This window comes from Ignavibacteriota bacterium (genome assembly GCA_019637995.1).
In the GTDB taxonomy this organism is placed as follows: Bacteria; Bacteroidota; Ignavibacteria; order Kapaibacteriales; family UBA2268; genus JANJTB01.
This window is the reverse complement of record JAHBUQ010000004.1, coordinates 115344-230686: the sequence shown is the minus strand read 5'-3', so window position 1 is coordinate 230686 and position 115343 is coordinate 115344. Positions and strand designations below refer to the sequence as shown.

The following is a 115343-nucleotide window of genomic DNA, read 5'->3' as shown; positions in this document are numbered from 1 at the left end:
GTAATTTATTGATTAATAACAACATACTGCATATTATAAATGTTATTCGATTATGTGGCACTTTAGTTGTAATAGTATAATTGAATTTTAAATTAACATTTATAATGTATGAATTTGAGCAAAATTAACATAGAGTCAGGAAGATGGGGTTTAATAGCTTCAGGAATACAAAACTTGAATCTGAGAGCCGGTAATGTAAATCGTTTCATATTTATAGCTATTATTTTATTTATTTCAGTAGGAAGTTTTGAAACATTTTCCCAACAAGTTCAGGTTCCGGGAATTTCTGTAAATGTAGCTTCTGATGGTGGAGACACAGACCTGGTCTTAAGTTTGCAAATTCTTGCTGTAATGACCGTTCTGACATTAGCTCCCTCAATTCTTATTATGATGACATGTTTTACACGTATTGTCATAGTCCTTCATTTTTTAAAACAAGCAATGGGAACAACAAATCAGCCGCCAAATCAGCTGGTAACAGGACTGGCTTTGTTTCTTACATTTTTCATAATGCAGCCTGTTTTTAATGAAGCAAATGACAAAGGCATCCAACCATACATGAAAGATGAGATTACGCAGGAGCAGGCTGTGGATAATATTGTGCAGCCATTTAAGCAATTTATGCTAAAGCAGGTGCGGGATGAAGATTTGGGACTATTTGTTAAATTAAGTGGTGGCGGAAAACCTGCAAGTTCGCAGGATGTTTCTATTTGGGCACTGATTCCGGCGTATTCAATAAGTGAAATCAGAGTTGCATTCCAAATTGGATTTATGCTGTTCATACCGTTTTTGGTTTTGGATATGGTTATTGCAAGTACACTAATGTCGCTTGGTATGTTTCTATTGCCTCCCCAGCTTATATCATTACCAATAAAAATACTTCTTTTTATTTTGGTAGATGGTTGGTATCTTATAATTGATTCATTAGTCAAGAGTATAACAAATTAGGGTTTAATAAAAAATGTTAACAGATCAATTCGTAATTCAAATAATCAGAGACGCTTTCTATCATGTAATTTTGTTGGTAGGACCACTTTTGATGGTATCATTGATAATTGGACTTTCAATATCAATATTTCAGGCTGCTACATCTATTTCGGAGCAGACACTGACTTTTGTACCAAAGTTATTAAGTGTTTTTATTGTTATGATTTTAATTCTGCCTTTTATGATGAGCATGATGAAATCATTCACTATAAATATAATGAACTATATCGCAGGAATGTAGCACAAAAATATGGACAGTGCTACTCTGGAAATATTAACATCAAAATTTTTGACCGGTGGATTCATCTTCATCAGAATTCTTGGTATGTTTGCATCTGCTCCGGTATTCAGAAGTACTGCTATAAAAACCAAAGTGAAGATAATGCTTGCGGCGATTTTGGCTATGATTATGACAAATGTATTTGCAGAGAATCAGCCTGCAATCGAATTTGAATTATTCAATGTTACTGTTATAGCATTAAAAGAGTTCTTTTTTGGTGTACTTATAGGATATACTGCCAATTTAGTATTTTTCGCTGCGAGGTTTGCTGGAGGTATAATTGATATGGAGATGGGCTATAATACTTCAACACTTTTTGACATATCGAATGTAAGTCCTACTCTTGTAGGTGAATTTAAAGATTTGATTGCACTTATGTTGTTTTTCCTTATAAATGGACATCATCAATTGATTGAATCTCTATATTTAAGTTTTCAGATTGTGCCGATATCTAAATTCAGCATTAGCGCTGTTACGATTCAATTACTTGTCAAGATGGTAGTAACAGTTTTTATACTGGCTATTAAATTTGCTTCACCTGTTCTGGTAGCTCTTTTCTGCTCAAATTTATCGCTTGCATTATTGGCTCGTGTTGCACCACAGACAAATATATTTATGCTTTCATTTCAGGTGAAAATTGCAGTTGGTCTAACTATGCTTTTCACAATGGTGCCATTGCTTGTATATATTATCAAATGGGCATTACAGAATTTCCAGTCTCAAACTATGGATATAATCTTAACTCTAAACCAATCAGGAGCTGTGTAGATGGCTGAGAATCAAGATGGACAGGAGAAGACGGAGAAAGCCACCACCAAGCGGCTAACAGAAGGTAAAGATAAGGGACAGGTATCCAAAAGTATGGATATTACAACAGCAACAATTTTGCTTATAGGAGGTACGGGAGTCTTTCTTAGTGTAGGTCCATTTGTATCAAGTTATCAGGCATTTTCAAGAGAGATTTTTGGAAATTTAGCTAATGTCAATCTTAATATCAATACAATTCCGAGTGTATTTAATAATGTCATGTTTTTTATGGCAAGTGTAATGATTCCAATAATGGGTTTGGTTGTATTCTTAGCATTATCAGCTGAAATATCTCAGGTAGGGTTTCATGTTGCTAAAAAGAAATTTACCGAAGGGTTGAATTTCAAGAAAATATTTAACCCTTTTCCGGGATTAAAAAGAATTTTCTTTTCAAAACACACAATGGTAGAGTTAGTCAAAAACTTTGCCAAAGTCATTGTTCTTGGGCTTGTTGTTTGGTCTTCCCTTGCAAGTAAAGGACCTCTTTTAGTCGGACTTTTAGAACGACCCTTTTCAGATGTAGGCACTTCAATGGGAGCCTTAGCACTCGAAGTTCTGCTTAAAATGGGAGCTGTTTATATTTTCATTGCCGCTGCAGACTTCTTTTATCAAAAATGGAAGTTTGCAGAAGACATGAAAATGACTAAAACCGAAGTTAAAGAAGAAGGTAAGCAATCTGAAGGTGACCCTAAGGTAAAAGCAAAAATTCGAGGATTGATGCTTTCCCGAATTAGAAAAATCATGTTAAGTAACGTCAAAACCGCTGATGTTGTAATAACCAATCCGACACATTACGCCGTTGCTTTGGCTTATAAGCAGGGACAAATGAATGCCCCTGTTGTTGTAGCCAAAGGTGTTGACTTCCTTGCATTGAAAATCAGAGAAATTGCTCAGCTGAATAATGTTCCGATAGTCGAAGAACCGCCACTTGCCCGAGCACTATACAGCAGTGTGAAAATTGACCAGGAAATACCGGAAAATCTTTTTAAGTCTGTAGCTCAGGTATTGGCTTATATCTATGCACTTCAAAAGAAAATCTATCCATATCACAAAAGAGCTTAGGTATTAAGCGGATTTTCTTAGAATCTCCCATAATGAATTTAAAGAAAAAGTGTAGTAATCCATAATCTGCTCATTTTTATTTTTCAAAATTATGGGCACTCCGTAAAAAAGAGAGCCCAAGAAAATTAAAACTCTCATAAAATCAATATTAGGAGGCAATTCGCCTAATTCTACCGCCAGCTTAATATTATCAATGAAAATATCATTGAAACTTTCAATATTAACATCTTCAATGCCTTCACTATCGGGAAAAGCGAGTACTTTCTCAACTGTAGAAATTGTAGAAAAATCTAATTCATATTCAGACTCTTCCAATGCTGTAAATGCAATGATTTCATACATAATTCTGTTGTTTCCGATTGTCTGATTATCGGCAGTAGAGAGGAATATTGATTCAATTCGTTTCAGACCGCTTGATTTACCATATTTTTTATCAGCCAGGTAAACTGCCTGAATTGTCCATAATTTTATGAAATATATTAGTAAATCAGATTTTTTCTTGAAATAATTGAAAAATGTGCCTTCAGAAATTAGGATATCATCGCATAATTCTTTTACTGAAATTTCATCCAGTTTTTTCACATCAGTTTTTCTTAACATACTTTTCAGCACATCAATTTTTGTTTGCGCTGCTTTTCTTTCACGAAGCGGTGTATTTTCTAATATTTTACTCATTAATTAATTCCTTTAAAATTCAATTCTTACTCCGCCAATTGGAAAGAAACCTAACTGATAAACTTGTTTAACTTCCTGATTGCTGCCGTCCCAGACGCTCATTAGAACGTTTTGCTTTACAAATAAGTTTTCAACTGAAAAATAACTGATAATTGACATATTGTTTAAATTGTGACGAAAATCAATTCTAAGGTCGAAGCGTGAATAATCAGGATTTCGGAGTGAAAATGCCTCACTGTCAATATATCTGGTAGTATTATCCCGCAAAGACCTCTCAACATCTATCGGAGTATATGGCGCCCCACCCGCATGAGTATATCTAACTGCAAATTCAAGAGTGAAAGTCGGAGAAATAACCCATTCGTAACCACCAAGAATATTGAAAATATACTGATTGTCAAAGGCGCCCGACCTCCAGACTCTGTCTGAACCACGATATTCCTGCCTTACATAAGATGCAGTTGCAGTAATGTAATAACCATCAGTGAAATTTTTGATTAATGAAAGCTCAGCACCATAAGTTTTTCCAAGTCCCGCACTTTCAAGAGCATTGCTTGTAAAGACACTGCCGAAATTTGCTCCCGCATTTAAAAATGAGAATGATGTAGCTTCATTGGCATTTACAGGTGCATTGGAAATATCTTTAAAATATCCTTCCACTTTGATAAAGGCATCATCAGCAAGGAGAACTGAATATCCGGCTATATAATGTAGCGACTGCATAAAGTTAAGATTATCACCACTTTCTGTACTCATTGCTGTAATGAGTGGAAGTGACTGGCGATGAACTCCAAAACCCGCATTGAGAGTGCTTATTTCTGATATTTTATAAGCGGCTGATAATCTCGGTTCGAAAGTAGTTTTGCCACTTAGTGATAAATATTGTGTAAGTATGCCGGCATTAATCTGAAACTCTGATGTAAATCTGTGGTTCCAGTTAGCAAACATCATGTATTGAGTTGTATTTCCATCTGATAAAAGATTATAAAAACTACCGTCTGAGCTTGGTGTCAGTCTTTCCTCTGAAAAATCGTAAAATCTGAACCTGCCCTCCAAACCAAATTTGAAAATATTTCTTTTATCAGGCGAATAATTTAATGTGGACTTCAAATTGTAAAATCCTTCAGAATTTCGGGATGTAAACCATGGGTCAAGAGATGATACTACCCCCTCCTGTGAAACTGTTATTGAATCCAGTGCCGTACGGTAATTTGCATAATTAAATCCCAAGAGGGTATTTATATATACTTTTTCAGAAATCAGGTAATTCCAGTTTAAAGCCAGAGCAAGGAAGTCAGTGCCATTTTTAATGTCATTCTCACCTGTTGCGGGGTCATCAGTTTCGGACTCTTTAATATTTATATCGCTTGTTCCCCATAATCCGGTTAGGGAAATCTTATGATTTTGAGACGCAGATAAGTCTGTTTTAAAACTTGCATCCTGATATTTTGGAATTCCGGCGAAACCAAAATCAACACCCATCACTTCAAGAAGCCCAAGAAATGAATATCTGTAACTTGCCAAAAATGAACCTTTCCTGCCCGGCAGAGGACCTTCAGCGCCCAATTCAATACCATTGAATCCGAACTGACCATAGTATTCGTAATTATCACGATTTCCGCTTCTGGTTCTCAAATCAAATACTCCTGACATTCTGTCCTGATACTCAACCGGAAAAGCTCCGGTTAAAAAATCACTATTGTCGAGTATCATTGTATTAATTGCACTTACGGGACCACCTGTTGCACCCTGTGTGGCAAAGTGATTGGGATTTGGTATGTCGAGACCGTCCACCCGCCAAAGCAACTCAGTGGGGGCGCCACCACGAATTATAATGTCATTGCGGCTATCGTTTGCACCAAGCACACCTGCATAGTTTTGTGCCATACGTGCGGGGTCCATCCTGCTTCCCGCAAATCTTTGAGCGTCATCTACTGTGAATTCGGTTGCCGAAATCATTACAGATTCATTAATTGGAACAAAGCTGCTCTTATTTGCTGTTACGATGATTTCTTCCATAAGAACAAATGATTCAATAATATTTGCATTTATTACTGTTTCACGTCCGCTTGTTACAACGATATTCATGATTCTCGGCTCAAATCCCACAGCGCTGATTCTTAAAGTATGCCTGCCAACAGGAACATCTTTAATTAAAAAAGCACCATCTTTTTTAGAGTAAGTGCCTAGTTTAGTATCAAGTATTGCAATAGTAGCACCGGTTACCGGCTGAAGATTTTTTTGATTGAGTACATTTCCTTTAACATTTTGCGAAGGAATTGTTTCTGTTTCAGATTTTGCCGTAAAAAATTGTAAAAGCAAAATCATAATTAGCATTAAAATCAGCAGGAACAAACGCATAAATTAAATCCTTTTTTATATTTTAATAAGGTTTACATTACAAAAGTAGTATAATATAATATTATATACAAATATAATTTTATAGTATACCATAATTTTATTTAAATTTTTAATTATTTTCAAATATTTTCAAATAAATATGAATAAGTTAATTGTTTTTTACTATTTTAGAATTTTATAAATGTCATAATTGAAATATTTGAAACGCAAAGATAAAAAATCACAGGGCGAGAAGATAAAGGCAGATGATTTTTGCTTTTATTATGGAGATACTCAGGCGCTAAAAAATGTAAATATAGTTATTACCGAGAATTCTGTTACAGCACTTATCGGTCCTTCCGGTTGCGGAAAGACTACTTTTTTGCGTGCCATTAACCGTTTGAATGACCATCTTTCAAATATAAAGATTGAGGGTGGGCTTTATCTTGATGGAGTTTCAATATATGATAAATATATAGACCCCGTAATTCTCAGAAAAAAAGTCGGGATGATTTTCCAGAAATCAAATCCATTTCCAAAAACAGTTTATGATAATGTTGCTTTTGGACTGATTATCAATAATCTTGTAAATGACAAAGGCAGACTTGAATTTGAGGTAGAGAAAGCTCTGAAGATGGCTTCATTATGGGATGAAGTAAAAGATAAACTCAAAAGTCCGGCGCTAAGTTTATCCGGTGGCCAGCAACAAAGGCTTTGTATTGCAAGAGCCCTCGCTGTCAAACCTGAAGTGTTACTCCTTGATGAGCCTGCAAGTGCATTAGACCCGGTCTCTACAGCAAAAATCGAAGAATTAATTCATAGTTTAAAAAAAGATTACACAATTATTATAGTAACTCATAATCTTCAGCAAGCTGCAAGAGTAAGCGATTTTACTGCTTTTTTCTATGAAGGTGAACTTATTGAATATGATAGAACCACCAAAATGTTCACAAACCCAACAAACAAACAAACTGAAGATTATGTTACCGGAAGATTTGGTTAAATAACATTTATTTTTTGGAGCAAATACCTATGCTTGATAAAAATTACGAAAAAAGAATTAACAAACTTAGAAAAAGAATTCTGGAAATGGCTAAACTTGCTGAAGAGCAGGTTAAATCAATATTTTTCGCTATTGAAAATAATAATAAGGAAATATCTGATAAAGTAATACTAAATGATGAAATAATTAATGATTACGATATCAAAATTGATAAAACCTGTCAGAAAATATTTGCATTAAATCAGCCTGTGGCAAGTGACCTGAGATTCATTTTATCAACATTTCTGATTAATAATCGCGTCGAATTTATTGGTGATTTGGTTGTAGATATTGCTAAAACATTTCGAAATATTCATTACACAAAGCCAATATTCTTTAGTAAACTTGCATTTAACGACATATTCCGACTTACTTTAAAAATGACTGAAGATGCTTTTAAATCTATATCGGATAATAACTCAAGCCTTGCACAGATAGTTTTAAAGGATGAACTATTACTTAACGAGCTTAATATGAAAAATATTGAACTCATAAAATCAATTCTTAAAGATAATCCTGAGTTTGTTGATGAAGCTTTCGCAATGTTCCAAATTTCAAACTTCTGCGAGCAAATAGGTGATTATGCCGCTTCGATAGCTGAAGATGTTTTCTTTATGGTTGAATCCCAGATGATTCGCCATAATTATGAAAAAATTATTTTCGGAGAAAATTCAGATGATGACGATTGACATATCATCTTTACCGGAATATTTACTAAGCTGAAACCTCATTTTTAGAGACTCTTTGGACAATCATCTCTGATATAGCAGCAATAAGTGCAAGTAGAATAAAAATCTGCCAAAGTTCAGTTCCGGTTCTAATTCTTGAAATTCCGGCAGCAAGCTGCTGAATATTATCTTCTATCTCAATATTTGTTTCTGGTAGTCTTTCTGATAATTCTGATTTGATATTTTCCTTGTTTAATGGTAGCAGAAGCGATTCAGTTTCGTCAATATTTACAGCAATTTGAGCTACATATTTATCGCTTTCGTCCAAAACAAAATAAACTCCGGGAATTATCAAATTCTCAAAAGAAATAACTTTTCCTTGTGGCAGACTTACAGCACTATGGAAAAACTCATTTCCATTCGGGTCAACAATTTTGAAATCTGATGAATTTTGGAATCTGTTAGGAATCCTGAATATTAGTGACTCGCCTGATTTTATATCAACACTTTTATCTTCAGAGGATGTCAGATACAAAACTGAACGATAAATGAGAGTCGGATATATGCCAGTAAGGGGCAGTGTGCTCCAGTCATTTTCCTGTGATACTGCAATATATAAAATTTTGCCATCATTTTTACGGGCTTCACTGAGGAAAGCACCACCGGGCATACTGATTAATGCCAAACCTGATTCAGCAGGCATTGATTTATAAATACGAGGTGATTCGATTTGACTTATACCCGGTTTATCATCAAAAACACCGTCAAAAACCGGATGTGATTTGTCAACGTTCTGAAACTCTGCAGGTTCATTAGCAGAAAAGTTTCGTTTTTTGATTGCACCAATACCAACTTCTTTCAGGAAATAAGATAAATCTTTGAAATCTGTATCTTCATTGGCAAACATCAGTACCGAGCCACCTGCAAAAATATATTGTTTTATTCGGGATAAATTTGCTTTTGAAATATTCCCGTCAGCAATTATTATTGCGTCATAATTTATGAAATCTTCAGATGACAGCTGATTTGAATTCGTAAAGATGAGATTATTAATATTCTCATCTTTATAAAATGTTGACAGTGCAATTCCTAAAAAAGAACCAAAGGTATTATTTCCGCAAATCAAAAGTCTGGGTTTAGGGGGTATATTAAATCCGAAATATCGGTAGTTATCCAGATTCTGAATATCATTTTCGAGTCTGGCAGTTGCTTTTATTGGTCCGCTTTTAGATGGAGCTGCTGCAATCAAAAATGATATAGTTTCACCAGAAGCTATATCTGCACTTCTCTGAGCTACGGGTTTGTTGTCAAATTCCAAACTTACAACAACATCTTTAATCGTATTCTTCGAACCATTTCGAATAAATACTTCAGTTTCTACCTGCTTATCCTGCTCAAATATTGAAGAAATCAGACTGACCGAATCAATTGACAAATTTTGCAAATCAGCTTTGGAATTGAGTCCCACAGGTACAATGACTGCAGATGTAAACACTGATTGGAGTCTTACAGTATCATTATTGATTATATCAAAAATATTACTCTGCGCATCCGAAATAATATATATTTCTTTGTTTAAATTAGAAGCATCTGAAGCAAGAGCGGATGCAAATCGCAGAGATTGATTCAGATTCGCCGGTATATTGGATATTTTAATTGAATTAATCTGCTGTAAAATATAGTCGAAATTACGTGAATAACTTGGAGCAGCATATTTTTCTCCGCTCATTGACAGAACTGCAACTTCATCACCGTCGCTAAAATTCTTAATAATATTTGCGGCAGCTGTTTTAGCTTGATTGAATCTGCTACCGAATTCATCGGAAATATCCATACTGAATGAATTGTCAATAATTATAACTGCAGAAGTTTTGGCGTAGGACTCAAAATAAGGAATCGAACCGGGGATAGTAGGACGTGCAAATGCCAAAACGGCGAAAATTATCAGTAAGGTTCTGAGTATCAAAAGCAAAATTTGTTTAAGTTTCAGCTTTCTGATTTGTGTTTTTTGCAACTCTTTTAAAAATTTTAGCGATGAAAATTCTACAGTTTTTAATTTGCGTAAATTTAATAAATGCAACAATACAGGTATTGCTGCTGCAAATAGGCCAATTAATACTAATGGATTTAAAAAATTCATTATTGAAAATATTTCCGAATTTAAAAATAATTATGACGGATAAACCGTTTATTAATGATAAATATATTTGTAAATCATTAATTGATGAATTATGAAAAAAATAATTATCCTGATAATATCAGCTTTCTTATTACAAACTGTATCATTATTATCACAAAGAGGCGCACCGAGAAGCGGTGTAATGCCCAAAAAAGCTGTTCTCATAGAAGATTTTCTACGTGAACATTTCAGCGTACTACCCGGTGACCAGCTTTACCGTGCTGAAGACTTGTGGACCTCTCTTGGTTCCAAAAAAATGAAATTCAATAACCCTTCTAATTCAAGAGGAAAAGACCTTATTAAATCAATTGTGGTGGAAGATGTTGAAGATTTGGTTGATGGTTACTACAAATTTTCTTACAACAGTAAAAATGAAACAATTAATTCCATGACAATAAGTGCCTCGCTCGAAAAGGGTGATTTTTTTCTTGATAAATTTATTGAGATGCAAGGCAAATATGAGCCTGCAAGGAACACAGGCAAAAATGTTGAATTCTCCGGTTCATACTTTTTTGATGATTTTACAATCAAAGTAACAGAATACAGTAACCCGCAAAAACTGGACATCGTTATTTCCGACAACCCTAATTATAATCGTTTAAGACGCTGAAAAAAAATATGAATGAATCTGAACCCTACGTAAATATAGGAATACAATATTATTTTATTATACTTGATGTGGCTCCATAATGGAAATGCTGTTTTTTTATCTGTTTATGGCACTTATTGTTTCGTTTCTTTGCTCATTATTCGAAGCAATACTTCTAACCGTACCTCCGACTTTTCTCGAATCGGTAAACAGAAAAAGCGGCTACGGAAAAATCATCAGAGAGCTTAAGCTAAATATAGAGAAACCCCTTGCAGCTATACTCACGCTCAATACAATTGCTCATACTGTTGGTGCTGCCGGAGTCGGTGCTGAAGCAGTAAAGATATGGGGTGATCCTGCACTTGCAATTGTTTCTGCAATTATGACTATACTGATTTTAATTGTTACAGAAATTATCCCCAAATCATTGGGTGCTTATTATTGGAAAAATTTACTTCCGTTTGCGACATATATGATTCAGGGTTTTATCTATATTGCATATCCGTTTGTATATTTATCTAAATTATTAACCTCTCTTTTTGTAAAAGATAAAAAAGTTGAACTGATTACACGTGATGAAATTTCTGCAATGACAAGCCTTGCATCTACTTCAAATGTCATTACTGAACGTGAGAAAAATACTATTCATAATATTCTCAACCTTCATTATATTACAGCTGAAGCAGTTATGACACCAAGAAGTGTTATTTTTGCCGCTCCTGAAAATATAAGTATAGATGAGTTTCTAAGCTATAATAATGTCAACTCCTTTACAAGAATTCCGGTATTTGACAAGTCAATTGATATAATAACAGGGTATGTGCATAAAAATGATATTTTGAGTAATCTGAAAGATAACAACAGATTGGAACTACTTTCAAATTTAAAGCGAAAAATGATTACAATATCTGAAGACATGAATATATCTGTTCTATTTGAGAAACTGCTCGACAACAAGGAGCAGATATCACTGGTTGTTGATGAATTTGGTGGAACAGCAGGATTAGTTACTATGGAAGACATAATCGAAACTTTGCTTGGAATCGAAATACTTGATGAGCACGATGTTGATTCAGATATGCAATTACTAGCCCGTAACCGTTATTTGCGAATTAAAAAGCAATAGTATGCTTAATCATTCTCTGTATCGTTTTCCGGTCCGATTAATTCATCGTTTTCGTTAAATCGCCTTACTTTTCGCTTATGATTTGATGAAAAATATTTATTTTCCATTTCATTGACAATTGTCTTTTGCCAAATATACACTCCATCGAAATAAGCTGCCCTGCCAATCATGTGGGCAGCAACCGGCGCAGTGAGAAATAAAAATAAAATTATAACTACCGAACGGGTTATTGTACCGATGTCGCCAAAGAAAATTGATGCTCCAATCAATACAAAACTTACTCCAAAAGTTACTGCTTTTGTTGTTGCAGACATTCTTAAAAAAATATCAGGCATTTTTATTAATCCGATAGCTGATATTAAAATAAAAAGTGAACCAATTAAAAGTGCTATTCCGGCAAATAATTCAACGAAATTAACCATCGCTTGTTCTCCTTTCGAGGTAATAGGCAAAACCAATAGTTGCGATAAAAGATATCAATCCTATAATAATACCGACATCAAGAACAATTTTTGTATTTGTCAAAATTGCATAAGCCGCTATGAATGCTATGGTACTTGTTGAAATTAAGTCAAGAGCTACAACTCTGTCTTCAAATGCAGGACCGTAGATAATTCTGTAGAGTACAATCAGCATAGAAAGACCAATTAAGCCAAGCGAAATATAAACTACAATTTCAAAATAACTCATCTCATAACCTCCAGTAATGGTCTCTCGAAATTTTCCTTCAGGTCTTTTTTTGTAAGTTCAATATCCTCAATATACATTGCATGTATATATAATTTTGTCTTGTCCTCAGATAAATCTATTGATAAAGTGCCGGGTGTCATTGTAATCATATTTGCTAAAATTGTGATTTCAGCATCAGTTTCAGCATCAAGCTCAAGCTCAATAATACCGGGTCTCATGTGGTCTTTTGGAGTCAGAATATCAAAAGCTACAATGAGATTCGCTTTTATGAGCTCTTTTAGAAAAAATAGCACAAAACTTATAATTTTAGGGATTCTTCTAAAATATTTATTTGCTCCAATTGCACTTCTTAAAACATATAAAATTATATATCCGATTACAAATCCCTGCACAAAGTTAATGAAGTCCAAATTACCAGTGAGCAATGCCCATGATAATGCAAGTATCATATTTAAAAGGAAAATATTCATCTGATATCTCCTAATACTGCACGGATATAACTCTCTCTGTCCATTAAAGAATTTGCAGCGTTTTTAGCAATTTCGAATATTGATTCAACGGAAAATCCGATGTACAAAGTAATTGCAGCAAGCATAATTACAGGTATAAACAAAGCTGCTTTTTTCTTAAAAGTCAATTTATGAGAATAATCGCTTTCATCCGGGTTTGGTTTCCAGAATACTTCATTCCAAATCTTTATCATTGAGTATAAAGTCAGAAGTCCCACAAAAAGAGCGACGCCTGCCGTCAAGTAGTCTGATGCATCAAAACTTGCCTTTACTACCATAAACTTAGCCCAGAAGCCCGATAGTGGAGGTATTCCTGCAAGCGACATTGCCGGAATTAAAAACAGTAATGCTATAAATGGATATTTGCTGAAATTCCCGCCTAATTTTTTGAGCTGATATGAGCCACGATATTCATTAATAACTCCGCTTACTAAAAATAGATTGGTTTTTACTATAATATGATGCATAATATAGAAGATTCCGCCTGTGAGGGCAAGAGCTGAATTTAAGCCCAAACCAACAATCATATAGCCAATCTGGCTGATTATATGGAATGACAATATTCTGCGGAAATCATATTGTGCTGCAGCACCAAGCACACCTGTAAGCATTGTCAAGCCACCGATACTAAGTATTATAAATTGTGTAAATTCAGTATTGGTAATAAAAATTAATGTAAAGACGCGATATAGTGAATAGACCCCAACCTTTGTCAAAAGACCTGCAAAGATTGCAGATATGGCAACAGGTGGTGTATGATATGAAGCCGGAAGCCAAAAGAAAAGTGGAAAAATTGCTGATTTAATTCCGAATGCAACAAAGAACAGCATCGAAATAAGTTGAACTAAGTCCTGATTAGCAAGCATCGGAACCTTGATTGCAAGATGCGCCATATTAAGAGTACCGGCAAGTCCATAAAGTACACCTACAGCTGCAAGAAAAAATGAGGACGCTATGAGATTGAGAGTAACATACTTGATTGCTCCTTCCAATTGCTCCTGCTTGCCACCCATGGCAAGAAGAACGAAAGAAGATATTAGCATAACCTCATACCAGACATACAAATTGAACATATCACCTGTAAGGAAAGCGCCATTTACACCCATCAGAAGAAATTGCAGAAGCGGATAATAAAAGTGCTTTTCGTGTTTTTTATCAATTGTTGCAGTTGAATACACAGCAGTTGTAAGTCCAATTATCGCAGTAATTACAACCATTATGCTGCTGAATAAATCAGCTACAACAGTAATGCCAAAAGGTGCTGACCACGAGCCTGAATTCAGTGAAGTAGTGCCGTGCTCATTAATTGAAATGATAATAATTATTGAAACTACCAATGATATAATGCTTCCGATTATATTAATTGTCCTCTGTGCCTGAATTTTATTTCTGAAAGCAAGCATTACCAGTGCAAAAAACAATGGCATTATAATTGGTAAAATCAATATGTTATTTAGTGTCATCATATATTTAGTAATCCAGCCTGTCGGTTGACCTTAGTTTGTTTATATCGTCATCACCTACTTCGATATATGCTTTCTTGAGAAGAACTATAGCAAAAGCCTGCACACCGAAACCAATTACTATTGCAGTCAGTATAAGTGCCTGTGAAACAGGTTCGGCAATTGTAATGGGAGCAATTTCAGCACCCTCCTGAATAAATGCCGCTGAAGCGCGGGTTAATCTTCCGACTGTAAAAATTAATAAATTGGCGGCATGACCAAGAAATATCAAGCCAAAGATTATTTTAACTATACTGCGCCTGAGAATCATATAAAATCCCGCAGTGTAAAGCATTCCGGTAGCAAGTGCAAGTAACAGTATCATCCTTCAACCTCTTCGGAAATTGTAAAAATGATTTTAAGTGATATTCCAAGCACAACAAAATAAACGCCAATATCAAATAAGAATGGAGTACCTAATTTTCCTAAAATCGGAAATTTGTATTCGCCCCATATTCCTGTCATAAAATCATAGCCTAAAACTATTGGAATTATTGATGATAATAAAGCTATTGATAAGCCTAAGATGATAACATTAATCGGCTCATACTTGAATATTCTTTTAGCCAGTCGTATGCCGAATGCAAGTACATAAAGTGAATATGCTATTGCAGCGACCAAACCTCCTACAAATCCGCCACCCGGTTCATTATGACCTCTCAGCAAAACAAAAAACGAGAATAACAGCATTAGTGGAACTATATATCTTACTGCGGTCTGAAGAATTATGGATTTCATTTATTTTTCCTCCTTATTTAATCTAAGAAGGGCATATACACCCAATGCAGCTATTGACAAAACCGTGATTTCACCTAATGTATCTAAAGCACGAAAATCAACCAGAATTACATTTACTATATTTCTGCCTTTAGCTAAAATATAACTGGAATTGGCATAATATGACTTCAGTTCGCTCGGTACCTCTTCATTTAAAACGAGCAATATTACAAGTGTAACCATCACACCCATTGTAATAGAAAGTATAAGGTCTCGTGCCCGCTCGCTTTTCGAAGAGTAGTCAACGAATTTTGGTAGTTTGTACAACACAAGTACAAAAAGTATAACAGTCAGGGTTTCGACTGCGAATTGAGTCATTGCTAAATCCGGGGCACTGAAGATTATAAAGGTAAGCGATACTGCGAACCCAAGCACACCTATTGAAGCGACAGCCGTTAGTCTTCCTTTTGATTTGATAGTTGCTATTGTGGAAATTACCATCAACGCTAAGACTATTAATTCATGCAAGTAATAATCATGCTCAAATTGAATATTGGATAATACTCCTGAATCAATAATTGAAATTCCTGTTAGGGAAATAACCGTAAGCATTATTATAGAAATATAATTACGCTGGTTTCCATTTTGTAGCAATACAGTTGATAATCTTGCAGAATTTTGAAGTAAACTTACTAAATAATCATACCAGACAGATGGCTTTGACGCACTTGGAGTTTTAATAGAAAGTGCGAATTTAATCCATTTCGAACGAGTTAAATATACGGTTGTTCCCAGTACAATTGTCAATAAACTCAGAATCAGTACTGTGTTGAATCCATGCCACAAGGAAAGATGTAAATTAACTGGCAATCCTAGAGCAGAACCGGCTGAACTATTGATTAGTCCTTCGACTGTGAATCCAGGAAGAAGACCGATAATCAAGCCCAATGCAGCAGGAATCATTGCACTTAGCCACATTTCAACAGGCGCTTCGTGTGGTTTACTTCCTTCAGGATGATGAAATTTTCCAATAAAGGGCTTTAATCCGGCAAAACCGGCAGCTGCAAAGTTAAGAATACCAGCAAGAACAGCAAAATAAATCAAATAGGTGCCATATTCCGAATATAAAACACTGTCGTACATTGCTTCCTTGGCAATAAACCCAAATAAAGGCAATATTCCCATCATTGATATTGAAGCCAGAATGCCAATCGAAAATGAAATTTTCATTTTACTGCGCATACCACCTACTTCATCAATATTTCGTGTTCCGGTCTCATGGTCAATAATTCCGGCAAGAAGGAATAGAGCTGCTTTATACAAGCTGTGTGCAAGAAGATACATAGCCATTGCTGCAAGCGCTTTCTCGCCTCCAATACCTATCAGCATTGTCAGAGTACCAAGAACACTCAGAGTTGTATATGCTAAAATTTTCTTTAAATCACTTTGTTTGATAGAGAGTATTATCGCCATTATCATAGTCAGAGCTCCTGCATTCAATAGAGCCGAAGACCATAATTCGCTGCCACTAAGAGAAGGATTCAATCGTGCAAGAAGAAAAATACCGGCTTTTACCATAGTGGCTGAGTGAAGATAAGCACTCACAGGAGTTGGCGCTTCCATTGCATTTGGTAGCCAAAAATGAAACGGAAACTGTGCTGATTTTGTAAATGCACCGGCAAGAATTAATATTACTGATAATTCGTATAAGTCGTGATTTAAAATTATATCTTTATTTTCAACTAATTGACTGATTTGGTAAGTACCTGCGATATTTGCAAGCACGATGAATCCTCCGAGCATTGCCAAACCGCCAAGTGCTGTTACAAGCAATGCCTGAAGTGCGGCATAGCGGGATTTTTCTTTATCATGATTAAATCCAATAAGCAAGAATGAGCTTATTGAGGTTAGTTCCCAAAATACAAAAAGAGCCATGAAATTATCAGATGTAACAACCCCAAGCATCGCCGACATAAAGATTAAAATATAAATATAGAATTTATCTATTTCTTTATAATCAGACATATATTTAGCTGCATAGAAAAATACCGATATACCTATCCCACTTATAATTAATGCAAATAGAAGGGCTAAGCCATCTATACGGAATAATAAATTAATATCCATGGAAGGGAACCAACTGTGGCTTTCGGAGAAAACTTCGCCGGAGCTGACAGCAGGATAGAAATTCATGTAAAAAAGAAATATTCCGAGAGGCACAAGTGAAATCAGATACGGTGCAGTACGCCTCGAAACCTTAAAAAGGAAAGGCACAATTACTGAAACTAAAATTCCTACCGTAACCGCGAAAAACATTTTATATATGATTTTATGAAACTATATGAATTTGTTTAGACGGAAACTGAAGTTATTTATGATAATCGTTAGGTGCGATTTCAATTCTGCTTTCTATAACTTTCAATTATATTAAGCAAATACTCAAAATCTTCAGGAAGCAATTCTTCCGGTCTTCTTGTTAAATATTGACTATACTTTTCAAATTCCGGTGAACTTGCATCAATTTGGATATTATTCAAATAGTCTTTTATAGAATTTGATAGCATTTTTCGCCTTTGACTAAATGCCAGCCTGATGATTTTCATAATCTTTTTATAATCATTTACAGGATTTGGAATATTCTTAAAATCCATTTTTATTACAGATGACATCACATTTGGTGCAGGATAGAAGCAGGCAGGCGGTACATCAAATTCAATTTTGCACGTACCGCTCATCATCATCGCAAGAGTAAGTATTCCGAAATCTTTTGAGCCGCGTTTTGAGGTCAAACGCTTGGCGACTTCCTTTTGAATTGTCATTACAGCAAGTTCAATATTTGGAGTAGCTTCAAATAATTTAAAAAATATTTCAGAAGATAAGTAATATGGAATGTTGCCAATTACTTTAAGATTATTGCCAATACCATAGAAATCGAAATCCCTGAAATCCATTTTCATCAAATTAAACTTTGGATACTTTTCTTTTGGATACTTTTCTGAAAGCTCTAAAAATGCTCTTTCGTCAATTTCAATTGCAGTTAAATTGCAATTGGTTTCCAAAAGTAGTGATGTCAGGGCTCCGGTTCCAGGCCCAATTTCAATTACATACGAATTTTCGTCAGCATTTATAATTTTCACTGTTTTTGCCGCAATATTCCTGTCAATCAGGAAGTTCTGGCCAAGTGATTTATTGGGTTTTATAGATTTCAAATTCATAATCTTAGAGCTTTAAAACCGGCGGCAATTTGATTAAATGAATCCTCAAGTGACTGAGAAAGCACTTTTGTCTCAGCAAGAATAGGCATAAAGTTAGTATCACCATTCCATCTTGGTAAAACATGATAGTGAAGATGACCCGGAACACCTGCTCCTGCTGCTCGTCCAAGATTTGCACCAATATTGAAACCATGCGGTTTATATATATTTTCAAGCACTTTTACAGCTGATGATTGAAGCTGCATAATTTCATTCATTTCATTAGTAGTCAAATCATCAAGATTTCCTGTATGCTTTTTGGGAGAAATCAGCAAATGCCCGTTATTATAAGGATATTTATTCATTATTACAAATGAAGTATTACCAATATGAACGATTAGTGTATCCATACTGACTTCATTAAGCTTAATTGCATTGCAAAAAAAACACACCTCAGAATCTTTTTTTTCGTTTTCCTTGAAAGTTCCAATATACTGAGATCGCCATGGTGACCAAAGTCTTTCCATAAAAAGTCTATATTTAAATTATTAAAAACAATCTTACAAAAGTAATTAAATTTTGATTTAAAATAAAGGGAATTATTTATTTCTTAATCTGACTGACTCTTTTCCTGAATTCTGCAACATATCGCTGATGTTCGGTATATGTCTTGCTGAAATTATGTCTGCGAGTACCATCGCCGACTGTAACCATATAATAATAATCGTGATTCTCGTGATTAAGTGCTGCACGAATTGATTTACTTCCCGGATTATTTATCGGACCCGGAGGCAAACCGGCATTGATGTATGTATTGTAAGGATTATTTATTTTTAAATCGCTATATAAAATTCTTTTCTTTCCATTAAGAAAATATGCTACAGTTGGGTCTGCCTGTAGTAACATTCCTTTGTCGAGACGATTAATGTATAAACCTGCAACTCTAACCCTTTCATCATCTTCGGGAGTTTCAGCTTCCACAATTGATGCGAGGGTAAGTACTTCGTGCTTAGTGAAATTTTTTGAATTAGATGATTGCGACAATATTCTGTCATACATTTTCTTATGATGGTTAAGGAGTTTGTCAATTATTTCTGAGGCGCTACTTTCCATATAAAATTCATAAGTATCAGGAAGAAGATAACCGTCAACATTTTTCGTCGGGATACTGTGCGATTTAAGCAAAGAATCTGACTGAGCAAGTCTTACAAATTCTACTGAATCAACCAAAATCTTATGTTTTAATAGTGAGGCAAAATGCTGATAGCCGATTCCTTCCGGAAATGTAACCTTAGCCACATAAAGATATTCGCCTTTGAACATTGCATCAAGCAATTCCTGTGTTGTCAAATTTTCAGGAAAAAGATATACGCCTGCCTGAATATACTGCTTTTTTATATAAGTCAGATATTTTAGATACAATACATAATATTTTGCCGGCTCTGCAATTCCTTCCTTATTGAGAATTTCGACTACTTTAGCTATACCCGAACCCTTTGGAATATTAATCTTTAAAGGCTGAGTTTTATCAATTTTCTGATTAATAATAAAATTGCCATATAAAGCTGCCGATATGACAGCCAATATGAAAATCAAAGTAAAATATATTAAAAATTTTTTCATATCAATTAATTTGCTTATTTTTGTATATTGCTAATTAGCAATATTGTAAAATTAGTTATTAAAAATAATACAAGTATAAACAATAGGAGACGAAAAATGGCAATTAGAGTGTTTTTTCCGGGCAATAAAAAAGTATATGCAGAACAAAACGGATTTATAATTCAGACAGACCAACCTGTTGGAGGTGGTGGAGATGGCTCTGCACCAGCTCCTTTCGAGCTTTTCTTAGCATCAATAGCTACCTGTGGCGGCATTTATGTCAAAGGGTTCTGTGACAGTCGCGGAATTCCGGCTGATAATATCGAGTTAATTCAAAATCTAAAATACGACCCGATTCAGCAAAAAGTTTCTGAAATAAATATCAAGATTTCAGTACCAAAAGATTTTCCCGAAAAATATTATGATGCTTTGGTTAAATCAGTCAATCAATGTGCTGTCAAAAAGGCAATCTTCGACCCCCCTTCATTTAATGTATATACTGAAGCAAGGGCTGATTGATTTAGTTGTTTTGAATATATCAGGGGCTGTCTTGTAAAAAGAAAGCCCCTTCTATTTGGTTTTAACTGAAATGTACTACTTAATTAAATTTTTTTAAATAATTTTGTATTATAAGAAAAAACTTGATCAATTATAAGTGAAATACTTCGCGAATGCTTCTGTTTGACTTCAAAATCACATAAATGATACTACTTCTCATTTCAATTAATGACTATTTCAATTGTATACAAAATTATTTTATATACACGCCATTAAATGCAAAGCTGAGCATAAGTATTGCTAATGTCATAAATCCGATTATCATTCTTCCGGCTCCTAATGGTGCATTGTCTTCCACCGGAGGATGATGCAATTTGAGAGCGAATTTTGATATTACTGCCCAGAAAAGCCAGCCGGACCAAAATTGAAAAAGAAACGGAACCTTTTCTTTAATAAAATCAAGAGCAGGGAAAATAATTGATTTGAAAGTCAAAAAAATGGTGTTGTCAATATCTTCTAAGAAGAATTCGTGAAGCAATCCCAATACAGACAAAATTCCCATTGTCAGCAACATTCTGAAAATTGTTTTGGATATTATCCTGTGAGCTTTTTCTCCAAACATAGAATATGTAGTATGCCCACCATCGAGCTGCCCCATTGGAAGCATATTCAGCGAAGTTACAAACAGACCAAACCACCCTACATTCAGAAAAGGATAATGATAAATTTCATTCATCGGGGGCAAAAATCCACTTGGGTTTGCAAAGAGTTTTGACAAAATGTAGTAATACAAAGTGTCTCCAAAGTGAAGACCTGTTTCAGGAATTTTTCCTCCTAAATGCCCAACATAGTCAGGATGAATATTGTAAATAAATTCAATTCCCGGAAGTGTCTGAAGTCCGTAAATCAAAAATCCGGTTGCTACAATAAAACCTGCTATTGGACCTGAAACACCTATATCAAATAATGCTCTGCGGCTTGGAATAGGGCTTCGAGTCTTAATCACTGCACCAAGAGTACCGAAATTCAGTGCAATTGTAAACGGAAACGGGATATAGTAGGGGAGAGTAGCATCTACTTTGTGAAATCGTGCTGCAAAATAGTGACCAAATTCATGGGCGCTAAGAAATGTAAGTATTAGTATCGCATAAGTAGTTCCATAATGCCAGTTCGTAATTTCGTAAAAATTTTTATAAGCCCATTGGGTACCTGAAATCATACAAGTAACAAATGTTATGCTAAGAAGTGTAAAAAATATTAGCAGCTGCTTATTCTTTCTGAAAAATCCCGTCTTTGGCTCTGTATATGAGAACTGCATTTAAATTTTCTTTGTTTCAATTATTTCTGAAATTGTATTTTTTCCAACAACTAAAGTTCTGATTGGGAATGGTATTGTTATACCGTTTTCATCAAAAGCAGATTTTATATTCATTATTGAATTGCTGACTGCCTCAAGATATGTCGGTTGATTTATGGATTCTATCCAAAATCGCGTCTTGAAATTTATCGAACTGTCATCAAATTTGGTATAATAAAATTCAACCGGTTCATCTTGAAGTAAACCCGGGACTTTTCTAATTGCATTTAAAGTTATATCTTTTACAAATTGTAAATTTTCTGAATAAGAAATGCCAACTTCAATTACCACCCGTCGTTTTCCGTTTGCTGTAAAGTGCTTAATAATATTCTGAAGTACGAGCCGGCTTGGAATAACAACAAGCTGACCATCGAGATTATTCATCTCTACGGTTCTCATTCCAATTTTTTCTACCCTTCCAAAAACGCCGTTAGTTTCAATCAAGTCGCCAATTTTCACAAGATTTTTCACGGCAATTATTGCACCCGAGAAGATATTTGCAATAATATCCTGAAATGCAAAAGATATACCCAATCCAATAATACCCGCACCGGCTAAAATCTTATTTACAGTACCATCAAGATTAAGGAAACTTAGTGCAACCATCAGCCCAATAATTATTACTACAATGTAAATTACATTTGACATTAAACTATTGGCTGATTTAGCCGTTGAAACCTTATCTAAAATTTTGTTTGACAATTTCCTTGAATATTTTGCTATAAATGTAAAAATAATTAGCGTAATAATAGCAACAACCAGACTTGGCAAAGTCGCAATTATTCCAACATACCATTCATTTAATACATTTAAAATTATATCAATCGGTTTATCAAACAAAACTTACTCTTCAGATTTTTTTATAATTTCCGGTTTCATTTGAGGGAAGAATAACACATCACGAATTGAGGTTTCTCCGGTCATCAGCATCACAAGGCGGTCAATACCGATACCAAGCCCTGCTGTGGGAGGCATACCTATTTCGAGTGCATTCAGAAAATCTTCATCAAGAACCATTGCCTCATCATCACCTGCGGCACGGATTCGTGACTGCTCTTCCAATCTTGCTCTCTGGTCGCGTGCATCATTAAGCTCTGAAAATGAATTTGCAATTTCTCCACCATTTATGAAAAGTTCAAATCTCTCGACTAAGCCCTCTTCAGTGCGGTGTTTTTTAGCAAGTGGCGACATTTCAACCGGATAATCAATCACAAAAGTTGGCTGAATCAGGTGATGCTCAACTTTTTCGGAGAAAATTTCATCAAGAAGTTTCATACTGCTGAATGAATCATCAACATCAATACCCATTGATTTAGCAACTTCTGCAAGCTGGTCGCGGCTCATTCCACGTAAGTTTTTGCCTGTATATTCCTGAAATAAATCGAACATCGAGGCACGTCTGAATGGAGCAGCAAGTGAAATATTTTTTCCTGAGAACTCAATTTCAGTCGTGCCGTTAACTTCCATACATATTGAACTTATGAGATTTTCAGTCATTTCCATCATCCAGTTGTAGTCTTTGTATGCAACATAAATTTCCATTGAAGTAAATTCCGGATTGTGCATCTTGTCCATACCTTCATTACGGAAATTCTTGGAAATTTCATAGACGCCTTCAAAGCCACCGACAATTAGTCTTTTGAGATAAAGTTCATCGGCAATTCTCAAATACAATGGAATATCAAGAGCATTATGATGAGTTACAAATGGTCTTGCAGTTGCACCACCGTAAATCGGCTGCAATACGGGAGTTTCAACTTCAAGCCAGCCGCGTGAATCAAAATAGCGACGCATAGCAGTAATAATTTTTGAACGCTTGATAAAAGTAGTGCGAATCTGCGGGTTAACTATCAAATCTATATAGCGTTTGCGGTATCGTGCTTCTTTGTCGGTGAAAGCATCATGAACAATTTTATTGCCGGCTTCATCAATTTCTTCTTTAGCGACTGGAAGCGGAGTTAATGATTTGCAAAGTAATTCGGCAGATTTTGCATGGACAGAAACTTCACCAGTCTTTGTGCGGAATACAAAGCCCTTCACGCCGATAATATCACCAATATCAAGCAATTTCAGATGTTCGTAAAATTCAGGTAATTCATCTTTCTTTAGGTAAATCTGAATTTTTCCGTCCTGGTCAAGAATATGAAAGAATGATGCTTTACCCATTCTGCGAATAGCAGTAATCCTGCCTGCCACAGCTACTTCTGCAAAATTATCCGGCTCTTCATCTTTGTAATTTCCAAGAATTTCGATACTGTTGTGCGTTTTATCAAAACTATAAGGATATGCATTCAGACCGCTTGATTCCAATATATCAAGTTCCTCAAACCTGCGTCTGCTTTGTTCATTTCTACTTTCTGACATATAGATAAATTATTTATTTTAACAAGTATTATAACAAAATATAAACGAAAATAAACGATTTTATTTTGATGAGTTATATGAATAATTGAGAAATATGTCAAATATTAGAAGTCCAATCCCCCTGCCATCTTTGGCAAAGGGGGGATTTTTCTTGTTCTTAATCCACGAAATCTTATAATCCGTTTAATCGGTGATTCTGACCCCATAGTAAAACTTCCGATGTTTATTACATAATTCAAGTCTTGTCATTTATTTTCTATTCAGTTATATATAACAACTGGCGAGAATAAATACATTTTTCAGAACAATTATTATGAATACGAAGTGATTAAATTATGAAAAACTTAGTTCGTTTGTATCCAAGGATTATATAGTTGTAAATTTTGAATATCTTCAAAATCCTTTGTGTTTCGTGTTACAAGAATCAAATTTTTCACTATAGCTGTTGATGCAATAATTGCATCGGGAGTTTTTATTTTTTTGTTACGTCTGATATTTATAGTTTGACGCACAATATCGTCTGATAAATCCAGAACTGATAAATAATTAAAAAACGACTCTGCATAAATAAGTTCATCATTCGGAAAATTGAATGATAAAGTTTCTATCTTACAAATAACTGACGTGTAAGGGTTTGAACCCATAATTTTATCTATCTTTTCAAGACATTCTACTGGTAATCTTGCTCCCAAATAGTCAGCGATAATATTAGTGTCAATCAAGTAGTCGACCATTCTAATCTCGAATTTTCAACATGGTTATTAAGTTCCTTAGCTGTTTTTTCTGAAATTTTACCCCAAAATATATTGGATGTTTGGATGGGACTTTTTTCACAATAATTTAACTTAATCAAATTTCTCAATTCCATTTCCTTTAATTCATTAATTGCCATGCTATCAATTATTTCGATTGTCAGTGTATTCATAAATATTTACCTTTAATTAAACAACTTAAAGTAAATACGCTTATTATTCTGATATATTTTTTTTTTTGAGAATATTAAGTATTTTTTACTTGTTTTGTAACGTTTTCGATGTTAATGTGTCTATATAATACAGGCTGTTGCCAATTTGTAAAAAAGATTTCTGGAATTGAGACTATGAAAAAGTACTTGATACTCATAATTCTTTTATCAACTTATTATTATTCCTTCTCGGATTGGAAATTAACCGGCTGGCGAAGCGAGCCGGATATTAAGAAAGTTTTCCCTTTAGGAGATACCATAATAATAGTTGATGAGGAACCAAAAATTTCTTTTGACAAAGGAAATACATGGAAACTTTTGTCTGATGGAACTAATAAATATAATATAATTAGTGCATTTGTACTAAATAATACAGTTTACCTTAGCTCAATATCTGTTGGATTAATTTTATCCACAGATTTAGGAAAAACTTGGATGCCCAGAAATAACGGACTACCTATGTATGGAATTTCAGAAATATTTACAGACGGGAACAATCTCTATGGTACAGTTTCGGGTAGCATAGATAGTGGAGTTTATATATCCACAGATTTAGGAAATACTTGGACATTGAAAAACCGCGGACTTCCAAATGGTAGAGACTTGATGATAAATACAATTGCCTTCCTGTTCGTGTGATTGTCCGCCGGATTCAATTATGCAGGATTGGTTTGAAGTAACGGTTACTGAGGGTACTGCTGAATCCCCATGCGGTGAGGATAAATGCGAAGTTAATGCGAATATCAATATACCTGAATTCTATGATTGTTACAGGTCATATTCTCTAAATTCAATACCCGGAAAGACGCTTTTACCTCAAAATGGGATTGTAACAAATTATACATATTCACCATTTAATTGTTTGGAAAAAGGTGAATACCGTGCAGATACTTTGTATTTATATCGTGGCATAAACGATACAACTCCTTGTAGAATAATTAAATCACTCTATTGCAACATCGAACTAAATCCAGAACAGTGTGAAGATGATTGCGATTCTGTAGAATGGGACAAAAGGTCTTTGAATTTAGATATTGATGAATGCCCAAATTGTAAAGTTTTTGCCAGGTATCAAACAAGACAGAATACTTGTAATGATAAACAAGATATTCAAATTGAATACTTCATTTCTTACGGTTACCCGGATTCAACTGCTTGTGATCTATGTACTGTTTCTACTGATGAAATTCAAAAAAGGATATTGTTAAAAGCTATACTTCAAAATAGTATGGGATTTGACCCAGAAGATGCTGATGGTAGTTGTGACTCCACCTGGCGAGTTGTTCAATCATCATGTTGGGCTACATATATTAAGTCGTATGGCATAAACATTATAAGCAATGATACACTTCCGAGACAATATGAAATTACTGTACCCTGCGATAGCTCTGAATGTTGTTATGTAGGATTGGTCGTTTGTAGATTTTCTGATCCACCCAACCCCGATTACATATCTGTTGATACAATTTCAGGTGGAAGTACACTAATTACTGATTGTCAGTTGTCTCAACATTATTTTTTAAGAGGTCCATTTGTTGGTGGTGGAGGCGGAGGCGCCGGCAGCCCGGGTTCAGCATCATTTCATTTCAAACTGGATTCTGCTAACTGTATCAATCGTTGTGACTGGATGTTTGGTATATCCGAAAATTCATATTCCGGGAAACAAGCTACAGAGGATAATATGTATGAAATGAGAAATATCAGTATTTCTGATGATGTTAATTTGATGATGTTCAATTACAGTGATATCATTCATTTTGAAATCATATCCGGAATACCTGATAGTAAAGAGATTAAATTCTCACTTTTCAGCATACAAGGGCAGGAGTTGATAAGTAATACAGATAAATTGAATAAAGGTAAAAATTATTATCAGTTACCTGTTCAAACTTTAATTTCAGGCGTTTATTTCGTAAATATCATGATTGATGGTATTTATCACAAGACAGAAAAAGTAATTATCATTAGGTAAGAAAATATGATAAAATATTTTGTAATAATGCTGATTTTTTCATGTTATACTGCTTCATCCCAGAATATCTGGGATGAAGTATTTTATAAATTTAATGAACTACCAGAATCAATTGAATGTCCTGATAGTAACAACTTTTACGTAGTAACTCATAATACTCTGGATGAGGACCCCATAAAAATTTTCAAAACTTCTGATCAGGGTAAGAATTGGGTTTTACATAGTTCCATTTTTCTAAATAACCATTGGATAGAAACAAATAGTAGCTTCAGTTGTCCTGATAGTAACAACTTTTTTTTAGTACTACGTACAGGACAAAAAAATTCTATTTACATTTCAAATAATAGTGGTTTATCATTTGAAAAACGTGCTTTAGATGATATTGACTATTTTAGGGCTTCAATTTCGATGTATAATGAAAATATTGGAATAGTAAGTAACGGTCAGTTTATTACAAGAAATGGTTGGAAATCATTTGATAATTTAAATGAAATGCCCTATGGTAACGCTTATTCACCAAGATTTATAAATGATTCAATTTGCATTATGGCTTTTTCAGAATTAAAATTAAATCAAAAATATTTTCTTAAAATAAACATCAACACACTAAAATTTGAATTACATTTGATTGATAAACCATTTACAATTAATGATTTTTGTTATTTTTCTGATAGTCTTATGTTTATTTGTGGAAAAAGTGATAATATCAGTGGTGGTTCCGGTCATGATGCCATTTACAAAAGCACAGACGGCGGCAAGAACTGGAGAAGGGTTTTAAATTTATCAACGACGGTTGCCAAACATTTTTATAACAATCCATTTGGATTACAAAGCATTGCATTTAAAGATAGTTTGACCGGAATCTGTGTCGGTCAGTTTGGAAAGATTCTATATACTTATGACGGAGGAGAATCCTGGCAATATGAAAATAAATTACCACCACAATTAGGTGGAGGGGAGAGTAGTCCCCCTACAATGATTGTAAGATATGCCGGGAGTATGCCAATTATAGCAGCTTACAATGGGTATATACACAGATTAAAAGAAGATAACTTAGCTCCGGGTCCCGAACATATTTACACTATAAGTGGCAGAGTTTGGGAAGGTGAAAAGGGTCAGCCGGGCATACCAGTATCAATTGGTTTTAGAGTTACCATGACAGATAGTTTGGGGTATTACAAGTTTACAAAAGTGAAAGCCGGAAATTATATTTTAAGAGCCTTGAACAAACATTATGATGGCGTTAACCAAACATATTTCTACAAACCATTTGATTATGAACCTTTACAATATGATATCGAACTGACAGGCGATACAAGTAGTTTTGATTTTAACGCAATTGACCTTCGCACATTCTATTCAGCAAGTGGTTATGTACTTGATACAGAAGGCAAAGGTATTGCAGATATAACTTTCAAAGTTGCAGATAGTACAGCTGTTTCAGAAAGTAGTGGTAAGTTTCATTTTCCACGAATAGAATCCAGACGACAATATGACTTAACTCCAATTACCGAGGGTTATTCATATTCACCTGCATATCACACAATAAATCTCATCACAGGCGACACAACAGATTTGAAGTTCACGGGTACATCAACCACCAGCGTTTGGGAGAGCGGTGAAGACAGGGGAATCAGGATAAATCCAAATCCTGCAAGAGATTATATTGTAATAGCGTTAGATAGATGGACTCCACTTTCAAAGTGGAGACCATCTGTTCAAGTGCAGATATTTGATATGTTGGGAATTGAGGTAGGACAATCATTCCTGATTGTCAATGATTCGAACAATAATAGTCAATCAGGGATGATTGACCTACTAAAAATTGATGTTTCCCACCTCCCCGCAGGAGTGTATTTCATTCGGATTGGCAATAAGGTAGAAAAGTTTGTGAAAATGTGAGTTAGTAAAATGTTGAATGTTATAGAGTTGAAAGTTAAATCCGTCTTCGCAACAAAGGGCTTCAGCCCTTTGTTGGTATTAAATTCTTTTTGAATCATATTGCTCTTTACTGCTCTGAATTCGTTTGGCTGATATTTTAAAAATAACTTATAAAATTTTTGATACAAAATTACAATTTATCCAATTTTGCAAATTGAAGCATTAGTGATTTAATTCCGATTGAATCAAATTTCACCTGAGCCTTTCTCTGCTGTCCAAAGCCGTCAATGTTGATAATTTGCCCTTTTCCGAAATTAGCATGGTGCACTCTGTCGCCGGGTCTTAGTTCTGTATCGCTTACAGGCATTTGAGAGTATGATTCTTCATGCGGAATTTGGCTATATTCGTTGTAACTTGGTTTTGCTGGTTTTTGAGGAGTTTTCGGTTGTGAACTTGTGAAATTTTGGATATTCAAACCGGTGGATTGCTGCATCGTAGTAAGTTCTCTCGGAATTTCATTCAAAAATTTCGATGGATACTGAACTGAAGTATCTCCGAATCTTGCACGACGAACGGCATAAGTAATAAAAAGTTTTTCCATGGCTCTTGTAACTGCCACATAAAATAAGCGACGCTCTTCCTCCTCTTCTTCTACTGATAATTTATCCCTCTCAAGCGGGAAAAGCCCCTTTTCAAGACCTGAAATGATTACAGTTTTGAATTCCAATCCTTTTGCGGCGTGAATAGTCATAAGAGTAACGGAATTACCCTTTAAGTCTTTCTCATCAATATCCGACACCAACGATATTTGCTGCAAATATTCTGAAATCCCGGCTTCGGGATTATCTTTCAGGAATGTGGAGAAATCCACCAGAAGCTGATTGATATTATTCAACTTGTCGAATGATTCTTCAGAGCCAATTTCAGAATACATTGTCATAATGCCGCAATCATCCAAAAAGTTGCGAATCACAGAATCAGATTTTTCACTTTGTAATTCTTCAGAATATTTACCAACCATATTATAAAATTCAACAGCCGATGTTCCGGCTTTCCCTTTTATTTCAGCTACAGATGTTGCATATCGGCAAGCCTCAAGAAGTGAAATCTGATTAAGTTCTGCGTAAAGACTCAGATGCCTTAGCGAAGTCTGCCCTATTCCGCGAGGTGGCTCATTTACAGCACGCATAAATGCTTCGTTGTCACTTGGATTTATTAGAAGTGTTATATACGCCAGGACATCCTTAATTTCCTTTCTTTTGTAAAATGAAATCCCACCCACAATTATATAAGGAATATTTTTAGCTCGCAGCGAATTTTCGATTGCAAGTGACTGGGCATTTGTCCTGTATAGAACAGCTACATCATTCAATTTCCTTTTTGCGATAGTTTCTGATTGAATAATTGAGCTGATACGAAAAGCTTCTTCACGGTCGTCAGCGCACTGCTTGATATTAATTAGTTCACCGACAGGGTTTTCAGTCCAAAGTTGTTTTTGTAGCTGATTTTTATTTCGTTTAATGATACAGTCTGCGGCTTTAAGAATAGTCTTAGTTGAGCGGTAATTCTGCTCGAGTTTGATTACTTTAGCATAAGGATATGCGTTCTTGAAATCCAGAATATTTGTAATATCAGCTCCCCTCCAGCGATATATACTTTGCGCATCATCACCGACTACACAAATATTCTGATGTGCTGCCCCAAGCAGACTAACAACAATATATTGTGCGCGGTTAGTATCCTGATATTCATCAATTAGTATATATTTAAATAGATTCTGATACTTCTGTAAAATTTCCTTTGACTTGCGAAGAAGTACAATCATATTAATCAGCAAATCATCGAAATCCATAGCATTGCTGTCTTTTAGCTGCTTTTCGTATTCTCTGTATATTGCTGCGATGACTTTTTCATCTGAAGTACTTGCTTTACCGGCAAATTCGGTATAGGTAGTAAGTTTATTCTTTAGATTTGATATTCTTGAGCGGATATTACTTGCAAGCAGCTTTTGGTTCTGTAAATTTAATTTTGCGATGCTCTTTTTGATTAGTGAATTGGAATCATCAGTATCATAAATTGAAAAATCGGGAGTATACCCAATCTGAGTGGCTTCAGAGCGAAGAATACGTGCAAATACAGAATGGAAAGTTCCAGCCCAGATATATCTTGCTTTCTCCCACGATACAAGATTCGAAATACGCTCTTTCATCTCGCTTGCAGCTTTATTTGTAAAGGTGAGTGCAAGAATATTATTGGGCTTGACGCCGCTGAATATAAGATTAGCAATGCGGTGAGTAAGGGCTTTTGTTTTACCACTACCGGCACCTGCTATTATAAGCACCGGACCGTTGAGAGCCTCGACAGCTTCCTTTTGAGCAGGATTCAAATCTTTTAGAATATCGTTTTGATGAGAATTTATATTTTCAAACATTTCTGGTTATCGTAATTTTCAAATCTTTAAAAATACCATTTTTTGGCGAGTTGAGGAAATATTGATAATTCTTTTAATAAAAATCCTCGAAACAGATGATGATATATTAAAAAAATCTCCAATTAATGCATATTCTACTTTCAGAAAATTTATTTCTAATTATTGTTTTGCTTTTTCAAAAAGTGCGGTGAATCTCCGTGCTCACTTAAGCCGATTTCATCGCCCGCGATAGTAATTCGAATTTCCATACAATTGAGACAATCGTCGGCTTCCTCGTCGGTGCAGGGTTTATTTTCATAGAGTTTGTAGTAATCACGGAAACTACCGGGAGTAATATTAGGCATGATAATATTGGCACCGGCTTTTAGAGCCTTTTCCCTCCCGAATTTATCAATTGACTGCATTGCGGTTGAAGCTGCTATATTTATGTCTTTCATCATTATCCGTAAAATAGATATCATTTTAAGTGTAAGGTTAAACCTGTCTTCAAGCGGAATCAGCTCATCCTTTTTTTTAAACAATGGAGTGTCCTGATGCTCAAGATAGGGACCCATCCCGCACATATCAATGTCAAAATTTTTCATAAACAACAAATCATCTGCAAGGTGCTCAAGTGACTGTCCCGGGAGTCCAACGATTACTCCCGTTCCAACCTGATAATTTAATTCTTTAAGAATTTTCAGACATTCCAGCCGTCGGTCGAAATCATGGAGTTTGTCTTTTGGATGAATCTCATAGTACAATTCCTTATTTGAAGATTCAATTCTCAGGAGATATCTTTTTGCTCCTGCCTCAATCCACTTTTTGTAAGTTTCATAAGACTGCTCACCTAATGATAAAGTAATGCCTAATTTCCAGTCGCTCAGAATCATCATTTCTTTAATCAGACTTTCAATTCTGTCAGTATGTTTGGGGTTTTCAAGTTCACCTCCCTGAAGTACTACTGAGCCATAATTATTATCAATGGCAAATTGTACTGACTTGAGAATCTCATCGTCGCTCAAATCATATCGTGTAACATTTCTATTGCCACGTCTGATGCCACAATAGAGACAGTTCTTTGAGCATTTATTCGAAAATTCTATGAGTCCTCTGAAAAAAGTCTTTCTGCCGACATATTTTGATTTGATTTCTGAAGCAAATTTATAGAGCTTATTACGCTCATCAAAATCAGATTTCAGAAGTTCAATTATGTCATATTTATCAAGTTCGTTTTTGCTTAGTATTGCTTCAATAGCCATTGTTTTCAGCGTTTAGAGTAAAAATAAGGTAACGATTTTTTAAACGGCAAATTGTAATCCGTAGTACTTCAAAAAATATATTTATTTACAATCATGAATAAATAATATCACTTCTCGCTGACAATGAGTCCGTCTGTAAGAGTAATCAGCCTGCTTGCGCGATTCATGACTTTGTTGTCGTGAGAAGAAAATATGAAAGTAATATTTTTCTCACGATTCATTTTCTGCATCAAATCAAGCAAATTCTCGCCGGATTTGGAATCGAGATTGGCTGTAGGTTCATCAGCAAGTACGATAAGCGGGTCATTGACTATTGCCCGAGCTACTGCTACTCTTTGTTGCTGTCCGCCGGACATTTCGTTTGGTCTTTTATTTGCAAGCTCGCCTATTCCGAGCTCATTCATTACAGTTAGCGCTTTCTCACGTCTGACGGATTCAGGAATACCTTTCAGCATCATTGTAAATTCAATATTTTCCATAGCTGTTAAAACCGGAATGAGGTTATATGCTTGAAATATAAAACCTAATTTGTTCAATCTCAACTCAGACAGCTCCTCAGTAGTTTTTTTGCTGATTTCTTCACCGTTAAGACTAATTGTTCCTTCTGTAGGCACATCAAGAGTGCCGATAATATTGAGCAGTGTTGTCTTACCGGAACCTGACTCGCCTGCTATAACAAGGAATTCACCTTCATTTATCTTCAGATTTATACCGCGAAGAGCGTTTACTGAAATTTCTCCTGAATTATAAACTTTTTTTACATTTTCAATATTGATTAATTCCATTTTTTTCTCATTTTTAGATTGATTAGACATAACGTATTGCATCTGTTGGTTGTAATTTTATTGCTTTATACGCCGGATAAAGTGCTCCGATAACTGAAGTAACCGGCATTACAAGCATTGAATTTATTATCAGCTTCAAATTAACTGACGGGAAAATTATTGCACTCAAGCCCATACTTTCAAGACTTTCTGAAAAAGCCCTGAGGTCTATGCCTGTATTTGATATTATAAGATATATCGCCATTCCGATAATGAAGCCAAATATACTTCCGATTACACCAATTACCAACGATTCGAGTACAACCATTAAATATATTTTTTTATTCTTCATACCAATCGCCATCAAAACTCCAAATTCCTGTACTCTCTCAAATACAGACATCAGCATAGTATTAATAATTCCAAAAAGTACTGCCAATCCGATTATTATATAAAAAATAATTATCGTGCTTTTGTATGCTTCAATATAGGAAACTATTAATGGCAGTAAATCTCTGTAGCTTAGAATTTCATATTCATCGCCCAAAGAATCAGATAATTGCGTTTTTATTATCTCAATATCTTCTTTAGAATTAGTAACAATTGCAAACTCGTGAAAACTCCCTCCTAATTCAAGGAGATTTTCAGCAAAATCATAAGGAATATAAATATTTGAATTCTCAAAATCTGAGCTACCGGCACGAAAGATTCCTGATACTCTGAAAAGTTCGCTGTTTACATTCCCATCAGAAGAATTTGTAACGGCAACAATTTTTCCACCAACTTCAACTTCGAGCTTTTCCGCCATTTTCTTACCGATGAGAATATCTCTTTTTCCGATTTCAGGATACTTTCCTTCAATAATGGAACTTTTTATGCTTGTTATTTTTGATTCTGCTTCCGGCTCAATTCCAACAAAGGTAGCTCCTGCTGAAGAGTTTGCACTATTTAGCAAACCAAATGCAATTGTCCGTTTGCTATATGTTGCTATATTGGAATTTTGATTTAGAATATCCTCAACGAAATTGGGATCTGGTAAAACTGCTTGGATACTTTTATTTTCATTAAATCCATTTTGATGAATCTGGATATGCGATGTATGCAGATTAATCTGATTATCCAGCATCTGACTTACAATTCCGTTGCCAACACTGTCATTAAGAATTATAGCTACTACGCCTGCTATCACTGATGATATAACAATAAGTGTGCGGCGCCTGTTTCTCCATAAATTTCTTCTTGCAATTGTAAATATCATGTGTATCTTATTCCTTTTAGAGCTGTGAGTTTGCTCAATCTGTATGCAGGATAAATAAAAACTACTACCGCAACCACCAATATAATTATACCTGTATAAATAAAAATATCGCTTGATAACGATGAATGAATTTCAGGCAGAAACCCTAATTCCTGGTAAAGCTCTGTAAATGCTCCGGGCAGAATGATTGGATTATTAACTATGTATAAATTCGCTCCGTATCCTGCAGCAAATCCAAATATTAAACCAATTGCCGTAAGCATCATAGTCTCGATAAATACTGCTGATACTAGAATATAATTTTTTGTTCCAAGAGCTATCATTACACCAAATTCCCGAAATCTCTCTGTAATAGACATCAGTACGGTATTTAATATCCCGAATCCGACTATCATTACAAGTATTCCAACGTAAAAAAACTCTGATATAATTTTCATATCAATAGTTTGCTTCAGGTCAACAAGTATATCGTCCCATGGCAATAAGACTAATCCAAGATGAGCTTTCTTTTCCATAAGTTCATCAAGTTCTTTTTTTACTTCAGGTATATCTTCAATTTTATGAAGGAATAGTGATATAGTATTTATTTTGTTATTCATCGCTAGTAGTTCGTTTGCAGCTGAAATATGCATAAACACAGTCATGCCATCGAGCTCGTTAGAGCCAAATTTAAAAATACCGGAAATAACAAACTTCTGATTACCTGTCGAACCATCAAAAGCCTGCGTAAGAATAACAACAGTATCACCGATTGAAGCACCAAGATTCTTAATCATTCTATCGCCGATTACTATATCATTTATATTTGCATCATTAAGGAATGTACCTTTTCTCAAACGTGAGCCGATATTTGAGTAAAGTAGCTCGCGACTTGGGTCAATTCCGAAAATAGCGGCTCCAAGTGAATTATTTTCATATCCTATTAAGCCAAATGCTGTTATCTTGGGAGAAAATCCTTTAATTTTTGAATTGCCTTGGAGTGTACCAAGCATTTCAAGGTCCATCGAAAATGCTTTGTTTAGCGTAGGATTGTCTTGATAACCATCTTTCTGAATCTGCATATATCCGGTGAATAATTCAAGTGTATTTTTGATATTCATATCAAAAGTACCTTTTTGTATACCTTTCATCAATGTGATAAAAAAAGCGGCAAATATTACTGCTAAAATAGTTAAAATTGACCTTCTCCAATTTCTCCAGATATTTCGCCATGCAATTTTCAATATTAGAAACATAATTTACCTGATTATATATTATTTTTCAAGTTCCCTGAATGAGAAAATTCTGTCCGGAATTGCTTTGTCCAGCTTTACGTCATCATAAATAAATTCAGTTTTGTGACCCTTTTTCTTTTCGTTTGTAATAATCCACTTACTTGGAATCATTCTCCCGTCAATATTTTTTATTTCACCAAATTTCATTGACCTTATAAGTTCCCCGTTTTCTTCATAATATTGAACCAAAGCAGGATTAAAATCAGATTGTCTGACCCAGTAATATATTCTTCCCCAAACAACAGGCGCATCGGGCTTTGGCTTGAGTTCTATCTTCCAGCATAGCTCAGTGCCGATTTTCTCATCAAAAAGGTATTTTAAATCATAATCATCATAAAGTGAGGACTCTCTTACCAAATCATCATTTGTCAGGTCAGAACCATTCCATGATTGCAGCATCATCGAAGGTGGCAGTTTCATAGTTGTTTCTGTTGAACGCAAATAAGTCCAAAGCTCCTTGCCAATTTTAAGAGTTTTGTTTCCGGCTTCTTTTGCAGGTGATGTAATGATGACAAGAGCTTTATCATTACCTTTGTTATAGCTTTCCATTTTGAGAGTTCTTGTATAATCGGGAGTTGTTACTATCATAGTGAACTTACCCTGCGAAGTCTCGCCCTTAAATTTATTCTCTGCCTGCTTGAGAATTTCATAGACATCAGCGGCACTCATAGCCATCACTGAACTCATAAAAATAATACTCGATAATAATATACTTTTCATTTTACTTTATTAAAAATTGATTATTTAAAAATTAGTTAATATTATGAATTCTTAGCTCCTTGCTGATTCTTTCCTTTACTTTCTCTCCAAACTTGTCATATTCTTCAATAAATATTAATAATGCCTGCTTAATATAGCAAACTCTGTTATAAAGATCTTTTAGTTCGGGATTGCTGTCATAATCAGGATAATTTTCGCTTATCATCAAGCATGCTTTAGAGAATTTTTCGCTTAGCATTGAGATTTTGATTACGCCCGGCTTGATAAGAGTTTGCAGAAAGTCAATGCTAACTGTATAGAAGTCTTCTCTCGGAAAATCAGACATATATACCTTTTTGAATACCTCCATATAAGCACCTGTTTGGGCAGTAGTACTTACAGCAGGTTTCGATACCTGAAGTCTGGCAGAAATATCTTTAAGTGATACAGGCTGGGTCTTTGATAGTAAAAGCCCGAAAATCCTGCCATACAGATTCTTGCCACCCATCTGCTCATAGAAATTGCCAAATTCTCCAATAAGATAGTCTTCCACGCTACTTATGACTTCATTGGCTTTATCCTTTTTTTCCTTTATCATAGTTTTTCTCAGTTTGTATCGTTAACAATATTATTAACGATAATTATTTTAAAATGTTTCAAAAGAAAATTTCGACAAAAGGATAATTTTTCTATAATCATTTGGACTTTCAATTATTGATATGCCTAATGTTCTGTGGTTAGGTATTCGTACGGTTTTTCTGAGCACTTCACTATCAACCAAGCACAAAGCTCCAAGTTTGCACGTTACTCCGCATAACGCAAAACCAGTGTTGGGCAAAGTAATATACTATATTTTGCGTCCAATGTAAAAAACATAACCATAGTAATCCTTATACTTAGAATATAATTGTGCCTCATGGATTTGAATTGCAATTAAGTCCTCAACAGCTTTATTCCCTTTATATTTTTTCAAAAACAGCTCTTGCGTTTTGACCTGAGGAACATAATAATTGTCTGTCCAGCAATTTTCTTTAAGTATAAATGTTGCTACCGGAATAAAATCTGCTTCTTGAAGTTGACCCACTTTATTTGGGATTGTATCAATTTCAGGATAAGCATCCATCCAAAATTCTTCAATTTCTTTGGGTCTCTCGGTTGTAAACCACGAAGCTTCAGTAATGGCAATATATCCACCTTTTTTTAAGAATTTATACCATTCTTTTAGACCTCTTTTAAAGCCAATGTTATAAATTGCACCTTCTGACCAAATAAGGTCTAACTCTTCATTATTAAATGTAAGTTTATCCATTGACCCCACAATTCCTTTAACTCTGTTTTGCAAATTGTGATTTGAAGCATTTTCATTCAACTTTTCAATAAAGTCTGGGAACAGGTCAATGCCACCAATATTACCTTTGGAGTTTTGGGCAAGAGTTATAGTTTGACCTCCTGTCCCACATCCAATATCTGCTATTTGTGAGTCATCTTTAAGATTGTCTATAAAACTTAAAGCTTTAAGAGTTGTTTCCTGACTGCCGGGTCCTTGTCTTTCTAATTCAAGGAAATATTCACAAATTAAATTGATGTCAAATTCGTGAATTGATTTGTTTTCATTTTCCATTTTTTGTACTTTTTTTTACTTTATTCTAAATATTTTTCCTAACGTTTTGCCGCTTTGCGAAGGCGGGATCAAATAACTTTTCTTTCCGTTTAGCACAATGTTCCTTAATAGCACAGACCTTCGATTTAACACTGAAACCCGCTATTTCTTATACACGCTGTTGAGCGTTGGCATTTCTATTCGTTTAATGTGTTTTCTAATGTCGTTTTAAATTCGTTTTCGTTGTTGTAATTGTAGAACGGAACGGCTGTTATCAAATATGTGTCCGTGTGGATTTCGATAGTCTTATGTTCAGTTCTGATTTCTTTCAAAAAGTCTTCTTTCCATTTGTCGTGGCCTAACAAATGATTTCCTTTCGGCTCAATGAAAACCTGAAAAGTTATTTGTTCACCGTCACGCTGTTTGCAGAAAAGTAAAAAGTCGGGTTCAAAGGCTCGTCCGAGTTTGTCGAAGATTTTAATTTCTCTTTCATTTCGGAATAAGTAAATGTTTTCAAACTTCTGATTCAGTCCTTCAAATCTTCTGGCAAACAGTTCTACAAATTTCTTTTCTTCACTTGTTCCATAGTTGGCGTTGTAAACATACCAAGGTTCGTTGGCTACCAATGCTTCCTGTCCGTCTGCTCGTTCGCTGTCTTTGTAAACCTTGATTTCTTTATCTTTGAAAACTTTGTGAATAGGTTCTTTGATATAGTCTGAACCTTCGTATTCTGTCGAGTTGTTCTTTATGTCTGCTTCAATGTTTTGCAAAAGTCCGTTGAGTGCTTGCAAGTAGTCGAAATGGTTAATCTCTTTCAGTCTGTTAGCCGGTCCGCTAAATGTGATTTCTAAACCTGCTAAAAAGTCTGTGCTGTCAATGAAATTTGAAAGCGAACCAACGCTTGGGAAGTACTGTGACAAGCTGACGAAATAGAAAAACGGGTTTTGGCTTAATGCAAAACGGATGGTATGTTTTGGAAGTTCAGTCAATTTTACGTCCTTGGATTTTATTATTTCGTATTCGGCAGGTGGATTTTCCATCTCAAAACCCATTGCTAAAGACATTCTGCCAACTCCCGAAGATAAAGTGTGTCGGTAGTTGGCTTTCTTAACTCCTAAATCAGCAAATGATTTTATGTTATCAAAACTCTTAGGAATTTTCTTGTTGAAAACAACGTGACCGTCAAGATAAAAATCAGATTGCTTAAAGTCTAATTTCAAAGACAGTTGTTTGGTTACAAGGTTTTCGTCATCTTCATAAATACCTGAATCAACAAGTGCTTTCTTCAACTCTGATATATAACGACTATCTTCTTTGGTATGGTAATACAATTCTTCCAAAGTTTTCAGGTCATTAGAAATATCATCGTCAAATTTACGGATGTACTTGTCCTGTCCTTGTTCTAATGCAAAAGGAAAGTATCTCGCACCACGACCAATTAACTGGGCTTCTGAAAGTGTGGTTTTGCCCACAGTATTATTAGTGCCACCTGTATTTTGTCCTTCATACAATCTGACAATGTCAAATAAATTCAAAACGTCCCAACCTTCGTTCAGCTTTTGAACGGCAAAAACGGCACGGATTGGGTTGTTTTCATCTTCTAATGTATTGAGCAATATTTGGTTTTGCTCGGCTTCTGCGTCATTGTTGGCACTTAGGCAATTTTCAAATCTGAAATTGGATTGAATGCGTTTTACTATTTCGTTGGCTGAAATGCCTTTGGTTTCAAAAAATCGGAAAGCCTTTTGAACAATTGCAACAGTAGAAGTTTTTTGAATTTTCTCTACCATTGCCACCGAAAAATCATCAATCAGTTTGTGGAAGTTCTCTTTGTTCTGCTCTGATTCCTTGATTGTCTTTTTGGCTTTAAACAGAATTACAGGCTTCAAATTGATATTGTTTGAAGTTGCCAATTCCTGACGATACAAATTCAAAATCAACGCCTGAATGATTCTTTCTTGCTCGTCATATAATGAACGAATTAGGTTGATTTCTTTAGAATACTTGTCTTTACGAAACTCGGCAAGGTCGTATTTGAAAATTACCTTGTCTTGATAGTGTTTTACCAATTCCGCTGTTTCGGTGTCAATAGTTGCCGTAAACTCCAACAAGATATTATCAAAATTGGAATCGTGAATTTTCTTTACGGTGTCTTCCCAACTACCTAACATATTGCCCGATTTTGTTCCTGCTACCAAGTGGTGAGCTTCGTCAGCAATCAAAACCAATTTCTTGTCCTTAAAATCTTCGTAGGTTAGGCTGTTTTCTTTTGTGTTGTTCAGGTCAATATGAAGCTGTTGAATGGTGGTAAACTTCAAATTGATGTTCTGATTGTCGGCTTCTTCAAAGTTGTCAATCTCTTTGATTAGCACTTCTTTTCCGTCAATTACAATTTTGTCGTTGAACAAGTATTTTGAAGCCTGTGGATTGAGAAAATTGTCTTTGGTTTTCTGAATGATATTGTTGCTGTTTACAAAAAACAAAAAGTTGCGATAGCCTTTTTGGTAAAGGTGCAACATCAAACCTGCCATTATCAAAGTCTTTCCACTTCCTGTTGCCATGTTGTAAAGCAGGTGAAACGGTCTTTTGGGTTTGCCTTCAAAATCTTCCGAATCGCAAAGGATGAAACGCTGAAACGCTTCAATCTGATAAGGTCGTTGACCAAAACCAGGCTTTAAATTGTCGGTGATGTGATTAGGAACGGTAACTTGTGCTATGGCTCTTTTACCAAATTCCTGCAACAATATGTCATACAAAAACGCCATTATTCTAATTCTTTATTTTTAGGAGGTAAAGTATTTTTAGCATTCAATTTAGTTACTACTTTTTTACCTGTTTTATCTTCGATTTCCTTTCTAGTGTTTCCTGCTATAGTGCCTCCTTGATTGGCAATTTTTTTATTCTCAGCAAAAGTTTTTGGTTTTTTTTCTTTGCTGATTTCTGTGGTGGTAGCTTCTGCCAACATATTGAGTACCAATTCTAGGTTGGTCATATTGTCTCTCAGATTTTCCTTTTTTAGATTTTTGAAGTTCTTATATTGTCTAACAGAAAATCCACTCCAAGCTTTAGTAATTTCATCGGTAAGTATGGCATATTCCTGACCTTTTTTTACACCTCTGCTATCCCATTCGTCTGTAAGCTCTTTGCGGACTTCTATGCTTTTCAGCCGTTGATTTATCCACTCTTTGCTATATCCTTTTTTTAGATACGTTTCCATCAATCGTTCTATGCCTATCTCGGGATCTTCTATTTCGTCTATACGTTCGCGGGCTACCTTGGCTATCCATAGCTTGAAGGGTTCGGCTTTGGGAGAAGGAATAGATTGTATCAATCGAAATATGGTTTCTGTATCAGCTACATCTGTCATATATTTTTTACCATCGGCAGCCATTAATTTCAGTTTGTCACATTTTGTGACAATCTCACTTCCTTCCTTTTTAAGTCGGCTTTTTAATGTAGTCCAATAGCTTTGTGCTTTCTTATAATCTGTTTGTTCTGTGAGAACAGCAACTATATCTATGACTGAAAAATACCACTTCTCAACATCTTCATTCCAAATAGAACGGACTTTTATGTCTTGAAATATCCTGATTGAAGTTTTATTCTCCATTTCCTTACTTCTTAATTTGGTAAAAATCTTTGGTTACTTTCTTTTCGTCTTCGGTGCAAGCAAAATCTGCATCATTGAGCGAAGAAAGATTTACATACAGTTGGTTTTTGTCCAATAGTTCGCAAAGGTGTTGTTTCTGCTCGGCAAGGCTCAGGGCTTTAAATTCTTCCAAATGCTCATCTTGCTTTTTAATGTCCACATTGTAATTCAGGAAACTTTTGGCTTTCATCTGCTCCCAAATCTCCAAAAGGTGGGTAGCTGAGCTTGCCGAAGCTATCTGCTCTATAAAAGTTTGGTTGTATTTTTTGAGTTCGAGATAAACGAAAGAATCATTTCCATTTTTCTCAATAACTTTCTGAACACGTTTGGAAGTAACAGACTTAACGTAGTCCATTTGCTCACACAAAATGAATTTACGATTGCCACCATCTTCTTTATTGAGCTCCAAAATTGCTTGTGCAGTAGTCCCGCTACCTGCAAAGAAGTCTAATATAATATCTTCTTTGTTGGAACCAATTTGTGCAATATGCTTTATAAGTTTACTTGGTTTTGCAAAAGAGAATGCAGCATTTGTTCCGAAAAAATTCTCAATTTCTTTTGAGGCTTCATCATTTGTAGCAATGTTGTCTAACCAAGTATTCGGAATTTGTCCCTCAAGTTCTGAAAGAAAAATCTTAATTCTTGGCATCCCTTCTCCATCTCTTGGAATTACAAGTCTATTTTCTTTTACATACCTATCGAATGTTTCTTGAGAGCAACTCCATTTGGCTGTTATTTCTCTACCATTTGGCATTTTTAAAGCGTATTCTTTATTACTAGAATTAGCCGGTCTTGCTAAAGGACCTGTTTGATAAACACCGCGTTTGTCATTATCAGGATTTGAGAATGTCTTTTTTATAAATTCTTCTGAGTAGGGTATTTTATTCACAACTAATTTATTCTTGTTCTTAGCCACACATATAATAAAGTCGTGAACTGGGGCAATATGCTTTGCAAGGTTTGCTTGTGTTTTTCTTCTACGCCAAACGAAGTTTGTTACGAAATTATCTCTTCCAAAAACTTCATCTAATAGAACCTTTAAATATGCTTGTTCACTGTCATCGCAACTTATAAATACTATTCCATCATTACTTAAAAGGTCTCTTGCTGTTTCAATCCTGTTTTTAATAAATGTCAACCAAGTTGAATGATTGAAACTGTCATTGTACTTAAACCCATCATTACCTGTATTATATGGCGGGTCTATGTAAATCAGTTTTACTTTACCTGCAAATTCTTCTTTCAGCGTATGCAATGCCAAAAGGTTGTTGCCTTTTATAATCAGGTTGTCGGTTATTGTGCCGTTCTCGTTTCGGTTAAAAAACTCCCCCCGCCCCCTCAAAGAGGGGGAATTTACAAGTGGTTTTTCACCGTCTTTGTCTATGCGTTTTGCATTGGTCAAAACTTTTGGCTCTAAAAGCTGTGTAATTTCGTCTTGTGCTAAAATTTCATTGAAGAAAATTTCTTCTCGTTTGTCTTCTTCACGGCTTTGTCCGCCTTCCAAAATGCAGTCTTTAAATGGCCATACCAAAGCCACTTCGTTGCGTTGTTTTAGGTATTTGCCGTCAATGGTCAGTCCTACTTTGTTTTTGTATTGGGTGTAGCTGTCGTTCAGATAGTTTTTCTGCTCCAAAAACTGCACAAACAAATTTTGGTTAAAAACCAACGTGCCTTTCACGTTAACAAAAAACTTCTCTTTCAGGTCTGCATTGTCGAGCAACAGTCCAATTAACTCTTCATCAAAATTCTGTGCTTTGTTCAGAACCACCCATTTTTTCAGTTCTCCGTTGTCTGTCACGAAGTTGGGTTCTTTCTTGAGTTGTTGCTCTAATGTTGTATATAATTTCATTACTTCTTGTCTGTTTTTTTATTGGTGTAATGGATTTCGCCTTCGGCTCAATTCATTTATCTTCTTTCAAATTATTCAATCGTCAAATTTACTTTTTATTGTCGGTTCGTTTGTCCGAGCGTAGGCTATAACATTAAATAACACGCCATTTCATCTTTTTGTCAATTTAAATGCGTTTATCAGAATTAATCTTTAATATCACTTATCTACATCCTCTCAATAAATGATTTACAAAAATATAAAAGATTGAACTTATTACAAAATAATTTTTCATTATTAGTAATTATAGGAAATACTCAATTCATAGATTATTAATAGTAAAACAAATGAATAAAACTTTTTTATTCAAAATCAGCGTTCAAAAAAATATTTTATGTTTTCAAAGATATAAGTAATTAAAAACAAGAGTTTACAACATTTTATCTTATAAAACTTCTGATAAAAATTGTTTATACCATAAATTATTCATACATTTGTAATATTTTTTTTAATGATTTTTACTACAAACATGAAAAGAGCAGTCATAATATATTTGTTCGTAATTTCAGCGACATTTACTTCATTTGCACAAGAAGCTATAAGAATAATTGATTATGATTATTCGAAGTATCCGGAAATCGAAAACTTAGTATTTGTATTTGATAATAATGGTAATCCCGTACTTAATCTTAATACAGGCAATTTCAATATCAGGGATAATGGCGTAACCCAAGCGAATTTGAAATCCATTACCTGCGACCAGTCACAAGTATCAGAAAATGTTTCCTACACAATAGTTTATGATTTGGGGCTTGATAATTATTATCACAATCCTACAAATTTTTCTCTTGGAAGGCAGACTGCAAATAGACTAATTAACCTAATCAATACCGATGAATCCGAAATTTCACTGACTTCTTATGATTACAGAAGTTTTCTAAATCGTGAGTTTACAAGTTCTAAAGCTGACCTGTTGGCTGAAGTAGCTGCATTTCAATATGCTCCGGGTTCATTATTCGAAGCGGCGTTTATAGATGAGCCTGCAGGCGCATTCAAAATTAACTCAAGAGCTGAAAATGATGCAAAATCAATTATATTAATTACCGATGGTGGCGGAAAATATGATTTCCCTGCGATATCAGCTGCCTTAGCCGCATCAGGAGCAAAACTTTTTGTGATTTCACTTCGTAAAGAACCTCAGACTTCAGTTAAAGAACTTTGCTCAAGCTCAGGAGGTATGTGGTTTGAGCTTTCAAGTCAGCAGAAAGTAAATTCTGTAGTATATTCAGTATTAGCTATGAGTAAGGGATATAAGCCATGTAAGCTGAACTGGACAATGGATTATTCCTGCGAGGATAACCATAATATTGAAATAATTGTTCCTTCCAGAAGCGTAAGAGATGAATTTAAATTTGAATTTAATAATTTTGAAAAGTCAATTATTTTAAGCGACCCGGAATTTTTAGCTTTCAGCTCTGTGGATGTCGGCACTAAGAAATCTCTAAGCGTTACTCTGACAGCTAAGAATCGCGATATTTTGATACAGGAATTGAGAGTAAAAGAACCATTTAAAATTATTAATGGAAATGTTAATAATTATTTGCTACTTGAAGATGAATTTATAAGTGTAACGATAGAATATACTCCCGAGCAGGAAGCGATTGTATTTTCACCACTTGAAATAGTTTCAGACGCCTGCATGACTATGCCGATATATATGACCGGTGGCTTTCCTAATACCAAGCCGACTGAAAAAACTATAAAAATTGTTCATCCAAATGGTGGTGAATATCTTATAATTGGCGATACATCATTTGTAGAATGGCTTGGACTTCTTCCACTTGATGTTATTCAGCTTGAATATTCAACTGATAACGGCAGAACCTGGCTTCCGCTTGCAATTAATGTTGACGGTCTGAAAAGGGACTGGATTGTACCTGATACTCCAAGTGATTCATGCCTTGTTAAGATTATCCAGCTTTGGCCCAACAATGTCGGCTTTACTCTCAAACTTCCCCACAAGGGCGCTGTAAATTCTGCTTTTTTTAATCCCGATGGTGATTTGGTATTAACAGCAAGCAGTGATACAACTGCAGCAGTCTGGATTGCAAATACCGGGGTCAAGAAATTTAATCTTCAGAAACACAACAAACCAATACAATGGGCTGTTTTTGACCCTTTGAATGAATTTATTGCCACCGGCTCTATGGATTCTACTGTTATGATTTGGAGTCAGGAAGATGGCTCTCTGGTGCATGTAATTGAAGGTCATTCAACAATTGTTGAAAGTGTAAATTTCAGTAATTCAGGTCAGTATTTGGTTTCATCAGATTTCAAAGGATATTCAATAGTTCGTGACCGCAGCTGGAATATTTTGAAAACTATCAAGGCTAATGAAGACGGACCTTCATGGTACACAGAATTTCATCCCCTTGATGAAGATTATATTCTGTCTGCAAATGGTGACGGTATGGCTAAAGAATGGAACTGGAGACAGTATTCTGCCGGCTCTCAGCCTACAAAAGTTTTTGAGACTAAAAGCATAATGTGCAAGCACGCCACATACAGTACGAACGGTTCGAAAGTAGCAGCCACAACAAGCTCGGGAAATCCGAAAAAACTTTATGTCTGGGACGTAAATGATACGGAAAATTATCTTTATGAAATTTCTCACAATCTTGATACAAATGATAATAATTCAATTAATTACTCCTCATTTTTCTATCATCCTGATTTAGGTAAAGAGGTATTACTTACAACAAGTACTGACGAAACTGCACGCCTATGGGATGCGGCTGACGGCACTCCAACCAGAATTAATGACTTCATAACTGATAACATTTTCCGTTATGAACATACTAATTCAGTAACCACGGGTGTTTTTGACCGTTTCGGGTCAAGATTACTTACTGCAAGCTGGGATTCAACTGCAAAAATCTGGAACTTGAATCAGAAGGAATTGCAACAGGATATTTCAGATTCTGTATTTACAATCGCTTATGCTCGTGGCAAAGGAATGACAGTTGATATGGGTACAGTTTATCTTGGAGAGTTGAAGGACTCAATAGTCAGAGCCGTATTTGTCAATGAATCCAAATTTGCTTACAATATAAGAGGATATAAGTTTTCGGGAACAGATGCGGGTGATTTTGAAATTTTGACAGATTTAAAATTTCCTATGTTAATAAATGCAAATGACAGCCTTCCACTTGAAATCAGATATTTTCCTAAGCAGACAGGATTTAGTACTGCCGAACTTGAGTTTGAGCTTCCTGCCGGTGTTGTCGTTAAATCAAGTGTGAGCGGCTTATGCGACTTAACTTCGATTAAACTTAATTATCCGATTGTGGATTTTGGTAAAGTTGAAGTCGGTAGCTTCAAGGACAGTACATTTACTTTAATAATGACAAATGAATCTGGTGCTGCTGTAGAAATTGATGAGATAAATGTAATAGGTTCATATAAAACTGAATTTACTTCAAACCAAAATGTTGGAACAATTCTTCAAAACGGTGAATCAATACCTGTTACTTTAAGATTTCTGCCTGAATATATGGGTAGAAAAAATGCACAATATTCTGTAAATTATAAGGGTAAAGGCTCGCCAAGACTGGTCAATATGTTTGGCGAAGGAACTGATGCCCGAAGTGATTCACTCATGATTTATGTCAAATCGGTAGAAGCATATCCGGGTGATATTATACAAGTTCCGATTTATGTAGGAGCAGTTGGTTCGCTTGGAATTTCAGATTTTATCAATGGATTTTCTACAAATATGAGGTTCAACGCTACACTACTTGAGCCATTGAGCGGATTTTCGTCATCTGAAATAATCGGAAATGAAAGAATCTTAAAAATCGACTTGCCCAAGACATTCTCACAGGATTCTGTTCTGCATATACTTGAATTTAAAGCACTTTGGGGCAATGATACCATCAGCCCGCTGATATTGGAATATACAGTCCCGAGTGGTGCCGGAAGAATTTCAATAACAGAGGAATCTGCACATTTTAAACTTTTGGGTGTATGCCTTCAGGATGGAGAACTTCGACTTTTCCTTCCGGGTGATTTATCATTATCTCAGAATCAGCCAAATCCCGCTCAGGATATCACAAGAATAGATTTCAGTGTTCTCGAATCAGGAAATACAAGAATTGTACTATCTGATATGTTAGGCAACGATATCAAGGTCATTGCAAATGGGAATTTTGCTCCCGGTCAGCACAGTGTTCATTTCCATATCGGGGATTTACCTCCCGGAGTTTACTATTATACGATGTATACTCCTACAAATGTCTTAAGAAAATCAATGTTAATTACAAAATAAATTTTGAAGAAAACAGATAAAATTATGATACAATCGGTTAGAGGAACAAAAGATTTATTGCCCGGCGAAATTGAAAAATGGCAGCAATTGGAAAATGTAATCCGTGATGTAACAAAAAGGTACGGATACAGAGAAATCAGAACGCCAATTTTTGAGAAGACTGAAGTATTTTCACGCAGTATTGGGGAAAATACGGATATTGTCAATAAAGAAATGTATACTTTCACAGACAAGGGCGACGAATCTATCACACTACGCCCTGAAAAAACAGCAGCTCTTGTGAGAAGTGTAATTCAAAATAATCTTACTCATGATATATCTTCGTTGAGATTATGGTATTTTGGACCATTTTTCCGCTATGAGCGTCCTCAAAAGGGTAGGCTCAGGCAATTTCACCAGTTTGGTGCCGAATGCATTGGTTCGCCGAATGCGGAAGCAGACGCTGAGATTATTTTGCTTGCTAATCAACTGATAAATAATTTGGGAATTAAGGATTATACGCTACAATTAAACAGTCTTGGCAACGAAAAATCCAGAGCTGATTACAGACAGGAACTTGTCAATTATTTAAGTAGTCACAAGGATGAGTTATCACATGAAAGTCAAACCCGTCTTGAGACAAATCCTTTGAGAGTCTTGGATTCAAAAGAAGAAAAAGATAAATTAATTATTACTGATGCTCCTGTTATAATTGATTTTTTGGATGATGAAAGCAAGAAACATTTTGACAAAGTACGTAATTTGCTTAATATAACCGGCGTCAAATACCATCTCGAACCTCGACTGGTCAGAGGTCTTGATTACTATTGCCATACAGTATTTGAGTTTAGAAGTTCCGCATTAGGAGCACAGGATGCATTTGGTGGTGGTGGCAGATATGACGGTCTTTTTGAGCAATTAGGCGGCAAACCGACTCCAGCTGTGGGCTTTGCTATGGGAATTGAAAGATTAATTCTTATTCTGGAGGCGCTTGGAATTATGCAAGAAGCAACAGGTGACTGCGATATTTACTTGATTTGTACAAGCGACTCAATATATGATAATGCACTCACAATCGCAGAGCAGCTAAGAGCAAGTGGCTACAAAGTTTATTCAGATTTGCAAAGACGCTCTTTCAAAGCTCAAATGCGTGAAGCCGACAAGCTTTCGGCTAAATATTGCGTTATTATTGGTGAGGATGAAATTTCTAAAAATTCTGTTAAAATTAAAAATATGTCCACAGGCGAGCAAGCTGATATCAAGCAGGATTTATTACAAACAATTTCATTCAGATAAGTTATGGGCTTTTCATCAGACAGGAGAGCTCTGAATATTATTGTCAATTCATTATCGAAATGGCAGGTAAAGTTAATTTTTGCTTTACTTGCCTTTTCAATAATTGTGGCTGTAATAATGTTTACACAATCTCTTGTTGAAGAGCTTATCAAACGTGAGCAGCAAGCAGTTGAGCTTTTTGCAAAAGTTACTGAAGACTTCCTTGATATGGTCGAAACTCCAACATCTTCGACTGATACTGACATTTACATATTTTTTATTGATGAGATTCAAAATGCGATGATAAATTTTCCTATCGTCGTAACTTATGAAAATGGGGAACCTTATGAGCCATTTGAAGATTGGTCACTAAATATTGAGTTTGCACCTGAAATGAGTATTGCCGAAAAAAGAGCTCTGGTAATAAATATCTTAAAGAAGATGGAAACCACCTATGAGCCAATTCTTGTAACAGACAAAGATGGCAAAGTAATCAGCAAGGTATTTTATACTCATTCGGCTTTGGTTGATAAATTAAGATTTTTTCCTTATATCGCTATTATTATTGTAGCAGTATTTGTGATTATCGGCTACATTTCATTTAATTCCTCACGCGATAATGAGCAGTCTAAAGTTTGGGTTGGAATGTCAAAAGAAGCCGCTCATCAGCTTGGTACACCTCTTTCAAGCTTACTTGCCTGGCTTGAGATTATCAAATTCAGTGCTGATGACCCAAAATCTGTGCTGGAAACAACCTCCGAAATGGAAAAGGACATTCAAAGACTTAATACTATTGCTACGAGATTCTCTAAAATAGGCTCTACACCCGAAAAGGAAAATGTCAATTTATCGAAATTGATTGATAATGTTTGTAATTATTTTGATAAAAGACTACCACACCTTGGAAAGAAAATCGAGATTATACGCTCGCTTGATGACAGAATGTTCGCCGATGTAAATGTAGATTTGTTCGCTTGGGTCATAGAAAATCTACTTAAAAATGGGGCAGAAGCTATTGAGGAAAAGCAAGGACAGATTTATATTTTTATGCGGGTTAACCCTAAAAAGAAAATTTATATTTTTGTAAAAGATACCGGAAAAGGCATGACCCCAAAATTAAAAAGACAAATATTTAATCCGGGTTTTTCGACAAAACGACGTGGATGGGGTCTGGGGCTGAGTCTATGCAAAAGAATTATCGAAGAATATCACGACGGCAAAATTTACGTAAAAGAAACTATGCCCGGTAAAGGTACAACTTTTGCAATCGAATTGCCACTTAAAGAATAAGTTTAATACCCGCTATGAAATATATTCCCGGCATTGGCATACCTTGTATATATTCATAATATACATCAGTAAGATTATTTAACCTCAAGTAAACTTCATTGTTCTGAAATACTTTTTGACTTAGTTTGGCATTAAAGATCCAGAAATCTACAGGAGATCTGCTCTCAGGCAAGCTTGATTCTCTGCCACTTACAAAAATGGATTCAACAAGCCACGATAGACCGAAGTCATAAGAATTATAAATTTGACTTTTGACAGAAATTTCAGGAATAATAATTTCTCTGCCGAACTGATCAAATATGCTTTGGCTTTCCAAAAAATATACGGCATCAAGTTGCATATAAGCTAAATAAATATCAGCATACCTTGAGAACGAAAGTCCATGCACATTCATTGAATTTGGTATCTCACGACTAATGCTGCCACTAATATCGAAAGGTACCTGAATATTACTAAAGTTGCTGTTGAAATATTTCAGATCGATTAATATCCTTTTCAAAATCAACAAATTAATTCCGATTTCGACTGTTTGGTTGATTGTTGTTTCTGCTATTCCGGGAAATAGCTGAGATTCATTGATTTCAGGATAAATCAGATACAAATGCGGTAGCATTGAACTTCGGGTTAAATCCCCATTTATTTTTAGATAATCAGTTAGTTTAATACCAAAGTCAAATGAATAATCAATATTGGAAAATCCCTCTATTATTTGGTCTTGATAGGCTGTAAGCGGATTTAATATTCTGTAAGAAGCAAGTAATTTGTATTCCCACAAATCGAATTCCTCACTAAGCTTGAACCCAAAATTTAATTTCTCTATTTCATAACGATTTACAATCAGACCATTATCGGGCTGATATTTAAGAGATTCACGACTGTAGTTCAGACTTAACTCGCCGGGTGGAATATTAGGTATATCAAACTGAAGAACAGAATTCAGTCCAAACCTGTTTTCCTCGAATGTTTTTGTAAAACTGGATTGTAATTGCTTATTAATCAGGAATGAATCATCATATTTTTCCAAAATAGATTTTGTCCTCAGATAAAAAAGATTGCCTCTTAAAACCAATCCTTGGCTCACACTTGTTTCAAACATTAAATTAAATAAATTTAGCTTAAAATCAGGTTCTTTCAGAAAAATATTTGCCTCCGGATACAAGTCAAAAGGCAGACTTTGTGTGCTTTGAGAGTAAATAAATTCGGCATCAAGCGAACTCTTACTATCTGAAATATTCAATCTTGCATTACCTGAAATCTTATCGAATCCGGTATTTGTTCTTGCAAAACCGATTGTATCAGGCTTATCAGCTGATACATCGAATCCGGCTGATGTGATGTAAGAAACGCCCGAACTCCATTTCAAGTAATTTTTTTTACCTGAGATATTTGCCGAAGCCCCACCAAAGACATTCCCACCTTCTATAAGAGCTGTAACAGAGGTACTGTCAGCATTTTTGCGGTTTATATTCAGGTAACCTGCCAGCGACTCTGAATTACTTAAAATATCAGGCTCACTTATTACATAGTTTGATTTATGATAAGGAATTACAAGTAGGTCTCCTCTCATACTTCCATCTGTAACACTATTCAGTAAAACACCATTATATTTAACCTGAAAGGCATTATATGGAGATTTCCGGAATATTAAACCCCGCACAAACCATGAATCAGAGAAGCCGAATAATCCTGGATTGAAACTTAAATCATTTCCAAATGTTATATTAAGATAGTCTTCCGAATCAATTATTTTTTTGTCGAGAGAATATGCGAAGCCAAAAATCAAGTTGAAAACGGCAAAAATCATAATCATTAATCTTATCATATTCTCATCCCGATAAATGCTGACATTCTTCCTGAGAAATCAGCGTCACGTCTGTAGGAATGAAAGTTTTCATCAGAAATTGTACAAATATCCGAAATTTCAATATTTGCTATAGGAATTTTCATATCAAGGAGTTGGTGAAGGATTTCATTTTTATTATCAAACAGATATTTATTCCGAGATTTTAGTTTGATGCTTCGGGGAAAAAATTTAGCTACTTCCTCACCAACTTCGTAAGCATTTCCACCGGCACAAGGGGATATATATACATAAAGATTTTCTGATTTGCTTTCGAATTCATCAATCAATTTCTGAATTCCTTTTCCGACAATATTAAGCGATGTACCTTTCCATCCTGAATGAATACCACAAATAATATCATTTACTGAATCCCAAATCAGTACACCGGCGCAGTCTGCAATTGAAATATTGAGAATAACTCCTTTTTCTGTGGTAATCATTCCATCAGTTTCAGCGTTGTTGTCATCACCTTTCGATACCTTTCTGATAACATCTCCATGTACCTGCTTTTGAAAAATCATCAAATTTGATTTGATTCCGAGCTCTTCAGCAAGCAAATTTCTGTTTCTTAAAACTTCCTCTCTACCAGCAATTTGAGCTTGAGATATTGTGAAACCGTATGGAAAATAAGAAGATAGATTGCGCTTAGTAACTCCCGCAATTATCTTATTATCGTCAAATATTTTTGGTTTAATCCAATCTATCATTTTAAATCAATCATTTTCACAGGGTGTATATCAAGTTTAAGTAAATCCGCTATCCTATTTTGAGTATATGTATCTAATTCATAATATTGAAATTGCTTATCATATTTCACAGCATCAATTGTTGATATTCCGGCATTCCCTGAGTATCCTACAACGATATTTTTTTGAGCATTTAATATGTATTGTCTGATTCCAAAATCTTGCTTCAGTTTATTTGATGGGAGACGGTCAAACATCAATAAATATGTTTGAGAATGATTATTTAATATAACTGCTGTTAAATTTTGTCTTGGAATAATTTCTATTTCACTTTCAATTTTATCGGGTATTATTAAAAAGGCTAATGCAACAATTACTGCTGAAACTGATATTCTAAATTTTCGTAATTTGAAATTCTTTGAAACTATAATATAAACCAATAATGCCGAGAAGATTAATGCAATGAAAATGCTCATACTTCCTTCAAAATATGAATATTTGTAAGAAACTGATAACTCATTAATAGTGTTTGCAGCTTTAATTAAAAAACTAACCGCTGAAGCATAGACTTCTGCTAATGGAGTAAAAATAAATGATGATGCAATTGCTGCTATTCCAAGTGATAAAGCAAACATCATAACAGGTACAACAATTAAATTTGCAAGCGGGCTGACAAAGGAATAAACTCCAAAATAATATGCTACAAGTGGCGAAATTAGAAGTGATGCCGATAGAGTCAGACTAAATGATGCGGAGAAAAAATTTCTCAAAGGGTTGTCTTTTCCTGACTTTGTTAGCAATTCATAGAATTTCTCATAAAATAGTATGATACCCGCTACTGATAGTATTGACATTCTAAATGATACAGAGTAAATCACATCAGGATTAACAAGAAACATCAGCAGACCTGCAATTGCAAGAGAATTTAAAGGATTTACTCTTTGCTCGAAGTTTATTGAAAGAAGATATACAGCTATCATTATTGATGCTCTTACAGCGGATTCGACCCATCCGGTAATCATCACAAATGTAAATAGTAAGAGAATTACAGCGATTGATTTAATCTTAAGATTTGAAATAAAAGAAAATAATGTAAAAATAAGAAATGAAATAATACCTACGTGAAGACCACTTACAGCTAATAAATGAGCTGTTCCCGACAGAGAAAAATTTCGACGGGTATCAAAATCAATCATACTTTTATCTCCGGTTAGAAGTGCAGTCATTATTTGAGCCGAAGTTGAATCAAATACTTGGAATATTTTTCGTTTAAGTGATGTCCTAAGACTATATGACAATGATTTAAGTGACCCTTCGCTTTCTGATTTTACAAAATCCCTACCATTGCATATAGCAGTCCATTGAATTTCATTTGATTTATAGTAAGTTTCATAATCAAATGTTTCACCGGGCAATTTTCCAGCTAAGAAATTAAGTTCAATATTTGCTCTGAATTTCTCTCCCGGAGTAAGTAAAAATTTCGGATTCATTACTGTAAGTAATACTTTTGTATCATTGATTTCAGGTAAGTTCTCAGAATTCAAATTTCCTTTGGCAATATATCTAATATATTTTCTTTCACTTTTCAGAAGTTGAACAATTTCACCTGAAAAGAATGCTTTTTCTTCAGTTAAAATTTTCTTTGGAATTTCGATTTTATGATTATCAAATCTTTGTGAAATAATAAGACTTAATGAAACGATAAGTAGTAAATATGCTATGTCCCTGTTTGAATTTTTAAGAAATGCCAAGCTGGTCAAGGCTATACCAAAACTGATTATAATCACATAAAACTGCTCTAAACGCCAAAATGATAATATCAGCGATAAAATGACCACTGAAATAAATAGCTTTAATGCCGGCAGTTCAGAACTTTTCATAAATAAGTAAATTTTTAAAAAATAAAAATAATCAGTATTTTTCTAAAAATCAAAGAAAATTATCATTACGAAACATTGCAAGTGCATTCTTTATTCAATTGTAACAAATATAACATAAAATGAAGATTATTGTCTAAAATTTGATACATATTATTGATATTAAGTTAATAATCTCTAAAATAAGAATTAGCTTTATTAACAAAAAATATTTTCTTTAAAAAATCTTAAATAAATGTCAATGTTGATAACTTATTTGGTGTTTTAAGAAACTTTTTTATTATTTTGCATATCAGTTTTTTACAAATTACAATGTGGAAAACTTTTTTATAAATATCTTTATTAATAGAACGTTAAGTGAATTAAACAAATATAAAAATATACTGAATATTTTACCAAAGTTTTGCAAGTATATCTAACAAACGAATTTATGGTTTTTTGTTGGAAAAGAAAAAAAGATTAAAAGATTTACTACAAGTTTACTGATAAAGTCTGTTTAAGTAATTCTGTTTCCTTCTGTCCGTTGATGTTCAGTAGAACAGATTGCAAAAAGTTTATACTATTACTGCAGACTGCAAGCTAATTTTGAAAAAAAAGAACCAAAACATATAATTATTTAAAGGTAAAGAATGAAATTTCAAAGACGATTTACGAAAGAAGGTACAAGTCCTTACGACTTGTTAACATATACAAAGAGGTCATCTGTATTGAGAAATCCGGACGGCTCGGTTGTATTTGATATGAAAGATATCGAAGTTCCAACCGGCTGGTCGCAGCTTGCAACTGACATACTTGCTCAAAAGTATTTCCGAAAAACAGGCGTTCCACAGTATGACGAAAATGGGAATCCTGCTATCAATGAGAAAGGAAAACCTGTTTTAGGACCCGAGAAATCTGTTAAACAAGTTGTACACCGACTGGCAGGTGCATGGCGTCAATGGGGTGAACAGTATAAATACTTTGATACAGAGAAAGATGCAAAAGTATTTTATGACGAAATTTCTTTTATGCTTCTCAAGCAAATGTGTGCCCCGAACTCTCCACAATGGTTCAATACAGGTTTACACTTTGCTTATGGAATTACCGGTTCAAAGCAGGGGCATTACTATGTTGACCCTGATACACAGGAAATGATGAAAAGTCAGGACGCTTATAGCCGTCCTCAGCCTCACGCCTGCTTTATCCAATCAGTTCAGGATGATTTGGTCGGTGAAAATGGTATTTTTGACCTCGCTACCCGCGAAGCTCGTATTTTCAAGTATGGCAGTGGTACAGGAACAAATTTCTCGACATTAAGAGGGTCAGGTGAGAAGTTGTCCGGTGGAGGATATTCATCAGGACTTATGAGTTTCCTCAAGATTTTCGACAGAGCTGCCGGTGCAATTAAATCCGGTGGTACAACACGTCGTGCTGCCAAAATGGTTATAGTTAATATTGACCATCCTGATATTGAAGAATTTATCGAATGGAAAGCTAAGGAAGAAGAAAAAGTAGCGGCTTTGGTTGCCGGTTCAAGAGTCAACTCGGCATTTATGAAAGCTGTGCTGGAGGAAGCAGTTACTTCCGGAACCGATATAAATAAAAATAAGCAACTCAAAATATTAGTTCAAAAGGCTCTCAATCGCGGTATTCCCTTAAATCATGTAAAAAGAGTGTTAGACCTTGTTGACCAAGGATTTACTTCGGTAGATTTTCCGGTATTTGATACACATTATGAAGGTGAAGGTTATATCACAGTCAGCGGTCAGAATTCCAATAATTCAGTCCGCGTTACTAATGATTTTATGAATGCAGTCGAAAATGACGAAATGTGGGAACTTCGCTGGAGAAAGAGTGGCGAAACTGCAAGGATAGTCAGAGCTCGGGATTTATGGGAAAAAATCAATCTTTGTGCATGGAAGAGTGCTGACCCGGGACTTCAATTCGATACTACAATCAACGAATGGCATACCTGCCCCGAGTCAGGCAGAATCAATGGTAGCAATCCTTGCAGTGAGTATATGTTCCTTGATGATACTGCCTGCAATCTGGCAAGTCTAAATCTGATGAAATTCTATGATGATGAGTCCGATACTTTCAAAGTGGAAGATTTCAAGCATGGCGTCAGATTGTGGACCGTTGTTTTGGAAATATCAGTGCTGATGGCACAATTCCCATCAAAACAAGTTGCTGATTTGAGCTATAAATTCCGCACTCTTGGTCTGGGATATGCAAACCTCGGAACACTTCTGATGGTAAACGGAATTCCTTATGATTCGCCTGAAGCACTTGCCTGGACCGGTGCAATCAGTGCAATTCTTACAGGACAGTCTTATGCTACTTCTGCTGAAATGGCTAAAGAAATTGGTGCTTTTCCTGAGTATGGTATAAATAGTGAAGCAATGCTAAAAGTTATCCGTAATCACAGAAGGGCTGCCTACAATGCAAATCCTTCTGAATACGAAGATTTAACTATCAGACCAAAAGGAATAAACCCAAGATATGTTCCTGAATATATGCTCGAAACTGCCCGCGAATGTTGGGATGATGCTTTAGAGCTCGGTACTAAATATGGATACCGTAATGCACAGGTTACTGTAATTGCACCTACCGGAACAATAGGGCTTGTTATGGACTGCGATACTACAGGTATTGAACCGGATTTTGCAATTGTTAAATATAAAAAATTAGCAGGTGGCGGATATTTCAAAATTGTAAATCAATCTGTAAGAAAAGCACTTACAAAACTGAATTATTCAGAACAGCAAATAGAAGAAATTGAAAAATATTCTAAAGGTAGCGGTACTTTAATAGGTTGCGCCCATATAAATAAAAAATCTTTGAAAGAAAAAGGCTTTTCAGATGAAAAAATTGAAATCATCGAAAAGCAACTTGATAATGTTTTTGATATCAAATTTGCATTCAATAAATGGACTTTAGGTGAAGATTTCTTAATTTCACTTGGTTTCACACGTGCACAATTAGATGATCCGGGATTTGATATGCTTACAGATTTGGGATTTTCTGCTGATCAAATTGATGAGGCAAATGATTACATTTGTGGCACAATGATGCTTGAAGGTGCTCCTCATCTGAAAGAGGAACACCTGCCAATTTTTGATACAGCAAATAAATGTGGCAAAAAAGGCAAGCGATATATTGACTATATGGCTCACATTCGCATTATGGCAGCAGCTCAGCCATTTATTACAGGTGCAATTTCAAAGACTGTCAATATGCCTGCTGAAGCTACGATTTCTCAAATCAGCGAGCTTCACGTTAAATCATGGAAACTGATGCTGAAAGCTATTGCTCTCTACCGCGACGGCTCTAAACTGTCTCAGCCTCTTAATTCATCTAATCTCAAAGACCTTGATGAAGTTGTATCATTAGGCGACGAAAATACTCTTGACGAGACAAAAGGACCTCAGGAGGTTCAGGAGATTATTGCTGACAGAGTACATTACAAGATTTCAAGACTCAAACTTCCTAAGAAACGCCATGGGCATATTCGCGAAGCAGTTGTAGGTGGACATAAGGTATTCCTGAGAACAGGAGAATATGAAGACGGTACTTTGGGTGAGATTTTTATTGATATGTACAAAGAAGGTGCTTCTTTCCGTGGGCTTCTTAACAGTTTCGCGATTCTTGCCTCAAAAGCATTGCAATACGGCGTCCCACTTGAAGATTTGGTTGACACATTCACGTTCACAAGATTCGAACCGTCAGGTCCGGTTCAGGGGCATGAAGCTATTAAGAATTCTACTTCAATTCTCGATTATGTTTTCCGCTCAATTGGATATGATTACCTGAATCGTGAGGATTTCGTTCACGTAAAAGCAGTTGATGAACCGGTTGACAGTAAAAATTCCGATAATCAGGCACCTGCTTATAATCAGTCATTGCCAAAAGAGGATGTGGAAGTAAAATCATCTGTAAGCCTTGTCCCCGAAAAGACTTTCAAGGCTGGAACTGAATTGGTTTCTGCAGGAGTTGATACTCCTGAACTTAAGTCAGCTAATACAAATGGTCTTTCGATGCAGCTTAAAGTCGGCACAAGCAGTGAAGCTCAATCTTTTGGATATACAGGTGAGCATTGCACAAATTGCGGCTCCATGAGAGTTAAACGTAACGGTAGTTGTACTGTTTGCGAAGATTGTGGCACTACAAGTGGTTGCTCCTGAGTTCTGTTGAATTTATAATATAATTCACCGGCTGCTACTTCTGCAAGGGCAGCCGGTTTTTTTTATTAAAAAGCAACAAAGATAATTATTTTTCTTAAATCACCTTTTTCAAAAATAATATTTGGAATTGTGAAATAATTTGTATATTAGTATTGTGGATTTTGTCAAAGTTCATAAAAATATTTTTAAAAGGGATTTTTTGTTATCTGTTTCCTAATGAAGCAGAAATTTTATAAATTATTTTTGGAGGTAGAAATATGGTAGTAGAAATGAAAAGCGGTTTGTCTTGTCCTAAAAATGGTTGACAAATAAATTATAAAATAAATTCGATTAATATCATCGAATATTGTTATTTAGATTGCAATAAAATTCATTGTAATACTGTTCTGGAGTCTTCATATTTAAACTTAAGTGTGGGCGCTCATTGTTATATAGCTCGATTGCTTCTTTAACTAATTTTCGACATTGAGGAATATTTATTCTTAAGTCTGAGATTCCGTATTCTTGCTTTAAGATTCCGTTTATTCTTTCGGCGACTGCATTTTCTTGGGGACTACCTCCTTTTGTTGTGCTTGTTTCGATATTATTTGATTTCAAGTGCTTGGTATATTCACTACATAAATATTGGATTCCACGATCTGAATGGTGGATGGTCTCGGACTGACGTTTACTATTTTTAAGACTCATTTGTAAAGCCTTTATTACTTCCGAAGTTTTTTGACTCTTGCTCAAGTTGTAGCCTAAAATCTTTCTACTGTATAAATCTGTCACTAATGACAGGTACATAAAACCTTGTGAAGTTCGAACAAAGGTTATGTCGCTAACCCAGACCTGGTCTGCTCTATTTATCTTTATACCTTTGAGTTTATTTGTATATGTTGGCAATGTATGTTTACTTTTTGTTGTGTTGGGATTACGTCTTTTTCGCTTTACATGAAAACCATTTTCACCCATCAGATTGATAAATTTGTCACGACCTAACTTTATATTCTCAGTTTTGAGACTTTCTTTAATCATTGAATATATCTTTTTACAGCTTAGTTTACTATTACGTATACGCTTAGACAGAGCCATTGAAAGTACTTTATGATTGTTTACTGTGTCTAGTTCTATCTTGCTGTTATGCTTATAATAGGCTTGACGGCTCAATGATGCTATTTTGCATATACTTTCTATCGATGCTTTCGGGTTGACCGCTTTGGTGAGACCAATGGCGGTGTATCTGGCTTTTTTACAGCATCTATTACCCCCTGTTCTTGAAGTACGTCAATTACATTTTCTAAATAACTTACTTTCAATTTGCTGGAAGATAGTTCCTGCTCCAATTCTTTTATTCGATTTTTATATGTTTGTGATATCAACTTGTCATTCATAGTTAAACTACCTGGTGATTTTGGTTTATATTGATTCTTGCCGTATTGCCGACACCAATTAAGTACTGCTGAATTTCCCTTTATGCCGTACTTTATGCGAGCGCCTTCTTTACTTATGCGACCTGATTCTACTTCGGCGACTACAGATTTTTTAAAATTCTCTGTGTACATTCGCTTGTCTCCTAAAATAAGAAATTTTTTCTTTTGTGACATCTTTTTCTCCAATTTTGTGTCAACCTATTTCAGGACAAGACCATTATTAAAATCTTAGATTTTGAAATATTTTCATATAAAATTAATCAAAATGTTTTCTTAATCGTCTTGAATTAATTACGAACAATGTATTAATCACAATGCAACAAAAATTTTTGAATACTGTTTTGATAATTTTTTTTATAGGTTTTACCATTTTGTCAGCTAATATGAATAGTGCCAGGCTGCTTTTTTATGGAGCAGTAGAAGACGAGGATAAACTTGAGCAAGCAATCAAAGAGTTCGAGCAAATAATAGCTTCAAATCCTAAGATGGAGGGCGTCGCCACAACTTATATCGGCTCGCTTATTATGCTTAAAGGTAAGCACGCTTTCTGGCCCCACAAGAAAGTGGCTTTTGTTAATGAAGGGCTCGAAGTTATGGATAAGGGCTTGAAAATTGACCCCAATAATATTGAATCGCTTTTTATTTATGGCTCAACTTGCTATTATCTGCCGTCATTCTTGGGGAAATCCAAACTTGCTAAAGAAAAGCTTAGAAAGTTAGTAGAAATTATTGATGATGATAATATTGTTCTTTATGACAATAAAATTATGACAAATGCACTTACTTTTGTACTAGAAAAAATTGAAGTTTCTGATTCTGATAAAGTGAAAATCAATAAATATCTTACCAAACTTGAATCCCGAAAATAGTAATGAAACGAATCGGGATAATCGGTGGCGGTTTGGGTGCTTTATCAGCGGCTATATATCTTGGCACGACAGGCAGATACAAGATAGATATCTTTGAGAAAAACGAATCACTTGGCGGCAAACTCGGTGAGATTCATAATCAGGGATTTCGATTTGACACAGGTCCTTCTGTTGTAACAATGAAGAGTATTATCAATGATGTTTTTCATGCAGCTGCCGAAGACCCGGATGAATACCTGGCTTATGATATTCTTTCCCCGGTTAATCGTAATTTTTTTTCTGACGGAACTTTTGTTGATACTTTCTCTGAAATTGATAAGTTTAGAGATGAAATAGCAAAAATATCTTCAGAGTCTGCTGATAATTTAAATAAATATTACAATAGAATTTCCGGTATTTATAAGCGAACTGCAGATGTATTTTTATATTCTCAAATACATGAAGTGCTTCACTTAATCAAAACCGGTAATATTCCAAATCTATTTGATTTCACAAAAATTGATGCATTTTCGACTATGCACGAAGTCAATTCCGGCTATTTTAAAAATGAAAAGATTCTGAAAATTTTTGATCGTTATGCCACATATAACGGCTCATCGCCACATCTTGCACCCGGGACTTTGAATTTGATTTCCTATGTCGAACTTGTTTTAGGTGCATATTATCTCAAAAGTGGAATTATAACATTGCCTCGCGCTTTTGAGAAAATATTGAGAAAGTATGACGTCCAAATACACCTAAATCAAGAGGTGGATGAAATTTTGGTTGAGAGCGGAACTGCCAAAGGACTTAGGGTAAATGGTGTAGTCGAAAATTATGACTATATTATCTCAAATGCAGATGTTGTCCATACATTTTCTAAATTGATACGTGGTTACGAAAATATAAGGAGTAAACTTGAAAAAGTCGAACCCTCAATCTCCGGGATGGTGTTTCTTTGGGGAGTTAAAGGAGTTCATGATAATTTCCTCCATCATAATGTGGTTTATTCTGATGATTACAAGAATGAATTTGATGAAATATTCACTCAAAAAAAAGCACCTTCAGACCCTACGACATATATAGCCATTACTTCCAAGACAGATCCGGAGCATGCCCCTGTGGGTTGCGAGAATTGGTTTGTATTAGTAAATATGCCTTATTTGAATGATAATCCTATTGATACAGAAGAAGTTAAATCGAGGATTTTCAAAAAATTGAAATCTATAAATGTTGATATTGAAAGTAAAATTATTTTTGAGAGAGTTATAACTCCTCAGGATTTATATAATCGCTATCTGAGCAACAAAGGCAGCATTTACGGAATATCATCTAATAGTATGTTTACTGCATTCAAGCGACAATCAAACCGCTCAAAAGTCGTTAAAAACCTCTATTTTTCGGGTGGTTCAGTACATCCGGGAGGCGGTATTCCACTTGTAATTCTTTCGGGTAAACATTCTGCAGAAATAATAAAAAGACTTGATTCTTAAGAAGCCTGCTGAATAATCTGTTATTTTGTAATACTGAGCCGCAAGTTGAAGCATCTAAAAAATAACTGGTTGATTCATTTCATTCAACACGACAAATCCAAGAGTGAAACAAACAAGACACCATAGTCACATTGAGCGAAGTCGAAGTGTACTCTTTAGTCTTCGACTCCGCTCAGACTGACAAAAAATACCATAACAACAACCCAGTGTCACATTGAGCGAAGTCGAAGGACTCAGACTGACAAAAAATTATGTCACTTAGAATTTTGACAGTATTTTCAATCAATTCTTTTTTAATATGTAAGATGCTTCCATACACAGGAAATTTCTGACAATCTTGCTCCCTGCAAGAAATCCGAGTTTTAATGTCGGCAATCCGAATTTCATTTTAAAAACTGGTCTGAGTAGATAAAAATCTCTTTTGACAATTTCATAGCCTGCATTCTTGGCTGCTTTTTCAAATTTTTCCGGTGATAGTTTAATATTTATTAATCTTATAACCTCTTCAATATCCTGTGGTCTTCCACTTTTGATTAGCGATTGGAATGTCTTTTCAGGCAAATGGTGAATATACGGAAGGCGGCTTGGAAATTTTCCAGCCAAAGTATGTTGGTGACCGCCATAGGGAGAATTGTACGGTGGAAATGATACAAACAGGTGACCACCCCGCTTGATGACATGGCTGATATTGCGTAGTGCAATTTCAGTATCATCGAGATGCTCTATTACATCCCTTAATATTGCAAGGTCATACTTATCAAGCCAACTTTCATCCGGCTTGCCGTAAATTATATCATTATAAACGTATTTGACATCAAGTCCAGCAACTTTTGAAATTACTCTTCCCATTTCCAGCCGCGATTCAGCGATGTCAGTTCCCACACATTCCACAGCGCCTTTATCTGCAAGAGCATGAAGAACACCACCCTCAGCAGAGCCGATTTCTATTACTTTATCTCCGGGTTTGAAATATCCAAGTTTCGTCAAATATGGTACAATTGTTACTCTTCCAAGGTCATACATATAACCCCAGTAATACTTGTCATTATCCGAAATGTCACTTTTAAATACTAAGTCTTTGATTTTATCCGTCATTATAATTTATGTTTACTTGTTAATTTTGAATTTTACGAAATTGTATATTAAAAATTGCTTAAATTAATATGAAAATAGCTTACTTATCAACTTTTTATCCATTTCGGGGCGGGATTGCACAGTTCAACGCAGCCTTGTATAACGAATTTCGTAAGAATTATGATATTGAAGCATATACATTCAAAGTTCAGTATCCGAATATTTTATTTCCTGGAAAAACTCAATTTGTTCAATCGGATGATATTGCTGAAATGATAGATTCAAAAAGGATTCTTAATACTGTAAACCCATTGACCTATGTGACTACAGCTGACAAAATCAAAAAGTATAATCCTGATATTCTCATTACAAAATTTTGGATGCCATTTTTTGCTCCCTCATTAGGATATATTGCAGGTAAATTAAGCAAATCTACAAAGAGAATTTCAATATTGGATAATGTAATTCCTCACGAACTAAGATATGGGGATATAACTTTGATTAATTACTTTCTTAATCGCAATGACGGATTTGTTGTTATGAGCGATGCTGTGAAGCGAGACTTGCTCAGAATCAAGCCGGATGCTAAGTATATTTTTCATCCGCATCCGCTTTATGACCATTTCGGAGAAAAAGTTTCTCAGCAAAAGGCAAGAGCAGAACTCGGTCTTCCGGTTGACAAAAAAGTCATTCTGACGTTTGGTTTTATTCGTGATTACAAAGGGATTGACCTTGCCATTTCAGCAATGAAGATACTTGGTGATGAGTATTACCTCATTATTGCAGGTGAAGTTTATGGCAGTTTCGATAAATATCAGACGCAAATTGATGAGCTGGGAATAAATAGTAAAATATCACTTTTTACAAAATATATATCAGATGCTGAAACCTCACTTTTCTTCTCAGCGGCTGATGTTTGCCTTTTGCCCTATAAGTCGGCTACTCAAAGTGGTATTGTTGCTATATCATATCATTTTGATTTACCTGTAATCGCCACAAACGTTGGCGGTCTTGCCGAAATGATTGAGCCTTGTGGGGGAGGAATTATGACTAAAAATGTTTCAGCAGAGTCTATAGCCGACACAGTTAATCACTATTTCTCTGAAAACGACGTTGAATTCACAAGCAATATCCAATCTTACAAAAAGCAGGCTTCATGGGATAGTCTTGCTCAAAATATAATAAAATTTAGTGGAGAAATTTAAGTATTATGCAGAGTTTTTGGAAAGAACCCAACAAGAAGTTTATAGCACTTGCACCGATGGAAGATGTTACTGATACTGTTTTCCGTGAAATAGTACTTAAAATCTCCGAGCCCGGAACTTTAAATGTGCTTTTTGCTGAATTTACATCAATAGATGGGCTTTGCCATCCGATTGGTCGTCCCAAAGTCAGCCACAGACTCAAAATCAGCGATAGTGAAAAAGAATTAGTTAAGAAAATGGGAGTGAAAATAGTTGCTCAGATTTGGGGCTCTGACCCAGAGAAATTTCATCAGGCTGCTAAGCTAATTTGTGAGAATTACGAATTTGACGGTATTGATATAAATATGGGATGCCCTGTAAAGAAAATTGTTAAGCAAGCATCTTGCTCAGAGTTAATCAAGTACCCGGAGCTGTCAAAAGAAATTATTCTTGCAACAAAAGAAGGTTCCAATATTCCAGTTTCCGTTAAAACACGTACCGGAATCAAACATCATGAAACCGAAAGCTGGATTGAAAATTTATTGAGTACTAATCCCGAGTGCATAACTCTGCACTGCCGTACTCAAAAGATGATGAGTGACTACCCCGCTGAATGGGACGAGATGAGAAAAGCTGTTGCCGTAAGAAATCAAAGTGGCAGAAGTACGATTATGGTGGGTAATGGCGATATTTTATCACTTGAAGAGTGTTACCTTAAAATTGAAGAATACGGTATGGAAGGAGCTATGGTTGGGAGAGGGATTTTCAAAAATCCTTGGTTTTTCAATACTAAGCAAACTGAACATAGTGCTGAAGAGAAGTTGAATCTTCTCTGGAAACATGCTAAACTCTATCATGACACATGGGATAATGAGAAAAGTTTTGCTATTATAAAAAGATTTCTGAAAATTTATACTTATGATTTTTATGGTGCATCAGAAATCAGAGCCAGAATGATGGAAACTATGAAATTAGAGGATGTTCGTAATATTCTCGAATCTCTTGACTATGATTTAAATCTGGAGTAGCAAATTATGTTCGAATTCTCAGCAATTGATTTTGCACTGATTGGAGTTATAATTGGAGTTGCCGAAGTTAAAGCATATTTCGTGCGTAAACAAAAAAACAAAAAGAAGGATATCCTTGGTGGCAGTGAGGAAAAAGTTCTGCTCTTCGATAATAAAAAACTCAAGTCATACCAATATATTCTTTATGGATTAGGCGGATTATTAATTGCATCAGGTATGCTTGCCACAATAATTAAGGGGTTTAATTGGGAACTTGGCAAAACTGTTTCTTATGGTTTGGCAATGATTTATTTTCCAACGAGATTTAAGGACTCACGAACATTGATGATTGGCGGAAATGGAATTGTAATTGGTGCTTTTACTATAGACTGGAATGAGCTTGACAAAATTGAATGGGATAAAGATATTTCTCAGAAATTGTGGGGTGTTAAATTCTATAAAAAGGGCAGTATCGTACCACTGAAATTTTATGTAAACCGAGAATACAAAACAAAAGTAGAAACTGAGTTGAATGATAAACTGAGAAAAATTGCTATTTAAATCTTTTAAATACGAAAAAATATCATATATCTAAAATTACTTTCCATATAAATTCCTTATGATATCACAAGCTTGATTAATGTCTTCAGCAATAAAAATTCTCTTGTTATCAATTTGTAGAAATCCTCCGAGATTATGCCACTCACTCCCTACAAGTATTAGATGACGGTCTTCAATTAATTTTCTTTCTAAAAGTGAGGCAACAGCTGAAACCTCCAAAAGTGTTCCGCTTTCACCGCACATTGCAATATAAAAATCCCCAAGGTCAATTAAAATCTCGAGTCTCTCAAAGTAATCTTTAGACCTGATTTCATCAGAAAGAAATTCATTGGGAACTCTATCTTCAAACAAGTCGCAGGTTATTCCAATTCTTCTGACTCCATTTTTGACTGCACCTCTCAAAGATGCTTCCATGACACCGCTATAGCCTCCGGATGCGACATCATAACCAAGACTCGAAACAAAATTTGATATTGCAATAGTATCTAAGTATCTTTGTTCATTTTCTAATATTTTACTACTACCAAAAAATACACAAACGCTCATTTTTTTCTCCGTTCTTTTTAAGAATTTTGAAGAAAGTTCTAATAAATAACAAACTCAATCTAAATTTACATAAAACTTTAACAACTTAATTGACTCAATTGATAATCCACTTGCGTTAGCAATTGTAGCTTACATTGCAAACTTTTGAAAAACTTCATTCGTTTGATAATTTAATTAATAAAATCAAGCATAATATCATTATTAATTCCGGTTAAAAAATTATCGCTTGAAGCCAATATCTGTGAAATATCATTATGACTCTTTAAAAAAAAATCATTATTTATTTACATAATTAAGTCAATATTTTAGTAAACAATAAAATTTTGAAATTTAATCTTCTACGGGTGTTTCGATAATAATTTGAACAGTACGGCAATAATAACGCCCTTCAGGGGTTTCGTTGTCGTAAAGTATTATTTCCTCTCCGATTCCTTCAACAATAGCTGATGGGATTTTCAATCTGTCAGCAACTGATTTTGCTCTTTTTTCGGAAATTCTTTTATTAATAGCTTCATCACCTATCAAATCGGTATATCCTTTAATATAAACTGTCGCATTAGGTGTCACTCGATTTTTAATGAAGTCAACCACTTGATTATGCTCTGAACGAAGATTTGATTTTCCGAAATCAAATAAAATTAAACTGTAATATTCAAATTCTTTGTCCTTAATTCTCTCAAGGCGCTTGCGGTCAATCGTCAAACGTTCGATTGGTAAACGGTTCCTTGCTGAAACGGCTGTCTGGGAAAGAGAATCAGTTACAGTCAGAAAATAAAATATATTGCCGGCAGTTTTGGGTGCTCCGTTTGATGCTTTATCTAATTTCCAATCCAGATTAACCGGAACATTGCCCTTGCCGTCATAAGAAACTAATTCCTTAGAATCAAATACAGCCTTTACTTCCCAATTTTTTATACCAACATCAGACTGTGAGCTTGGTTTAAATCTCAAGTTGTATTCAGATAAAATTCTCATTGTATCCACAGTAAAAACCGGCTCAGTAATTCTTGGGTCACTTGCTGATATTTCGACTCTTCGGTTTTCTTCATCACTTCCCGGGTCGTCTAAACGGGTGAATTTTTCAGGAAGGTTCCTTGAAGTTATTGGCATTCTTGTGGCATCAATTCCCCAGGTATCCCTCAAATAATCTCTGACTTTAAGAGCTCTGTCTCTTGATAAAGCAGTATTACCTTTTTCATCACCTGAATTTGAATTTGTTCCAGTAATTTTTATGGTAGCATCGGGGTAATTATTCATTCTCATTCCAATAATATTGAGCACATGATAATAAGTCTCAATTGGTCCGAGATTCTGGAGCGATTCCTTACTGAATTTTTCTTTCACTTTTTTGCTAAGTTGTATATACTTATCAGGTATATTTGAAGATAATGAATCAAAAAATACGTAAGTCAGCAAGGGTCTCATATTATAAGAGATAAAGTCTTCAATTTTCAAACTGAAGTTTTTATTCTCATTACCAAGACTGTCCACTTCAACAATAGAAATATCAGCTTCCAGAACAGGAGGTTCCTGTGGCAACGGCATTTCAGGGAAAGGTGGCGAGAGTGGTGGAGGTGGTGGCGGCGGTGGCGGCGGTGGTTGACGATACTTCACAGCTGCTCCAATTTGAAACTGATGAATGTTCCATGTCTGGTTTTTAATCACGGGTGTAAACTGAAGGTTGTAAAATATTTCAGGCACTATAAATAGCGAACCTTTTTTGTTCATTGGCAAAGTATAGCTTGCACCGATTTTCAAACCTAAAAGTAGCACATTCGGGTCGGGCAAATCTCCAAATGACACATTCCAAGTTTGTAATCCATTGCTGAATGTGCCGCGATCTTTTGGGTTTGTTATTTCTTCGATATGAGAATAATTATGGTCAACAAGTAGCCCTGCACGGAATCCGAAATGACCGAAAAGTTCCTTATGGAGTCTGTATGCAACCATTGGTTCTATACCAATAGTACCAAACTGAACATCAAATTGATTTTCTATTGTTGCAGGTATTGACCCGCCTGTACGAATATCTAAAACAGGTAGAACCGTCTGTTCGGATAAAAGACCATTGTAAGATGAATAAGTCAGTCGAAGCATTAGCTGCAATTTATCATCAATTGGATAATCAATCAGTCCACCGATATAAAATCCTGTTCCAAAGCCACCGGTGAATTCAGGACAGCAACTATTGAACCCCTGAATATCAGTTATTGATGTAGAATGAAGATTTAAATTTAGACCACCAACAATTCCAAACTTTGGCTTTAACTCATAATTGACAGAATCTGCTACTTCAGTTTCTTCCGAAATAGAGATATTTGTTAACATTACAGCAAAAATACAAACGTAGAATATAATTTTCAAATTCATTTATAATTATTTCAATTTGTCAAGATTACAAAATACAAATATAAGCATTTTAGTAAATGTAAATCTATTCTTTATAATTTTGTTTATAAAATTATTTAAAATTATTAGTTTCAGCCGGAAACTTTTAGTTTTCGGGATTTTTCAACCGGAATTGTAATTCCATCAAGATGTTTAGAAATATTATTTCTTATTATCATGGCAATTTCATTATGCTTTTCGGGATATGATTTAATTTGTCCGCGCAGAATTTTATAATTCAACTTATCGAATGACTCATTGCGAATGAGAAGCGTTTCCAGAGATTTTTCTTTGCACTCTTCGCTGCAAAATCCGAAATACTTTTTATACTTGTCTTCAGTGCTAATGATTTGGTCATTGCATTTACCAAATCTGCAATTGAAATACTCTTCAGCCGGCTCGCCTGAATAGTGACATTTAGAGATAATGGTATGAGTGCTATCATCACCAACCGGTGTACTTATTCTTCCATCGAAAGTGTATAGATTTCCAACCCAATTTTTATCATTAAATTTGTTGACATATTTTACAACACCACCATCAAGCTGGAAAACACCTTCAATTCCTTCTCTTTCAAGCAAAGCGCCGGCTTTTTCGCATCTTATTCCGCCTGTACAATACATTATGATTTTTTTATCAGAATATTGCTTTTTGTAGTCTTCAAGCACATCTTTTAGCTCTCTGAAGTAAATTGTTCCGGCAGGAACGGCATCACGGAAATGTCCAAGATTATACTCATAATCATTTCTCATATCAAGCAGAACATAATCATCCCGATAATTTTCCATCACTTCTTTAAATTCATCTACAGAAATTTTATGGGTTGATTGCTGAATTTCAGATGATTTGAATATTTCGCCTAAAGCTACAATTTCTCTTCGGTAGCGTACTATCATTTTATTAAATTGATGCTCAGTGACTAAAGTAGTCTTTTCTTCTATGTCCGGAATATCTCTGAATTCAGGTATGGACTTTAAATATAACAAGTATGCTTTGATTTGTCCAAAGTTACCGGAAACTGTGGCATTAATTCCTTCTTCGCCAATGAAAATTCGACCCCGAAGACCAATATCTACACAAAAATCCCTGTGCTGCTCAGTTAGTTCACGGGGATTTTCGATATCAACAAATTTATAAAAGGTAAGTAATTTAAAATTGCTCTTTTGTTTCATACTCAATATATATTTTTAAGGCGTCTGGATACCTTCCTCTGTCAAATTACCAACAACATAATGAATCCCGGTTTCATAGCCGCAGCCGATTGCAAGTGATGGCTGATAAACCAGAAATTCGTGTTTAATAATATCAAAACCATTTATAAGCAATACCACAGCAAGAGCAACAAGTACAAGACTTTGAATATCTTGAGCATCATTAGGGTAATTTTTCAAAGAATTTGAAATAGTTTTAAATGCTTTAATCTCAGACTGCTTACCTGTTGCATCCCACAAATCCTTTTTAAACCAGTCTTTAGGCTTAGATGAAGGCAAAAACTTTGAGCCTTTAAGAGTAATTTGTATTTCTCCGCCAATACCAGTGGCAGCATCTTCTTTATTACTCACATCACCCAAACCAAACCATATTGATTTAACAGAAATAGGTAATGGGTCAGAAGTAATTGTCTGAACCAGCCAGTTTTCAAATTCAATCAGGGTTCTGTCGAAATCAAGTCCTTTGAGGGAACCGAAATTATAACCGGGAATAATTTCGCCGATTGCGTCAAAAATCATCTTTTTTCCGCGGTCAATATCGGGCTGTTGCTTAATTAGTTTAAGAATAAAATCGTCAGTTTTCTTTGCTCTGTCCATTTTCGTCTTCTTTAGTTGCACTTTCAAAATCAATAGATACAGAATTGATGCAATATCTTAATCCTGTAGGATTTGGACCATCGTCAAATACATGCCCCAGATGACCGCCACACTTATTGCAAACAACTTCGGTACGAATCATCCCATGACTTGTATCAATTACTTCTTTAATTGCTTTTTTATCTTTTACATCAGAAAAGCTAGGCCAGCCACAATGTGAATCAAACTTTGTATCGCTATCAAAAAGCACATTGCCGCAAGCTTTACATTTATACAAACCGTCTTCAAAGTGCATATTATACTTACCGGTGTGTGGCCTTTCAGTACCCTTCTTACGTAAGATATAATACTCTTCGTCAGATAGAATATTTTTCCATTCAGTATCAGATTTATTTATTTCAAAGCTCATTTCGCTATTTTCTTCAATTTGTTCTTTTTTATTTTCAGCATTACAGCAAACTGCAAATATACTAAAAAAGAATGTTAATGCAATTATTTCAGCCCATTTCATATATATTGCTCATCAATCCTAAAAAAAAGTAATTGACGATGAAATTGAGTCAAAATTTTCTAAAAATATTTATATTTACTTCACATCGCCAATAATAACCGGCTCATATTCTTTGACTGAATTAACAACGAGTTCAACATTACCTGGATTAGTAACCAGCACCATGCCAATTCCCAAATTGAATGCCGCTCTCATTTCTTCTTCAGAAATATTACCTTCTTCCTGTATAAGCTCAAAAATCGCAGGTCTTTTCCAAGAATTCCAGTCAATATTGAGTGACAATCCATCAGGCATAATTCTCGATGTATTTCCAATCAATCCACCTCCGGTTATGTGACTTATTCCAGTCAATACCTGCATTTCTACAAGTGGTAGGACATATTTCAAATAGCTTTTATGCACTTTTAAAAGTGCTTCACCTACTGTTTCATCAAGGTGGTTGACAAAATCATTTACATTGTATTTCGGGAAAAGTACTGCACGTGCAAGTGAGTATCCGTTTGTATGAAGTCCTGTTGATTTCAGTCCGATAAGAACATCACCTTTCTTGATACTTGTGCCATTAACAATATTTTTTTTGTCAACTACTCCTATGATTGTACCTGAAACATCATATTCCCCTTCATTATACATCGAAGGCATTTCAGCAGTTTCTCCGCCAATAAGTGCAGTCTCATTTTCTTTGCAGGCAGTTACAAATCCCTCGATAACATCAACAGTGACATCAGGATTAAGCTTGCCGGTAGCAAAGTAGTCAAGGAAAAATAATGGTTTTGCTCCACAACACAAAATATCATTTACGCAGTGATTTACTAAGCACTGGCCAATTGTTTTGTGGTAATCAGACATGAATGCGACTTTTAGCTTTGTACCGACTCCATCTGTGCTTGCAACCAATATTGGATGTTCGTATTCTTTAAATGAAGCGTCGTAGAAACCGCCGAATAAACCTATATTTGATAAGACTTTATCATTATGTGTTGATTTTACAAGAGGCTTTATTCTGTCAACAGTTTCTTCGCCTGCTAATATATCCACACCTGAATCTTTATATGAAATGCTCATGATACTTTTTTAAAATGATAATTATATTAAACAACAAAAATAATCAATTAATAAATTGCAGCAAAGCAATATATTAAATAGACCGCTGTAAAATGTCAAAAAATTTACAACGGTCTAAAATTATTAAATAGAGGGATGTTAAAGAAGACCTACTTCTTTAAGGCAATGCTCGATTCTTTCCCAACTTCTTTCGATTTCAAAATCAAGTCCGAAAGAAAATCTTATAATACTACCGGTCATTCCTATATCGTCACGCACATCTTCCGGAATTTCCGATGAAGTTGAATGGCTTGGCGAACTAAACAGTGTCTTGTAAAAACCAAGACTTACAGCAAAGTAACCAACAAGATTTTCCTGCATCATAGGGAGTATTTTTGCAGCAATTTCATCAGTTTTGACATCAAGAGTAACCATACCGCTAAATCCATAGCCGGGATTCATCAGCACTTTCATTTTTTCATGATGAGGATGAGACTTAAGTCCGGGATAAATAACACGCAAACCGGCAGCTTCAAGCTTTTCAGCTATGAACATTGCGTTTTTACTGTGCTGTTGCATCCTTATGTGAAGTGTCCTGAGATTTTTTAGTATGCTCGCTGCTCTCAAACTATCCATAGTCGGACCGAGGAGCATTGAGTATCCGGTATTTACATCTTTCATACTACTGATAAATTCCCTATCAGCGCAGACTACTCCGCCTACAGCGTCACTTGCCCCGTTGATATACTTCGTCAAACTATGAATCACTATATGTGCCCCGTGATTATATGGAGATATCACCATTGGAGTAAAAGTATTGTCCACGACAAGTTTACAATCACTTTCATCAGCAATTTGTCTGAGTGCTTTAATATCTGCAACTTCAAGCATTGGGTTGCTGATGGTTTCGCAGTATATCACCTTAGTTCTTGGAGTAATTGCTGCTTTTACTTCATCCAACTTAGTAATATCAACAAAATTACATTTTATTCCCATTTCAGGAAAAATATTTTTAAATAATGCAAAAGTACCGCCATAGACAGTTCGGCTCGATACAATTTCGTCGCCGCTTGAACATAATTGCAAAGTAGCGCAGCTTATTGCTCCCATGCCCGATGCAAAAACATGTGCAGCAGGTGTATTCTCAAGAAGTGCTAATGCATCGCTTAAGAAACTGTTCATAGGATTCATGTGGCGCGAATAAAGGTAGCATCCTTCGATTTCATGCTCGAAAATTTCATTCATCTTTTCACTTGTCAAAAAAGTGAATGTAGATGAATCAGTTATTGATGGGTTTACTCCACCAAATTCGCCAAATACAAGATAATCCTGTATCCTGTTAGCAGGTTTATAATCCATTTTTAGTAACTCCTGTTTTTATCAGTATTTTTTTTTATAAATTGTCATTTATTAAAGTACAAAATTCGTAAAAAAAAATGAGAAAAGCAATTAATTATGAATTATTTTCAATAATAGCGATTATTGTTTTTGAAATGTTTGAAAGTATTGTATTTTTTAGATTTAAAATCATTGTAGTAAAAAAAAAATCATTAATTTTGTAATATTATATAAGTGAATTTTTGGAGATGATATGAAAAAGATTTTTGCCTTAATTTTTGTGCTTTTATTCGTAGCTAAAATTGCTTTTTCTCAAGAATTGCGCAATGTTGACTCCCGTGATTTTGCTGTATTGCTGTCTGCTGAAGTAAGCATAAATCCACCATCAATAAAATTGATTTGGGAAAAGAATGAGCTTGCATCTCAATACAGAATCCATAAGAAAAGGATAGCTGACTATGCTTTCGGCAATGAGCCGATTGCAATATTAGATAGTTTAACGACTGAATATACTGACCCCAATGTACTTCCCGGAGTTGCCTATGAGTATGAAGTTTGGGCACTTCAGAGAGGTACAGCTCAAAGTAACCCCATGTCTTTCTGGGGGTTTGGGTATTTGCTCACTGGTATTGATGTACCGGAATACGACCAGCCCGGCTATGTACTTCTGTTGATTGATGAAACAATGAAAGACGCTTTAAGTAGCGAAATTCTCAGGCTAAAAAATGACCTTAGAGCCGAAGGATGGGGGATATTGGAGAGATATGTACCACGAACTGAACAATTTGACGGACAAGCTGTGAAATCAGCTAAACAGATTGTAATTGATGAATACAACAAATATCGAAATGATTTAAAATCAATTTATATTTTAGGCAGAGTTGCTGTACCATATTCAGGTGATATTTATCCTGATGCACATCCTGACCACCGTGGCGCCTGGCCTGCTGATATTTACTACGGATATCCGAATGAATTATTATGGACAGATGTTTCAGTAAATATGACAGTTGCAAGCAGAGAAGCAAATAAAAATATTCCCGGTGATGGAAAATTTGACCAATCAAGTATTGGAACTTCACTTGCCTCAATTGCAGTCGGTAGGGTGGACCTGTATGGAATGAAAGCGTTCCATGGAGAGCTTCAGAATCCGGAAGCGGTACTTTTAAAACGTTATCTTGATAAAAATCATAATTACCGCAACGGGCAATTTGATTATGAAATTGCAGGCATTATTGATGATAATTTTGCGGCACATAATATAGTTGAAGCATTCGCAAGCTCAGGCTGGAGAAATATCGGCTCTCTTGCCGGAAGAAAGAACGTAAAAAAAGCAGACTTTTTTACTACTCTCGGAACTGAAAGCAAGCTATTTGCGTATGGTTGCGGAGGTGGTTCTTACACAAGCGCCGGCGGTATTGGAAATACCAACGACTTTGCTACTAAAGATGTCAATGCTGTGTTTACTATGCTTTTCGGCTCATATTTTGGAGATTGGGATATTGATAACAATTTCCTGAGAGCGCCACTTGCTACAAATCCGATGGCTCTAACCTGTAGTTGGGCAGGACGTCCTCACTGGTATTATCACCACATGGCTTTTGGCTATCCGATTGGTTATTCAGCACTCCTATCTCATAATAATACTAACACTTATAAACCGAATATTGTTTATACAGCACAATATCCCAATGGAGTTATTTTTAGTATCGGTATGCGAAACATCCATACTGCACTTATGGGTGACCCGACATTAAAGCTATCTCCTTATTCTGTACCAAGCCCCGATTTGGTAAAAGTTTCAGTTCCATTAGGCGAATCTGATGATATTCATACAGTAAAAATTGAATGGTCGGCACCTGAAATTGCTACTGAGCATCATTTTAATATTTATCGCTCTACTGATGAGTTCGGAAAATATGAAAAACTTAATTCCAATCCGCTAAAGGGAACAGAGTTCATAGACACTCTTTCAAATGAAGACTTCTACAGGTTTGATGGTGATATTTATTACTTGGTTCGGACTGCAATGCTTGAAACCAATAATTCAGGAAGATATTATAATGTCAGTCGTGGTAGAGTCGGAAGTGCCTTTGTAACAAGTGTAAACAGCAAAACTACTTTTAATTCAGGTATAAAAATTAATCCGAATCCTGCAACTGATTTAGCAACCATTCAATTTACTAATGGTATTTCAGGACCAACAGAAATTGAGGTGGTTGACCTTAGTGGAAATCAATTGATCATTTTATTGCACAGTGATTTGTATGCCGGAACTCATACTGTCAATTGGGACCTGAAAACTGCGACAGGCTTGAGTATTAATCCGGGAGTTTATTTTGTTAGAATGAAAAATGGCAACAAAATTTACGTAGAGAAATTAATCAAAATGTAATCCAATTATAAAAAAAATCAGCTGCTTCATTGATAAGTAAAATTGGGGCAGCTTTTTTTAAAGAGAAATCTCATTTATTTTTAAAATAATTTTATTGATTTAAAGTTAACCCATAATTTAATAGATGATTATTTACAGTATACTGATAATGATAAGAAACGGATTTTTTAAACTATTTATAATATTACATTTTCTGCCAATTATTTTCTTACCAAAAGATTTGATTTCAAAAAATCCTGAAAATTCTGAAATCAAAAATCTTAGAGATAGTATAAATGTATATTATTATTCATTTGATAAAAAAAAACTTTCAAATTTACTTGAAATCTCAGACAATCTTATCAAATCGGACAATTCTGACTATTATTCATATTATTATAACGGAATAATCAGATACTGCCTCGGAAGAGTAGTTTACAATGAAAGCCGTGACCTTGCTTACGACTATTTCGATAGCTCGCTCGATAGGTTTGAGAAAGCATTCGCTAACAAAGAGACACCTGTAGCTCTTGCTATGATATCAGCTGCTTACGGTAAAAAATCTGCTCTTTCACCTCTGAAAGCGATATTTTTAGGACAGAAAGCAAAAAACAGAATTTATGATGCTTATTCGTCGGATTCCTTAAACAGCAAAGTCCTGCTTGTCGCTGCAACGCATTTGATGCATATTCCCGGGTTTTATGGTGGAGATAAAGTAAAAGCTCGAAAAATACTTATGAAATGCCTTGAAATCAACAAAAAAAACATGCAAACTGATTCCCTTGAGCTTAATTGGGCTGGGGATGCGGAGATTTATGCTTATTTAGCTCAAATTGATATTTTGGAAGGAAAATTCGATGATGCAAGGCAAAATATGAAAAAGGCTCTAACCATCAAACCTAAATATGGATTTGTAATGATTGACCTTGAAAATCAAATTAAAAAGGCTGAAAAATGAGCCGGAAAATCAGATGGGAAAAAGCTCAAAACTATGAGAAAAATTGGTGGAATAAGAAAAAAGCAGCCATAGATTTAAGCTATTTAAAAAAATTTGCTGATGAACTCAGGCAACAGGTCGCTCCATTTGTAGATCAAAGTAAGTCACTGAAAATACTTGAAATCGGAAGTGGACCGGCAGGAATTCTTACACATCTCAATGCTGATTTGAGATGTGCTGTTGACCCGCTTGAAGATTTCTACTCATCTGTCAGTGAATATGCTGATTATCGAGATAAAAATGTGAATTATTACAAAGCTATGGGTGAAGAACTGCCTTTTGATGATTCGGTATTCAATTTAATTATTGTTGATAATGTGCTCGACCACTGTCAAAGCCCTTATAAAGTTATTAGTGAAATCAACAGAGTAGCAGAAATTGGTGCCATAATTTATTTCAAGCAGAATACTTATCATTTAATCGGAAAAATCCTTAGAAATATACTCGAAAAATTCGAAATTGATAAAGGACATCCTTATAATTTTACTGAAAGTGATATTTTAAAAATTTTCTGCCAGAAAGATTATGAAATTCTCAATAGAAAGGGGAGAGGACATATTAAACAACTTTTTGTAGAGCTGAAAATGAGAAATTTGAAAGCACTAATCAGAATTTTTACATTGATGACACGCAATAAAATAACATTAATTCTCAAAAAAAAATAATTATTGCTGTTGAAAACTTTTTTAAAGAGAAATTTCAAATAATTCGTGTTTTATTTAATGAGCGAAATAACAGAAAATATTATCAAATTACTTCCTGACTTTATTGCTAATCAAATAGCGGCGGGTGAAGTTGTTCAGAAACCGGAATCAGTAGTAAAGGAGTTAATTGAAAATTCTCTAGATGCCGGAGCTGATACGATTATACTTTCAGTTAAAAATGCAGGAAAGAGTCTCATCCACGTAATAGATAACGGCAATGGAATGTCAGAGAAAGATTTAAGGTTATCTGTGAAACGGCACGCCACAAGCAAAGTATTCTCGTCTGAAGACTTGGAAGAAATAAAAACTTATGGATTTCGCGGAGAGGCGTTAGCATCGGTATGCTCAGTTGCAAATGTTGAGATAAGAACCAAGCGACATGATGATAAGCACGGATGGAGATTGATCGCTGAGCCTATGAAAGATGAGTTGATTGAAGAGTTCAACTGCGATAAGGGAACTCAGATTTTTGTGAGAAATTTATTTTATAATGTTCCTGCAAGACGTAAATTTCTCAAATCGAACCTGACTGAATTCAGATATATTTCTGATACAATGATTAAAATTGCAATCGCAAGACCTGAGGTAAGATTTACATTTTATGATGATGATACTTTAATTTTCGATGTAAGGAAATCAGACCTGAAGCAAAGGATTATCGAGTTATTAGGGCAAAGTGTAAAGACATCACTTATTCCGGTAGAATATCAGAATGATTTTATAAAAATCAATGGTTTCGTTGGTGAGCCACATCTAGCCAGACAGAGCCGTTCCGGACAGTTTTTCTTTCTGAATGGCAGGTCAATTTTAAGCAATTCTCTGGCTCATGCAGTTTATTCATGTTATGAGGAACTGCTTGACAAGAACCAGAAGCCATTATTTATACTTAATATTGGAATTGATTATTCTAAAGTTGATGTGAATGTCCATCCGCAGAAGCATGAAGTTAAATTTGATGATGAAAGATTTGTTTATAATTCGATTAAATCAGCTATTCTTGGAGCTTTGAGCTCATATAGTATGATTCCTGAGATAAATATAGATATTCAGAATGCCGCAAATCCATTTACAACTGTTCATTCAGGAAAAGATAAAATTGTTGTAAATAAAATGACCGGTGAAATAATCAATAACTTTAACTATGACAATTCGAATCAGAATTTTTCTGGAACAGGAGATATTTCAAGGTTCAAGCCAAATCGCAGTGCATTTGATGATATTTTTGGCAAAACATCTGATTATTCGAATGATTTGCTTATTCCTGCAGACATAGAAAGTCATAATTATAAGTATATCGGAAGCAGATTTATAGTCATTGAAATAAACGACTATTTAGTAATTATGGATCAATCAGGATTGCAACAAAGAATACTTTATGACAGAGCTTTAAGTCAAAAGATATCCGGAAATTCATCTGTTCAGGATATACTTTTTCCTATTGATATTGAGATATCTGAAGGTCAAAAACAAATTCTTACAAAAGCTATATCTGAGATTGAATCTATCGGTTTCAGATATGAAATATCAGGCAATGAAGTTGTTTTTTCAGGAATTCCAAATACAATCAGGCAAGGAAAGGAAGAAGAATCTCTGCGGAAATTTCTAAATGAATTGTCAACAATCGAAATTGATTTAATCGGCGATTTATTCGACAAAATTTGCACATTTTATTCAGAGGCTGTATCTGTCAAAAATGGCTCTGACTTAATGGAAGTAGAAATAAGAGATTTGATGAAATCTTTGAAAAACTATAAAATTCCAATATTTTCTCCAAGAGGAAAAAAATCTGTAATCAAACTGACATCACAGGAATTTTACAATAAATTATTTTTCAGCTCATAAATTTTGCATGTATAATGAAAGATAAATTAAATATATTGATTTTGAACTGGCAGGATATTAAAAATCCTCTTGGTGGCGGTGCTGAAGTGCATCTTCATGAGATTTTCAGCCGAATAGCGAAAATGGGGCACTACGTAAAACTCATTTCCTGTGAGTCAGTCGGATTACCTGAAAATGAGATTATTGACGAAATAGATGTAACAAGGAAAGGTAGCCGCTCACTTTTTAATTATTATGTGCCAGGACTTGTGAAGGATGCTTTGAAAGCTAAAGATTTCGATATTATTATTGATGATATAAACAAAATTCCTTTTTATACACCAATTTATATAAAATCAAAACCCCTACTTGCAATCAGTCATCACTTTTTTGGAAAAAGTATATATCGTGAGGCAAATATTATAGCCGGAAGCTATGTCTATTTTTCTGAATTTGTAGTAAATTTTATTTACAAACATACTCCATTTTCAGTTGTTTCCCAAAGCACACTCGACGAGTTTACTCAGAGAGGATTCGATACAAGCCGTTTTAGCATAGTAACCAATGCAATTACTCAGGAAAATTTTCCGATGAAAGTATGTGAAAAATCAAAATCACCTACTGTTACATACTTCGGAAGACTAAAAAAATATAAATCAGTTGACCATTTATTCAGTGCATTTGCAATTTTAAAAGAAAATATGCCTGACGCTAAACTTGAAATAATTGGAAGAGGCGACTTCAGACCATATTTGGAGAAGCTTTCTGATACTCTTGGTATAGCTGACTCAGTAATATTCCATGGATTTGTTTCAGAGGATGACAAAAGTAAAATTTTATCCCGATCACATATTATTGTAAATACATCAATGAAAGAAGGTTGGGGTATTACAAATATTGAAGCCAACGCCTGTGGAACGCCTGTGATATCAGCCGATGTGCCCGGATTGAGGGATTCAGTCAGTGTCGGAAAATCCGGTTTGCTTTATGAATACGGAAATATTAAGGAGTTAGCCGCTAAAATGACTAATGTGTTACAGAACAAAAGATTATTTGAAGAATTGTGTAACGGAGCTGTCAGATGGGCTGAAACCTTCAGCTGGGATAAATCAGCCGGCGAAATGCTTGAGGTAATTTACAATACTATCAATCAATATAATTCCAAAGAAAATCAGGGAAAATAAATTTCTCTATTTTGAGATTGCCATACTTATTTCTAAGTATTACAATTTTTTAAAACAGGATTATTGTAGAAAAAAAATTGCCACTATCTTCAGATAGTGACAACTTCAAAAATCTAATAATTAATATTAATGAAATATATTATTCTTGAGTCCAGCGAATATTCAATTTTCTTGCTGCTAAAGCATCATCAACCCTTCTGATTGGAGTAGTCAGAGGTGCTGAAGTAACAAGCTCAGGATTTGTACGGGCTTCTTCCGCAATTTGATTCATAACATCAGCAAAACGTTCAAGATTTTCGATAGCTTCAGTTTCAGTAGGTTCAATGAGCATACATTCATGAACAATAAGCGGGAAATAAATTGTCGGAGCATGGAATCCATAGTCAAGCAAACGCTTAGCTATATCCTTAGCATTGACGCCTAATTCTTTTTGATAGTCAGCACTAATAACAAATTCGTGCATACCGTTTTCATTATAAGGCATCTTGTAATTATCTTTAATAAGCGCTCTTATATAATTTGCATTCAGAATTGCATTTTCACTTACCTCTCTAAGTCCTTCGGCTCCATGCATTCTGATGTAAGTCAAAGCACGTGTATACATACCGAAGTTGCCCCAGAAAGAGTGCATCTTGCCAATTGATTCAGGCTTATCAAAATTCATTATGAATCTTTCGCCATCTTTTTCAATCTGTGGTACAGGCAGATAAGGAACAAGTCTTTGGCTTACGCAAACCGGACCTGAGCCGGGACCGCCACCACCGTGAGGAGTTGAGAATGTTTTGTGCAAATTGATATGAACGCAGTCGAATCCCATATCTCCGGGTCTGGCTATACCGAGAAGAGCGTTAAGATTAGCCCCATCCATGTAGCTGAGACCACCTGCATCTTTAACAAGTTCATTTATAAGCAAAATTTCCTTTTCAAAAATTCCAACTGTGTTTGGATTTGTAAGCATAAATCCTGCAGTATCATCACCCAATTTTGACTTAAGGTCTTCAATATCTACTCTGCCTTGTTCATTTGATTTGAGCTCTACAATCTGAAATCCTGCAATAGCTGCTGATGCCGGATTAGTGCCGTGCGCGGCATTCGGAATAAGAATTTTGTTCCTTTTAGTATTGCCATGAGCATTATGATAAGCCCTGAACATTAAAATACCTGCAAGCTCACCTTGCGAGCCGGCTGCAGGTTGGAGAGTAACACCCTGCAGAGCAGTAACTTCTTTAAGTGCTTCGCCCAAATCATACATCACAGCTAATGCACCCTGAGCCATATCTTCGTTAGATAATGGATGAAGGTCAGCAAAGCCACTATAAGAAGATGTTACTTCATTAACTTTTGGATTATATTTCATTGTGCATGAACCAAGAGGATATAACCCTTTTTCGATATTATAATTCAAGTGAGAAAGACGTTGAAAATGCCTGGCAATCTCATTTTCGCTAACTTCCGGAAGTTCAGCGTCATTTTTTCTAATAAATTTTTCGGGTAATAAGGATTTCAAATCCTTAATTTCGATGGATAATTTCGGCAATGAATATCCAACTCTTCCTTTACCGCTTTTTTCAAAAATCAACTTTTCCATATATATCCATTATTGAATTTTACTTGACAAATTTTCTAAAGCCGCCATAGCAGCTTTTTGTTCAGCTTCTTTTTTATTTTTTCCACTGCCGGTACCTTGAATTTCGCCATCAATAACAACACCTATACGAAATTCCTTGTTGTGCGGTGGTCCAGTTTCTTCCAATACCTGATAAGTTGGTGCTTTTTTTCCATCTTTCTGCACTGCCTCAAGTAATTGGCTTTTATAATTATTATCCTCAAATAAATTTGATTTTATAATAATCGGTATCAAAACTTTCACTACAAAATCAGTAGCGGCATTATATCCTGAATCTAAATATACAGCAGCTATAATAGCCTCTACGGCATCACTCATCATTGAATCACTGCCACTTTTAAGATTTTTTTCAGCTCCGTGGCTGACTCTTAAAAATTTCTCAAGTTCGAGCTCATGAGCACAATTTGCTAAAGCATATCTGTTGACCATCATAGAGCGAAGTTTCGTAAGCGAGCCTTCGGCTTCATTGATGTGATTGGCAAAAAGATAATCTGTAACAATCATGCTAAGAACAGCATCCCCAAGGAACTCGAGCCTCTCATTTGAATTGTAGTTTCCATGAGGAAGCACTTGCAAGTAAGAGCGATGAGTCAAAGCCTGTTCGAATATAGCAGTATTATCAATATTAATTTTAAGCCTTATTTCAAGCTCGTCTTTTAAAGATTCTCCCAGAAACCCAAGTTCAGGGAAACCCCTTTTGGAAGCCTCTTTGATAGCTTGGCTGTCAAGAGGCTTTTTTCCAAACAGGTTTTCATAAATATTTCTGAAAATACGTTTCACAATATTATCAGTAAATTATTTGACTTCATAAGCTTTAAAGCATAATGAAGCATTATGTCCTCCAAAACCAAATGTATTGCTAACAGCAGCACGGATTTGTTTGTCGATTGACGTATTAGGAACATAGTTCAAATCGCAATCTTCATCCGGTGTGCTATAATTAATAGTTGGAGGAATTTTCGAATGATGTATTGCTAATGTAGCGGCAATAGCTTCAATCGCTCCTGCAGCGCCAAGTAAGTGACCTGTCATAGACTTAGTAGATGAAACAGCCAAATTATAGGCATGCTTACCAAAAACAGTCTTGATAGCAGCAGTTTCGTTTCTGTCATTAAATGGAGTTGAAGTACCATGAGCATTGATATAATCAATATCTTCAGGTTCCAACCCTGCGTCTTTAATTGCAAGCTTCATTGAGCGAACAGCACCTTCTCCACCTGGAGCCGGCTGAGTGATATGGAATGCGTCATCGGTCAGACCGATTCCGGCAAACTCACAATATATCTTGGCTCCGCGCTTTATAGCATGTTCTTCTGTTTCAAGTATTAGGATTCCCGCACCTTCACCGATAACAAATCCATCGCGTTCTTTATCAAACGGGCGACTCGCACCGGCTGGGTCATCGTTACGGGTGGAAAGAGCTTTCATTGCATTAAATCCACCTACACCCATAGGACACACAACAGCTTCACTTCCGCCTACCACCATCATATCAGCATCACCGCGTTGAAGAATCATCAGTGCATCGGCAAGCGAGTGAGATGAAGTAGCACAAGCAGAAACGGTAGCATAATTAGGACCTTTAAGTCCCCATTTAATTGCTACGTGACCGGCTGCAATATCAGAAATAAGCATAGGAACAAAAAATGGAGAAATTCTGTCAGGTTTGCCGTCTCTTTCATAAAGATTTTGTTGTTGATGGTGATATGTCCACATACCACCGATACCTGAACCAATTATAACTCCGATTCTTTCTTTATCAAGAGTATCAAAATCAATTCCGGCATCTTCAACAGCCATTGTTGCTGATGATAGAGCATACTGAGTAAATAAGTCCATTCTTTGGGCTTCTTTAAAATTTATATGCGGTGAAGGGTCGAAATTCTTGACTTCACACGCAAACTGCGTCTTAAAGTCAGAAGCATCGAACTTTGTAATTGGAGCACCACCGCTTTTTCCTTCCAATAACGAGTTCCAATATTCTTGAAGGTTATTGCCTATAGGAGTAACTGCTCCTAAACCCGTTACAACAACCTTAGGGAAATTATATCTCGGCATAAACTACCCGCCGTTTTTTTATTAAAAATTATTGACGTTCTTCTAAATAACTGATAACCATACCTACTGTCTGAATTTTTTCAGCATCGGCATCTTCGATCGTAATATTGAATTCTTTTTCGAATTCCATGATGAGTTCAACTGTATCAAGTGAATCTGCACCTAAATCTTTAGTAAATGAAGCTTCATCTGTGATTTGTGATTTTTCAACACCAAGCTTCTTAACAATAATGTCCGTTACTTTAGTTCTGTACTCTGACATATTCTTCTCCATAATCAAAAATTAAACAAAATATAAAATAGAATTAAATTAATTACATTGCAAGTCCGCCATCTATGTGAAGCACCTGTCCGGTAATATAATTTGCACCATCACCTGCAAAAAACATTACCACTGAAGCAATTTCTTCAGCTTGTGCTACACGCTTAAGCGGAATATTGTTTACGAAATATTCTCTCTGCTCTTCAGATAATTTTTGTGTCATTTCAGTTGCTACATATCCGGGAGACAGTAAATTTACGGTAATATTTCTGGATGCCAATTCTTTGGCAAGAGCTTTTGTTAGTCCTACTAATCCTGACTTTGAGGCAGAATAATTGGCTTGACCGGGATTTCCGATTGTGCCTACTATTGAGCCGATATTGATAATTCTTCCGTAACGCTGTCCCATCATTGTGCGGGAAACGGCTTTTATGCAGTTAAAAGTACCTTTGAGATTAATATCCATTACGAAATCCCAGTCATCTTCTGACATTCGTATAAGGAGATTATCTTTTGTTACACCTGCATTATTCACTAAAATATCAATTCTGCCTTCTTTTTTAGCAATTTCACCAACTGCTGTAGTAACAGATTCAAGATTTGATACATCAACTTTTACGAAATCAATTAAATTATTGATTTCCTGATTTTCAGTAAATGTACTTTTATCTTCAGGTATATTTCTTCCAAAGGCATAAACCTTAGCCCCACTGCCTGCAAATGCAGTACAGATAGCCTTTCCAATGCCTTTTGTGCCGCCTGTTACTATGACAATTTTATCTTTCAAAATTTTTACCTTTTTAAAAATGTAAATTTAGTAAAAAAAAATTAAATTTAACTAAAATTTTTGCAAATCTTCAAATTTATCTGCACCCGAAATTTCCACATCGCTTAAAGTTCGTTTAACAAGTCCTTGTAAAACTGAACCGGGACCAAATTCTAAAAATGACGAAATTCCGTCTTCTTTCATTTGAATGAGAGTCTGCGCCCATTTAACAGGTGATGTCAGCTGATTAATTAAAGCAGGTTTGAGTTCATCACCCTTATTAAGTGGTTTAGCATAAACATTTGAGTAAACAGGAACTTTAGCATCGCTGAAATTTATATTTTCAATAGCTTTTTCGAGTTCTTTTTTAGCCGGTTCCATAAGTGGTGAATGAAATGCCCCGCTTACAACTAGTTCTGTTACCATACGTGCACCGGCTTCTTTGAATTTTTGAGCATTTTCTCTTAAATAATCACGTGAGCCTGAAATTACTATCTGACCGGGTGAATTATAATTTGCAGGTACGATTACGTTTGGCTTGCCGGATTCGGAAAGTTCATTGCAAAGTGCCTCAAGTTTATCGTCAGCAAGATTAATTACAGCAAACATAGTTCCGGGCAGGTCTTCGCCGGCACTAAACATAAGATTGCCTCTTTTGCTGACTAATTTGAGAGCATCTTCAAAACTAAGTACACCTGCAGCATAGAGAGCAGCATATTCACCAACTGAGTGACCTGCAACTGCCGAAAACTCAACTTTGCTTTTTAATAATTCAAATAAAACTGCTGAATGAAGGAATATCGCAGGCTGAGTATAACGTGTTTCTTTAAGTACTTCAATAGGACCATTGAAACAAATTTCACTTAATTTATAGCCTAAAATTTCATCTGCAGAGTTAATAATTTGTTTTGCTTTATCAAAATTCTCGTATAAAGAATTCATCATTCCAACATACTGAGAGCCCTGACCAGAGAACAGCAACGAATTTTTCATGATTACATCACTCCATTTGTATGCCATTTCAAATAAATTGAGCCCCATGTAAATCCAGCTCCAAAGCTGGAAAGAATCAAATTGTCACCATCTTTGATTTTGCCGTTTTGCAGCCATTCAGAAATACATATCGGAATAGTTCCTGCGGTAGTATTGCCATATTTGTCAATATTAATCATCACTTGTTCAGGATTAATACCCATACGGTTTGCCGTAGCCGAAATAATTCTAAGATTTGCCTGATGTGGAACAAGCCATGTTACATCATCGGAAGTCAGATTGTTTCGTTTCATGATATCAGTCGAAACGTCAGCCATGCCGACAACAGCCGCTTTGAAAACAGCTTGTCCATCCTGATAAATATAATGTTCCTCATTATCGACAGTTTCGTGGCTTGCCGGTTTGACACTGCCACCTGCTTTTTGATGAAGATACTGACCACCGTTACCATCAATAAATAATAGCTTGTCTAAAATTCCATATTCAGGATTATCAGACTTTTCTATAATGCAAACACCTGCACCATCACCAAATAATACAGCCTGAGCTCTGTCGTTGAAATTTACAATCGAGCTCATTTTATCACCACCACACAAAAGCACTTTCTTTGCGGCGCCGGATTCAACAAGCGAAGCGGCTGTAGCTAAAGCAAATACAAATCCTGAGCACGCTGCTGATATATCAAAACCCCAGCAATTTTTTATACCGAGTTTATTTTGGACAACAGCAGCTGTTGATGGGAAATTGTGGTCAGGTGTTACTGTTGCCACTAATATACAGTCAATCTCGTTTTTGTCAATGCCACGTTTTTCGATACATTCTTTAGCGGCAGGTACAATTAAATCTGATGTACCACCTTCTTTCAGAAATCTCCTTTCTGCAATTCCGGTGCGAGCCATTATCCAGTCATGTGTTGTTTCTAGATATTTTTCAAAGAAATCATTTTTAAAAACATCATCCGGAAGATAATGAGCTATAGATGTAATAGTTGCTGACATAATTAATATTTTCCTAATTTGTTAAAGCGGTTTCGATTTTAGTATTTAAGCCGGCTTTAACCATATCGCGGGCTGTTAATACCATATTTTCCAATGCTGTGGGAGATGAACTTCCGTGTCCGATAATTGACACTCCATTTACTCCGAGCAGTGGAACTCCACCATAATTTTCATAATTCAAATCTTTTAAGACATCTTTCAGCAGCGGAAGCATCATTCCGACTTTTAGCTTGTTAAAAGTGCTTCTGTCTGCATAATTTTTAAAGGTTGATTTTAGCATTCCAAGAAAACTTTCGGCAAACTTGAGTACAATATTTCCAACAAAACCATCGCAAATCACAACATCTGCTTTAGCATCAAATATATCACGTCCTTCGATATTGCCTACGAAGTTTAAGTTGCTTGATTTTAGCAACTTGTATGTTTCCTTTACAATTTCGGTACCTTTAATTTCCTCTTCTCCAATGTTCAGTAAACCAATAACAGGTTTTTCAGTTCCGGTTATCTGGCTGTAATAAATTGAACCCATAACAGCAAACTCATACAAGTATCTTGGTTTTGGTTCTAAAGTAGCACCAACATCAACAATCAGAACAGGTTTGCCATGCTTCGATGGAAAAAACGAACCGATTGTAGGTCTTGAAACACCTTTGATTCTACCTAACAGAATAGTTGACAGTGAAAGCATAGCACCAGTATTTCCGGCTGATACAAACGCATCTGACCTGCCGGATTTATGATATTCAAGTCCTTTGTAAATTGATGACTCTTTTTTGGTTTTGAGTGCTTCTGTAGGGTCATCCTGCATTGTTATTACATCATCGGCATTAAGTATCTCAAAATCTGAGGTACTTAAACCGCTTTTCTGCAAATTTTCTTTGATAATGCTTTCTTTACCTACTAAAATCAAATCAATAGAATCAGCAAATCTGGACTTCATACTTGCAGCTGCTTTCAACTCATTATGAGGAGCAAAATCGCCCCCCATAATATCAAAAGCTATTCTGATTTTGCTGTTCAACATAGGTTTCCGATAAATCAAAAATTATAATGCTGCAACAACTTTTCTGCCGTTGTAGTATCCACATTCAGGGCATGCACTATGCGAAAGCTTAGTAGCTCCACACTGCGGACATACTGATGTCTGCATTGGAGTCGCTTTGTAGTGCGTACGTCTTTTATTTCTTCTTGATTTCGAAAACTTTCTGGTTGGATTTGGCATTTTATTTATCCTTTATATAAAATCAATTAAACTTAATATTTTTCAAATTTGACCACCTGTCATCAAGAGGTAAATTCTCATCGGGAATTATTTCCTTAGCGATTTCAGGAAATATTTCTGATAATTCCTTGTCTCTGTATTCAGGTGCTAACCGCTTCATTGGAAGTTTTAAAGCAAGATGCTCTAATACTTCTTCAGAAATGTCAATGTACTTATAATCTTCTCTAATAATAATTTCTTTGTCATTTTCGCCGTGTTTTCCAACTTCTAAAAATAATTTCGTATTTGCCCGGTATACAATCTCAAAATTTGCTGAGATTAATTCTTCGAAAATTTGCAAAGACCGATCACACTCCATTCTTGCATTTACTTTGGCATCTGCTGTAAGGGTATATCTCAAACCAAGTTTCTTAACAATTACACTTAGTCTGATATCTCCAAAAAACTCGTCAAATGCAGTTTCCAACGTATTTACAGGAACAGATAGCTCGAACTCATATTCACCGTCGGACATACCGGATATATCTATTTTAATCATCTTTTTAAAAATCTGCACAAAAACAACTTACAAATTTAACTGTTTATTGAGGTATTTCCAAAAAATAAAAAAAAATTCCCTATTCATCGGCATTATCGGCTGCATATATATATCATTTTTTTTTATATTTGCTCATTATGTAAAAAAGCCGACACTTCAGTACCGGCTTTTAATATATTAAATTATCCGAATTTTAGTTATCGGATTTATGAAGATTTTTCAAAAGTGAATCAGGCGACATAGCTTTGCTGACTTTTTCAACAGTTCGATCACATACGCAGCCGCTTAAATCTTCAGGCTTTTCATCCGGCAACAAATAAACTTCTTTTACATCGCCGCAAGTATTGCATGTATGGGTATATGTTTGCATTTAATTTACCATAATAAATTTGAAATACTAAAATAATAGTTAGATAAAACTAACTTCAAGTATAATAACGCAATTCTTCAAAAATTATTGATATTTTTTTTAAATTTGAATAATTATGTTTTTATTTGTAAATATGTTTAAGGTAAATTTTGGAAGTTTGAAATATGTCTGAATTTGCGGGTCTTCAAAGTTTGATGACTGAGGTTGATGACTTCATTGCCAATGCATCGAATTTTTCGTCATATATTTTTGAAAAATACAAAGATTTAAACTGGGCTGGCTTTTATATGTTGTCAGGCGATGAATTAATTCTCGGACCATTTCAGGGAAAGCCTGCCTGTATCAGAATTCAACTCGGAAAAGGTGTTTGCGGAACTGCAGCAATAAGAAGAGAATCATTAGTCGTTGATAATGTGCATCAATTTGATGGACATATTGCTTGTGACTCAGCTTCAAATTCTGAACTTGTCATACCCTTAATTTTTAATGGTAAATTATTTGGTGTTTTTGATGTTGATAGCCCGATATTATCAAGATTCGACATTGATATATGTAAAGAGATAGAAACGGGCTTAAAATTTCTTCTTGAAAATTCAAATATGGATAAAATATATGCTTATTACAATCCTTAAAATAACATTATTCATTCTGATGTTTTGTTTCTCAATTATTTTGGAAGCAAGAATTGTTATTAATGAAATTATGCCGGCTCCACTTGATGGTGAACCGGAGTGGATTGAGTTTTACAATACCGGTGAATTTGAAATAATATTAGTTTCCCCTGCAATTTCAGATTTAGCTTCGAGCAGGAATATTCAACCATTTAAATTGCAACCGGGTCAGTTTGCCATAGTAGTTAAAGATACTAACTTACTTAAAACATACTATAATATTCCGTCGAATTGCATAATGATACAGTCAACATTTCCAACTTTAAATAATACAAATGATGCTGTTGCCTTGAGAGAAAATGTTTCAGAGCTGATTGATACTGTTTTCTATGATATGAAATGGGGTGAAAAAGGATTATCTCTTGAACGAATTGATGTCAAATCAGCAGCACTATCTCAGACAAATTGGTCTAAATCATTATCTGCATTTGGTGCAACACCCGGATATATAAATAGCACAGCACTTATTAATTATGACTTAACTTGCTTAAAAATAAACTATAATAATTTATCAGCTGAAGTTGAGGTTGTTATTAATGATATTGGAACTAAACGTTCTCAGGAATTTGATTTTTCGGTAAATGCAGAATTTACTATTTCTTCCGGTGAAATGTTGAATTTATCTTTAATTGAATTGACTGGTATTAGCATATACGATTTGGACACAATTATCAGTATTCCTGTAGAGCTAATAAGAAATATCATACCACGTTCAGGTATGGTCAGGTTCACTGCTTTCGTAAGTTCATTCAATGATGAAAGAAGGTCAAATGATACTGTTTCTTCAGAATTTTATATCAGACGTGAAGACCCGATAATTAAAATAAATGAAATTATGTATGATGTTTCTGATGGTATGGCTGAATACATTGAATTATGGAATGGTGGTAGTGATACTTTGCTGCTTGATAATTTTGTCATATGGGATGCAGCAGGCACAATTGAAAAAGGTAATGTCAGGATTATTTCAGATTCTTTTGTTATTCCGCCTAATGAATATGGAGTCGTGACCTGGGATGAGGCTTTTTTTCAAACATTCCCGGATTTATTAGATAAAAATAATATTTACTTATTCAAATCATCAATGAATCTCAATTTAAGCGGGGATTTAATTGTAATAGCTGATGCAAATGGAAAAATTTATGATTCGCTAACATATTCTAACTCTTGGCATAACAGGTCTGTCAGCAACACCAAAAATCGAAGTCTTGAAAAAATTTCACCAATTTTGGAAAGTCATTATAATGCAAACTGGAGCACTTGTTCAGCTTATGAAGGAGGCACTCCGGGTAAGATTAACAGTCTGGCCGGAAATAAACCCGGGGAGGGAAGTATCAGCATATCACCAAATCCATTTGCTCCATCTCTTGGAGGTGCAGACGCAAATGCAGTAATATCTTATGAATTGCCATTTACAAGTTCGCACTTGAGTGCTGCAGTTTACGATATGAACGGAACTCGTATCTCGCAGATAGCCAACAATAGATTCTCCGGTTCTCAAGGTGCCATTGTTTGGGACGGAAGGAATTCGAATGATTTTATTTCCCAGATTGGTCAGTATATAGTTGTAATTGAAGCTGTTGATATTGAATCAGGAAAAGTTTCTGTCCTAAAATCATTAATTGTCATTGGGAAGTGATTTTGAATTAATATATTATTTTAAATTTTTAAATTTCATTTTTATGATTTCTAATCAATAAACGATTGAATATTAATGTAAATAACGATTAATTAAAATATATTAATCGTTATTTTAATGCTACTATTAAATTTTTAACAAAATTTTAATTATTAAATTATGAATTAAAAATAAATTTATTTTGAATTTAAATTAATTCTTATTATATTTCCATTCATAAATAGTTCATATTTTATGAAAGTTTTTAAATATGTGAACATTTCTGTTTTTAATATAGTGATTATTTGTTACATCAAGGGTTGGAAGCAAATTGATGAGTATTGAACGAAATATAATAGAATCCCTGCCTTACGGGGTTGTTTATGTGGATAAACAACAAAAGGTAATAGAATTAAATAAAAAAATTATATCTTCTTTCGGGGATTTAAGAGGGAAAGTTTTATTTGAAACTGAATCGAAACTAAGTAAACCTGAGATTATAGCAAGATTAGATGAGGCAATTGAAAAAGGTTGTGAATCATCTCTGATAGTCACAAATTCTATTGTAAATCACAAAACTACAATCATTAATATAAGTATAAGTCCTGTTAAACAAAATGATGAAATAGTTGGTGCACTTATGCTTGTTAGTGAAAATAACGAATATAACCAATGGCAGCGGGATTTTAATCTGTTATTCGAATCCGTACCATCTTATATTTCAATAGTTGATCCAAGCTTGAAAATTGTTAGAGCAAGTCAAAAGTTCAGATATACTTTCGGAAGAAATCACAGTATATTTTATACTGAACCGGGCAAAAAGAAAAATGATTATCAAGATAACCCGACAATATTATGCTTTTCTGATAATGAAGAGCATACTGATACAGTTATTTCAAATACAATTAATGGTGAAAAAGTACATTTAATAGTTACAAGTGTACCATTTCTGGTAAAAGATAATAAAACGCAACTTGTAATGGAAATAATGTTGGATATAACAGAGCTAAATCAGTTGCAGGAGCAGCTAAATCTAACGCATGATTTTTATAGTGATTTGCTTGATAATTCAGCAGATGGTATTATTGCAATAGATACTAAGGGCAGAGTTCAGATATTCAACTCGACACTCAAAGACATTCTGCTTTGGAATGTTATTCGCAAACCAACTATAAACAAAATTCAGGAGCTGCTGCCAAAAGAATTTTTTGATGAAGCTGATATTGATGGAATAATTCTTCAGGATAAAGATTGTGTTTTAAAGTCAACAGTTGGTGATAAAATACCGGTCAGACTAAATGCATTTGAAATCCGTGACAAGAAGAAATCAGTCGGAAGAGTCGGATTTTTCCAGGATTTACGAAATGTGAAGCAGCTTGAAAAGCAAAAGAAAGATGCCGAAAGAGATGCACTTATAACTACTTTCAATTCAGTTGGTAAAAGTATATTTTCAGTTTTTGCGTATCAGGATGATATTGCAAAAAGATTTGAAAAGATAATTTACAGCGACAGAAATATTGATTTCAAAATCAAATCCTGGGATAATTTGAAATTCCATTATGATGTACTAAATAAAATGATACTTGATTTTATTAAAGTTGCATCAGGGTTCGAATCGAATCCAATTGAGTTAAATTTAAAACAATTTATTGAATCTACTGTAAGGGAATTTCGCGGTTTAGCCGATTTTTACGGTATCAGACTAAAAGAAGATTATTTGCTCAGACCCGGAATATCGCTATATGATGAGTATATTTACAGAACAATCACAAATATTCTCCTTATCAATTCTATTGATTCAGCAAAAGATGTCCCGGTTGGTGGAGAGGTTGTTTTTCATGCTGAAGACTATCTGGGTAAACCGATTATATTGGTATCTGACAATGGTGCTGATATAAGCAAATTACTTGATTCAAAAAAGAGATTTTTTAAAGATAAACAAGAGATAGGAGTAGGATTTAGAACCTTACAGTTTTTGGCTGAGAAGGTGGAAGGAAAGTTTGAAATTGTTACTGATAATTTACAAGGCAATATCTATAAGTTCGAATTTTAAATAATATTGTAAATAATTGATAAATTTTGGTGAAAATTAAATTTATTTTTTTAAATATTAAATTATTTACATATTTTAGTATTTGACTTAAATAACAATCTTGTAGAACATTATTGATAGAACCAATGAAATCTGCTTTACGACTTACGGCAAATGCCGTTATAATTATTCTGCTCTCAGTGGCAGCCATTTTTGCTGATGAACACGCAAAAAAGTCTAAACATGAGGGTGTTAATGTATTAAAAGTACTTCTTGACGGAAATCAACGATTTGTTGATGGTACTGCCACTCATCCACATCAGGATAGAAAAACAATTCTCGAAACATCAAAAGGGCAGAATCCTATTGCTGTAATTATTGCCTGCTCAGACAGTCGCGTACCCGTTGAAACCCTTTTCGATGCCGGAGTCGGCGATATTTTTGTTATTCGTACAGCCGGTAATATTATTGGCAATTATGAAATGGGCAGCATTCAATATGCAGTTGAGCATCTTGGAGTAAAATTTGTCGGTGTTCTTGGTCATACTGACTGTGGAGCCATAAAAGCTTTTGCTCATGGTCATGAAGGCGAAGGTAATATTAAAGATATTATCAAGCATATCCGAGATGAGGAAGAGGAGCAGGAAATTCCTGAACCGAAGCACGAACACATGGAAAGATGTATTTATGCCAATATATTTCATGGTATGAAACAGATTAAAAACGACCCCATGATTCAAAGAATAAGTAAGGAACATGGTGAAGTTCAAGTACTTCCAATGATTTATAATGTTGAAACAGGCTCGGTCAATGTTTTAGACCCAGATATGAAGGCACCGCATTAATTTTACTGATTTTGAGAGGTTAAAGTTCTGATTATTCTATTTTGAATATTAATCAGCACTTTTTAGTAAAAGTATAATAAATAATCAATTTCCAGCGTTTCTTTTGTAAATATCAGGAAACGTTGGAAATATTATATTATAACTTAGAATTTGTAAATCAGAAAATATATAAAGATATATTTTTAAAGTTTTTCTATTTTTTCGTATCTGAAAATCGGCTCCAAGTCTGCTGTTTCTTGAACCATAACATTCAGGTCTTTGATAATGCCTGTGTCAATTCCATAAACCCAACCATGGATTTTAATCTCATGATTATCCCAAGCGCTTTGAATTATTGATGTTTTGGCTAAGTTTATGACACTTTCTATGACATTAAGCTCTGTGAGTCTGTTGCTTCTTTCAGTAGTATCTTCAATAGCATCAAGTTCATTAGAATGCTTAGCGTAAACTTCTTTAATATTGCGAAGCCACTTATTTACAACCAATCCATGATCCTTATTTGACATAGCTGCTTTGATACCTCCACAGCTATAGTGTCCGCACACAATAATATGTCTCACTTTGAGCACTTCTACTGCATAATGAAGTACACTCATACAGTTTGAATCTGTATGCAATACTACGTTTGCTATATTTCGATGTACAAATATATCACCCGACTTTGTTCCGGTGATCACATTTGCAGGAACTCTGCTATCTGCACAGCCAACCCAAAGGAATTCAGGTTTTTGTCCTTTTGCAAGTTCAGTGAAATAATTTGGGTCAAGTTCTAATGTTTCCTTAACCCATTGTTTATTATATTCCAATAGTTTAATATGCTCTTGTGACATAAAGATTCTCCTTTTATTAATGATGAGATTGTTTTATAAAATCCGGAATTTCTATTAATTCAACTTCAATATTTTTTAGTTGTGAGCTAATTTTAAAATCATGAATAATTTCTAAAACATCGTAATCAATATTCTGAGAACCGGTACCATCAATTATTACTTTGACATTTTCAGGTAAATGCGAGAGAGTTAGAAGGATACTGCCACGATTTAAGAAACTAACGTCTTCAGATAAAATAAGTCTAATGATTTCGCCGTGTTTATGGGTTTCTTTATGGAAGAAATACGGTGTTTTGTAATTATTCTTTAGTATGTAGAATATAGCAACTGCCATACCTAAGCCAATTCCTCTAAGTAAATCTGTAAATAAAATACCGAGAACTGTAACTATGAATGGTAAAAACTGAGTCATTCCCATTCTGTACAAATCTCTGAATAATTCCCATTTAGCTAATTTATAACCTACTAAAAGTAAAATTGCAGCCAGGCTTGCAAGTGGTATAAGGTTAAGAAATGTCGGAATAAGAAGTACGCTGACAAGCAATAATATACCATGGAAAATTGCAGCCATTTTAGTGCGTCCGCCTGCATTTACGTTTGCAGAGCTTCGAACAATTACAGCCGTCATAGGCAAACCACCTATTAAGCCTGATAAGAAATTTCCTACACCCTGCGCTTTAAGCTCTTGATTGGCAGGTGAAGTACGTTTATAAGGGTCAAGTTTATCAACCGCCTCTAAACTTAAAAGTGATTCCAAACTTGCAATAATTGCAATAGTTACTGCAACAATCCAAATATTAGCATTTGTTATTTGAGTGAAATCGGGAAATACAAATTGTACGGCAAAGTCTTGAAATGATTCAGCAATTGGTAGGCTGACAAGCATATTTTCACCGATGACCAAATTCGGGAAATATAACTGAAATATGTAATTCGTTACAATACCCAAAATTACAACAACTAATGCGCCCGGTATCAACTTGACGAAAGTAAATTTTTTAAAAAATGGTTTTTCCCAAAATACCATTATCACTATTGAGATAATACTTATTATAGCTGCACCATAATTGAGCAGACCAAATGAATTCATCAAACTTTCAAATGTTGTTGTACCTTCGGGTTCTATAAAACTTTCATCACCAATAACAACAACGTCATAACCTATTGCATGAGGTATTTGCTTCAAAATCAATATTAGTCCAATCCCTGCTAACATACCTTTTATCACTGAGGATGGAAAGTAATATCCAATGATACCTGCTTTTAAATATCCGAGAGTAAGCTGCATCAGACCTGCCAATACAACAGACAATAAAAATGCTTCGTAACTTCCCAGTGTGGCTATAGCATTCAAAACTATCACAGTCAAACCGGCTGCCGGTCCACTTACGCTTAAGGGCGAACCGCTGAGTGCAGCAACGACTGTGCCACCGATAATTCCTGCAATAATTCCGGCAAAAAGTGGTGCACCGGAAGCAAGGGCTATACCCAAACACAGTGGCACTGCTACAAGAAAGACTACAAGTCCTGCGGGTAAATCATATTTTAAGTTCTGAAAAATCCCCATTTGATGGGTATCGGTATTTGGTGCCAACTGAGTTCCTATATATTTTCTATTAACAAAATAATAATATTTAGTTCGTATTAATAAATATATTATTGTGAATAATTGAACTATTTTTGGAAAAAACACACAAAATTGGAATAAAGTAATTTATAAAAGATTACAATAAATTTGTGTTTTACAATAAAAATGATTATTTTTACCTTGATATATTGTCATATTTATTTAGAGATTTATTTCCGTAATGGATATACCCCTTAGTTTGTTGTTTTTTATACTTGGAATTTTAAGTCCGCTATATTCAGCAGTAATATATTATCTTTCGCAGGATACAATAAATGACCTGATTGAAACTAATTATAAAGCGGCTCAAAGATTAAGAAATTTAAAAACAGATTATGATGAATTAATCAATTCATTTATTATATTCGAATTTATTGCATATATTATTTCATATTCTTTTCTTGCTTACCACCTGTTTAATGAAATTTCGGCAGGCAATACAGGAATTTTAGTCTATATAATTGCTACATCAATATTTATTATTGCTTTTTTGCTATTCAGATTTTTGTTCCTTTCATTGGGAGTAAGATTCGCTGACAGCATTGCAGGATTATTATCTTTTCCGATTTTTGTATTCTCGGCTATAATCAAACCATTAACACATATTTTCATCTTATTAAATAAATCAATAGTTGGCAAACCAAACGTTGAAGAAAGCCGTGATGAAATATCGGAATTAGTCGAATCAGCCCACGAAGAGGGAGCTATTGAAATTGGCGAATACAGAATATTGAAAAACATTATGCACTTCAGCGAAATATTGGTTTCCGATGTAATGACACCGAGAACAGTCATGTTTTCCTGCGCTGCAGAATTATCAGTTGAAGAAGTAGCCAGAATGTCAGAATTAAAAATGTATTCCAGATTTCCGATATGGGAAGGTGAGTCAGTTGATGACGGAATACTCGGATATGTAATGTCAAAAGACGTTATAATTGCCGCCTTAAACGGAAAGGGAAATATGAAATTGAGGGATTTCAATCGTGAAGTTTATTTTATTCCCGAAAATGCAGAGCTCGACACAGCTCTCGAAAGATTTCTCAATCGTCGCCAACATATGTTTATGGTAGTAGATGAATATGGTGGTATTGAAGGACTGATTACTATGGAAGATGTGCTTGAAACAATTTTGGGCGTTGAAATTGTTGATGAAGTGGACAAGGTTGTTGATTTAAGACAGCTTGCAAAACAACGAAGAGATTCGAGAATCGCATCATTATAAATTATGATTATATTAACAGATAATATTGATTTTGCCGGTTCTTATTTCAGACCACCTGATAATTCTGTTAATAATTATGGTACACCGCTAACAGGTTTGCTTGAAAAAAAGTTTTTTTTGTTTGATTCCTCAAGTTATCAATACGAATTGCCATTCTGGAAATATGGCTTCATTACCAAATATGCTGAAGAATCTCAATTTGATGCCTTGATGGAGCTTTCCGGTCAAAAAATTCAAATTCCAGATAAAATATTTTGTATGGCTGATTCAGGTAAAAAGTTTCATGGTTTTAGAAATCGTAAGTGGGAAAGTCACACAGGGAATATCCACTTAAGTTGCTATTTTAAGCCTTATGTCAGTCCCGGATTTGTAGGGCTTGGATTTACAATGCTTGCTGCTGTTTCAGTAGTTGAAACTCTGAATGAAATTCCCCAACTTAATGGCATGGCGAAAATTAAATGGGTAAATGATATTTTAATTGGTTCTTCGAAAATTTGCGGTGTAATTGCTCAAACCCAGATTCAAGGTGATAAAGTTACAGACGCAGTCATAGGAATAGGTCTTAATGTTGAATCTGTTCCAAAGATTCAGCCAACTTCATTTGTGCCCACTGCAACCTCTGTAAATAAAGAATCATCACAAAATTATTCAGCCGGATATATCTCTCATATATTGCTTAAGAAAATCTCTGAAAATTATAATCTTCTTATTAATGAGGGAGTTCAGAGTATTTTAAAAAAATACAAAGAAAACTCACTGATTATGGGCAGAAAAATCAGTATATGGACAGACCCTCACCAAGCCAGTCCTGTGCCTATACGTTCAGGAATAGTAAAATCAATAGGTGATTACCTCGAAATTTATCTCGAAAACAGCAATACACCAATTACTGACGGAAGAATCGTTCTGGAATGATTCTTATCGGTTATGAAGCATTATTTTCACTATGCACGTAAAGTGCACCTAATTGAAATCCCTTTATTGTGATATATGAACTAACAAATACTACCGACAATATAAAACCAAGTATAACCATCAGTGACCTCTTGGGAGAATCTCTTTCTTCCGGTGCATAGGCTGTATCCAGCACTTCGACAACCGGAACATCACGTTTTTCCTGAATTGCCTCCTGATGTCTTTGCGTTTCAAGATAAAGCATAACCTGCTCAATGATTTTCCTTTCGCGAAACAAAATCACATACTCTTTGATTAATGCCGGCACTTTATCGAGAGGAATAGAAAAAGTTTCATCGGTTGTCAGACCTCCGCTTTGAATTTTTCTGTATTGTTCACTTAGAAGTTCGTGCTGCTTTTCATAAAATTTATACTGTGGGGAATTTGTTTGATATTCGAGCTGTGCCAGATTTTTCTCCAAATCAGCTTTGGCAAGCTGAGCTCCTACTTCTATTGCCTGAGAAACAATTGCCTGAGTTTGCTCATCAATTGCAAGGACTTTATTATCTTTTTGGAATTTCTCGAGTTTAGTTTCAATACTGTCTAATTTAATCATATATGCCATAATTTCTTTTTCAACATATTCCTTCGATGCGCGAGCTGAAGATGTGCTTCTATCGCGAATTACAATGTCCAATCCTTCTACAGCTGAGTTGGTCAAATTAGCTGCAAATTCTGATGCTTCTTTACCTGACTTAGTCCCCGGAAAAAAGCCTGTTTCGATTTTTGCAGAAATAAAAATTACTCCACTTTTATCAACCTCAACATCAAGAGAGTTGCCAATAAATTTCACAAGTTTGTCCCGAGAAAGCTTTGAATATGGCTCTTTTTCTTTCAGTTTAAGTTTCTCAATAATATACTCGGCTACAGTTCGACTTTTAACAATCTCACCAAACACTTTTGATTGGTCAGATTGTCCTATATTTCCAAGACTTAATCCTCCTCCACCGCCTGCAAAATTTTGTATAAAAGATGAAAGTCCGGCTGCACCACCGTCCTTTTTGGGTGGAAGAAGACTTGATACCGCTACATATTTATGAGGAATTATAAATGAAAAAGCTATTAAAATTATCACAAATACTGTAACTGATATGATTGCAAATTTCTTATTCAAATAAACAAGATTTATCAAGTTGAATAATGTAAATTCTTTTGGACTATCAAAAATTCTCATTTATTTACTACCTTAAATTCATTATTGCAATAATTACACCTGCAATCGTAACTAATTGTGTAGCTATCGTCAGGGCTATTGTAAATGTTTCCATAAAAGAGACGTCTGTTTGTGTCGGTACAAGTATAACATCTCCGGGTTCAATTGCATAATCCAATTTACGGGCGAGGAATTGACCCCCTCGTGGTTTGGTTATGAATGTTTCGTCAATATCTGCTCTAAAAGCATATCCACCGGCAATTTGAATATAATCTGAATACAAAAGTCCTTCCTGAAAGCGAACTTTACCGGGATTATTGACTCGCCCCTGAATGTTTACAAATTGATTTTTCGAGGGTACAATAATTGAATCCATATTCATAAGCACAATGTCTTCTTCAGAATCAGGCGCATTTAAAATGGTTTCAAAATTCAATGACATAGCTCCCTTTTTTTCGGTAATCTTTGCCTGAAAGTACCGAAGTTCAGTCTTCGACATTTCAGATGGATTTAAGCGACTCAGACGTTCAATTTCAGGATCTTTTTTATCCATATCAAGCTGACGAATAAATTCTATGTTCTTTATTTCAGCTTTATCGGTAAAGCCGCCGGCTCTTGAAATAACATTGCTTACTCTGTCTATCTCTTCACGTATTGGATACTTTCCGGGATAAAGAACTTCACCCTCTACAATCACATAATTATTATCCTGCCACTTAGGAATTTTTCGGATATAAACTCTGTCTCCTGATTTAAGAAGAAAATCCCCTTCAAGCGGCTCGCCAGAAAATAATTTACCTTTCCACGATTTTAAATTCAGATATCTTTTTGTAAGATTCTGTCCTGCTTCACTTTTACGGGCAAATTCAACAGAATCTAAAAGTGCTGAACTTAAGAATCCCTGAGCAAATTTAAATAGTGTTGATAATGAATCACCTTCTACAAATTCAAACTCGCCAGGGTCTATTACTTCTCCGAATATCTCAATGACGTCAACTTCATTTTTTGATGGAACACGAATAAGATCGCCACCCATCAAAGTAGGATTGGCATTCTCATCACCTATAGTGAAAAATTTGATTAAATCAACAGGAATGATTTCATTTTGTTCACGTCTGATGAGTGATATATTTCTCTCTGATGCTTCGAACAGCAATCCGCCTGCTTTCTCTATAGCTTCAGATGCTCTGTCAGCTGCTGTAGAGGAAACAGATATAGGTTTGGGTACTTTTCCTGATACAATCACCTTGAATTGACGGATTTCTTTTAAAGCAACATCAATTTTTTCAGATTTATAAAATCTGCTTATTTGTTCTTTAATTAAATTCTGAGTTTCTTTCAATGTTTTATTTTTTGCATCTATCGAGCCCGCACCTTTGAGCATTATTTTGCCTTCGGGAGAAACCGGAGCTTCAAATGCAATAGCTTCAATTCCAATTATTGAAACTATTAGTACATCGCCGGGACCCATAATATATTTATCGGGTATAATTTCCCTTTCTAATAGCCCCTTGTTTTCTTTTACGATAACCCGAGCATTCTCAGCAGCAAGCGTATCAATAGCATCTTTTGTAGCACCAGAAAGTCTTCCGCGTTCCGGTTTTTTTACTTGAGCCGAAAGTTCTATATTGCCAATTGGCAAAAGCAAAAAGAACGACATCAGCAGTATTATTTTTTTTATCATTTTAATAAAATTCTATTTTCGAAAAAAAATATTCACAAATATATTAAAAATTTCATTAAGGAACTTACGTATATTAATAATATTATATGTGATATAGCAAAATGTTTTTTATTTTTTATGAATATTGATGAATTATAATGATAAATGAATTACTTGAAACTGCGATTTTAGCTGCAAAAACTGCCGGAATTATACTTAAAGATGGCTTCGGAACTAATTTTAGAATAGATTCAAAAGTAGGCAAAAATAATTTAGTTACAGAATTTGATTATGCTGCAGAAAAATCAATTATCGAAACTATTACAAAAAAATATCCTAACCACAGATTTTTAGCAGAAGAAAGTGGAAATTCGGGCAGTACATCTGAAGATGAAATCATTTGGGTAATTGACCCCCTTGATGGAACTGTCAATTTTGCACATTCGATTCCAATTTTTGCAGTTAGTATTGCTGCAATGCAAAATGGGGAGTTGCTTTGCGGAGTGATATATCATCCAATGCTTGATGAGATGTTCTATGCCTCAAAAGGTGGCGGAGCATATTTGAATGGTAATAAAATTACTGTTTCTGATTCCGAAGATATGCACACATCGTTATTAGTAACCGGCTTTCCCTACAATGTTGACAAAAATCCTTATGACTGCGTAGGTACTTTTGTTAAAATTGTCTTGAACGGAATTCCAATCAGACGTCTCGGTTCTGCTGCACTTGACCTTGCTTATGTTGCCTGCGGTAGATTCGACGGATTTTGGGAAGCAGACCTTTACCCATGGGATGTGGCTGCCGGAGTGCTTATTGTACAGGAAGCTGCCGGGAAAGTAACAAAGTATGACGGCAATAAATTTGAGATTAAAGATGTTACAATATTAGCAAGCAACGGCAAAATTCATAATCAGATTAAGGATGTGATTAACCAATGATTAGTGAAATTGAAGTATACAGAATGTCAGGTGCAGGAAATCTTTTCTCAGTAATTGACAATAGTAAATATAATTTCAATGACATAGAATTATTTGAAATTGCTGTAATGTTGTGTTCAGTTAATCAACGAAATGACTTTATGGCTGAAGGACTTCTTGCAATCAACGAATCTATTATCAATGATTTTGATGTTAAGTATCTCAACCCTGATGGCAGCACAGGTATGATGTGCGGAAATGGTGGAAGGTGCGCTGTGGATTTTGCTGTATCAAAATTATTGAATATTAATAAAAAGTCGCCGGTCAGGTTTTCGATGGCGGGAAATGTTTATACAGGTGAGTTAGTGAGCGAAGGCATACGACTTACTTTGCCATCTCCAACAAAAATAATTCGTGACAAAAGTATAAAAATTGGAGTTGCAAATATTAAGGGAACTTATGTTGATGTTTCCTCAGACCATTTTGTAATTAATTTTTCAGATTTATCAGCTATTATAAGTTCCTTTGATGTTACTGAAATCGAAGAATTTGCTCCTAATGTCAGATTTCACAGAGATTTTGGACTTGCAGGAGTGAATGTAAATATATATAAAAAAGCAGGTGATGTCGTTCATCTAAAGACTTTCGAACGAGGTGTAGAAAAAGTAACAGGAGCTTGTGGTACAGGTGCTATTTCAACTGCAGTGCATCTATTTAATGAGGATTCCGCTAAATTTCCGTTAATGATTATGCCACCCTCTTCAATTCCGGTATTTGTTGATTTTGACACAGATTATAATGGCAGAATCAAAAAAATATACCTTTCGGGTCATTCCGAAATAATCAGAAAAGACATTGTAAAAATTAAATAATTATCTAAAATGAAGATCAATGAATTAAAAAATCAAATAGCTGATAATTTTGACGAGATATTAAATATACGCAGGCATATTCATAAAAATCCGGAGTTGTCATTTCAGGAATTCAATACTGCGAATTTTATTAGAAAATACCTGAATGATAATTGTATTGACTATCAGGTAATGGCAGAAACCGGTACAGTTGCTCTCATCGGCAGCGGTGATGTTTGTGTTGCTTTACGTGCTGATATAGACGCCTTGCCAATTTATGAGGAAACCGGACTTGAATTTGCTTCAATTAATGACGGTGTTATGCACGCTTGCGGACACGATATGCACACTACGATGCTTCTTGCCACCGCTAAGCTGCTGAAATCAAGAGAAAGTGAACTATCCGGAACTGTAAAACTTATCTTCCAGCCCGGTGAAGAGAAATTGCCCGGTGGTGCTTATCTTATGATAAAAGAAGGTGTACTTGAAAATCCGGTGCCAGATGTTATTTTCGGACAGCATATATATCCGTCCGAAAATTCCGGAACAATTTCTGTAGCTTCAGGTCCTGTACTTGCCTCTGCTGACGAACTTTACTGGACAATTCGTGGTAAGGGCTCTCACGCCGCTCAGCCGCATTTAGGAAAAGATGCTATTCTTGCCGCTGCTAATCTAATTAATTATTATCAGTCTATTCTTACAAAATTCAAGAATCCTCTTGAAGCCGGTGTACTTTCTGTCACCTCAATTCACGGTGGCTCTGCTACAAATATATTCCCTGAAGAAGTTAAAATGATGGGCACTCTCCGTGCATATAACGAAGTATGGCGTAAGGAAGTCCACAATATTCTATTTGAAAATTCTTCTAAGATTGCTGATTTATATGGCTGTGAATGCGAAATTGAAATTATCAAAGGATACCCGCCTATAATAAACGATGAAGATGCGTCAAAATTTGTGCGTGAAATTGCATCAGAAATTGTAGGTAAAGTAAATACACTTGATTTTGAACCAAAAATGTGGGCAGAAGATTTTGCATATTATGCTCAAGTAGTTCCGGCGTGTTTTTGGATGCTGGGTGTCAAACCTGATAATTTGAAAGATATGCCACCACTTCATAATCCTAAACTGAATCCAGATGAATCTGCAATGATAAATGGTATAGCAATGATGGTTGCAACTACGATACAATATATAAATTTTAATTCAAATAAGGTTTAATTTATGAAATATATTTCTTTCCTTATTTTGTCAATCTTAATATTGTTTGTTTCCTGCAGAGAATCAGATGATAAGCCTGTCAGCGATAAATATGAAGGTGGATTTAGGGTTGAATCCGAAGAAGAAGCAAAGATAATTTATTCCGCATTGGGTTATGTTCAAAAGTCAGATTTTAAAGCTATTTCAGTTACTTCTCACAAAGTACTAAGTCTTAAAAATGGGGATAAATTTTATTTTATAGAATTGGCAGACGCACGATCTCAAATTTTAACATTTGCTTTTCAGTTTGCCGGTATTTATAATGGAGCCGAAAGAGATTTGCAAAATGTAGTATTGATAAGCTGTGACAATACAGGTTCTTGTGATGATTGCAGACTTGCTTTGCAAGGAAATTGCGGTGTTATGAGTTGCTCGTGCAGTCAATCGGGCTCCGGTGCTTATGATTGCGAACTCTCATTCAATGAAATCTCAACTTTCGCAGATAATTTTAATGCAAAAGGTAAAGAATTTTCTAAAAATATAAAAATACCAAAATTAGAACATTTATATTGTGAGCAATATTAATTTAAGATAGTTTCAACGACTTTACATGAGATTATGAAGCATTACCTGTTGTAATAATTATTTGAATTTAAAGGGCTGTTTCAAATATTACTTTTGAAACAGCCCTTTTTGAATTATCAATATATAACTTATAGAATATATTAAAATATTAATTCTTAGGTGTAATTACATAAACCTGCACAGTTCTGGAAAGTTGTCTGCCTGTTGGTGTTTTATTATCAAAAATCTGTACACTTTCCCCAACGCCAAACACTTCATATTTAGCACCTTTAACTTTAGTTTTGAGGAAATCCTGTACATTAGTAGCACGCTGCAATGCCAGTTTTTTGTTGTAATCTGCATCACCAATAATATCAGTATATCCATAAACCTGGACTGTGGAATTAAACTTGATTTCAGGAACAATACTGTTAAGAATAATTCTTTTGTCCAGTTCAGAAACATCTGGACTGTTAAAATCAAAAAGCATCAGACTAAATTTTGAGATAGTTCTGTCGGCACGCTCTTCAGTTTTCTTGCGTGTAATTGAGAAATATTCTACAGGTAAAGTACCATTTGCAGTAGAACGTTGGTCATTGATAGTCCACGCTTTGAAAGTATAATCAACAGGAATTTCATTAGCGGCTAAATCATTTGGCATAATTGACCACTGCATAGGTTCAGGTATTCCTTCACCGGCATATTTTTTAATTAATTTTCCGGATTGCATAACTTCGAGTTCCCAGCCTGCAATAGAATCATTCGATTCAGCAAACGGGACGAACTCAATTACATCAGGGCTGGCAATTCTCTGTCTGTCGCTTTGAATTACAATTGGTTCGAAAAGAGCAGAATTAGAATTTAAAGGATAAATTTCTATTCTGCGGTTTTCTTCCAATCCCATGGGGTCACGCAATGATGAAGGCTTTCCGGGTAAATTGCCGGCTTCTGCTGTAATTCTGTCAGGCGAAATTGAATATGTATTAACTAAATAATTTTTGGCAAACTCAGCACGCTTTTGAGCAAGTACACGATTGTTTGCTTCGCTTCTTCCATCAAGAGTACCTACTATACGAATAGCAATATTTTTATCTTTCTGCATTCTTTCACCGACAATATCAAGAGTGCTGGAGTTGATTTTCTCTGCAACAGGTGTAAGGGACTCAATTTGGAATGTGCCTGCTTCATTACTTTTTCCGGCTAAAGTTTGAGTTTTAGTATTAGGTTCATCGGAGAGTTCATTAAAAAATACATAAGGCAGAATCGGGAATTGCTCTGCATACTGCACTTCTTCAACTGAAATTTTGCTTGCAGGTTTGACATTGCCGTTTCTGTCATAAGCTCTTACTTCTTTGAAACCAACATCTACTGTTGCAGTTTTCTGAACAACTTCAGTTTCTTTTTCTTTTCCAAAGCCAAAAGTAAGACTAATACCGGCTCTCAATTGTGGTACGTTCCAGGTTGTAAAGTTATCAGAAGCTGATACTTCTGAAAATGGAATTCTATATGATACTTCCGGTGTTAGAAATATATTTTTAGAAATTTCAAATATATAACCTACGCCAAGCGCTAAAGCCACTCTGGTATTAGCATCAGGTATATCTACATCATTTTCGAGAGAAGATGGATAGGTATATTTATTTTGCAAAGGCACGCCAAGTTCCAGTCCTGCAAGGAAATATAAATCTGTGCCTGATATTAGATTATGGAACTGCATTCCGGGTGTAATCTCAAGCATACTTAGTGATGCATCAAATGGGTCATCCATATAGTCTTTGAGCTCTCCACCAAGCATATTATATCCTAACCTGCCGGTTATAACAAAAGTGTTATTTAGTGGAAAATTACCAATTAAACCAAAATTTCCACCAAATGTAGTTGAACTTTTGTTTATAGCTTTCATCAATCCATCTCCACCTTGAATAGTATAAAATTCAGGTGAATGCATATTGATATTAAGTCCCCCGAATATACCAATATTGGTTGACATCTGCCTGTCTTCTGATATTGAATCATTTACGGCAAATAATGTTATTAATAAAAGTGCTGCAAGAATCCTCTTCATACGTCATACTCCAATTATTTAAAATCTTTTTGAAACATTTAGACGTTATTGACGTTAAAAGGTTATATTTGATTTGTTATTAGTTAAGGTTTCCTGAAAAATATGAATAAATCTATTGTCATAAAATCTGTAATAATTACTACAGCGATATTTATTTTAATTGTATCAATTTCTGAATCTAAGACATTTACCAACTTTTCAGTTTCAGGCGGTATTGCATTACCAAGCTCAGAAGTGAACAATATATTTAATAGCAACAGAATTAACACAGCCGATACTAACACACCATTCCTGAACTTTGTAAGACCTGAATCTCAGTCAGGGTATTCATTGTCCGGAAAATTATCATTTGAACTGACAGAAAGCGCCCATTTTTTTGGTGGATTCGGATTAAGTGGTTTTTCAAAGCAGCAATTTGATTTAGAGAATCCGAATGGCGAACATAATGGTAATCTTGAAATCAAAACAAATATTTATTCTATCAATGCCGGTGTGCATTATTATTTGACAGATAATAGTTTATTTATATATACAATAAGCAATCTTTCTTACAATTTTATCGCTTCATCATTGACAACAATTGAATCACCAACTTCACTGCGAATTGAGAATAATCCTACCGATAGCCGTCTTGGGTTCAGCCTTGGGATTGGCTTGGAATTGCCATTAAGCGAATTATCATTAATCATTGAATCCAAATATACTAACTTGAATTACATCGGAAAAGTTAGCGGTGAAAATATAAAATCACTTATTCAAATTGAATTCGGATTAAGATTTTAAAATATTTTTTCATTTCATTCTACTATATATTTTTTTGATTTATATTAAAAATTGTTTGACATGAAAAATATAATTTTGATTTTGTTTGCATTGACATTCTTTTCATCAAAGCTGCTTTCTTATAATCCAGAGCAGTTTCACACAGATTATAATGAGCACCTGTTAAAATCTTTACGAAAAGCAGTATATAATGATTTGGGTGCCTCAAAATTTACAATTGACTACGAATTAACCGAATATTTTCTGAATTCTGATCCCGTAAAAATTTACGGATTTATTGGCAATGAACTCGAGCGTATCAGAGTAAAGATTAATGACGTCAAACTGGAATCAAAAAGTGCAGGAAGATATATCATCAAAGGTAAAACTAAAGTAAAAAATAATATTTCAGAATTTGCAGGACATTTACAGCTTAAAAGTGTCTACGAATTCAAAGAACCTGTTACAAGTCACTGGCTTGTGATGTGCAGATTCTCAGCAGTGTTCAAGGAAATTGGGAGTGGCTCGCACAAAGGTGAATTTACAGGTGATTATTACATAATATTATCAAAAATTGTTGACGAATTAAGATTTGCAAAGGCAATACCTCAATTTGCAAAAAATCATACTTTTGTGGGTAATTGGAAATCTTCTGATAATAAACTGCATTATCCGGTACTTTGGGGTGAGGATATAATGATTGAAGAACTTGAGGATGTTTATTATGGAATTACAATAAACCCTTCTGTAGATGATTCTAAACTTGAGAAAAGCTGGAAGTCTTTTTTCGATGCCTTCAACTATGATAATGACGAGAAATTGAAAGAAAATGCGATGAAAATTGAAACAGAAAAATGGTGGGAATAGCAGCTTAAATAAATGAAAGTAATTGATTATTACAAAGTGCTGGGAATACCTCGTACTGCTTCTGCAGATGATGTAAAGCGTGCGTATTATAAACTTGCAAGAAAATATCATCCTGACCATACTGAAAATGACTCAAAATCTTTAGACAAGTTTTTATTGATTAGGGAAGCGTATTTTAATCTTGCAGATATTGATAATAGAATCAAATACAAATTTGAACTTGAAAATTACGAATTAATTCAGCAGCAGGCAAAAATTGAACTATCCAAACGAAAAGGCAAATCATCATAAGCCTAAATTTTCTGATTTAATCTATGATAACAGCTTTTTTCTTATCTCATACTCAGTATTTTTATTGTTGGGTGTAATTTTGTTGTCTTTAATTGATAAGGGTGATGCAGTTATATTCTTCAATCCTTACAGGGGCAGCAGTTGGGATTATTTTTTTATCCTTTTTTCCGACATTGGTGAAGGCTTGTACTTTGGTCTGTTTTTGGTAATACTGGCACTTTTAAAAATTAAATATCTTGTACAGGGAGTGGTGATATACCTTGGGACCGGTTTAGTAACACAAATATTTAAGAATATTTTTAATATTCCAAGACCTAAGATATTTTTTGAAGGAACAGATCTTATTACTTATGTTCCGGATATTAAACTCATGGCTTACAATGCATTTCCATCAGGACACACTACTTCAGGTTTCGCAATCTTTCTTTTTTTGGCTATTATTACTAAAAACAAACAATTAGGAATTATCTTTTTGATAATGGCTGTATTAGTTGGTATTTCAAGGATTTATTTAGTCCAGCATTTTTTTATTGATGTATATTTTGGCTCGATGGTGGGGGTTATATTCACATTGTTAATTTATCATGCTCTTGATAGTTCTCAAAAGCTAAATGAATCAAAATGGTATAATTATTCAATTATACAAAAATTTAAGACTAAACAGTAAATTCAAACTTAATTTTAACGTAACTTCGGTAACTGTAACTGTGGTTACGTTAAATGAGGAATGTATTATAATTCAATCATCAAATATTTTTAATCATTCTGTAAATATTGAATTTACACTTTTAATATCAAGCCAACATCCCTGAGTATTTCAAATGTTGTATATGTCTCAAAAACTATATTGAAATCTCTGTCATATACAAAAATCTTAAAATGATTTGTGAGTTTAAATGTACTTAAAAGCTGACCGTTTTCAGCCGTTATTGTAAAATCTTCATTTATAAGATTAGGTAAATAATCCGGCATGGTAATTTTCCCTGAACTGTCAGATATAAACGAATTCAAGTAATATAATTTTCTGTCCTTAGTTAACAGGGGGTTGTTTTTTGAATAATAAATGAAATTAGTAGAATCGGTATTAACACCGTTAATTTTCAGAATTGCTTTATACATTCCGATTTCAATATGTAATGAATCCGCTAAATTTATTACAAATCCAAAAGTTCCTTTCTTAATATCGCCCGTATAAATATGAAAAGATTTCTTTGTTAACAAGTTAATTATTGAAAAATCAATATTTGATGGGTTATCAAAATAAGCAAAAAAACTTAAATATGAACTAAACGGATTTGGGGAAATAGAAAATTTCTTTTGGGTTTTATAATCATCATTAGTTCCGGTAGTCTGAAATATATCAACTCTATAACCATCAAGTGGTTTCCCTGATATTTTATCCAGAACTGTTATTTTGCCTGCCTGTGTTTTTAAATCAGCTTTTACAGGGTCGTCATCACACGAAATTATAATAAAATTAAGTGCTAAAAGAATAATTAGAAAAATAATTTTGTTCATAATTCAATTCCCATGATTTTATTAATGAATGGTATAACTGACAAGTTCCTGTACTGTCCAAGTAGTATCGGGACCACTTTCTGTTTGCTGGATATGTGTTATCCCTACAGCTCTAATAAAACCAATGCCCGGGCACATATAAGTACCATAATGCTCAACATTTTTATAATTTGATGGAACATATTTTATACAATTGAAAGTACCGGCATCAGTTTTTATCTTTATATTGGTGCTTGCGATATATAATCCATTTGTATCGTTTGGATAAGATTCATGCAGAATAACAGGGTATTTATATCCCAATCTTGCAGAATCTAAATGATATGGTATTTCTGCATGATCATCTCTATTTTTGAAAATACCATACAATCCATCACTTCGGTTAGTGAAAATGAGGTCCGTATTTTTTCCATCAGAAGCAAAATTATACCAGGTTTCACCTTCAAGTGTGATTGTTTCCGTAACATAATTTGTTTTAAATCTATCATGTTTTATGGTGTCATTATATAAATCATGAGTTGAATAATATACAAATTGCCATGAATTACCTACAGCAAGTGGCAAAATCACGTTATTTGAGTTGTTGGGCTTAGTGCCACTCTCGCCGCATCCGACAAGAATGAATAAAAATAGTACTGCAATGAATAGTGATTTCATAAGTATTTCCTAATAAATTTATTTTAGAATTTCAAATCCGTTTTTGTTATATAAATTTGTCATCAGAATGATTGTAAAGCCTGAAATATTGATTTTTATTGTATCTAATCTCCACAATAACATAAAATTTTTTAACCGATTCATTCCAAATTAACGAAACAACGGTTACAGTAAGCGCAATTACGTTAATTAGAATAAATTTACCTGCTTTCCCATCTGTAAACCTTATCACTTCGTCGTAGAACTGTATCAGTGGCGATTGAAATGATATCACCCTTTTCTGCATTTTCTACAGGCAATAAGTCTTTTCGTATTTCAATAACTTTTCCTTCCCAGACACCTGTTGTAGTGCCGGTTACTATCAGCTCATCACCAATGGATAAACCTGATGCTTTTAAAGTAATTTCAGCAATGGATGATTTTTTGAAATAATTTGTAATATCACCAATGTAAGTTTTATATCTTGTAGCGTGCGAGCCGTACTTGGCACTCCACTCACCTAATTTCTGCCCGAGATAGTAGCCATCCCAGAATCCTCTGTTATATACTTCAGCAAGTCGCTCGTTCCAATCTGCAACTTTTTCTGGAGTAAAGGTATCACTCTGGTATGCTTCTACTGCTTCGTGATAGCACTCGACAGTACGCTTTACATATTCGGGAGAGCGTCCACGTCCTTCAATTTTTAGAACTGTAACGCCGGCATCAAGTATTCTGTCAAGGAAATGAATTGTTTTCAAATCTTTTGGCGACATTATGTATTCATTATCAATTTCAAGTTCTGCACCTGTTTCATTATCAATTACGGAATAGCTTCTTCTGCATGTCTGGAGACATGAGCCGCGGTTTGCAGACTTATTAAACTCGTGCAGGCTTAGATAGCATTTGCCGGATACAGCCATACACAAAGCGCCATGAACGAACATTTCGATTCGAATCAGTTCACCCTTTGGACCACGAACATCATTATCCTTGATGAAATTACTAATTACTTGCACCTGCTCAAGATTAAGCTCACGAGCAAGGACAATCACATCTGCAAATTTTGAATAATATCGCAGACTATGAGTATTTGTGATATTAACCTGAGTGGAAATATGTACTTCCTGACCAATTTCGCGGGCATACTCAATTACAGACATATCGGATGCAATTACGGCACTAATTCCGCTTTTGAGTGATTGTTCCGTAATTTCGCAGGCGAGGTCATAGTCCTCATCATACATTACTGTATTGAGAGTAACATAAGACTTAACATTGTTTTCATTGCATATTGTTGCAATGTTCCGCAAATCATCCATCGTAAAATTTACTGAGGATTTTGCTCTCATGTTCAGCCGGTCAATTCCAAAGTAAACTGAGCCTGCACCTGCATTTATTGCGGCATAAAGTGACTCATAAGAACCGACAGGAGCCATTATTTCGATATTATTCATCAGATTATTTATCAAATTATAAAAGTAAAACTCAATAACATCGAAAGACAAATATTATTGCAAATGATTTGTAGCAAAATTGAAGATTACCTGCATCTTATATATGTGGCTGCAAAATGCACCGCACTTGAAAGGCAGGCTTCAAAAGATTTTTCTTCTAAATTTGCACATGTGCAAGCGTTCAGAAGTTCATCCTGAAATTCATTGTTATACTTGAGTAAACGTCTTAGTATTTTTCCATTTGAAGAAAGGTGGTATGAATCGTCTGATTGCCTTACATAAAGCAGGTAAGATTTATACAAAATTGATAATGATAATTCATCAAGTTTATTTACTTCATTGTTCCTTATCATGTTAAAAACATCGTGTATTTTCTTCTGTTCACTTGTCATTGTATATAAACCATGTTAGATGGAATAAGTATTTAAATCTGAATAATATTCATTTTATACTTACGTATAATTACGTATTTTATTATTACGTAGTTGTATTAATACGTAGTTTTATTATCATTAAATTCTGATATTATTATCTGATTTTGTTTTTGATAAGAAAAAAAACATTATTTTTGAATTTTAATAATCTGAAAATTCGAAATGAAACTATCAGAACTTGACTATACATCTATTATTAGTGAAACAAGATTAAACAAATTAACAAAAGTATTAGAAAAAAGGCAGCCCGACCTGACAGTAGTGCTTGAAAATATCGCCGATCCCCATAATCTTTCAGCTTGTCTAAGGTCTTGCGATGCGGTTGGTATTCTGGGAGTATGTTTTGTCTATGATGGAAGCCAACCTTTTCCAAAATTAGGTGAAAAAAGCTCTGCAAGTGCAAGAAAATGGATTGATTATCAAAAATTTAACAGCATTGATGATTGCTATGAATATTTGCGTAGCAAAAAATTTAAAATATTTACAACACATCTGGAGCAAAATTCAGTATCGCTCTATAGCCTGAATCTGACTGAGCCGGTTGCTCTTGTATTTGGTAACGAACATTCAGGTGTTTCGGAAAGAGCAGTTGAGCTTGCTGATGGTAATTTTCTTATTCCTCAAACAGGTATGATTCAAAGTCTGAATATTTCAGTTGCTTGTGCAGTTAGTGTGTATGAAGCTTACCGCCAACGTGAAGTAGCAGGATTTTACGAGAATAAACGCTTTTCCGAAACAGATTTTACTGAAAAATTGAAAGATTGGGCAAAAAGATAATTTGTTAAAGTTCCTCGAAATGTATATCCATCAAATCAAAGTTTTCCCAGCCGGAAAAGTCAAAGTGCCACC

At 34.9% G+C, this 115343-nt stretch carries 104 protein-coding genes (1 of these 104 only partly in view); 41 read left to right on the top strand and 63 right to left on the bottom strand.

The genetic code is table 11. The annotated features are described in order from the left end of the window. Positions 1-108: 108 nt before the first annotated feature. The 4 genes from fliP to flhB are packed head-to-tail and all read left to right on the top strand — an operon-like array spanning position 109 to position 3136. Positions 109-948, top strand: a complete 840-nt coding sequence (gene fliP / locus KF896_15285) for a flagellar type III secretion system pore protein FliP (protein MBX3045074.1) — start codon at positions 109-111, stop codon at positions 946-948. A 13-nt stretch (positions 949-961) separates the two neighbouring features. Further along, positions 962-1228: a flagellar biosynthesis protein FliQ gene (gene fliQ / locus KF896_15280; GenBank protein ID MBX3045073.1), complete on the top strand. Its 267-nt coding sequence runs from the start codon at positions 962-964 to the stop codon at positions 1226-1228. Positions 1229-1237: 9 nt separating this feature from the next. Then, complete coding sequence (locus KF896_15275; protein MBX3045072.1) at positions 1238-2035, top strand: flagellar biosynthetic protein FliR; 798 nt, start codon at positions 1238-1240, stop codon at positions 2033-2035. Next, entirely contained in the window at positions 2036-3136 is a 1101-nt protein-coding gene (flhB, locus tag KF896_15270; GenBank protein MBX3045071.1) for a flagellar biosynthesis protein FlhB, read from the top strand. Positions 3137-3139: 3 nt separating this feature from the next. Here flhB and KF896_15265 read toward each other — a convergent pair whose 3' ends face one another. Together KF896_15265 and KF896_15260 are read right to left on the bottom strand one after the other, a co-directional pair. Beyond that, complete coding sequence (locus KF896_15265; GenBank protein ID MBX3045070.1) at positions 3140-3811, bottom strand: hypothetical protein; 672 nt, start codon at positions 3809-3811, stop codon at positions 3140-3142. A 12-nt stretch (positions 3812-3823) separates the two neighbouring features. Beyond that, on the bottom strand, positions 3824-6172 hold the full coding sequence (locus KF896_15260) for a TonB-dependent receptor (GenBank protein MBX3045069.1): 2349 nt from the start codon (positions 6170-6172) through the stop codon (positions 3824-3826). Between the two features lie 235 nt (positions 6173-6407). Here KF896_15260 and pstB point away from each other — a divergent pair, with 235 nt between their 5' ends. Together pstB and phoU are read left to right on the top strand one after the other, a co-directional pair. Continuing rightward, positions 6408-7154 (top strand): phosphate ABC transporter ATP-binding protein, encoded by a 747-nt coding sequence (gene pstB, locus KF896_15255; GenBank protein MBX3045068.1) that lies wholly within the window; start codon positions 6408-6410, stop codon positions 7152-7154. Positions 7155-7183: 29 nt separating this feature from the next. Then, complete coding sequence (phoU, locus tag KF896_15250; protein MBX3045067.1) at positions 7184-7882, top strand: phosphate signaling complex protein PhoU; 699 nt, start codon at positions 7184-7186, stop codon at positions 7880-7882. Between the two features lie 25 nt (positions 7883-7907). On the opposite strand, the gene KF896_15245 is transcribed toward phoU, so the two are convergent. Further along, positions 7908-10001 (bottom strand): BatA and WFA domain-containing protein, encoded by a 2094-nt coding sequence (locus KF896_15245; protein MBX3045066.1) that lies wholly within the window; start codon positions 9999-10001, stop codon positions 7908-7910. A gap of 91 nt (positions 10002-10092) precedes the next feature. Between KF896_15245 and KF896_15240 the strand changes: the two genes are divergently transcribed. Then, positions 10093-10650, top strand: a complete 558-nt coding sequence (locus tag KF896_15240; GenBank protein MBX3045065.1) for a hypothetical protein — start codon at positions 10093-10095, stop codon at positions 10648-10650. A 79-nt stretch (positions 10651-10729) separates the two neighbouring features. Further along, the gene (locus tag KF896_15235) at positions 10730-11755 is read left to right on the top strand and encodes a DUF21 domain-containing protein (GenBank protein ID MBX3045064.1); all 1026 of its coding nucleotides are present in this window, start codon (positions 10730-10732) and stop codon (positions 11753-11755) included. A gap of 5 nt (positions 11756-11760) precedes the next feature. Here KF896_15235 and mnhG read toward each other — a convergent pair whose 3' ends face one another. The 10 genes from mnhG to mltG all read right to left on the bottom strand — a co-directional run bounded on the left by mnhG (position 11761) and on the right by mltG (position 19990). Beyond that, positions 11761-12177, bottom strand: a complete 417-nt coding sequence (mnhG, locus tag KF896_15230; GenBank protein MBX3045063.1) for a monovalent cation/H(+) antiporter subunit G — start codon at positions 12175-12177, stop codon at positions 11761-11763. Beyond that, positions 12170-12445 (bottom strand): cation:proton antiporter, encoded by a 276-nt coding sequence (locus tag KF896_15225; GenBank protein MBX3045062.1) that lies wholly within the window; start codon positions 12443-12445, stop codon positions 12170-12172. The genes mnhG and KF896_15225 overlap by 8 nt, the downstream gene beginning before the upstream one ends. Beyond that, complete coding sequence (locus KF896_15220; protein MBX3045061.1) at positions 12442-12915, bottom strand: Na+/H+ antiporter subunit E; 474 nt, start codon at positions 12913-12915, stop codon at positions 12442-12444. Before KF896_15220 ends, KF896_15225 begins: the two co-directional genes overlap by 4 nt. Beyond that, the gene (locus KF896_15215) at positions 12912-14417 is read right to left on the bottom strand and encodes a Na+/H+ antiporter subunit D (protein ID MBX3045060.1); all 1506 of its coding nucleotides are present in this window, start codon (positions 14415-14417) and stop codon (positions 12912-12914) included. Before KF896_15215 ends, KF896_15220 begins: the two co-directional genes overlap by 4 nt. Positions 14418-14424: 7 nt before the next feature. Next, complete coding sequence (locus tag KF896_15210; protein MBX3045059.1) at positions 14425-14781, bottom strand: Na+/H+ antiporter subunit C; 357 nt, start codon at positions 14779-14781, stop codon at positions 14425-14427. After that, positions 14778-15194, bottom strand: a complete 417-nt coding sequence (locus tag KF896_15205; GenBank protein ID MBX3045058.1) for a Na+/H+ antiporter subunit B — start codon at positions 15192-15194, stop codon at positions 14778-14780. Before KF896_15205 ends, KF896_15210 begins: the two co-directional genes overlap by 4 nt. Then, complete coding sequence (locus tag KF896_15200; GenBank protein ID MBX3045057.1) at positions 15195-17489, bottom strand: putative monovalent cation/H+ antiporter subunit A; 2295 nt, start codon at positions 17487-17489, stop codon at positions 15195-15197. An 80-nt stretch (positions 17490-17569) separates the two neighbouring features. Beyond that, on the bottom strand, positions 17570-18388 hold the full coding sequence (gene rsmA, locus KF896_15195; GenBank protein ID MBX3045056.1) for a ribosomal RNA small subunit methyltransferase A: 819 nt from the start codon (positions 18386-18388) through the stop codon (positions 17570-17572). Next, entirely contained in the window at positions 18385-18894 is a 510-nt protein-coding gene (locus KF896_15190) for an HIT domain-containing protein (GenBank protein ID MBX3045055.1), read from the bottom strand. Before KF896_15190 ends, rsmA begins: the two co-directional genes overlap by 4 nt. Positions 18895-18970: 76 nt before the next feature. Beyond that, positions 18971-19990 (bottom strand): endolytic transglycosylase MltG, encoded by a 1020-nt coding sequence (gene mltG / locus KF896_15185; protein ID MBX3045054.1) that lies wholly within the window; start codon positions 19988-19990, stop codon positions 18971-18973. Between the two features lie 96 nt (positions 19991-20086). On the opposite strand from mltG, the gene KF896_15180 reads away from it, so the two are divergent. Then, on the top strand, positions 20087-20488 hold the full coding sequence (locus tag KF896_15180; GenBank protein MBX3045053.1) for an OsmC family protein: 402 nt from the start codon (positions 20087-20089) through the stop codon (positions 20486-20488). A 232-nt stretch (positions 20489-20720) separates the two neighbouring features. On the opposite strand, the gene KF896_15175 is transcribed toward KF896_15180, so the two are convergent. The 5 genes from KF896_15175 to KF896_15155 all read right to left on the bottom strand — a co-directional run bounded on the left by KF896_15175 (position 20721) and on the right by KF896_15155 (position 25113). Further along, positions 20721-21785: a site-2 protease family protein gene (locus KF896_15175; GenBank protein MBX3045052.1), complete on the bottom strand. Its 1065-nt coding sequence runs from the start codon at positions 21783-21785 to the stop codon at positions 20721-20723. Continuing rightward, on the bottom strand, positions 21786-22664 hold the full coding sequence (locus tag KF896_15170; GenBank protein ID MBX3045051.1) for a mechanosensitive ion channel family protein: 879 nt from the start codon (positions 22662-22664) through the stop codon (positions 21786-21788). Between the two features lie 3 nt (positions 22665-22667). After that, positions 22668-24188, bottom strand: a complete 1521-nt coding sequence (gene lysS, locus KF896_15165; GenBank protein MBX3045050.1) for a lysine--tRNA ligase — start codon at positions 24186-24188, stop codon at positions 22668-22670. A 344-nt stretch (positions 24189-24532) separates the two neighbouring features. Beyond that, positions 24533-24922 (bottom strand): type II toxin-antitoxin system VapC family toxin, encoded by a 390-nt coding sequence (locus KF896_15160; GenBank protein MBX3045049.1) that lies wholly within the window; start codon positions 24920-24922, stop codon positions 24533-24535. Continuing rightward, a complete protein-coding gene (locus tag KF896_15155; protein MBX3045048.1) occupies positions 24907-25113 on the bottom strand; it encodes a hypothetical protein in 207 nt (68 codons plus the stop codon). The genes KF896_15160 and KF896_15155 overlap by 16 nt, the downstream gene beginning before the upstream one ends. A gap of 174 nt (positions 25114-25287) precedes the next feature. Here KF896_15155 and KF896_15150 point away from each other — a divergent pair, with 174 nt between their 5' ends. Genes KF896_15150 through KF896_15140 form a run of 3 tightly spaced genes read left to right on the top strand, consistent with a single transcriptional unit; the run spans position 25288 to position 29026 of the window. Beyond that, on the top strand, positions 25288-25791 hold the full coding sequence (locus KF896_15150; GenBank protein MBX3045047.1) for a hypothetical protein: 504 nt from the start codon (positions 25288-25290) through the stop codon (positions 25789-25791). 19 nt (positions 25792-25810) lie between these two features. Further along, positions 25811-27124 (top strand): T9SS type A sorting domain-containing protein, encoded by a 1314-nt coding sequence (locus KF896_15145; protein ID MBX3045046.1) that lies wholly within the window; start codon positions 25811-25813, stop codon positions 27122-27124. A gap of 6 nt (positions 27125-27130) precedes the next feature. After that, a complete protein-coding gene (locus KF896_15140; protein ID MBX3045045.1) occupies positions 27131-29026 on the top strand; it encodes a T9SS type A sorting domain-containing protein in 1896 nt (631 codons plus the stop codon). 169 nt (positions 29027-29195) lie between these two features. Here KF896_15140 and KF896_15135 read toward each other — a convergent pair whose 3' ends face one another. The 11 genes from KF896_15135 to KF896_15085 form a co-directional block, all read right to left on the bottom strand. Beyond that, entirely contained in the window at positions 29196-31436 is a 2241-nt protein-coding gene (locus KF896_15135; protein ID MBX3045044.1) for a UvrD-helicase domain-containing protein, read from the bottom strand. Positions 31437-31591: 155 nt separating this feature from the next. After that, positions 31592-32677, bottom strand: a complete 1086-nt coding sequence (gene hydE, locus KF896_15130) for a [FeFe] hydrogenase H-cluster radical SAM maturase HydE (protein ID MBX3045043.1) — start codon at positions 32675-32677, stop codon at positions 31592-31594. Positions 32678-32784: 107 nt separating this feature from the next. Then, positions 32785-33462 carry an ABC transporter ATP-binding protein gene (locus KF896_15125; GenBank protein MBX3045042.1) on the bottom strand — a complete coding sequence of 226 codons (678 nt, stop codon included), beginning with the start codon at positions 33460-33462 and terminating at the stop codon, positions 32785-32787. A 22-nt stretch (positions 33463-33484) separates the two neighbouring features. Then, entirely contained in the window at positions 33485-34699 is a 1215-nt protein-coding gene (locus KF896_15120; GenBank protein ID MBX3045041.1) for an ABC transporter permease, read from the bottom strand. Then, a complete protein-coding gene (locus KF896_15115; protein MBX3045040.1) occupies positions 34696-35934 on the bottom strand; it encodes an ABC transporter permease in 1239 nt (412 codons plus the stop codon). Before KF896_15115 ends, KF896_15120 begins: the two co-directional genes overlap by 4 nt. A gap of 18 nt (positions 35935-35952) precedes the next feature. Next, on the bottom strand, positions 35953-36693 hold the full coding sequence (locus tag KF896_15110; GenBank protein MBX3045039.1) for an outer membrane lipoprotein-sorting protein: 741 nt from the start codon (positions 36691-36693) through the stop codon (positions 35953-35955). Positions 36694-36724: 31 nt separating this feature from the next. Continuing rightward, positions 36725-37270, bottom strand: a complete 546-nt coding sequence (locus KF896_15105) for a hypothetical protein (GenBank protein ID MBX3045038.1) — start codon at positions 37268-37270, stop codon at positions 36725-36727. A 249-nt stretch (positions 37271-37519) separates the two neighbouring features. After that, a complete protein-coding gene (locus KF896_15100; GenBank protein ID MBX3045037.1) occupies positions 37520-38293 on the bottom strand; it encodes a class I SAM-dependent methyltransferase in 774 nt (257 codons plus the stop codon). Positions 38294-38469: 176 nt separating this feature from the next. Further along, positions 38470-41037 (bottom strand): DEAD/DEAH box helicase family protein, encoded by a 2568-nt coding sequence (locus tag KF896_15095; GenBank protein ID MBX3045036.1) that lies wholly within the window; start codon positions 41035-41037, stop codon positions 38470-38472. Further along, the gene (locus KF896_15090) at positions 41037-41882 is read right to left on the bottom strand and encodes a Bro-N domain-containing protein (protein ID MBX3045035.1); all 846 of its coding nucleotides are present in this window, start codon (positions 41880-41882) and stop codon (positions 41037-41039) included. Before KF896_15090 ends, KF896_15095 begins: the two co-directional genes overlap by 1 nt. A gap of 4 nt (positions 41883-41886) precedes the next feature. Next, complete coding sequence (locus KF896_15085; protein MBX3045034.1) at positions 41887-43770, bottom strand: site-specific DNA-methyltransferase; 1884 nt, start codon at positions 43768-43770, stop codon at positions 41887-41889. 508 nt (positions 43771-44278) lie between these two features. Between KF896_15085 and KF896_15080 the strand changes: the two genes are divergently transcribed. Genes KF896_15080 through KF896_15070 form a run of 3 tightly spaced genes read left to right on the top strand, consistent with a single transcriptional unit; the run spans position 44279 to position 50620 of the window. Further along, entirely contained in the window at positions 44279-48076 is a 3798-nt protein-coding gene (locus KF896_15080; GenBank protein MBX3045033.1) for a choice-of-anchor D domain-containing protein, read from the top strand. A 24-nt stretch (positions 48077-48100) separates the two neighbouring features. Further along, a complete protein-coding gene (hisS, locus tag KF896_15075; GenBank protein MBX3045032.1) occupies positions 48101-49351 on the top strand; it encodes a histidine--tRNA ligase in 1251 nt (416 codons plus the stop codon). Between the two features lie 3 nt (positions 49352-49354). Continuing rightward, positions 49355-50620 (top strand): HAMP domain-containing histidine kinase, encoded by a 1266-nt coding sequence (locus KF896_15070; GenBank protein MBX3045031.1) that lies wholly within the window; start codon positions 49355-49357, stop codon positions 50618-50620. Here the strand turns inward: KF896_15070 and KF896_15065 are convergent. The 3 genes from KF896_15065 to KF896_15055 are packed head-to-tail and all read right to left on the bottom strand — an operon-like array spanning position 50610 to position 55029. Continuing rightward, positions 50610-52442 (bottom strand): hypothetical protein, encoded by a 1833-nt coding sequence (locus KF896_15065; protein MBX3045030.1) that lies wholly within the window; start codon positions 52440-52442, stop codon positions 50610-50612. The two genes, KF896_15070 and KF896_15065, sit on opposite strands and share 11 nt — an antisense overlap. Further along, positions 52439-53170: a peptidoglycan editing factor PgeF gene (gene pgeF, locus KF896_15060; GenBank protein MBX3045029.1), complete on the bottom strand. Its 732-nt coding sequence runs from the start codon at positions 53168-53170 to the stop codon at positions 52439-52441. The genes KF896_15065 and pgeF overlap by 4 nt, the downstream gene beginning before the upstream one ends. Next, entirely contained in the window at positions 53167-55029 is a 1863-nt protein-coding gene (locus KF896_15055) for a ComEC/Rec2 family competence protein (protein ID MBX3045028.1), read from the bottom strand. Before KF896_15055 ends, pgeF begins: the two co-directional genes overlap by 4 nt. Positions 55030-55655: 626 nt before the next feature. Between KF896_15055 and KF896_15050 the strand changes: the two genes are divergently transcribed. Then, positions 55656-59189: a vitamin B12-dependent ribonucleotide reductase gene (locus KF896_15050; GenBank protein ID MBX3045027.1), complete on the top strand. Its 3534-nt coding sequence runs from the start codon at positions 55656-55658 to the stop codon at positions 59187-59189. 336 nt (positions 59190-59525) lie between these two features. Here KF896_15050 and KF896_15045 read toward each other — a convergent pair whose 3' ends face one another. Both KF896_15045 and KF896_15040 read right to left on the bottom strand, forming a co-directional pair. Further along, positions 59526-60401 carry an IS3 family transposase gene (locus KF896_15045; GenBank protein MBX3045026.1) on the bottom strand — a complete coding sequence of 292 codons (876 nt, stop codon included), beginning with the start codon at positions 60399-60401 and terminating at the stop codon, positions 59526-59528. Continuing rightward, on the bottom strand, positions 60362-60733 hold the full coding sequence (locus KF896_15040; GenBank protein MBX3045025.1) for a hypothetical protein: 372 nt from the start codon (positions 60731-60733) through the stop codon (positions 60362-60364). Before KF896_15040 ends, KF896_15045 begins: the two co-directional genes overlap by 40 nt. A gap of 239 nt (positions 60734-60972) precedes the next feature. Here KF896_15040 and KF896_15035 point away from each other — a divergent pair, with 239 nt between their 5' ends. Together KF896_15035 and crtI are read left to right on the top strand one after the other, a co-directional pair. Next, entirely contained in the window at positions 60973-61470 is a 498-nt protein-coding gene (locus tag KF896_15035; protein MBX3045024.1) for a hypothetical protein, read from the top strand. 2 nt (positions 61471-61472) lie between these two features. Next, the gene (gene crtI / locus KF896_15030; GenBank protein ID MBX3045023.1) at positions 61473-62942 is read left to right on the top strand and encodes a phytoene desaturase; all 1470 of its coding nucleotides are present in this window, start codon (positions 61473-61475) and stop codon (positions 62940-62942) included. Between the two features lie 282 nt (positions 62943-63224). Here the strand turns inward: crtI and KF896_15025 are convergent, their stop codons facing one another. Next, on the bottom strand, positions 63225-64037 hold the full coding sequence (locus KF896_15025; protein ID MBX3045022.1) for a class I SAM-dependent methyltransferase: 813 nt from the start codon (positions 64035-64037) through the stop codon (positions 63225-63227). Positions 64038-64105: 68 nt separating this feature from the next. Between KF896_15025 and KF896_15020 the strand changes: the two genes are divergently transcribed. From KF896_15020 to KF896_15010, 3 genes are read left to right on the top strand one after another with little or no spacing between them, the layout of a single operon-like run. After that, entirely contained in the window at positions 64106-65221 is a 1116-nt protein-coding gene (locus tag KF896_15020) for a glycosyltransferase (protein MBX3045021.1), read from the top strand. A gap of 5 nt (positions 65222-65226) precedes the next feature. Next, positions 65227-66228, top strand: coding sequence for a tRNA-dihydrouridine synthase (locus KF896_15015; protein MBX3045020.1), 1002 nt, complete (start codon positions 65227-65229; stop codon positions 66226-66228). 6 nt (positions 66229-66234) lie between these two features. After that, a complete protein-coding gene (locus KF896_15010) occupies positions 66235-66768 on the top strand; it encodes a hypothetical protein (GenBank protein MBX3045019.1) in 534 nt (177 codons plus the stop codon). A 36-nt stretch (positions 66769-66804) separates the two neighbouring features. Here the strand turns inward: KF896_15010 and KF896_15005 are convergent, their stop codons facing one another. From KF896_15005 to KF896_14975, 7 genes are all read right to left on the bottom strand, one after another. After that, on the bottom strand, positions 66805-67314 hold the full coding sequence (locus KF896_15005; protein MBX3045018.1) for an LOG family protein: 510 nt from the start codon (positions 67312-67314) through the stop codon (positions 66805-66807). 330 nt (positions 67315-67644) lie between these two features. Then, a complete protein-coding gene (locus KF896_15000) occupies positions 67645-69684 on the bottom strand; it encodes an OmpA family protein (protein ID MBX3045017.1) in 2040 nt (679 codons plus the stop codon). Between the two features lie 110 nt (positions 69685-69794). Continuing rightward, on the bottom strand, positions 69795-70874 hold the full coding sequence (locus tag KF896_14995) for a rhodanese-related sulfurtransferase (GenBank protein MBX3045016.1): 1080 nt from the start codon (positions 70872-70874) through the stop codon (positions 69795-69797). 15 nt (positions 70875-70889) lie between these two features. After that, positions 70890-71510 carry a hypothetical protein gene (locus KF896_14990; protein ID MBX3045015.1) on the bottom strand — a complete coding sequence of 207 codons (621 nt, stop codon included), beginning with the start codon at positions 71508-71510 and terminating at the stop codon, positions 70890-70892. Then, positions 71488-71919, bottom strand: coding sequence for a peptide-methionine (R)-S-oxide reductase MsrB (gene msrB / locus KF896_14985; GenBank protein MBX3045014.1), 432 nt, complete (start codon positions 71917-71919; stop codon positions 71488-71490). The genes KF896_14990 and msrB overlap by 23 nt, the downstream gene beginning before the upstream one ends. A 177-nt stretch (positions 71920-72096) precedes the next feature. Next, positions 72097-73086 carry a phosphoribosylformylglycinamidine cyclo-ligase gene (gene purM / locus KF896_14980; GenBank protein MBX3045013.1) on the bottom strand — a complete coding sequence of 330 codons (990 nt, stop codon included), beginning with the start codon at positions 73084-73086 and terminating at the stop codon, positions 72097-72099. Positions 73087-73224: 138 nt separating this feature from the next. Beyond that, on the bottom strand, positions 73225-74424 hold the full coding sequence (locus KF896_14975) for an aminotransferase class I/II-fold pyridoxal phosphate-dependent enzyme (GenBank protein MBX3045012.1): 1200 nt from the start codon (positions 74422-74424) through the stop codon (positions 73225-73227). A 232-nt stretch (positions 74425-74656) separates the two neighbouring features. Here KF896_14975 and KF896_14970 point away from each other — a divergent pair, with 232 nt between their 5' ends. From KF896_14970 to KF896_14950, 5 genes are all read left to right on the top strand, one after another. Continuing rightward, positions 74657-76798, top strand: a complete 2142-nt coding sequence (locus KF896_14970; GenBank protein MBX3045011.1) for a T9SS type A sorting domain-containing protein — start codon at positions 74657-74659, stop codon at positions 76796-76798. Between the two features lie 148 nt (positions 76799-76946). Further along, positions 76947-77735: a hypothetical protein gene (locus KF896_14965; protein ID MBX3045010.1), complete on the top strand. Its 789-nt coding sequence runs from the start codon at positions 76947-76949 to the stop codon at positions 77733-77735. Beyond that, complete coding sequence (locus KF896_14960) at positions 77732-78439, top strand: methyltransferase domain-containing protein (GenBank protein MBX3045009.1); 708 nt, start codon at positions 77732-77734, stop codon at positions 78437-78439. The genes KF896_14965 and KF896_14960 overlap by 4 nt, the downstream gene beginning before the upstream one ends. Positions 78440-78496: 57 nt before the next feature. After that, on the top strand, positions 78497-80320 hold the full coding sequence (mutL, locus tag KF896_14955) for a DNA mismatch repair endonuclease MutL (protein MBX3045008.1): 1824 nt from the start codon (positions 78497-78499) through the stop codon (positions 80318-80320). A 14-nt stretch (positions 80321-80334) separates the two neighbouring features. Then, positions 80335-81483, top strand: a complete 1149-nt coding sequence (locus KF896_14950) for a glycosyltransferase family 4 protein (GenBank protein MBX3045007.1) — start codon at positions 80335-80337, stop codon at positions 81481-81483. Positions 81484-81622: 139 nt separating this feature from the next. Here KF896_14950 and gcvPB read toward each other — a convergent pair whose 3' ends face one another. From gcvPB to KF896_14895, 11 genes are all read right to left on the bottom strand, one after another. Beyond that, positions 81623-83071, bottom strand: coding sequence for an aminomethyl-transferring glycine dehydrogenase subunit GcvPB (gcvPB, locus tag KF896_14945; GenBank protein MBX3045006.1), 1449 nt, complete (start codon positions 83069-83071; stop codon positions 81623-81625). A 9-nt stretch (positions 83072-83080) separates the two neighbouring features. Beyond that, positions 83081-83890, bottom strand: coding sequence for a ribonuclease III (gene rnc, locus KF896_14940; protein ID MBX3045005.1), 810 nt, complete (start codon positions 83888-83890; stop codon positions 83081-83083). A 15-nt stretch (positions 83891-83905) separates the two neighbouring features. Next, on the bottom strand, positions 83906-85168 hold the full coding sequence (fabF, locus tag KF896_14935; protein ID MBX3045004.1) for a beta-ketoacyl-ACP synthase II: 1263 nt from the start codon (positions 85166-85168) through the stop codon (positions 83906-83908). A gap of 28 nt (positions 85169-85196) precedes the next feature. Then, the gene (locus KF896_14930; GenBank protein MBX3045003.1) at positions 85197-85430 is read right to left on the bottom strand and encodes an acyl carrier protein; all 234 of its coding nucleotides are present in this window, start codon (positions 85428-85430) and stop codon (positions 85197-85199) included. Positions 85431-85482: 52 nt separating this feature from the next. Then, entirely contained in the window at positions 85483-86220 is a 738-nt protein-coding gene (gene fabG / locus KF896_14925; GenBank protein MBX3045002.1) for a 3-oxoacyl-[acyl-carrier-protein] reductase, read from the bottom strand. Positions 86221-86268: 48 nt separating this feature from the next. Next, the gene (gene fabD / locus KF896_14920) at positions 86269-87189 is read right to left on the bottom strand and encodes an ACP S-malonyltransferase (protein MBX3045001.1); all 921 of its coding nucleotides are present in this window, start codon (positions 87187-87189) and stop codon (positions 86269-86271) included. A gap of 2 nt (positions 87190-87191) precedes the next feature. Beyond that, complete coding sequence (locus tag KF896_14915; GenBank protein ID MBX3045000.1) at positions 87192-88187, bottom strand: ketoacyl-ACP synthase III; 996 nt, start codon at positions 88185-88187, stop codon at positions 87192-87194. Between the two features lie 13 nt (positions 88188-88200). Further along, a complete protein-coding gene (gene plsX / locus KF896_14910; GenBank protein MBX3044999.1) occupies positions 88201-89211 on the bottom strand; it encodes a phosphate acyltransferase PlsX in 1011 nt (336 codons plus the stop codon). A 21-nt stretch (positions 89212-89232) separates the two neighbouring features. Next, entirely contained in the window at positions 89233-89409 is a 177-nt protein-coding gene (gene rpmF, locus KF896_14905; protein MBX3044998.1) for a 50S ribosomal protein L32, read from the bottom strand. Between the two features lie 22 nt (positions 89410-89431). Beyond that, on the bottom strand, positions 89432-89947 hold the full coding sequence (locus tag KF896_14900; GenBank protein MBX3044997.1) for a DUF177 domain-containing protein: 516 nt from the start codon (positions 89945-89947) through the stop codon (positions 89432-89434). Between the two features lie 193 nt (positions 89948-90140). Beyond that, positions 90141-90317 carry a hypothetical protein gene (locus KF896_14895; GenBank protein MBX3044996.1) on the bottom strand — a complete coding sequence of 59 codons (177 nt, stop codon included), beginning with the start codon at positions 90315-90317 and terminating at the stop codon, positions 90141-90143. 164 nt (positions 90318-90481) lie between these two features. On the opposite strand from KF896_14895, the gene KF896_14890 reads away from it, so the two are divergent. From KF896_14890 to KF896_14875, 4 genes are all read left to right on the top strand, one after another. Further along, the gene (locus tag KF896_14890) at positions 90482-90949 is read left to right on the top strand and encodes a GAF domain-containing protein (GenBank protein MBX3044995.1); all 468 of its coding nucleotides are present in this window, start codon (positions 90482-90484) and stop codon (positions 90947-90949) included. Then, entirely contained in the window at positions 90930-92627 is a 1698-nt protein-coding gene (locus KF896_14885; GenBank protein MBX3044994.1) for a lamin tail domain-containing protein, read from the top strand. Before KF896_14890 ends, KF896_14885 begins: the two co-directional genes overlap by 20 nt. 310 nt (positions 92628-92937) lie before the next feature. After that, on the top strand, positions 92938-94659 hold the full coding sequence (locus KF896_14880) for a PAS domain-containing protein (protein MBX3044993.1): 1722 nt from the start codon (positions 92938-92940) through the stop codon (positions 94657-94659). A gap of 125 nt (positions 94660-94784) precedes the next feature. Next, positions 94785-95483 (top strand): carbonic anhydrase, encoded by a 699-nt coding sequence (locus KF896_14875; GenBank protein ID MBX3044992.1) that lies wholly within the window; start codon positions 94785-94787, stop codon positions 95481-95483. 182 nt (positions 95484-95665) lie between these two features. Here the strand turns inward: KF896_14875 and KF896_14870 are convergent, their stop codons facing one another. Together KF896_14870 and KF896_14865 are read right to left on the bottom strand one after the other, a co-directional pair. Further along, complete coding sequence (locus KF896_14870) at positions 95666-96313, bottom strand: carbonic anhydrase (GenBank protein ID MBX3044991.1); 648 nt, start codon at positions 96311-96313, stop codon at positions 95666-95668. A gap of 16 nt (positions 96314-96329) precedes the next feature. Then, complete coding sequence (locus KF896_14865; GenBank protein MBX3044990.1) at positions 96330-97880, bottom strand: SulP family inorganic anion transporter; 1551 nt, start codon at positions 97878-97880, stop codon at positions 96330-96332. A gap of 241 nt (positions 97881-98121) precedes the next feature. Between KF896_14865 and KF896_14860 the strand changes: the two genes are divergently transcribed. Then, positions 98122-99162 carry a CBS domain-containing protein gene (locus KF896_14860; protein ID MBX3044989.1) on the top strand — a complete coding sequence of 347 codons (1041 nt, stop codon included), beginning with the start codon at positions 98122-98124 and terminating at the stop codon, positions 99160-99162. Between the two features lie 3 nt (positions 99163-99165). Next, positions 99166-100077: a biotin--[acetyl-CoA-carboxylase] ligase gene (locus KF896_14855; GenBank protein ID MBX3044988.1), complete on the top strand. Its 912-nt coding sequence runs from the start codon at positions 99166-99168 to the stop codon at positions 100075-100077. A gap of 10 nt (positions 100078-100087) precedes the next feature. On the opposite strand, the gene KF896_14850 is transcribed toward KF896_14855, so the two are convergent. Continuing rightward, positions 100088-101290 carry a hypothetical protein gene (locus KF896_14850; protein MBX3044987.1) on the bottom strand — a complete coding sequence of 401 codons (1203 nt, stop codon included), beginning with the start codon at positions 101288-101290 and terminating at the stop codon, positions 100088-100090. A gap of 7 nt (positions 101291-101297) precedes the next feature. Further along, the gene (locus KF896_14845; GenBank protein MBX3044986.1) at positions 101298-102953 is read right to left on the bottom strand and encodes an SLBB domain-containing protein; all 1656 of its coding nucleotides are present in this window, start codon (positions 102951-102953) and stop codon (positions 101298-101300) included. A gap of 137 nt (positions 102954-103090) precedes the next feature. Between KF896_14845 and KF896_14840 the strand changes: the two genes are divergently transcribed. Genes KF896_14840 through KF896_14825 form a run of 4 tightly spaced genes read left to right on the top strand, consistent with a single transcriptional unit; the run spans position 103091 to position 106488 of the window. Beyond that, positions 103091-103873, top strand: coding sequence for an inositol monophosphatase (locus tag KF896_14840; protein MBX3044985.1), 783 nt, complete (start codon positions 103091-103093; stop codon positions 103871-103873). Continuing rightward, entirely contained in the window at positions 103870-104724 is an 855-nt protein-coding gene (dapF, locus tag KF896_14835) for a diaminopimelate epimerase (protein ID MBX3044984.1), read from the top strand. The genes KF896_14840 and dapF overlap by 4 nt, the downstream gene beginning before the upstream one ends. Before the next feature lie 9 nt (positions 104725-104733). Continuing rightward, positions 104734-105924, top strand: a complete 1191-nt coding sequence (locus KF896_14830; protein ID MBX3044983.1) for an amidohydrolase — start codon at positions 104734-104736, stop codon at positions 105922-105924. A 3-nt stretch (positions 105925-105927) separates the two neighbouring features. Beyond that, entirely contained in the window at positions 105928-106488 is a 561-nt protein-coding gene (locus tag KF896_14825; GenBank protein MBX3044982.1) for a hypothetical protein, read from the top strand. 148 nt (positions 106489-106636) lie between these two features. Here the strand turns inward: KF896_14825 and KF896_14820 are convergent, their stop codons facing one another. Beyond that, positions 106637-108532, bottom strand: coding sequence for an OmpA family protein (locus tag KF896_14820; GenBank protein ID MBX3044981.1), 1896 nt, complete (start codon positions 108530-108532; stop codon positions 106637-106639). A 102-nt stretch (positions 108533-108634) separates the two neighbouring features. Here KF896_14820 and KF896_14815 point away from each other — a divergent pair, with 102 nt between their 5' ends. From KF896_14815 to KF896_14800, 4 genes are read left to right on the top strand one after another with little or no spacing between them, the layout of a single operon-like run. Further along, entirely contained in the window at positions 108635-109315 is a 681-nt protein-coding gene (locus KF896_14815; GenBank protein MBX3044980.1) for a hypothetical protein, read from the top strand. A gap of 60 nt (positions 109316-109375) precedes the next feature. Beyond that, entirely contained in the window at positions 109376-110161 is a 786-nt protein-coding gene (locus KF896_14810) for a hypothetical protein (protein ID MBX3044979.1), read from the top strand. Positions 110162-110173: 12 nt separating this feature from the next. Beyond that, positions 110174-110452 carry a DnaJ domain-containing protein gene (locus KF896_14805; protein MBX3044978.1) on the top strand — a complete coding sequence of 93 codons (279 nt, stop codon included), beginning with the start codon at positions 110174-110176 and terminating at the stop codon, positions 110450-110452. Continuing rightward, the gene (locus tag KF896_14800) at positions 110418-111119 is read left to right on the top strand and encodes a phosphatase PAP2 family protein (protein MBX3044977.1); all 702 of its coding nucleotides are present in this window, start codon (positions 110418-110420) and stop codon (positions 111117-111119) included. The genes KF896_14805 and KF896_14800 overlap by 35 nt, the downstream gene beginning before the upstream one ends. 113 nt (positions 111120-111232) lie before the next feature. Here the strand turns inward: KF896_14800 and KF896_14795 are convergent, their stop codons facing one another. The 4 genes from KF896_14795 to KF896_14780 form a co-directional block, all read right to left on the bottom strand. Then, positions 111233-111970 (bottom strand): hypothetical protein, encoded by a 738-nt coding sequence (locus tag KF896_14795; GenBank protein ID MBX3044976.1) that lies wholly within the window; start codon positions 111968-111970, stop codon positions 111233-111235. A 21-nt stretch (positions 111971-111991) separates the two neighbouring features. Then, positions 111992-112627, bottom strand: coding sequence for a hypothetical protein (locus KF896_14790; protein ID MBX3044975.1), 636 nt, complete (start codon positions 112625-112627; stop codon positions 111992-111994). A gap of 200 nt (positions 112628-112827) precedes the next feature. Next, on the bottom strand, positions 112828-114060 hold the full coding sequence (locus tag KF896_14785) for a U32 family peptidase (protein MBX3044974.1): 1233 nt from the start codon (positions 114058-114060) through the stop codon (positions 112828-112830). A gap of 86 nt (positions 114061-114146) precedes the next feature. Then, complete coding sequence (locus KF896_14780; protein MBX3044973.1) at positions 114147-114452, bottom strand: hypothetical protein; 306 nt, start codon at positions 114450-114452, stop codon at positions 114147-114149. Positions 114453-114656: 204 nt separating this feature from the next. On the opposite strand from KF896_14780, the gene KF896_14775 reads away from it, so the two are divergent. Then, positions 114657-115271, top strand: coding sequence for an RNA methyltransferase (locus KF896_14775; GenBank protein ID MBX3044972.1), 615 nt, complete (start codon positions 114657-114659; stop codon positions 115269-115271). 4 nt (positions 115272-115275) lie between these two features. On the opposite strand, the gene KF896_14770 is transcribed toward KF896_14775, so the two are convergent. Continuing rightward, on the bottom strand, positions 115276-115343 hold the final stretch of the coding sequence (locus KF896_14770) for a M15 family metallopeptidase (protein ID MBX3044971.1). The gene runs 736 nt beyond the window's last position; only the last 68 of its 804 coding nucleotides appear in the window; the start codon falls outside the window, past its right edge; it ends in the stop codon at positions 115276-115278.

Bases quoted from the DNA above. Each gene is read 5' to 3' on its own strand.
- KF896_14950 (MBX3045007.1), top strand. From the start codon at position 80,335: ATGAAAGATAAATTAAATATATTGATTTTGAACTGGCAGGATATTAAA.
- fabF (MBX3045004.1), bottom strand. From the start codon at position 85,168: ATGCCGAGATATAATTTCCCTAAGGTTGTTGTAACGGGTTTAGGAGCA.
- KF896_14840 (MBX3044985.1), top strand. From the start codon at position 103,091: ATGATAAATGAATTACTTGAAACTGCGATTTTAGCTGCAAAAACTGCC.
- KF896_14810 (MBX3044979.1), top strand. From the start codon at position 109,376: ATGAAAAATATAATTTTGATTTTGTTTGCATTGACATTCTTTTCATCA.
- KF896_14960 (MBX3045009.1), top strand. From the start codon at position 77,732: ATGAGCCGGAAAATCAGATGGGAAAAAGCTCAAAACTATGAGAAAAAT.
- phoU (MBX3045067.1), top strand. From the start codon at position 7,184: ATGCTTGATAAAAATTACGAAAAAAGAATTAACAAACTTAGAAAAAGA.
- KF896_15150 (MBX3045047.1), top strand. From the start codon at position 25,288: ATGAAAAAGTACTTGATACTCATAATTCTTTTATCAACTTATTATTAT.
- rpmF (MBX3044998.1), bottom strand. From the start codon at position 89,409: ATGCCAAATCCAACCAGAAAGTTTTCGAAATCAAGAAGAAATAAAAGA.
- KF896_15085 (MBX3045034.1), bottom strand. From the start codon at position 43,770: ATGAAATTATATACAACATTAGAGCAACAACTCAAGAAAGAACCCAAC.
- KF896_15120 (MBX3045041.1), bottom strand. From the start codon at position 34,699: ATGATATTTACAATTGCAAGAAGAAATTTATGGAGAAACAGGCGCCGC.
- KF896_14830 (MBX3044983.1), top strand. From the start codon at position 104,734: ATGAAGATCAATGAATTAAAAAATCAAATAGCTGATAATTTTGACGAG.
- KF896_14915 (MBX3045000.1), bottom strand. From the start codon at position 88,187: ATGTCAGCAACTATTACATCTATAGCTCATTATCTTCCGGATGATGTT.
- KF896_15050 (MBX3045027.1), top strand. From the start codon at position 55,656: ATGAAATTTCAAAGACGATTTACGAAAGAAGGTACAAGTCCTTACGAC.
- KF896_15080 (MBX3045033.1), top strand. From the start codon at position 44,279: ATGAAAAGAGCAGTCATAATATATTTGTTCGTAATTTCAGCGACATTT.
- hydE (MBX3045043.1), bottom strand. From the start codon at position 32,677: ATGGCTATTGAAGCAATACTAAGCAAAAACGAACTTGATAAATATGAC.
- KF896_15070 (MBX3045031.1), top strand. From the start codon at position 49,355: ATGGGCTTTTCATCAGACAGGAGAGCTCTGAATATTATTGTCAATTCA.
- gcvPB (MBX3045006.1), bottom strand. From the start codon at position 83,071: ATGGAAAAGTTGATTTTTGAAAAAAGCGGTAAAGGAAGAGTTGGATAT.
- KF896_14870 (MBX3044991.1), bottom strand. From the start codon at position 96,313: ATGTCACAAGAGCATATTAAACTATTGGAATATAATAAACAATGGGTT.
- KF896_14815 (MBX3044980.1), top strand. From the start codon at position 108,635: ATGAATAAATCTATTGTCATAAAATCTGTAATAATTACTACAGCGATA.
- KF896_15265 (MBX3045070.1), bottom strand. From the start codon at position 3,811: ATGAGTAAAATATTAGAAAATACACCGCTTCGTGAAAGAAAAGCAGCG.
- fabD (MBX3045001.1), bottom strand. From the start codon at position 87,189: ATGAAAAATTCGTTGCTGTTCTCTGGTCAGGGCTCTCAGTATGTTGGA.
- KF896_14850 (MBX3044987.1), bottom strand. From the start codon at position 101,290: ATGAGAATTTTTGATAGTCCAAAAGAATTTACATTATTCAACTTGATA.
- KF896_14930 (MBX3045003.1), bottom strand. From the start codon at position 85,430: ATGTCAGAGTACAGAACTAAAGTAACGGACATTATTGTTAAGAAGCTT.
- KF896_15205 (MBX3045058.1), bottom strand. From the start codon at position 15,194: ATGAAATCCATAATTCTTCAGACCGCAGTAAGATATATAGTTCCACTA.
- flhB (MBX3045071.1), top strand. From the start codon at position 2,036: ATGGCTGAGAATCAAGATGGACAGGAGAAGACGGAGAAAGCCACCACC.
- KF896_15000 (MBX3045017.1), bottom strand. From the start codon at position 69,684: ATGAATTTGAAAATTATATTCTACGTTTGTATTTTTGCTGTAATGTTA.
- KF896_14820 (MBX3044981.1), bottom strand. From the start codon at position 108,532: ATGAAGAGGATTCTTGCAGCACTTTTATTAATAACATTATTTGCCGTA.
- KF896_14845 (MBX3044986.1), bottom strand. From the start codon at position 102,953: ATGATAAAAAAAATAATACTGCTGATGTCGTTCTTTTTGCTTTTGCCA.
- KF896_15260 (MBX3045069.1), bottom strand. From the start codon at position 6,172: ATGCGTTTGTTCCTGCTGATTTTAATGCTAATTATGATTTTGCTTTTA.
- KF896_15240 (MBX3045065.1), top strand. From the start codon at position 10,093: ATGAAAAAAATAATTATCCTGATAATATCAGCTTTCTTATTACAAACT.
- KF896_14790 (MBX3044975.1), bottom strand. From the start codon at position 112,627: ATGAAATCACTATTCATTGCAGTACTATTTTTATTCATTCTTGTCGGA.
- KF896_15100 (MBX3045037.1), bottom strand. From the start codon at position 38,293: ATGGAAAATGAAAACAAATCAATTCACGAATTTGACATCAATTTAATT.
- KF896_15190 (MBX3045055.1), bottom strand. From the start codon at position 18,894: ATGGAAAGACTTTGGTCACCATGGCGATCTCAGTATATTGGAACTTTC.
- lysS (MBX3045050.1), bottom strand. From the start codon at position 24,188: ATGTCAGAAAGTAGAAATGAACAAAGCAGACGCAGGTTTGAGGAACTT.
- mutL (MBX3045008.1), top strand. From the start codon at position 78,497: ATGAGCGAAATAACAGAAAATATTATCAAATTACTTCCTGACTTTATT.
- KF896_15010 (MBX3045019.1), top strand. From the start codon at position 66,235: ATGTTCGAATTCTCAGCAATTGATTTTGCACTGATTGGAGTTATAATT.
- KF896_15125 (MBX3045042.1), bottom strand. From the start codon at position 33,462: ATGGAATTAATCAATATTGAAAATGTAAAAAAAGTTTATAATTCAGGA.
- KF896_14795 (MBX3044976.1), bottom strand. From the start codon at position 111,970: ATGAACAAAATTATTTTTCTAATTATTCTTTTAGCACTTAATTTTATT.
- KF896_14780 (MBX3044973.1), bottom strand. From the start codon at position 114,452: ATGACAAGTGAACAGAAGAAAATACACGATGTTTTTAACATGATAAGG.
- KF896_15160 (MBX3045049.1), bottom strand. From the start codon at position 24,922: ATGGTCGACTACTTGATTGACACTAATATTATCGCTGACTATTTGGGA.
- rsmA (MBX3045056.1), bottom strand. From the start codon at position 18,388: ATGAATTTGAAATCTATAAAACCCAATAAATCACTTGGCCAGAACTTC.
- KF896_15090 (MBX3045035.1), bottom strand. From the start codon at position 41,882: ATGGAGAATAAAACTTCAATCAGGATATTTCAAGACATAAAAGTCCGT.
- mnhG (MBX3045063.1), bottom strand. From the start codon at position 12,177: ATGGTTAATTTCGTTGAATTATTTGCCGGAATAGCACTTTTAATTGGT.
- KF896_15175 (MBX3045052.1), bottom strand. From the start codon at position 21,785: ATGCAGTTCTCATATACAGAGCCAAAGACGGGATTTTTCAGAAAGAAT.
- KF896_14970 (MBX3045011.1), top strand. From the start codon at position 74,657: ATGAAAAAGATTTTTGCCTTAATTTTTGTGCTTTTATTCGTAGCTAAA.
- KF896_14785 (MBX3044974.1), bottom strand. From the start codon at position 114,060: ATGAATAATATCGAAATAATGGCTCCTGTCGGTTCTTATGAGTCACTT.
- KF896_14965 (MBX3045010.1), top strand. From the start codon at position 76,947: ATGATAAGAAACGGATTTTTTAAACTATTTATAATATTACATTTTCTG.
- KF896_14900 (MBX3044997.1), bottom strand. From the start codon at position 89,947: ATGATTAAAATAGATATATCCGGTATGTCCGACGGTGAATATGAGTTC.
- KF896_15095 (MBX3045036.1), bottom strand. From the start codon at position 41,037: ATGGCGTTTTTGTATGACATATTGTTGCAGGAATTTGGTAAAAGAGCC.
- KF896_15025 (MBX3045022.1), bottom strand. From the start codon at position 64,037: ATGACGGATAAAATCAAAGACTTAGTATTTAAAAGTGACATTTCGGAT.
- hisS (MBX3045032.1), top strand. From the start codon at position 48,101: ATGATACAATCGGTTAGAGGAACAAAAGATTTATTGCCCGGCGAAATT.
- pgeF (MBX3045029.1), bottom strand. From the start codon at position 53,170: ATGATAGATTGGATTAAACCAAAAATATTTGACGATAATAAGATAATT.
- KF896_14885 (MBX3044994.1), top strand. From the start codon at position 90,930: ATGCTTATTACAATCCTTAAAATAACATTATTCATTCTGATGTTTTGT.
- msrB (MBX3045014.1), bottom strand. From the start codon at position 71,919: ATGAGCTTTGAAATAAATAAATCTGATACTGAATGGAAAAATATTCTA.
- KF896_15235 (MBX3045064.1), top strand. From the start codon at position 10,730: ATGGAAATGCTGTTTTTTTATCTGTTTATGGCACTTATTGTTTCGTTT.
- KF896_14995 (MBX3045016.1), bottom strand. From the start codon at position 70,874: ATGAAACAAAAGAGCAATTTTAAATTACTTACCTTTTATAAATTTGTT.
- KF896_15215 (MBX3045060.1), bottom strand. From the start codon at position 14,417: ATGACACTAAATAACATATTGATTTTACCAATTATAATGCCATTGTTT.
- KF896_15140 (MBX3045045.1), top strand. From the start codon at position 27,131: ATGATAAAATATTTTGTAATAATGCTGATTTTTTCATGTTATACTGCT.
- mltG (MBX3045054.1), bottom strand. From the start codon at position 19,990: ATGAAAAAATTTTTAATATATTTTACTTTGATTTTCATATTGGCTGTC.
- KF896_15135 (MBX3045044.1), bottom strand. From the start codon at position 31,436: ATGTTTGAAAATATAAATTCTCATCAAAACGATATTCTAAAAGATTTG.
- KF896_15105 (MBX3045038.1), bottom strand. From the start codon at position 37,270: ATGATAAAGGAAAAAAAGGATAAAGCCAATGAAGTCATAAGTAGCGTG.
- fliP (MBX3045074.1), top strand. From the start codon at position 109: ATGAATTTGAGCAAAATTAACATAGAGTCAGGAAGATGGGGTTTAATA.
- dapF (MBX3044984.1), top strand. From the start codon at position 103,870: ATGATTAGTGAAATTGAAGTATACAGAATGTCAGGTGCAGGAAATCTT.
- KF896_14860 (MBX3044989.1), top strand. From the start codon at position 98,122: ATGGATATACCCCTTAGTTTGTTGTTTTTTATACTTGGAATTTTAAGT.
- KF896_14895 (MBX3044996.1), bottom strand. From the start codon at position 90,317: ATGCAAACATATACCCATACATGCAATACTTGCGGCGATGTAAAAGAA.
- KF896_15040 (MBX3045025.1), bottom strand. From the start codon at position 60,733: ATGTACACAGAGAATTTTAAAAAATCTGTAGTCGCCGAAGTAGAATCA.
- KF896_15020 (MBX3045021.1), top strand. From the start codon at position 64,106: ATGAAAATAGCTTACTTATCAACTTTTTATCCATTTCGGGGCGGGATT.
- crtI (MBX3045023.1), top strand. From the start codon at position 61,473: ATGAAACGAATCGGGATAATCGGTGGCGGTTTGGGTGCTTTATCAGCG.
- KF896_15155 (MBX3045048.1), bottom strand. From the start codon at position 25,113: ATGAATACACTGACAATCGAAATAATTGATAGCATGGCAATTAATGAA.
- KF896_15115 (MBX3045040.1), bottom strand. From the start codon at position 35,934: ATGTTTCTAATATTGAAAATTGCATGGCGAAATATCTGGAGAAATTGG.
- KF896_15005 (MBX3045018.1), bottom strand. From the start codon at position 67,314: ATGAGCGTTTGTGTATTTTTTGGTAGTAGTAAAATATTAGAAAATGAA.
- KF896_14890 (MBX3044995.1), top strand. From the start codon at position 90,482: ATGTCTGAATTTGCGGGTCTTCAAAGTTTGATGACTGAGGTTGATGAC.
- plsX (MBX3044999.1), bottom strand. From the start codon at position 89,211: ATGTTGAACAGCAAAATCAGAATAGCTTTTGATATTATGGGGGGCGAT.
- KF896_14775 (MBX3044972.1), top strand. From the start codon at position 114,657: ATGAAACTATCAGAACTTGACTATACATCTATTATTAGTGAAACAAGA.
- KF896_15145 (MBX3045046.1), top strand. From the start codon at position 25,811: ATGCAGGATTGGTTTGAAGTAACGGTTACTGAGGGTACTGCTGAATCC.
- KF896_15275 (MBX3045072.1), top strand. From the start codon at position 1,238: ATGGACAGTGCTACTCTGGAAATATTAACATCAAAATTTTTGACCGGT.
- KF896_15220 (MBX3045061.1), bottom strand. From the start codon at position 12,915: ATGAATATTTTCCTTTTAAATATGATACTTGCATTATCATGGGCATTG.
- KF896_15015 (MBX3045020.1), top strand. From the start codon at position 65,227: ATGCAGAGTTTTTGGAAAGAACCCAACAAGAAGTTTATAGCACTTGCA.
- KF896_14990 (MBX3045015.1), bottom strand. From the start codon at position 71,510: ATGGACAGAGCAAAGAAAACTGACGATTTTATTCTTAAACTAATTAAG.
- KF896_15180 (MBX3045053.1), top strand. From the start codon at position 20,087: ATGGCAATTAGAGTGTTTTTTCCGGGCAATAAAAAAGTATATGCAGAA.
- KF896_15210 (MBX3045059.1), bottom strand. From the start codon at position 14,781: ATGATACTGTTACTTGCACTTGCTACCGGAATGCTTTACACTGCGGGA.
- KF896_15110 (MBX3045039.1), bottom strand. From the start codon at position 36,693: ATGAAAAGTATATTATTATCGAGTATTATTTTTATGAGTTCAGTGATG.
- KF896_15065 (MBX3045030.1), bottom strand. From the start codon at position 52,442: ATGATAAGATTAATGATTATGATTTTTGCCGTTTTCAACTTGATTTTT.
- KF896_14975 (MBX3045012.1), bottom strand. From the start codon at position 74,424: ATGGATTATAAACCTGCTAACAGGATACAGGATTATCTTGTATTTGGC.
- fliQ (MBX3045073.1), top strand. From the start codon at position 962: ATGTTAACAGATCAATTCGTAATTCAAATAATCAGAGACGCTTTCTAT.
- KF896_14825 (MBX3044982.1), top strand. From the start codon at position 105,928: ATGAAATATATTTCTTTCCTTATTTTGTCAATCTTAATATTGTTTGTT.
- KF896_14805 (MBX3044978.1), top strand. From the start codon at position 110,174: ATGAAAGTAATTGATTATTACAAAGTGCTGGGAATACCTCGTACTGCT.
- KF896_15245 (MBX3045066.1), bottom strand. From the start codon at position 10,001: ATGAATTTTTTAAATCCATTAGTATTAATTGGCCTATTTGCAGCAGCA.
- KF896_15200 (MBX3045057.1), bottom strand. From the start codon at position 17,489: ATGTTTTTCGCGGTTACGGTAGGAATTTTAGTTTCAGTAATTGTGCCT.
- KF896_14875 (MBX3044992.1), top strand. From the start codon at position 94,785: ATGAAATCTGCTTTACGACTTACGGCAAATGCCGTTATAATTATTCTG.
- KF896_15055 (MBX3045028.1), bottom strand. From the start codon at position 55,029: ATGAAAAGTTCTGAACTGCCGGCATTAAAGCTATTTATTTCAGTGGTC.
- purM (MBX3045013.1), bottom strand. From the start codon at position 73,086: ATGAGCATTTCATATAAAGATTCAGGTGTGGATATATTAGCAGGCGAA.
- KF896_15225 (MBX3045062.1), bottom strand. From the start codon at position 12,445: ATGAGTTATTTTGAAATTGTAGTTTATATTTCGCTTGGCTTAATTGGT.
- KF896_14855 (MBX3044988.1), top strand. From the start codon at position 99,166: ATGATTATATTAACAGATAATATTGATTTTGCCGGTTCTTATTTCAGA.
- KF896_14865 (MBX3044990.1), bottom strand. From the start codon at position 97,880: ATGGGGATTTTTCAGAACTTAAAATATGATTTACCCGCAGGACTTGTA.